Here is a 115,343-nt window from a genome sequence, read left to right as displayed (position 1 = left end):
GCCGGCCCAGCTCGGCCGCCGCGTCGATCCCGGCCCAGCCGGGCAGGGTGGTCGGGCCGACGCCGGAAAAGCCCTCGATCTCGAACGGGCCGGGCATCACCACGCCGACCCCCATCAAGGTGGCGTCGTAGCCGGCGGCGAGGCGGGCGACCGTCTCGGCGATCAGCGGCAGCAGCGCCTCGGGGCCGCTGTCGGCCAGCGGCACGATCTCCTCGTGGCGGGGATGGCCGCCGAGGTCGAGCACCGTCGCCGCCATGCGGGTGACGGCGATCTCGATGCCGATGGTGATCGCGCCGTCGGGGTTGATCGCGAATTGCAGCGGCGGCTGGCCGCGCCCCGATTTCAGCCGGCCGCGCGCCTCGATCAGACCGGCGGCGATCAGCTCGTCGAGGATGTTGGTCACCGCCTGCGGCGTCAGCTGGGTCATCTCGGCCAGCTGGCGGCGGCCGAGCTGGCCGTGGCCGCGCATCAGGTCGAGCACGACCCTGCGGTTGTGCGCCCGGCTGCGGCCCGGGTTCTTGCCGCGCGCGGCGCGCAGCCGGGCGGGGCCGGTTGCCTTCTCGGCGCTCATCGCCTCGTCCTCCCTGCTCTTCGCGGCCAGATTGCAGCGGTCGAAATAATAACTCAAGTTAATTATTGTATTGACAGGCGGGGGCCGGCGCGGCGACGTTGCCCCAACCGCGCGGCACACGACGCGGGACCCGCGCCCTCGGGAGGGGGCGTGCCGACAGGGCGGGGCCATGGGGTCGCGCCGCACCGACGCCATCGGCCAGGCCGGGGCGTGCAATGGGAGAGACCTATGCGTAAGCGCAATCTGATGGCCGGCGTCTCGGCCGCCGCCTGCATCCTCGGCGCGCAGGCCGCGGGCGCGGTGGAGATCGAGTACTGGCAGTATATCTACGACACCCGCGTCACCGCGATGGACCAGCTGATCGAGAAGTTCGAGGCCGAGAACCCCGACATCACCGTCAAGCAGGTCACCTTCCCCTACGCCGACTACCAGACCCGGATCGTCGCGGCGAACATGGCCAAGAAGGGCCCCGACGTGCTGCAGCTGTTCTACGGCTGGACCGACAAGTTCGTCGCCGGCGGCCTGATCCAGCCGCTGCCGCAGGAGGCCTTCCCGCATGACGAGATCGAGGAGGACTTCTTCCCGATCGTCGAGGCGATGAAGCGTGACGGCGAGTATTACGGCCTGCCGACCGCGGTGCGCTCGCTGGCGCTGTTCTGGAACAAGAAGCTGTTCGAGGAGGCCGGCATCGACGGCCCGCCCGAGACGCTGGACGAACTGGTCGAGACCGCCAAGGCGCTGACCCAGACCGACAATGGCGGCAACTTCACCACCGTGGGCATGACCGTCGACATGGCCGGCCAGGACCACCACTGGTGGCGCGAGGTGCTGATCCGCCAGTTCGGCGGCCAGCCCTACAACGAGGATTACAGCGAGATCGCCTATGACGGCGAGGCCGGCACCGCGGCGCTCGACTTCTACACCTCGCTGCAGAAGGAGGAGAAGGTCGGCACCGCGGGCTTCATGGACGAGGGCCAGGCCGCCTTCCGCGCCGGCCGCGCCGCGATGACCATCGACGGCACCTTCCGGCTCGGCTCCTTCTCGAGCATCGAGGACTTCGAATGGGGCGTGGCCGAGCTGCCCGCCAATGCCGACGGGATGCGCTCGAACTACGCCAGCTACTTCGCCAACGCGATCGGCAGCGGTGCCGAGGGCGAGGAGAAGGAGGCCGCGGCCGCCTTCCTCGAATACCTCGCCTCGCCCGAGGCGATGAAGCTCTGGCTCGAGGTGGTGGGCGAACTGCCGGCGCGGCGCGACGTGGCGCTGACCGACGAGAACCTCGCCGACCCGATCTACGGCCCGTTCCTCAAGGCGCTGGACTACGCCCACACCACCCGCTTCGTCGACGAGGCGGCGCAGCGGCAGGTCACGATCGACATGACCAACCGGGTGCTGCTGCAGGACCAGGCGCCGGCCGACTCGGTGGCCGAGGCGGCCGCGGCCGAGCAGAAGATCATCGACGACGCGCGCTGAGGCGCGCCACGGCCCGGCCGCGCGCGGCCGGGCCTTTCCCAAGGGGAGGCAGGGCATGACGATTCAGGAGGCCGGTCCGGCGCGGCCGGAGGCCCGCGCTGGCGGCGCGCGGCTCAGCATGCGGACGCGGCGGGCGCTGTGGGTCTGGGGATTCCTGGCGCTGCCGATCCTGTTCTACAGCGTGATCCGCTTCTACCCGACGCTCGACGCGTTCCGGCTTTCCTTCACCGACTGGGACCTGATGTCGACGCCCGAGTTCATCGGCGTCGAGAATTACGCGCGGATGTTCGGCGACCCGCATTTCTGGCAGGTCTTCCGCAACACCTTCGCCTACCTGATCATCGGCACGCCGATCAGCCTGGTGCTGGCCTTCACCATCGCATTCTTCCTCGACCGGGTGCGCTTTGCGCACACCTTCATCCGGGCGCTCTATTTCCTGCCGTTCATCACCACGGCCTCGGCCATGGCCTGGGTCTGGCGCTGGTTCTACCAGCCGGCGCCGACCGGGGCGATCAACTCGTTTCTAGGGCAGATCGGGCTGGCGCAGATCGACTTCCTGAAGTCCACCACTTGGGCGCTGCCCTCGATCATGGTGACGGCGATCTGGGCCGGTCTCGGCTTCCAGATCATCATCTTCATGGCCGGGCTGCGCGCCATCCCGCAGACCTACTATGAGGCCGCGCGGATCGACGGCGTCGGCGAATGGGGCATCCTGCGCAAGATCACCCTGCCGCTTCTGAAGCCGACCACGGTGTTCCTCGTGGTGTTCGCCTCGATCGGCTTCCTGCGGATCTTCGACCAGGTCTACAACATGACCACCAACGACCCGGGCGGCCCGCTGGGCTCGACCAAGCCGCTGGTGCTGCTGATCTACCAGACCGCCTTCTCCTCCTATGACATGGGCTACGCGGCGGCGCAGACCGTGGTGCTCTTCACGATCCTGCTGATCGTCTCGCTGCTGCAACTCTGGATCATGAGGGACCGCGCATGACCGCCGCCACCGCCACGGCCCGCGAGGCCCGGCCGCTGCCCATGGCGCGGCTGCGCCCCGGGCGCATCGTCACCTGGACCGTGCTGTTCATCGGCGGGGTGCTGATGGTCACGCCGCTGCTGTTCATGTTCTCGACCTCGCTCAAGGATGCCGGCCAGATCTACGACCTGCGGCTGATCCCGAAGGAACCGACGCTGGCCAACTACTTCGAGGTCTTGGGCGACGGCCGCTTCCTGCGCTGGTTCCTGAACTCGTCCCTGGTCGCCATCGCGGTGACGCTGTCGAACGTCTTCTTCGACAGCCTCGTCGGCTACACCCTGGCCAAGTTCCGCTTCCGCGGCCGGCAGTTCATCTTCCTCGCGATTCTCTCGACGCTGATGATCCCGACCGAGATGCTGGTGATCCCGTGGTACCTGATGTCGGCCAATTTCGGATGGCTCGACACCTATTGGGGCATCATGTTCCCCGGCATGATGACCGCCTTCGGCACCTTCCTGATGAAGCAGTTCTTCGAGACGGTGCCCGACGACTTCCTCGAGGCGGCGCGGATCGACGGGCTCAACGAGTTCGCGATCTGGTGGCGGGTGGCGATGCCGCTGGTGACACCGGCGCTCTCGGCGCTGGCGATCTTCACCTTCCTCGGCAACTGGACCGCCTTCTTCTGGCCGCTGATCGTGACCACCAGCAGCGAACTCTACACCCTGCCGATCGGCCTGACGAGCTTCGCGGTCGAGCAGGCGATCCGCTGGGAGATGATCATGACCGGGGCGGCACTGGCCACGATCCCGACGCTGATCGTGTTCCTGCTGCTGCAACGCTACATCGTCCGCGGCGTGATGCTGGCGGGCCTGAAGGGATGACCATGACGACCCATCCGCGCGACAGCGACGCCACGCGCTTCCCCGACCCGGTCTACCGCGACACCGTGCTCGCGCCGCTGTTCGACGGGGCGCGGCTGCACCATGCCGAGGGCTTCCGCCGCATCGACCGGGCGCATCTGGTGATGCTGGCCGAGACCGGCATCCTCGCACCCGCCGAGGCGGCCGGGATCGCCCGCGCGCTGAAGGCCATCGCCGCCGAGATCGACCCGGCCGGCCTGCGCTACACCGGCGAGGTCGAGGACTACTTCTTCCTCGTCGAGGCCGAGCTGAAGCGCCGGCTCGGGCCGGACCTGGCCGGGCGGCTGCACACCGCGCGTTCGCGCAACGACATCGACCACACGCTGTTCAAGATGTCGCTCAAGGCGCGGCTCGACGACCTGCTGGCGCGGGCGCGGCAGCTGCTGTCGGCGCTGATCGACACCGCCGACCGCGAGCGGGCGACGCTGGTGGTGGCCTACACCCACGGCCAGCCGGCGCAGCCCACCACCTTCGGGCATTACCTCGGCGCGGCGATCGAGGTGCTGATCCGCGACATCGAGCGGCTCGAGGCGGCGCGGGCGAATTGCGACCTGTGCTCGATGGGCGCGGCGGCGATCACCACCTCGGGCTTCCCGATCGACCGCGCCCGGGTGGCGGCGCTCTTGGGCTTCGCGGCGCCGCAGCGCAACGCCTATGGCTGCATCGCGGCGGTGGACTACACCACCGGCGCCTATGCCGCGCTCGAGCTGACCTTCCTGCATCTGGGCCGCCTGATCCAGGACCTGCAGTTCTGGTCTGCCTTCGAGGTCGGGCAGGTCTACGTTCCGAACGCCTTCGTGCAGGTCTCCTCGATCATGCCGCAGAAGCGCAACCCGGTGCCGATCGAGCATCTGCGCCACCTCGCCAGCCAGACCACCGGCCGGGCGCGGATGATGCTGACCATCATGCACAACACGCCCTTCACCGACATGAACGACAGCGAGGGCGAGAGCCAGGGCGCGGGCTACGGCGCCTTCGACAGCGGCGCGCGGGTGCTCGACCTGATGGCGGCGCTGATGGGCTCGCTGAAGATCGACGGCGCGCGGGTCGCGGAGAACATCCGCCGCTCCTGCATCACCATCACCGAGCTGGCCGACACGCTGGTGCGGCGCGAGGGGCTGTCGTTCCGCGAGGCGCACGAGATCGCCGCCGCGACGTCGCGCGCCGTGGTCGCGGAGGGCATCGACCTGCCCTCGGGCTACGCCCCGTTCCGCCGGGCCTTCGAGGCCGCGACCGGCCGGGCGCCCGAGCTCGACGAGGCGGGCTTCGCCGAAGCGGTCAGCCCCGAGCATTTCGTGGCGGTGCGCGACCGCTTCGGCGGCCCGGCCGAGGCGGCGATGGCGGAGGCGCTCGACGCCTACCGCGCGGCGCTCGACGGCTTCACCCGGGCGGCCGAGGCGCGCGCGGCCCGCGAGGCGGGCGCCGCGGCCGAGCTCGAGGACCGGTTCAACCAGATTTCGGAGGCGTCCTGATGGCGACCATCACGCTCGACAAGCTCGTCAAGTCCTACGGCAAGGCCCGTGTGATCCACGGCATCGACCTCGAGGTGCGCGACGGCGAGTTCGTGGTCTTCGTCGGCCCCTCGGGCTGCGGCAAGTCCACGACGCTGCGCATGATCGCCGGCCTCGAGGAGGTGTCCGGCGGCGAGATCCGCATCGGCGGCAACGTGGTGAACGAGCTCGACCCCAAGTCGCGCAACATCGCCATGGTATTCCAGAACTACGCCATCTACCCGCACATGACGGTGCGCCAGAACATCGCCTTCGGCCTCTACACCACGAAGCTCGACAAGCAGGAGAAGAACCGCCGCGTCGAGGATGCGGGCCGGATCCTCGGGCTCACCCCCTATCTCGACCGGCGCCCGGCGGCGCTGTCGGGCGGGCAGCGCCAGCGCGTCGCCATCGGCCGCGCCATGGTGCGTGAGCCCGCGGCCTTCCTGTTCGACGAGCCGCTGTCGAACCTCGACGCGCAGCTGCGCGCGCAGATGCGGATCGAGATCAAGGCGCTGCACCACCGGCTCGGCACCACCATCGCCTATGTCACCCATGACCAGGTCGAGGCGATGACCATGGCCGACCGGATCGTGGTGATGCGCGACGGGCACATCCTGCAATCCGGCCCGCCGATGGAGATCTACGACGACCCGGTCGACGTGTTCACCGCGCGCTTCATCGGCACGCCCTCGATGAACATCCTGCCGGGGCGCGAGGCCGACGGGCGCGCCGTGGCCGACGGCGACGGCCGGCTGCTCTTCGGGATCCGGCCGCAGGATCTTCTGGTGCGCGACGGCGCGGCGGCCGCGGATGCGCTGGAGCTGACCGGCACCGTCACCGCGGTCGAGCCGCTCGGCCCCGAGACGCTGGTGCATTTCGACGTCGCCGGCCAGCAGGTGATCGCCACCGCCCCGGCCCGCGCCGTGCCGGAGGTGGGCAGCCGGGTCAGTGCGCAGGCCGCGCGCAGCGAGATCCACCGCTTCGACCGGGAGACCGAGCGGTCGCTCGGCCGCAGACGATGACCGCGCAGCCGGGGCGGCTCGACGCCGCCGGGCTGTCGCTGCCGGCGCGCCGGTGGCTGCGCGCGGCGCTGTCCGCCGAGGCGGCGGAGCCGGCCCCCGACGAGCTGGCCGGCTGGACCGGCCCCGAGGGCGGTCTGCGCGACGACGCCGCGCTGCTGATGGGCAGCGACATCGGCGGCACCAAGGCGCAATCCGTGCTGTGCGACCTCTCGGGCCGGGTGCTGGCCGAAGTGAAGGCGCCGACCGCGCCCGAGGGCGGCCTGGCCGTGGTCGAGCAGATCCGCGCCCAGAAGGCCGAGCTGCTGGAGCGCGCGCAGGTCGCGCCCGACCGGCTGCGCGCCGCCGGCATCGGCCTGCCCGCCGCGGTCGACCCGCGCAGCGGGCGGCTGCACCGCGCGCCGAACGTGTCGGACCTCGAGGGCCGCGACCTGCGCGACGTGATCGGCCGGGCGCTCGGCCTGCCGGTGGCGGTCGAGAACGACGTCAACATGGCGGTGCTGGGCGAAAGCTGGCTCGGCCACGGGCAGGGGCGCGAGAACGTGGTGTTCATCGCGCTCGGCACCGGGATCGGCATGGGGGCGATGGTGCATGGCCGGCTGTTGCGCGGCGCGCATGGCGCGGCGGGCGAGATCGCGGCGCTGCCGATCGGGGCCGATCCGTTCGACCCGGCGACCCATGCCAGCGGCGCGCTGGAAAGCGTGATCTCGAGCGCGGCGCTGCGCGCGGCCTACACGGCCGGGGGCGGCAGCCTGCCCGGCAATTTGCGCGAGCTGTTCGAGCGGCCGGATGACGCGGTCTTCGCGGCCGTGCTCGACGGGCTCGCGGCGAAGCTCGCGCAGGCGGTGCTGTCGGTCTGCGCGGTGATCGACCCGTCGCGGGTGATCTTCGGCGGCAGCATCGGCTCGCGGCCCGAGCTGCAGGAGCGGCTGGCGCTGGCGCTGGCGCGCTGCATGCCCGAGCCGCCGGACTGTTACGTCAGCGCGCTCGGCAACCGCGCGGGCGTGCTCGGCGCGGTGCGGGCGGGCCGGACCGCCTTCGCGGAGAGCCTGGCATGAGCGGGCCGCGCGTCGAGATCCTCGACTCGGCCACCGATGTGGCCGAGCGCGCGGCCGCGCGCATCGCCGCCGCCTGCGCCGCGCCGTCGCCGGTGCTGGGGCTCGCCACCGGGCGCACGCCGCTCGCGGTCTATGCCGCCCTGCGCGAACGGATCGCGCCCGGGGGGCTGCGGCTCGATCATGCGACCTTCTTCAACCTCGACGAATATGCGGGCCTGCCGCCCGGCCACCCGGCGAGCTTCGCCAGCTATATGCGGCGCGAGCTGTTCGACCCGGCCAGTGTGCCGGAGGGCCGGTGGCACCTGCCCGACGGCAATGGCGGGCCGGCCGAGGCCGATGGCTACGAGGCAGCGATCGCGGCCGCGGGCGGCATCGGGCTGCAGCTTCTGGGTATCGGGCGCAACGGCCATGTCGGCTTCAACGAGCCGGGCGCCGCGCATGACAGCCGCACCCGGCGGGTCCGGCTGACCGAGCAGACGCGGCAGGCCAACGCGCCGGATTTCCCGGCCGGCACGCCGGTGCCGGAGCACGCCGTCACCATGGGCATCGGCACCATCCTCGAGGCGCGCGAGATCCTGCTGCTGGCGACCGGCGCCGCCAAGGCCGAGGCGCTGGCGGCGGCGCTGGAAGGGCCGGTGACGGAGGCCGTCCCGGCCTCGGCGCTGCAGCGGCATCCCCGCGTCACCGTGCTGTGCGACGTCGCGGCGGGGCGGAACCTGCGCCGGATGGCGGCCTGAGCGAATGCCGTGCCTAGTAGGGGCGGCCCTCTGACGGGCCCTAGAGCGTGACGTCGGGCAGCGCGTCGAAGGCGGAGCGCAGCGCGTCGCTCCAGCCCTCGGAGATCGCGAGGTACTGGGGATCGTTGGCCTCGATCCGCAGCGTCTTGCCGGTCTGCAGGCTGTCGGTCTCGTAGACCTGCAGGTCCATCGGCGGCCCGACCGAGAGGTTGGCCTTGATGGTCGAGTCGTAGCTGACCATCAGGAGCTTCGCCGCCGCCTCAAAGCTCATCGCCGGATCGAAGGCGCGCACCAGGATCGGGCGGCCGTACTTTGTCTCGCCGCTCTGGAACCAGGGCATGTCGTCGCCGGCCTCGATGAAGTTGCCCTCCGGGTAGATCAGGAACAGTCGCGGCGCGCTGCCGCGCACCTGACCGCCCAGGATCAGCGTCGCGGCGAAGGTGCCGGCATCGGCGCTCATCTGGCCGCTGCCGGCGCGGGCGATCTCCTGCTTGAGCAGGTCGCCCACCATCCGCGCCACGGCGAACATCGAGGGCTGGCCGAGGATCGAGGGGCTGCGCTCGCCGGGCGATTTCAGCCGCTCCTCGATCAGGCTCACCACCGCCTGGGTGGTGGCGAGGTTGCCGGCGGTGAGCAGCGTCACGGCGCAGTCGCCGTCCGACCAGCTGAACATCTTGCGGCAGCTCGCGACGTTGTCGACGCCGGCATTGGTGCGGGTGTCGGACATGAAGACCAGCCCGCGGTCCAGTCTCAGGGCGACGCAATAGGTCATGTGAGGATCCGTTCAGTCCTGGCGCACCTCGACCGCGACCGAGAGATCCTCCTGCGCGGCGCCGAAGCGAAAGCCATTTACCGGCGCGGCCTCGGTGTAGTCCAGCCCCGTCGCGATGCGGACGTAGCGTTCGTCGGGCGAGATGCCGTTCGAGACGTCGAAGCCGACCCAGCCGAGATCGGGCACGCAGGCCTCGGCCCAGGCATGCGTCGCCTCCTGCGCCACCCGGTCGTTCATCATCAGGTAGCCCGAGACGTAGCGCGCCGGCAGCCCCATGGCGCGGGCGCAGGCGATGAAGACATGGGCGTGATCCTGGCAGACCCCGGCCCCGGCCTCGAGCGCGTCCTCGGCGGTGGTGCCGACCTCGGAGCTGCCGGTGCTGTAGGTGACGGCCTCCGAGATCGCGGTTGAGAGCGCATGCAGCCGGTCGAGCATCGGCAGCTTCTCGTCGATCGCGTGCACCAGCCTGCGGCAGCGCGCGCCGCTCCTGGTGAGCTTGGTCGGACGCTCGAACAGCCACAGCGGCATGAAGCCCGCATGCGGCCCGTGCACGCCGTGGCGATCCTCTATCTCCAGCTCGCCCTCCGACAGGATCGCGATCTCGGTGGCGCCGGGCTCGACCGAGACAAGCTCGACGGTGTTGGCGTGGTGATCCTCGAAGGAAAGCTCGCGCCGGCCGCCGGTGACGCTGGTGCGCCAGTTCAGCACCTGCTGGCCGCCGGTGGATTTCGGCGTCAGCCGCAGCTGCTGCAGCGCGAACTCGACCGGGGCGTCGTAGCTGTAGACGGTGCGGTGGGAAATGCTCAGGCGCATCCCTTGGCTCCTCTCGGCGTGTCGGGCCCGGCCGCCATCAGCGGTAGAACCTGTAGTCGATCTCGACCTGGCTGCTCAGCGACGCGATGCAGCCCTGGAAATCGACCAGGAACTCGTGCAGCCCGGACTGGAAGATCGCGTCGATCGGCTGCGCGAGCTTCTTGTCGTTCATGTCGGCGACCACCTCATGCGAGTGCATCCGCGCGCCGTAATCCTCGGCGAGGTAGTCGAGGTTCTCGCGCAGCTTGCGGGCGCAGAAGGCGAGGCTGCGCGGCATGGTGCGGTCGTGGATCAGGAACTCGGCGATCTCGCGCGGGCGCAGCTGCTGGCCGAAGCGCATCCGGTAGGCGCCGATGCCCGAGACCGAGCGCAGGATCGTCTCCCACTGGATGTCGTCGAGCCGCGAGCCCACCGCCGAGGAGGCGGGCAGCAGCACGAAATACTTCACGTCGAGGATCCGCGCCGTGCAGTCGGCGCGCTCGGTGAACATGCCGAGCCGGCAGAAGTCGTAGACGTCGTTGCGCAGCATGGTGCCGTGGGTGGCGCCGCGGACGAAGGCGGCGCGCTGGCGCACCAGCCGCAGCACGTCCTGAAGTTCGCGGTCGCCGATCCGCCGCGCCATGGCCTGCTTGAGCGTGATGTAGGCCTCGTTCACCGCCTCCCAGACCTCGCGGGTGAGCGCGGTGCGCACCACGCGGGCGTTGTCGCGCGCCGTCGTGACCACCGACAGCACCGACGAGGGGTTGTCGGCGTCGCGCAGCATCCAGTCGATCGCGAGATCGCGGCGCAGCTCGTCATGCTTGGCGCGGTAGCCGTCATAGGTGCCCGCGGCCTGCAGCACGCTGGCCCATTCGTCGTCGTCGGAGGAGCGGGTCAGCGCGATGCGCTGGCCGACCTCGACCATGCGCGCGGTGTTCTCCGAGCGCTCGAGGTAGCGGAACATCCAGTAGAGCCCGCCCGCTGTCTTGCCCAGCGTCGTCATTCCTCGAGCACCCAGGTGTCCTTGGTGCCGCCGCCCTGGCTGGAATTGACCACCAGCGACCCCTTCTTCAGCGCGACCCGCGTCAGCCCGCCCGGTGTGATCGTCACCCCCTCGGGCGAGACCAGCACGAAGGGCCGCAGGTCGACATGGCGCGGCGCGAGGCCGGCGCGGGTGAAGATCGGCACGGTCGAGAGCGACAGCGTTGGCTGGGCGATGTAGTTGCCGGGCCGGGCCTTGAGCTTGTCGCGGAAGGCCGAGAGTTCCTTCTTCGAGGCGGCCGGCCCGATCAGCATGCCGTAGCCGCCGGAGCCGTGCACCTCCTTGACCACCAGCTCCGACAGGTTGTCGAGCACGTAGGCGAGCGCCTCCTTCTCGGCGCAGCGCCATGTGGGGACGTTCTTCAGGATCGCCTTCTCGCCGGTGTAGAACTCGACGATCTCGGGCATGTAGGAATAGATCGCCTTGTCGTCGGCGATGCCGGTGCCGGGCGCGTTGGCCAGCGTCAGCCCGCCCGCGCGGTACACGTCCATGATCCCCGGCACGCCGAGCGCGCTGTCGGGGTTGAAGTTCAGCGGGTCGATCCAGTCGTCGTCGACCCGGCGGTAGAGCACGTCGATCGGCTGGTAGCCCTGCGTGGTGCGCATCGCCAGCCGCCCGTCGACCACCCGCAGGTCGTGCCCCTCGACCAGCTCCACCCCCATCTTGTCGGCGAGGAAGCTGTGTTCGTAATAGGCGGAGTTGAAGCTGCCGGGCGTCAGCACCGCGACCACCGGCTTGCCGTTGGCGTGGCCCGGAGCCGAGGCGCAGAGCGAGCGGTGCAGCATCGCCGGGTAGGAGGAGACCTGCCGCACCCGGGTCTTCATGAAGAGCTCGGGGAACATGGCGAGCATGGTCTCGCGGTTCTCGAGCATGTAGCTCACGCCCGATGGCGTGCGGGCGTTGTCCTCGAGCACGTAGAACTCGTCCTCGTCGGTGCGAACGAGGTCGGTGCCGACGATGTGGGTGTAGACGCCGCCGGGCGGGTCGACGCCGATCATCTCGGGCAGGAAGGCGGCGTTGCGGGCGATCGCCTCGACCGGCACGCGGCCGGCGCGCAGGATCTCCTGCCGATGGTAGATGTCGTGCAAAAAGGCGTTGATCGCCCGGACGCGCTGCTCGATGCCGCGCGACAGCCGGTCCCATTCGCGGCCCGAGATCACGCGGGGCACGATGTCGAAGGGGATCAGCCGCTCGCCCGCGGCCTTGTCGCCATAGACGTTGAAGGTGATGCCGGTCAGCCGGAACAGCGCCTCGGCCTCGCGCGCCTTGCGGCGCAGCCGGCCCGGATCCTCCTGGCTGAACCAGCCCTCGATCGCGGTGTAGGGGGCGCGTGGCGTTTCGCCATGGCCCCACATTTCATCGAAGGTCGCGGAATCGCTCATGTCTTGACGTTACGACGGAAGTCGGTTTCGCCAAATACCCTGCGTCGTCCCGGCTCCGAATGGCACGGCTTCGCGTCCGCCTGCCTGCAGATTGCCCGGCAATTGATTGAAGAGCCTCGATATTGGGCAATGCCTGCATGTGCAGGGCGACCGGCCGGTGAAGGTTCGGGTCCGGCCGCCCGGCGGTTCGGGGCGTGAGGCCGCCGCGCGGCCGGTCTTCGGGCGATACCTCAGGAAGCGGGCTTACGGCTTTGTTTTCCAAGCAGGATCGGCATCAGGCCCACGAGAATCAGGATCCGGGCGAAATGATGCGCGGCGACGAAGGCCGGGTCGTAGCCGAGCGCGAGGCCGATCGCGGCCATGGCCTCGACGCCGCCCGGCGCGTAGGCGACCCAGAGTTGGCCGAAGGGCAGCCCGGTCAGCAGATGCGCGATGAAGGCGAAGCCGAGCGACAGGCCGAGCGCGGTGGCGACCACCGCGGCGCCCGCGCCCGACAGGCTCCACAGCGCCTTCGGCTTGACCGAGGAGAGCCGCGTGCCGAGCACGGTGCCGGTGATCGCGAAGCCGAGGAAGATCGCCCAGCCCGGCGCGGTGCCCGTGGCCAGCCCCGAGACATGGCTCCCTGCGCTGACCAGCATGCCGCCGAGCAGGCAGGCCGCCGGGATGCCGCGCCGCGCGCCGAGCCGGCCGAGGCCGAGCGCGAGCAGGACCAGCGCCGCGAGCATCGGCAGCGGCATGTCGGGGGACGGGGCGGTACCGGCCTGCGGCGCGTCGAGCGCGATGGCCAGCGGCGGCACCAGCATCACCAGGATCAGCAGCCGCATCAGTTGCAGCGCCATCACCGCCGTGGCGTCGCCGCGCCCGTCGAGCGCGATGGCGATGGCGTTCGACATGGTGCCGGGCGAGCTGGCCAGCACCGCCGTGTCGCCGTCATGGCCGAACAGCCGCGTCAGCAGCAGCCGGCCGGTCAGCACCGTCGCCACCAGCGCCACGGCGAGGAGCGCGAGGCTGACCGACCAGGCCGGGAGCTGCGCGAGGATATCCGCGTCGACCCCGGCCCCGAGCGACACGCCGATCAGCGCGAAGGCGAGGTCGCGCAGGCGCGGCGCGACGGCGAGCCTGAGGCGCAGCGCCGCCGCCGCCGCGACCGCGAGGGTCGCGCCGATCAGCGGCCCGGCCGGAACGCCGAGGAGGGCGGCGACCGCCGCCCCCCCGAGGCCCAGACCGGCCGCCGCGAGGTGCGGCCGGATCCTGTGGATGGCCGGCATGCCGGGCTCAGTTCCCGGCGCCGACCGGGGCGCCCTCGGGGCGCGGCCGGTTGCGGCGCGCGAGCCAGATCGGCAGCACCACCACCAGCACGGCGAGGCCGTAGAGCGTCAGGCTCTTCCAGTCGGCGACGAGGATGCCCCAGTCGCCGCCCGAGATCGACAGCGCCCGGCGCAGGTTGTTCTCGAACAGCCCGCCCAGCACGAAGCCGAGGATCACCGGCGCCAGCGAGAAGTCGAGCTTGCGCAGGAACCAGCCGAACAGGCCGAGACCGGTGATCAGCAGCAGGTCGAACGGGTTGCCGACGATGGTGTAGATACCGATGAAGGCGAGGATCGCGATCAGTGGCGTCAGGTAGTGCTGCGGGATGGTCAGCATCCGCGCGAACAGCCCGACCAGCGGCAGGTTGATGACTAGAAGCGCCACGTTGCCGAGATACATCGAGGCGATCAGGCCCCAGGCGATCTCGGGCCGCTGCGCGAACATCATCGGGCCGGGCTGGATGTTGAACATCAAAAGCGCGCCCAGCAGGATCGCGGTGGTGCCCGAGCCGGGGATGCCCAGCGTCAGCATCGGCACCATGGCGCCGCCGGCGGCGGCATTGTTGGCCGCCTCGGGCGCGGCGAGGCCGCGCATGTCGCCCTTGCCGAAGGTGCCCTCGGTGTCGGAGATCCGCTTCTCGGTGCCGTAGGCCACGGCCGAGGCGACCGAGGCGCCGGTGCCGGGCAGGATGCCGATGAAGAAGCCGATGACCGAGCAGCGCAGGATCGTCCACTTGGTCCTGGCGAGGTCGGTCATCCGCACGAAGCTGCTGTCGACCGGCAGGGTCCTGAGCTTGCCCGAGACCTGCTGCTCGACCAGGGTCAGCAGTTCGGCCATGCCGAACAGGCCCACCACGACGATCAGGAAGTCGATGCCGGCGAGGATGTCGGGGATGCCGAAGGTGTAGCGCGCCACGCCGGTGTTGGCGTCGATGCCGATGGTGGCGAGCATCAGGCCGATCACCGCGCCGAGCAGCGTCTTGGTCGGGTTCTTGCCGACCAGAGAGGCCAGCGACGCGAAGGCGAAGACCATCAGCGCGACGTAGTCGGCCGGCGAGAAGGTCACCGCGAAGGTGGCGAGCAGCGGCGCGAAGAGCGACATCAGCACCACCGCGAAGGTGCCGCCGGCGAAGCTCGCCACGGCCGAGAGCGACAGCGCGCGACCGGCCTCGCCGTTGCGGGCCATCGGGTTGCCGTCGAGCGTGGTCATCACCGCGCCGGCGTCGCCCGGCACGTTGAGCAGGATCGACGAGATCCGGCCGCCGTACTCGGCGCCGTAATAGATGCCGGCGAGCAGGATCAGCGCCGATTCCGGCGGGAAGCCGAGGCCGTAGGCGATCGGCAGCAGGATCGCCACGCCGTTGATCGGGCCGATGCCCGGCAGAGCGCCGATCAGCGTGCCGAAGAAGCAGCCCAGAAGGACCAGCATCAGGTTGAACGGGTCGAGGGCGACGGCGAAGCCGGTCGCGAGACCCGAGAGAACGGCGTCCATCAGCCTTCCTCCTCGGTTGCGGTTTCGGTCTCGGTGAAAGCGGCCTCGACCAGCTCGCCCAGCGGCAGGTTCAGCCCGAGCAGGCTGGCGCAGACCAGATAGCCGATGATCCCGGCGGCAAGGCCGAAGCCGGCGGCCCGCAGCCGCGGCGCGCCGAGCATCAGCGCCATGACGGTGCCGTAGAGGAAGGTCGCGACCACGAAGCCCAGCGGCTCGTAGAGCTCGGCATAGGCGATCAGCGCGAGCACGGTGGCGGCGAGGCGGAACCAGACCTGCCGGGCGATGCCGAGCGCCTCGGTGTCGGGCTTCCACAGGATGCCCGCGATGCAGGCGAGCGCGACGACGGCAAGGATGCGCGGCCAGCTCTCGGGGCCGAGGGGGTCGTATTGGAACGGGGCGCTGATGGCGGTGAAGGCGATGGCCGCATAGGCCATGGTCACGGCCAGAAGCACCCCGGCGAAGATCCGGTCGGCCATCGGGGCCTCCTCTTCGTTGCGGGGTGACTGGAAGGGGTCGGGGGCCGATCCGGAGACCGGCCCCCGTTCCGGGGAGGAACTCAGTTGATCAGGCCGGCCTCGGAAGCGACGCCACTCAGCCGCGCGACGCTGTCGGCGATGGCGGCCTCCAGCTCGGCCCCGGCGAGGTTCAGCGGCAGCAGGCCTTGCGCCTTCTGGACCTCGGCCCATTCCGGCGTCGCGTAGGCCGCCTCGAAGGCGTCGACCCACTTGGCGTAGTCTGCGTCGGAGGTCTCGCCGCCCATGTAGAAGCCGCGCAGGATCGTCCATTCGAGGTCGAAGCCCTGCTCGATCGCGGTCGGGATCTCGGCGAAGGGCTCGTCGAGCCGCTCGGGCGACATCACCCCGAGGATGCGCATCTGGCCGCTTTCGAGATGCGAGACCATCTCGCCGACATCGCCCAGATAGACCTCGATCGAGCCGCCGAGCAGCGCCGCGATCGCGTCGCCGCCGCCGTCGAAGGCGACGTAGCGCATGTCCATCGGCGCGCCGCCGGTCTCGCGGATCAGCAGGGCGCCCTTCATCCAGTCCTGCGAGCCGACCGAGCCCCCGGCACCGACCACGACGCTGGCCGGGTCGGAGCCGAGATCGGCCATCAGCCCGGCGAGGTCCTGGTACTCGCTGTCGGCGCGCACCACGACGGCGCCGAAATCGGCCCCGGCGGTGGCGACCCAGCGCACGTCCTGCTCGGTGAAGGCGCCGTACTTGCCGGTGACGATGTTCAGAAGCGAGCCGGTCGAGAAGGCGACGATGGCCGAGGCGTCGTCGGTGCGGGTGGTGTTGAACATGTTGTAGGCCACGGCGCCGATGCCGCCGGGCATGAAGGTGACCTGCATCGGCGCCGTCAGATGCGGCTCGAGGCCCTTCTGGGCGACGCGGCAGGTCAGGTCGAAGCCGCCGCCGGGGTTGGCGGGGGCCACGCATTCGGGGGTGCGGATGTCGCTCTGGGCGAGCGCGGGCGCGGCGACGCTCATGGCCACGGCGAGCGCCGTGCCGATGCGGGCAAGAGTCATTCGGTTGTCCTCCCTCGGAACCTTGTCGTCGCGGGGTCCTCTCCCCGGACGGCGCCACCATGCGCGCGGATCGCTGAGCGGGCCCTGACGCGAAGCTGACCGGAGGCTGACACGGGTGCGGCGCGGCTTCTCGCGGCGGCGCGGGGCGGCTATCGTCGCGCCATGCGGATGCTTCTGGTGGAGGACAACGACGACCTGGCGGAGACGATCATGGATCGGCTCCGGGCCGAGGGGCATTCGGTCGACCGCGAGCGCGACGGCGAGGAGGCCAACGCGCTCTTGCGCCACGCCGGCTTCGACATCGTGCTGCTCGACGTCAACCTGCCGGGCCGCAGCGGCTACGAGGTGCTGCGCTCGCTGCGCTCGCGCGGAGACGACACGCCGGTGATGATCCTGACCGCGCGCAGCCAGATCGACGACCGGGTGATCGGGCTGGATGCCGGGGCCGACGACTACATGGTCAAGCCGGTCGATTTCCGCGAGCTCTCGGCCCGCTGCCGGGTGCTCGCCCGACGCCGCGCCGGCAGCGCCAGCAACCTCTTCGCCGCCGGGCCGCTGAGCTTCGACCGCGCCGCCAAGCGCGCGACGATCCATGGCCGCGACGCGCAGCTTCGGGCGCGCGAGATCCAGCTGCTCGAGATCCTGATCGACAACATGGGCCGGATGCTGACCAAGGAGGAGGTGGCCGACCGGCTCTACACCTTCGAGGAGACGCCGAGCCTGAACGCGGTCGAGCAGCTGGTGACCCGGCTGCGCCGCAGGCTCGAGGGCACGCCATTGGTGATCAAGACCGCACGCGGCCTCGGCTACATGGCCTATGTCGCCGATGACGACTGAGCCGGGCGGCCGCTCGCTGCAGCGACGGCTGCTGGCCTCGATGGCGGCGGGCTTCGCGGTGCTGCTGCTGCTGATCTCGCTCTTGCTCTGGGCCTATGCGCGGGGTGCTGCGAACCGCACCTACGACCTGCTGCTGGCCGGGGCGGCGCTGGCGATCCTCGAGCGGACCTCATTCGCGGCCGAGGGGCCGACGGTCGACCTGCCGCATTCGGCGATGGAGATCCTCGCGCTCAACCCCGACGACCGGGTCGCCTACCGGGTCTTCTCGCCGAGCCGCGGCGAGATCACCGGCACGGCGGCGCTGCCCGAGCCGGGCCGGGCGCTCGACGACGCGCCGCATTTCTACGACGCCGAGATCGACGGCACGCCGTTCCGGCTGGTGTCGCAGGGCCGCCGCCTGACCGCGCCCGAGGGGCGCGAATGGGTCGGCGTGCAGGTCGGCCAGACCGTCGAGGCGCGGCGCGCGCAGCAGTGGTCGCTGTTTCTCAACGGCATGGCGGGGCTGGCCGTGGTCTCGCTGATCGGGCTCGGCTTCGTCTGGCTGGCGATCCGCCGCTCGCTCGCGCCGCTGCGCCAGATCGAGCGGGCGCTGCGCCACCGCGAGCCGGCCGACCTGTCGCGGGTCGAGGGGCGGCCTCCGCGCGAGATCCGCGGGCTGTTCGACGCGATCAACGGCTTCATCTCGCGCCTCGGCCAGAGCCGCGCCCTGACCGAGAGCTTCATCGCCGACGTGGCGCACCAGACCCGCACCTCGCTCTCGGCGTTGCAGGGGCACCTGTCGCTCGCCTCCGACGCCACCGGCTACGACGAGATGCGGGCCCGCGTGCTCAAGGCCGACCGGCAGGCGCAGCGCACCGTGCGGCTGACCAACCAGCTTCTGGCCAACGCCATGGTGATCCACCGCTCCGACCGCGGCAGCCTCGCGCCGCTCGCCCTGCGGCCGCTGGTGCGCGACACGCTGGCCGAGATGCTGCGCGACAGCCGGCTGCGGCGCCTCGCGCTCAGCTTCGAGGACGAGGGGCTGGGCGAAGGCGGCGACCGGATCGCCGGCGACCCGGTGTCGATCCGCGAGGCGCTGCGCAACCTGATCGACAACGCGGTCCGGCACGGCCCGGCGGAGAACACGGTCGTGGTCCGGCTGGCGGAGGCGGGCACCGAGGTCGTGCTGAGCGTCGAGGATGCCGGGCCGGGCATCGCCGAGGCCGACCTGCCACGCGCGACGCAGCGCTTCACCTCGATCTCGCGCGAGACGGCGGGCTCGGGGCTCGGCCTGTCGATCGTCGGGGCGGTGGCCGAGGGCCATGGCGGGCGGCTGGAGCTTGGCCGCTCAAGGCTCGGCGGGCTGCGGGCGGCGCTGGCCTTTCCCCGGCTGATGGCGCTGCTGCTCTTCGGGGTCTGGGCCGCCGCGCTCGCGCCGCCCGCCGCGCGCGCCGAGACGCTGAACATCTTCAGCGCCACGGACGGCCCGGCCATGGCGCCGCTGATCGCCGCCTTCGAGGCGCGCAACCCGGGCCTCAGCGTGAGCTACAGCGAGTTCCAGACCCTGACGCTGCACCGGGCGCTGCTCGACGTCGCGCCGGGCGCGATGCCGGACCTGGTGATCTCATCGGCCATGGACCTGCAGGTCGACCTCGTCAATCGCGGGCTGGCACGCCGGCTGGACCTGCCAAACGAGCTGCGCCCGCCCGACTGGGCGGCGTGGCGCTCGGAGCTCTTCGGCTTCACCTTCGAGCCGGCCGCCATCGTCTACGACCGCAGGCGTCTCGCCGAGGACGAGCTGCCGCGCAGCCATCGCGACCTCGCGAGCTTCGTGCGCGACAACGAGGCCCGGCTTTCGGGCCGGATCGGCGGCTACGACCTGCGCGGATCGGGGATCGGCTATCTCTTCGCGACGCAGGACGCGATCCAGGGTCCGCAGGCGCAGCGCCTGGCCGAGGCCTTCGGGCGCGCCGACCTGCGCAGTTTCTGCTGCACCGCGCAGATGGTCGAGGCCACGGCCGAGGAGGAGATCGCCTTCGCAGTCAACGTCATCGGCTCCTACGCCGCGGCCTTCGCGGCGGACAGGCCCGAGGTGGGGCTGCACTTTCTCGACGACTACAACCTCGTGATGACCCGGACGGCCTTCGTGCCGCTGGCCGCACCGCGCCCCGACCTCGGCGCGCGGTTCATGATTTTCCTGCTGTCGGACGAGGGGCAGGGCCTTCTCGCGACGCGCACGCCGCTCATCCCGATCCGCCCGCCCGCGGGCGTCGAGACGCCGATCCTGCACCAGATCGAGGCGCAGCGCGGCAGCTTCCTTCCGATCCGGCTGGGGCCGGGGCTCCTGACCTATCTCGACCGGCTGAAGCGCGAGCAGTTCCTCTCCGGCTGGGACGCGTCGCTGGGGCGGGCGGTCGACGGTCACGCGCCCTGACGTCCTACGGCGCGCGCGGCGCGGTGATGCCGGGGCGGCGACGAGGCGTGGGGTCCGTCGACGCTGCCGGCTGGACCCGGACAGCGCCGGATGACTCCGGGCCAAGCCGACCTTGTCGGCGTCTCTTGTGGCCTGCCTGCCGGGCCGAACTCGCAACGCCTGTTTTTCCGGCGATCCCGGCCGGGGGCGCCGTTCGATCGGGCAGATGCGTCCTCGGCAGCCTGCACCCCCGCCGCGGGGACGAGCCCGCTTGACCGCGCCCGCCGCTTCGCAAGATGCATCGCGCATGGGCGACAGGCTGAGCATCGTGGTGGTCGAGGCCGATCGGGAGCGGGCGCATCTGATCGTCGACAGCCTGCGCGGCACCGGCGACCACAACATCCGGGTCATCGCCGAGCCGAGCCGGCTGGCGCGCTGCATCGCCGAGGCCGACCCCGACATCGTGCTGATCGACGTCGCCGACCCGTCGCGCGACATGCTCGAGGAGCTGGCGCTCGCCTCCGGGCCGCTCGACCGGCCCGTGGCGATGTTCGTCGATCGCAGCCGTCAGGGGCTGGCCAAGGCGGCGGTCGAGGCCGGGGTCTCGGCCTATGTCGTCGACGGGCTGCGCCCCGAGCGGCTGACGCCGGTGCTCGACGCCGCGATGGCGCGGTTCCAGATGTTCCGGCAGATGCGCAGCGAGCTGGCCGCGACGCGCCGCGCGCTCGAGGAGCGCAAGACCATCGACCGGGCGAAGGGCATCCTGATGAAGGCGCGCGGCATCGACGAGGGCGAGGCCTACGCGCTGCTGCGCCGCACCGCGATGGACCAGAACCGGCGCATGGCCGACGTGGCCGAGGCGCTGGTCACGGCGGCGGGGCTGCTTTCATGAGCCTGCCGCGGCTCTCGGTCGGCTTCATGCCGCTGGTCGACGCCGCGCCGGTGATCGTGGCGCGGGAAATGGGCTTCGCGCGGGCCGAGGGGCTCGCCATCGAGCTGCACCGCGCGCCCTCGTGGTCGAGCCTGCGCGACATGCTGGCCTTCGAGGCGGTGGACGCGGCACAGATGCTGTCGCCGGTGCCGGTCGCGACCGCGCTTGGCTTGGGCGGCGCGGGCGTGCCGCTGCAGGCGCTCTCGGTGCTGTCGGTCAACGGCAACGTGATCGGGGTCAGCCGCGAGCTGGCCGCGCGGCTGCGCGGCGCAGGCCACGGCTTCGGCTTCGACGACGCGCGCGCGGCGGGCGAGGCGCTCTTCGCGGTGCGCGACGCGCCGCTCCGGGTCGGGGTGCCGTTCCCCTTCTCGATGCATTTCGAGCTGATCCGCTACTGGCTCGACGCGGTCGCGCCTGGCCGGGCGGTCGAGATCCGCACCGTTCCGCCGCCGCTGATGGCCGAGGCGATCGGCGCGGGCGAGATCGACGCCTTCTGCGTCGGCGAGCCCTGGGGCTCGATCGCGGTCGAGACCGGCGTGGGCGAGCTGCTGCTGCCCGGCCGGGCGATCTGGGCCGGGGCGCCGGAAAAGGTGCTGGCGGTCCGCGCCGGCCGGGCCGAGGCGGAGCCCGCGCGCTTCGGCGCGCTGGTCCGGGCGCTGTGGCGGGCCGGGCGCTGGCTGGGCCAGCCGGGCAGCCGGACGACGGCGGCCGAGCTTCTGAGCCGGCCGGAATACCTGAACGTGCCGGCCGAGATCATCGACCGGGCGCTGACCGGGCGGCTGACGATCTCGGGCCGTGGCGAGGGGCGGCATGTCGAGGGGCTGGTCGCGTTCCACGGCGGGGCGGCGGGCTTTCCCTGGCGCAGCCAGGCCGCCTGGATCGGCCGGCGCATGGCGGCGCGGGCCGGGCTCGATCCGCAGGCGGCCGACGCCGCGGCGCGGGCGGTGTTTCGCAGCGATCTGCACCGGCAGATGCTTTCGGGCATCGGCGCGGTGCTGCCCGGCGCGTCCGAGAAGATCGAGGGCGCGGTCGAGTCGGACCGTCCGGTGGCGGCCGAGGACGGCACGCTCGTCCTGCGGCGGGACCGGTTCTTCGACGGCCGGGTTTTTGACCCCTCGCGCCCCGACTGACCAAATTTTCGGCAAAGCCGCGCCTGACCCCGAGATTGCCACGCCGCGCTGCGGCATTGCCCTTGCGGCATGACGGCAGGGCGGGTCAGCTGGGCACGTGGGCAGGCAACGACGTCTGGCCGACCGAATTCTCCCAGCGACTGGGCGATCTGGAGCAAAGCCGCTCGACCGTTTCGCGACATCCGTCGCGCGATGAGTCGGCGGCTTTTTTGGTTTTTGCCCGGAGCTTCCCCCCCGGGCCCTGAGACGGGAACGACGCGCATGACACGGCTGACCGCGATCCTCGCCACCACCACCTGCCTCGCCGCACCGGCTTCGGCCGAGATGCTGCCACTGGAGAAGGACGAGCTGACCTTCGGCTTCATCAAGCTCACCGACATGGCGCCGCTCGCGGTGGCCTACGAGCAGGGCTACTTCTTCGACGAGGGGCTGTTCGTCACGCTCGAGGCGCAGGCCAACTGGAAGGTGCTGCTCGACGGCGTCATCGACGGCCAGCTCGACGGCGCGCACATGCTGGCGGGCCAGCCGCTCGCCGCGACCATCGGCTACGGCACCGAGGCGCATATCGTCACGCCGTTCTCGATGGACCTCAACGGCAACGGCATCACCGTGTCGAACGAGGTCTGGGCCGAGATGAAGCCCAACGTGCCTCTCGACGCCGAAGGCCGGCCGCAGCACCCGATCTCGGCCGCGGCCCTGAAGCCGGTGATCGAGGCCTACCGGGCCGAGGGCCGGCCCTTCAACATGGGCATGGTCTTCCCGGTCTCGACCCACAATTACGAGCTGCGCTACTGGCTCGCCGCCGGCGGCATCGAGCCGGGCTACTATTCCGAGCAGAACACCACCGGCCAGATCGGCGCCGAGGCGCTTTTGTCGGTGACGCCGCCGCCGCAGATGCCCGCGACGCTCGAGGCCGGGACGATCTACGGCTACGCCGTGGGCGAACCGTGGAACCAGCAGGCCGTGGCCATGGGCATCGGCGTGCCGGTGATCACCGATTACGAGCTGTGGAAGAACAACCCCGAGAAGGTCTTCGGCCTCACTGCCGAGTTCGTCGAGGAAAACCCCAACACCACGCTCGCCGTCACCAAGGCGCTGATCCGCGCGGCCATGTGGCTCGACGAGAACGACAACGCCAACCGCGCCGAGGCGGTCGAGATCCTGTCGCGCCCCGACTATGTCGGCGCCGACCCGGAGGTGATCGCCGCCTCAATGACCGGCACCTTCGAATACGAGAAGGGCGACGTGCGCGAGGTGCCGGACTTCAACACCTTCTTCCGGCATCACGCCACCTATCCCTTCTACTCGGACGCGGTGTGGTACCTCACCCAGATGCGCCGCTGGGGCCAGATCGCCGAGGCGCGGCCCGACAGCTGGTACGACGAAGTCGCCCGCTCGGTCTACAAGCCCGAAATCTACCTCGAGGCCGCCCGGATGCTGGTCGAGGAAGGGCTGGCGGACGAGGCCGACTTCCCGTGGGACAGCGACGGCTACAAGGCGCCGACGCCCGCCGCCGACATCATCGACGGCATCCCCTACGACGGCCGCAGCCCCAACGCCTATCTCGACAGCCTGCCGATCGGGCTGAAGGGCGACCAGCGGGTCGTCGGCACCGAGATCCAGGGCTGAGGCCCCGCGCGGGGCCCGGCGCGGGCCCCGCCTCCAGACATTCTCCGCAGACCCCAACCCCGGAGCACTCCCCATGACCGCGATCGACCCCACCGCACTCGAGGCCGACCGGCGCGAAGCGCGCCGTGCCCGCCTCGCCGCGAGGCTCGGCGCCGCCGACCGCTGGTTCCAGGTCCTCGGCCTGGCCTGGCTGACCCCGCTGATCCGCGCCGCCGCCGGCGACGACCCCCGCGCCCAGATGCGCGAGGTCTGGCGGCTCCTGGGCGTGCCGCTTCTGGCCATCGCGGGCTTCCTCGCGCTCTGGGCCATGCTGGCGCCGCAGGTGCAGACCTCGCTCGGCGCGATCCCCGGGCCGGGGCAGGTCTGGCACGAGGCGGTGGGCCTGCACGAGGACGCCGCGCGCACCGCCGAGAAGGAGGCCCGCTTCGAGGAGCAGGTGGCCCTGCGCAACGAGCGGCTGGTCGAGCAGGGCCGCGCGGACGAGGTCAAGGAGATCGCCTTCACCGGCGCGCCGTCCTATTACGACCAGATCGGCACCTCGATCCTGACCGTGTTCTTCGGCTTCCTGGTGGCGAGCGTCGTGGCGATCCCGCTCGGCATCCTTGCCGGTCTTTCGGCCACCGCCAACGCCGCGCTCAACCCGCTGATCCAGATCTTCAAGCCGGTCTCGCCGCTGGCGTGGCTGCCGATCGTCACCATGGTGGTCTCCGCGCTCTCGGCGGGCGGCGAGGGGCTCTTCGCCAAGTCGTTCCTGGTCTCGGCGATCACCGTCACGCTCTGTTCGCTCTGGCCCACGCTGATCAACACCGCGCTCGGCGTGGCGCAGGTCGACCGCGACCTCGTCAACGTCTCCAAGGTGCTGAAGATGAGCCCGCGCGCCAAGATCACCAAGCTGGTGCTGCCCTCGGCGCTGCCGCTGATCTTCACCGGCCTGCGGCTGTCGCTCGGCGTCGGCTGGATGGTGCTGATCGCGGCGGAGATGCTGGCGCAGAACCCCGGCCTCGGGAAGTTCGTCTGGGACGAGTTCCAGAACGGCTCGTCGTCCTCGCTGGCGCGGATCATCGTCGCGGTGCTGACCATCGGCCTGATCGGCTTCCTGCTCGACCGGGTGATGCTCGCGCTGCAATCGCTCTTCACCCACGCCCCGAACCGGTGATCGCCATGACCCCCATTCTCAAATTCGACACCGTCTCCAAGGGCTTCGGCGAAGGCAAGTCGCGCAAGGAGGTGCTCAAGGGCATCGATCTCGACGTGGCCGAGGGCGAGTTCGTGGCGATCCTCGGCTTCTCGGGCAGCGGCAAGTCGACGCTGATGAACCTGATGGCCGGGCTGGTCATGCCCGACCAGGGCGCCGTGACCTTCAAGGGCCAGCCCGTCGCCGGCCCCGGCCCCGAGCGCGGGCTGGTGTTCCAGAGCTACTCGCTGATGCCGTGGCTCACGGTCGCGGGCAACGTCATGCTCGCGGTCGAGGCGGTGCACCCGAAGCTGTCGAAGGCCGAGAAGGCCGCCAAGGCGCAGCGCTACATCGAGATGGTCGGCCTCGGCCATGCCACGGGCCGGCGCCCGGCGGAGCTGTCGGGCGGCATGCGCCAGCGCGTCTCGGTCGCCCGCGCGCTCGCCATGGAGCCCGAGGTGCTGCTGCTCGACGAGCCGCTCTCGGCGCTCGACGCGCTGACGCGCGCCAACCTCGCCGACGAGATCCTCGAGATCTGGGAGCGCGAGCGCACCACCTGCGTGCTGATCACCAACGATGTCGACGAGGCGATCCTGCTCGCCGACCGGATCGTGCCGCTCAACCCCGACGGCACGTTGGGCGAGGCGGTGAAGGTGCGCCTGCCGCGGCCGCGCGACCGGGCGGCGATGAACTCCGACCCGGCCTTCAAGGCGCTGCGCGCGCAGGTCACCGGCTACCTGATGGATGTCGGCATCCAGTCCCGCGCCGAGGCCACGCGCCGGCTGCCGGACATCCGCCCCGTGCATGACCTGCCCGCCGCGCAGAAGCAGGCGCAGGAGGGGCTGATCGCGGAGCGCTTCCTCGACTTCAGCCAGCTCCACAAGGTCTACCCGACGCCGAAGGGCCCGCTCACCGTGGTCGAGGACTTCAATCTCAAGATGAACCGCGGCGAGTTCATCTCGCTGATCGGCCATTCCGGCTGCGGCAAGTCGACGGTTCTGACCATGGCCGCCGGTCTCAACGAGATCTCCAAGGGCGCAATCAAGCTCGACGGCCGCCATGTCGAGGGCGCCGATCCCGAGCGCGCGGTGGTGTTCCAGAGCCCCTCGCTCTTCCCGTGGCTCACCGCGCGCGAGAACGTCGCGGTCGGCGTCGACCGGGTCTATCCCCGCGCCAGCCAAGGCGAGCGGCAGGAGGTGGTCGAGCACTACCTCGAGCGCGTGGGCCTGGGCGACGCGATGGACCGCATGGCCTCCGAGATGTCGAACGGCATGCGCCAGCGGGTCGGCATCGCCCGGGCCTTCGCGCTCTCGCCCAAGCTGCTCCTGCTCGACGAGCCCTTCGGCATGCTCGACAGCCTCACCCGCTGGGAGCTGCAGGAGGTGCTGATGGAGGTCTGGGACCGCACCAAGACCACCGCCATCTGCGTCACCCACGACGTCGACGAGGCGATCCTCCTGGCCGACCGGGTGGTGATGATGACCAACGGACCCCGCGCCACCATCGGCAAGATCGTCGACGTGAAGCTGCCGCGCCCGCGCACGCGCAAGGCGCTTCTGGAGCATGCCGACTACTACCACTACCGGCAGGAGGTGCTCGATTTCCTCGAGGAGTACGAGCACGGCCGCGACCCCCGTCAGAAACCGGCGCCGAGCGCCATCGCAGCGGAGTGACCGCCATGACCAAGAAACTCGTCGTCATCGGCGCCGGCATGGCCTCGGGCCGGATGCTGGAGCACCTGTTCGAGGACGCGCCGGGCAACTGGGACGTCACCCTCTTCAACGCCGAGCCGCGCGGCAACTACAACCGGCTGATGCTGTCGCCGGTGCTGTCGGGCGAGAAGACCTTTGCCGAGATCGTCACCCATGACGCCGACTGGTACGACGCCCACGGCGTCACCTGCCGCTTCGGCGAGCGGGTGGTCGAGATCGACCGCGCGGCCAAGGTCGTGGTCGGCGAGAAGGGCGAGGTGGCCTATGACAAGCTGGTCGTCGCCACCGGCTCCGACCCCTTCATGATCCCGCTGCCGGGCCACGACCTCGACGGGGTGATCCCCTATCGCGACCTCGAGGACACCGAGCGGATGATGCGGTTGTCGGAGACGCCCGGCGCCAGGGCCGTGGTGATCGGCGGCGGGCTGCTGGGCCTCGAGGCCGCCGCCGGCATGGCCGCGCGCGGCGTCGACGTGACCGTGGTGCACCTGATGGGCCACCTGATGGAGCGCCAGCTCGACGAGGCGGCGGGGTATCTCTTGCGCCGGGCGCTGGTCGAGAAGGGCATCACCGTGCGCTGCGCGGCGAACTCCAAGCAGATCCTCGGCGAGAACGGCCATGTGAAGGCGCTCCTGCTCGACGACGGCACCGAGCTGCCCTGCGACCTGCTGGTCATGGCGGTGGGCATCCGGCCCAGCGTGGCGCTGGCGAAATCCGCGGGCCTCGCGGTCGGGCGCGGCGTGCATGTCGACGACCAGATGGTGACGTCCGATCCCGACGTGCTGGCCCTTGGCGAATGCGTCGAGCATGACGGCGCCGTCTTCGGCCTCGTGGCGCCCCTTTACGATCAGGCCAAAGTTCTGGCCGAGACGCTGATGGGCCGCGCGGCCGCGTTCCGGCCCAAGGAGGTGGCGACCAAGCTCAAGGTCACGGGCTGCGACCTGTTCTCGGCCGGCGACTTCGCCGAAGGAGAAGGCCGCGAGGACATCGTCTTCCGCGACCCCGCGCGCGGCGTCTACAAGCGGCTCGTGCTCGAGGGCCCCCGCCTCGTCGGCGCGGTGATGTATGGCGACACCGCCGACGGCGCGTGGTTCCACGGTCTCATCAAGGACCGCGAGGACGTCTCGGAGATGCGCGAGACGCTGATCTTCGGCCCGGCCTTCCAGGGGGGCGCGCAGGCGGACCCTATGGCGGCCGTTGCAGCCTTACCGGCTGACGCAGAGATCTGCGGCTGCAACGGCGTCTGCAAGGGCCGGATCGTCGAGGCCGTGGAAGGCGGGGCTGCGACCATCGAGGACGTCCGCGCCGTGACCAAGGCGTCGGGTTCCTGCGGCACCTGCACCGGGCTGGTCGAGCAGGTCATGGCGCTGTCCTTGGGCGACGATTTCGTCATGCCCACGGCCAAGCCGGTCTGCGGCTGCACCGACCTCACCCATGAGGATGTCCGCCGCCTGATCAAGGCGCAGGAGCTGAAGTCGCAACCCGCCGTCTGGCAGGAGCTGGGCTGGAGCACGCCCAATGGCTGCCATGTCTGCCGCCCGGCGGTGAACTACTACCTGCTGGCGGACTGGCCGCTCGAATACCAGGACGACCCGCAGAGCCGCTTCGTCAACGAGCGCAACCACGCCAACATCCAGAAGGACGGCACCTATAGCGTGGTGCCGCGCATGTGGGGCGGGCTGACCAATGCGCGCGAGCTGCGCGCCATCGCCGATGCCGCCGACAAGTACGGCGTGCCCACCGTCAAGGTCACGGGCGGCCAGCGCATCGACCTGCTGGGCGTGCGCAAGGAAGACCTGCCCGCCATGTGGGCCGACCTGAACCGCGCCGGGCTGGTCTCGGGCCACGCCTATTCCAAGGGGCTCCGGACGGTGAAGACCTGCGTCGGCCGCGAGCATTGCCGCTTCGGCACGCAGGACAGCACCGGGCTCGGTGTGCGGCTGGAGAAGCGGCTCTGGGGGGCGTGGACGCCGCACAAGGTCAAGCTCGGCGTCTCGGGCTGCCCCCGCAACTGCGCCGAGGCGACCTGCAAGGATCTCGGCATCGTCTGCGTCGACAGCGGCTTCGAGATCGGCGTCGGCGGCGCGGCGGGCATGGACCTCAAGGAGATCCAGCCGCTGGTCAAGGTCGCGACGGAAGGCGAGGCCGAGGAATGGTCGGTCGCCTTCGTGCAGCTCTACCGCGAGCACGCCAAGTATCTCGACCGGCCCTACAAGTGGATCGCCAAGGTCGGCATGGACTGGGTGCGCGAGGCGCTCTCGGATCCGGCCGAGCGCGCGGCGCTCGTCGCCCGTTTCGACCTGAGCCAGACGATCTACCAGAAGGACCCATGGGCCGAGCGGGCCGAGCCGGCGCAGGCGCGCCGCTTCCAGCCGCTCGCCGATCTCACGCTGGAGGCCGCGGAATGAGCTGGATCGATATCGGAGCCGTCGAGGACATCCCGCTGCGCGGCGCGCGGCTGGTGAAGACGCCGGTGGGCTGCGTGGCGCTGTTCCGCACCGGCGAGAACGAGGTCTTCGCCGCCTCGGACCGCTGCCCGCACAAGGGCGGGCCGCTGTCCGAGGGCATCGTGCATGGCCGCGCCGTCACCTGCCCGCTGCACAACTGGGTGTTCGACCTCGAGACCGGCCGGGCGCAGGGCGCCGACGAGGGATCGATCCCGACCTACCCGCTGCGGGTGGAGGACGGCCGGCTGCTGATCGACGGCGAGGCGGTGGGCCGCAGGGCGGCGGCATGAGCGCGGCGCAGCCTTCCGCGCAGCCGGGCGAGATCCGCACCACCTGCGCCTATTGCGGCGTCGGCTGCGGCGTGCTGGCGCGGCCGGACGGGCAGGGCGGCGTCGCGGTCCGGGGCGACCCGGACCACCCGGCCAATTGCGGCCGGCTCTGCTCCAAGGGCGCGGCCCTGGGCGAGACCGTGGGGTTCGAGGACCGGCTGCTGTACCCGATGGTCAATGGCGCGCGCGCCGGCTGGGACGACGCGCTGCAGCAGGTGGCCGACCGGTTCCGCCAGACCATCGCCGAACACGGGCCCGACAGCGTCGCCTTCTACGTCTCGGGGCAGATGACCACCGAGGACTACTACGTCGCCAACAAGCTGATGAAGGGCTTCATCGGCTCGGCCAATATCGACACCAATTCGCGGCTCTGCATGGCCTCGACCGTGGCGGGCCACAAGCGCGCCTTCGGCACCGACACGGTGCCGGGCACCTACGAGGACCTCGAACTGGCCGACCTCGTGGTGCTGACCGGCTCGAACCTCGCATGGTGCCACCCGGTGCTCTACCAGCGCCTCGCCGCCGCGCGGGCGACGCGCGGCACCAAGGTGGTGGTGATCGACCCGCGCCGCACCGCGAGTTGCGACATCGCCGACCTGCATCTGCCGCTCGCGCCCGGCTCGGACGTGGCGCTGTTCAACGCGCTGCTCTCCGAGATCGACCGGCGCGGCGCCGGCGACGCCGGCTTCGCGCGCCATCTCGACGGGCTGCAGGAGGCGCTCGCCGCCGCCCATGCCGACGACCCGGCGGCCACCGGGCTCGACCCGGCGCAGATCGCCGAATTCTGCGACCTGTGGATCGGGACCGAGAAGGTCGTCACCGTCTTCAGCCAGGGAGTGAACCAGTCGAGTTCGGGGACCGACAAGGTCAACGCCATCCTCAACTGCCACCTCGCGACGGGTCGCATCGGCCGCCCCGGCATGGGGCCCTTCAGCGTCACCGGCCAGCCCAACGCGATGGGCGGGCGCGAGGTGGGCGGGCTCGCCAACGCGTTGGCCTGCCATCTCGACATCGAAACGGCGGCGCATCGCGACGCGGTGCGCGCCTTCTGGAACGCCCCCGCCATGCCCGAGGGGGCCGGTCTCAAGGCCGTGGACATGTTCCGCGCCGTCGAGCGCGGCGAGATCAAGGCGCTCTGGATCATCTGCACCAACCCCGCCGTCTCGATGCCCGAGGCCGACCGGGTGCGCGCGGCCATCGCCGGCTGCGACTTCGTGGTGGTGAGCGACGTCACCGCCCGCACCGATACGGCACGGCTCGCGCAGGTGCTCCTGCCCGCCGCCGGCTGGGGCGAGCGCGACGGCACCGTCACCAACTCCGACCGCACGGTCAGCCGCCAGCGCGCCTTCATGGCGCCGCCGGGCGAGGCGCGGCCCGACTGGGCGATCCTCGCCGAGGTCGGCCGCCGCATGGGCTGGGCGGAGGCCTTCGGCTGGGACGGCCCGGCGGCGGTGCTGCGCGAACACGCGGCGCTGTCGGGCGTCGCGGCCGGGTTCGGGCTGGATTTCGACATCACCGGCCTCGCCGACATCAGCGAGGCCGGTTACGCCGCGATGGCGCCGCGGCGCTGGCCCGTGAGCGCCACGGCACTGGGCGGGCGCTTCTTCGGGGACGGACGGTTCTTCACGCCGTCTGGGCGCGGTCGGATGGTGCCGGTGACGGCCCGTCCGCCCATGGCCGCCCTGACGCCGGAGCGCCCCTTCCGGCTCAACACCGGTCGCGTGCGCGACCAGTGGCACACGATGACCCGCTCGGGCCGTTCGGCCCGGCTGTCGCGCCACATCGCCGAGCCCTTCCTCGAGATCCATCCCGACGATGCCGCCCGGGCGGGCCTCGCGCCGGCGGCTCTGGCCGAGGTGACGGGGCCGGGCGGGCGCGCGGTGCTCCGGGTGCTCGTCACCGACCGGGTCAGGCGCGGCGAGGTCTTCGCGCCGATGCACTGGAGCGGCGAGACCGCGCCCACGGGCCGCATCGACGCGCTGGTCGCCGCCGCCACCGACCCGGTCTCGGGCCAGCCCGAGAGCAAGGCCGCGGCGGTCGCGGTCGCGCCGTGGCGCGCCGGCTGGTTCGGCTTCGCGGCCAGCCGGTCGCGGCCCGAGCCGGGCTGCGACTACTGGTCCCGCGCGCGCGGCGAGAAGGGCTGGCGGCTGGAACTGGCGGGGGCGAAGGCGCCGGCCGATTGGGAGGCGGAGGCGCGCAAGCTGTTCGGCCTGCCCGACGCGCGGCTGTCGCGGGTCAGCGACCCGGCGCGCGGCCTCGAGCGGCTGGCCTTCCACGTGGACGGGCGGCTCGAGGCGGCGCTCTTCATCGCGCCCGAGCCGGTGGCGGTGGCACGTGAGCATCTCGCGGGGCTCCTGGGCGAAGGCGGCGGCCAGCCGCTCAGCGGCCGGCCCGGCGCCGACGCGCCCGATCCCGGCACGACGCTCTGCGCCTGTCTCAACGTCGGGGTCAACACCATCCTCACGGCGATCGAGAGCGGACGGGCATTGAGCGTCGAGGCGATCGGCGCCGCCCTCGGGGCGGGCACCAGCTGCGGCTCCTGCCGCCCCGAGATCGCGGCGCTGCTGGCGGCGGCGCGGCAGCCGGAGGCGGCGGAGTGACGGCGAAAGATCATGTTCGGACGGGGGACGGCATGGGTCCTGAGGAAACCTGGGAGAGCCGTGCCGAGGATCGCGCCCCCTTCTGGCCATGAAGCTGGCGCGCTGAACTGGCACGCGAGGAGCCTTACGGCATGTTGGCATCAGCATCCGCAAGCATGTCAGCCTGACTGTCGCCGCGACGATGAACGCAGCCCGGAAGGCCGGTGCTTAGTCTGTTGCACTCTGATTTAGCTATGTTTTTTGTCCGGCCTCGTGAGGCTCTCTCGCGCGGTGGACTGGACCGGCGATGTCCAAGACCCGTATGGTGAGACGGCGGGCATCGGCTCTGGACCTTGAGATACCGGAATGATGCGGTATATTCGAGGGTATCAGCTCATGGAGTAGGGACGATGTCGGCGACGGCGCGGAAATCGACAAGCATGACCCTTGATCGCGACCTGCTCGACGAGGCGAGGACCTTCGGGATCAACATCTCCCAAGCTGCCGAGAACGGCGTCCTCTCGGCGGTGCGGCGCGAACGTGCCCGCCGCTGGCGCGAGGAGAACGCGGGCGCCATCGCGGACTACAATGCGATGATCGAGACGGCCGGGGTGCCGCTGGCCCGCTTCCGCAAGTTCTGAGCATGGCCGCCCAGTACGACCTCTACCGCCTCGACGACGGCATGCTGGTCGTCATCCTGCAAAGCGATCTGCTCGACCAGCTGACCACGCGGGTGGTGGCGCCGCTTCTGCCGTCGGACAGCGTCACGCGGGTGATGAAGTCGCTTAATCCCGGCGTGACCGTCGGCGATACGGCCTATCTCGTGATGCCGCAGCTCGCGGCGACACTGACGGTGGCCGAGCTTGGCACGCGCATCGGCTCGCTGGGCATGCTGCGCGACGAGATCACCCGATCCATGGACGCGTTGCTGTCGGGCATCTGAGGTCGCGCTGCTCATCGCTGGTCTACCCAAGCTGCGCCATGGGTGTGCCTCCGATACTCTCACGAATGGCGACGAAGGCCGGCTGCCCGTCTGCTGGGCATCAGGCTGAGGTCGCCAGGCTTCGAGTGGCGGCGCTTCGGGTCGTGGATCAATTCGATGCCGCCGCGCGCGTTGGCCTGACCGCGATGGACCTCGCGGGTGGCGAGTGCTTTCCATCGCGGCCCGGTCCCGGGCATCGCCGGCGCGGCTCATCGCGCAGGCGATGCCGTGATCGTCAGGCGCGCCTTGGTGTCCGCTCGAAACCGGGGCCGGCTCGGCATCCGAAGGCGCGTGTCAGGGACTTCCCCTGAACAGATGCGTCTGCTCGGGCCGGAAGGTCAGGCTGACTTCGCGGCCCCGCTCGAACATCGCGTCCTCGGAGAGCGCGGCAATCAGCGGGCTGCCATCGGTCAGCTCGAGATCGACCACGGTCTCGGAGCCGAGCCGCTCGGTCAGCTTGACCTTGCCATGCAGCCTGCCCTCGGACGGATCGAGCGAGGGATGCAGGTATTGCGGCCTGAGGCCCAGCGTCAGCTTCTCGCCAGTGCGCACGTCATCGAGCTTGCAGGGCAGCTCGACCGGGTCGAGCGCCGGGTTCTTCACCACCGCATGGCCCGCGCGCGCCTCGGCCACCTCGACCTCGATCAGGTTCATCGAGGGCGCGCCGAGGAACTTGGCGACGAAGAGGTTGGCGGGGTTGTGGTAGAGATCCATCGGCGCGCCGACCTGCTGCACCTCGCCCTCCTTCAGCACCACGATCTTGTCGGCGAGCGTCATCGCCTCGACCTGGTCGTGCGTGACGTAGATCATCGTGGTCTTCAGCTCCTTGTGCAGCCGGCCGATCTCCATCCGCATGTCCATCCGGAGCGCCGCGTCGAGGTTCGACAGCGGCTCGTCGAACAGGAACACCTCCGGCTTGCGGGTGATCGCCCGGCCGATCGCGACGCGCTGGCGCTGGCCGCCCGACAGCTGGCTGGGCCGGCGGTCGAGCAGGTGCTCCATCTGCAGGATGCGCGCCGCCTCGGCCACGGCGGCCTCCTTCTCGGCCCTGGGCGCGCGGGCGACGGTCAGGCCAAAGCCGATGTTCTCGCGCACCGTCATGTGCGGGAAGATCGCGTAGGACTGGAACACCATGGCGATGCCGCGTTCCTTGGGCTGCACCTCGTTGACCACGCGGCCGCCGATCTCGAGCGTGCCGTCCGAGATCGTCTCGAGCCCCGCGATCATCCGCAAAAGCGTGGACTTGCCGCAGCCCGAGGGGCCCACGAAGACCACGAACTCGCCATCCTCGATCTCGAGGTCGACCCCCTTGATCACCTCCGTCGCGCCGTAGCGCTTGCGGATGTCCTTCAGCCTGACCGTCGCCATGTCATTTCCCCCTGTCGGCTGGCGCGATGTAGAGAAGACCGTCATCGTCGACCTTCAGCGGCACCGGATCCATCACGTAGCCGCCGAAGCTGTCCCTGCCGCCATCGGCGAAGCCCATGATGACCCAGCCCTGCGCCGTCTCGAGCACGCGGGCCGCGTAGCGGTAGCAGGGCAGGTCGCCGTCGAGGAAGCCGGGCGCCACCGTCCACGGCCCGCGCGGGTCGTCGGCCGTGAGGTAGTGGTTGCCGGTCACCGGCGGCGTGCCGGCCTGCGCCTTGCGACCTTCCGACCAGTGCTCGTCGGCGGTGCAGAACAGGCAGTAGTACCGCGATCCGATCCGAAAGACCTGCGGCACCTCGAGTTGGCCGTAATCGCCGGCGAAGACCGGCGGCTGCAGGGTCCACTCGTAGAGGTCGGGCGAGGTGGCGAAGCCGATCGCGCCGCCGGCATTGGCCTCGGCGATGCCCGGCGCGCGGGCGGTGAAGTACATCAGCCAGCCGTCGCCGTCGGGATCCTTCATCACGAAGGGATCGCGCATCGCCCGGTCGTGCCAGTGGCCGACCGCGTGCTCGGCCTCGTAATGCGCGGCGTTCGGCCCCTCCATGTCGAGGCAGAGGCCCGAGCCGACGCGCTCCCAGGAATGCATGTCGCGCGAGGTGGCGTGGCCGATGCGCTGGTAGAGGCCGTTCTCGGCCGAGCCGCCGCCGGTGTAGAACAGGTGCCAGACCCCGTCCGGCCCCTGGATCACCGAGCCGGTCCAGGTCGTGGTGTCGTCCCAGGCGGGCTTCGGCGCGGGCCTGAGGCAGGTGCCCTTGTGCTCCCAGGTCTTCAGGTCGTCCGAAACGGCGTGACCCTGCGAGACGTTGAAATGGCGCAGGTCCGGGTCGCCGAGCGACTTGTCGGCCTGCAGGAAGTAGCCGTGCCAGCGCTGCCCGTCATGGGCGTACCAGCTGTCCCAGATCCATTTGTCGTCGAGTGCGAGAGGCATGTGATGTCCTTGCGGTTATGTGGGTCAGCCCTTCACGCCGGTCGAGGCGATCGAGGAGATGAAGGCGCGTTGCAGCACGAAGTAGAAGGCGAGAACGGGCAGGGTGATCAGCGACAGGTAGGCCATGATCTCGCCCCAGGCGCGGTTGAGCTGGAAGAAGTATTGCAGCCCCACCATGACCGGGCGGTAGCCCTCCTCCTGCACCACCATCAGCGGCCAGAGATACTGGTTGTACATCACCAGGAACTTCAGGATCGCGGCGGTGGCCAGCACCGGGCCCGCGAGCGGCATGACGATGCGGCGGTAGATCATCCACCAGCTCGCCCCCTCGACGCGGGAGGCCTCGATCAGCTCGCGCGGCAGGTCGCGGAAATACTGCACGAAGAGGAAGATGGTCAGCCCGTCCGAGACGAAGGGCAGGATCTGCACGCGGTAGCTGTTGAGCCAGCCGGTGCTGAGCCCGTCGAGGCCGATCCAGGGCAGCTGGTTGACGATCAGCAGGAGCGGGATCGCGATGGTCTCGAACGGCACGATCAGCGTGGCGAGGATGACCGACAGCAGGAGCCCCGAGCCGCGCCATTCGAGGAAGACGAAGGCGAAGGCCGCGAGCGAGCAGACCAGCAGCGACAGCACCACCGTGATGCCCGTCACCAGCACCGAGTTGAAGATGAACAGCCCCACCGGCGCGCGCTGGAAGGCGGCGGCGTAGTTGCCGAGGCCGATGTCGCCGACCGGCAGGAAGGCCCGCAGGCTGCCGGTGTCGGACAGAAGCTGCTGGTCGGGCTTGAGGGAACTCACCACCATGAAGACCAGCGGGAAGATGAAGATCACCGCGATCAGCACCAGCACTGCGTAGCGGGCGGCCAGGCGCAGGCCGCGGTTGGACGGGTCGATCTGGGCCATCAGCTGCGCTCCCGTGTCAGGTATCGCTGGATCAGCGAGATGGTGAGAACCAGCAGGAACAGCAGCACCGAGATGGTCGAGCCGCCGGAAATGTCCTGCTTGCCGTAGCCGCGTTCCACGGCCTGGAAGACGATGGTCTGGGTGCTGTCGAGCGGCCCGCCGCCGGTCATCACGTCGATCTGCGCGAACAGCGCGAAGGCCTGCATGGTGATCACGATCAGGATCAGCACGGCGGTGTTCCTGAGGCCCGGCCATGTCACGTATCGGAAGGTCTGCCAGCGCGAGCTGCCCTCGATCTCGGCCGCCTCGTAGAGCGTCGGGCTGATGGTCTGCAGGCCTGCGAGCCAGATCACCATGTGGAAGCCCACCGCCTGCCAGATCGACATCGCCATGATCGCGGGCAGCGCGGTGCCCGGGTTGCCGAGCCAGTCGACCGGCTCGAAGACGCCGAAGCTCAGCGCGGAGAGGATGTTGTTCAGCAGCCCGTCATTGCCGTCGTAGATGAAGCGCCACAGGAGCGAGACCACGACGATCGAGACCACCACCGGCATGAAGTAGATGGTGCGGAAGACGTTGATGCCTCGGAGCCGCTGGTTGATGAGTAGCGCGAGCCCGAGCGCGATGGCGGCCTGCACCGGCGCCACGACGAGCACGAAGGTCAGCGTGTTGACGATCGCGGTCATGAAGACGACGTCGCGCGCCAGCACCACCACCCGGTCCTCGCCCCAGCCCCAGCTGAGCCATTCGCGCATGCCGTCGAGATGGGCGTAGTCCGGGTTGCCGCGGGTGAAGCCGCGCAGGCGCGGATACTCGATCGCGCCGTCCTCGTCGCGGATCACCGCGCCGGCCTCGTCGCGCTCGGGCTCGAGCGTGAGCACGCCCAGCCCCATGAGCTGGCGGTAGTTGTCGAAGCCGACCCACTCGGTCGGGTTGGGCGAGATCAGCCGCTGGTTGGTGAAGCTCAGCCCGAAGGCCAGGAAGAAGGGCAGGATTATGAAGACGGCGATCAGCCCGAAGCCCGGCAGCGCCATCGCCCATCCGGCCCGGTTCGATTGCGTCAGTCGTGAGCGCGACATGGGAGCACCTCGTCTCTGGGTCCGGCCCCCTTCGGGAGCAAGGGGGCCGGACGGGGGAGGATCAGTGGCCGTAGCCCTGGTTGCGCTCGATGTCGGCGTCGATCTCGTCCACCGCCGCGTCGAGCGTGTCGATCACGTCGGCGCCGTTGGCGATGTCGGCCAGCGCCTTCTCGAACACCTTGGCGGCGACGACGTAGCCGGGCGTGACCGGGCGCAGCCTCGCCTGCTCCTCGGACAGCTCGTAGAACACCGCCATCGGGCCGCCCTCGGCGTAGTTCTCGGTCATCTCGGCGGCGGTCGGCGTGGCCGGGATCAGGCCGATCCCGTCCGAGAACTCGGCGAGGTACTCGTCCTGCAGCGCGAACTCGATGAAGGCGGCCGCGCCCTCGGGATGCTCGGAGGTGGCCGAGACGCCGAACTGCCAGCTCGCCGCGCCGATCACCGGGCCTTCGCCGAAATCGGGCGCGGGCAGGAACAGCGTGTCGTCGCCATACTCGGCGAGGATCGGCACGGCAGCCCAGTTGCCGTTCCAGCTGATCGCGTACTTGCCTTCGACGAAGCCGGTCTCGCGATCGGCCGGGTCCTGGCTGGTGCCGGGCACGAGGTCGCGCTCGAACAGCGACTGCCACCATTCGCCGAACTCGATCGCCGCGTCGCCGTTCAGCGCGCCCTCGGCGGTGGCGTAGCTCTCGCGGTCGACGATGTCGCCGCCGAAGCTCTGAAGCAGGGGGCTGAAGGCGTAGGGGTACCACTCGCCGGTCCAAGCCATGCCGACATCGAGCGGGTACTGGAACTCGCCCGTCTCCTCGAGCGTGACCAGCGCGGCATCGAACTCCTCGCGCGTCCACGGCTCCTCGAGGGTGGGAATGCGGATGCCGTTGTCCTCGAGATAGCTGCGGCGCGTGACCATCGCCACGGCGGCGTCCCACAGCCCGATCGAGTAGAGCTCGCCGTTCCACTCGCCCTTGGTGCCGGGCAGGAAGTTCTCGATGACGCTCTCGTCGAGCGGCAGCGGCTGCAGGTAGCCCGACCAGGCCCAGTTCGGCATGACCGGCCCGTCGACATCGATGATGTCGGGCAGGTTGCCCGCCAGCGCCGCGGCGATGATGCTGTCGTTGTAGCTGCCCTGCGGGAAGCTCTGCAGCTCCACGGCCCAGTCGTCCTGGCTCGCGTTGAAGTCATCGACGATGCGGTTGATGATCGCGCTCTCCACTTCGCCGCCGGCGCCGTGGTACCACATGCTGAGCTCGGTCTGCGCCGCCGCACCCGTGGCGATGACGGCGGAAAGGGCGGTGGCGAGGATCGTGCCTGCCATCAGGTTCGTTCTGGTCATCTCCGGGTCTCCTCCCTCTTGGATGTCAGTGTTCGGTGACGGATTGGCGCCAGCAGACCGGCCCGCCGATCACCTCGGCCTCCGTCGGCGCCGGCGCGCCCGCGATCAGCGCAAGCAGGCGGCGCGCGGCCGCTTCGCCGATGCCGCGGTAGTTCAGGTCCGCCGTGGTGAGCGGCGGGTAGAGCGTCTCGGAAATGACGCGGTAATCGTCGTAGCCGGCGACCGAGATCTCCTGCGGCACGCGGATGCCGCGGTCGCGCAGCTCGCCATAGAGCCTGAGCGCCAGCTCGTCGTTGCCGCAGCAGATGACGCTCGGCCGGTCCTCGAGCGCCAGCAGCCGGTCGAGCGCCGACGCGATGTAGGGCCTCGGCCCCTCGCCGTGATCGGCGAAGCCCTCGATCACCAGCGCCGGGTCGAAGGCGATGCCCGCGGCCTCCAGGGCCTCGCGGTAGCCGCGGCTGCGCAGCTCCGTCGCGATCATGCCCTCCGGCAGCGTGAGATAGGCGATGCGGCGATGGCCGGCCGCGATCACGCGCTCGACCAGCGCGCGCTGGCCCGCCCGGTCGTCGGGAAGGACGGCCGGCGTGCCGGCGGCGTCGAAGCAGTTGGCAAGGACCAGCGGCGTGCCGCGCGGGTCGAGATCCTCGATCCGCTGGTGGGAATCGGCGACGTAGATCAGCCCCTCGGCGCGGTGCTGGGCGAAGGTCGCCATCAGCTCCACGGCGCGGTCGGCCTCGCCGCCGGTATCGGCGATCATCAGGGTCATTCCGGCCTCGGCCACCACGCGCTGGATCGCCTGGACGATGAACAGGTCCGGCAGGCCCGAGGGGCCGGCGCTGCCGTCGCCGCGCGAGATCGCCCCGGTGATCAGCCCGACCAGCCCGGACCGGCTGGAGCGCATCGTCCGCGCCGCGCTGGAGGGCCGGTAATCGAGGGCGCGGATCGCCGCCTCGACGGCCTCGCGGGTGCGGGCGCCGACCGGTGCGTCGCCGTTGAGGACACGGGATACCGTCTTGGGCGAAACCCCGGCCTGTTTGGCAACATCGTAGATCGTGGCCACCGTGCGTTCCTCGCTTCCCGACGCCATCCTCCGTCATGCGGATTCGCTGACATCGATGTCATGACATCGGTGTCATAACAGGGTGTCCGTCGCCGGGTCAACAGGATCGTGCGACGGGCTGCAGGGGGAGCGGCAGGTGCACCCCGCCACGACATCGCGTCACGGGGTGAACCGGCAGGTCATATCGATGCTGGGGACCGTCCCGGACGACAACTGGCGCCCGGGCGGTCAAGCTGGTGCGTCGCTAGTCGCGCTTTCAGCCGGCGCGGGCCTCGGGGGCGGGCTGCGCGCCTTCGTGTAGGCAGGTGCGCCCGGCGGCCGAGATGGCGCGCGCCGCGGCGGTTTCGAGCGGCAGGCCGAGATCGAGCCCGGCGGCGAGGCAGCCGGCAAAGCTGTCGCCCGCCCCGGTGGTGTCGCGCGGCGAGAGCGGCGCGGCGGGCAGGTGCAGGGTCGAACCGTCGGCTCTGGTCAGCGCCGCGCCCTTCGGCCCGAGCGTCTCGATCACGGCAAGCCCCGGGCCCTCCACCGTGCCGACCAGCGCCGCCAGCGCCGCGCGCTCCTGCGCGTTGACGACGAGGATGTCGGTCGCGTCGAGCAGGGCCCGCGCGGTCGCGGCGTCGAGCCCGGCGGGCACCGGGGCGAGGTTCAGCACGCCGCGCCGCCCCGCCGCCCTTGCGCGGCGGAGCATTTCGAGCACCGCGTCGACCGGCACCTCCATCTGGCACAAGAGCAGCGTCGTGCCCTCGGGCAGCGGCGCCGGGGCCAGGTCGTGATTGGCCCCGGCCGCCACGGTGATCGCGTTTTCGCCCTTGGCATCGACCACGATCAGCGCGCAGCCGGTGGCGGCCGGCATGGTGGCGACGCCGCCCGTGCCGACCCCGTGGCGCGCGAGGTTGTCGCGGCAGGCCGCGCCGAAGGCGTCGGCGCCGACCGCGCCGACCATCTCGACCCGCGCCCCGGCCCGGGCGGCGGCGACCGCCTGATTGGCGCCCTTGCCGCCGAAGCCCTGCACCAGCCCGGCACCGAGCACGGTCTCGCCCGGCGCCGGGATCGCCGGGGCGTCGCAGCGCAGGTCCATGTTGATCGAGCCGAAGACGCAGATCATCGCCCCGGCCTCAGCGCGCCGCGTCCATGGCGTGCAGCTTCTCGACCCGGCGGCGGCAGGCCTCGTCGGTCGAGAACTCGGCGCCGAGGAAGGCGTCGATCAGATCGGTGGCGAGCCACGGCCCGACGATCTGGGCGCCGATGCACAGCACGTTGACGTCGTCATGCTCGACGCATTGATGCGCCGAATGCACGTCGTGGCCGACCGCGGCGCGGATGCCGCGCACCTTGTTGGCGGCGATCGAGGCGCCGACGCCGGTGCCGCAGACCATCAGCCCGCGTTCGGCGCGGCCGCCGAGCACCGCGTCGGTGACCTTCTGCGCGACGTCCGGAAAATCGACCGGCGCGGCGTCGAAGGAGCCGGCATCCTCGACCTCGTGGCCGCGGGCCTTCAGGTGGTCGAGGAGATGGGCCTTGAGCGGGAAGCCCGCATGATCGGAACCGATGACGAGACGCATGGGCGTGTCCTTGGGGTTGGGGAAGTGAGACATGGTCAGCGCAGAAGCGACGGCAGCCAGAGCACCAGCTCGTCGGCGAAGGTGATGATCGCCAGCGTCGCCAACAGCGGCAGGTAGAAGGGCAAGAGCGCCTTGAGCAGCGCCCGCAGGCTGATCCGCGCGATCGAGGCCACGAGGAACAGCGACAGGCCCATGGGCGGCGTCAGCAGGCCCAGCATCAGGTTGAAGATCACCACGATGCCCAGATGCACCGGGTCGACCCCCGCCAGCACCAGCGGCGGCGCGATCACCGGCACCACCAGCAGCGTCGCGGTGGTGCTGTCGAGGAACATGCCGGCGACGAAGAAGATCAGGTTGGCGATCAGCAGCAGCGCGACGGGGTCGTCGGAGATCTGCAGGATCAGCTTCGAGAAGTCCTGCGGCACCTGCTCGACGGCGAGGATCCAGCCGAACAGCGCCGCCGCCGCGACGATGACGAGGATCGCCGAGGTCGAGCGCAGCGTCAGCGCCATGGCCTGCCACAGGTGGCTCCAGGTCAGCTCGCGGTAGACCGCGCCCGAGATCACCACGACATAGGCGGCGGTGACGGCGGCGGCCTCGGTCGGGGTGAAGAGCCCCGCCATCATGCCCGCGATCATCAAGACCGGCGCCAGCAGCGCCGGCAGGGCGGGCAGCAGGCTCGCGCCCACCTCGCGCGGGCTGGGCCAGCGCGCCGCGCGCGGCATGTTCGCGCGGATCGCGATCACCGCGGCGGTGGTCATCAGCAGCGCGATGCAGATCAGCGCCGGCACGATCCCCGCGATCAGCAGCTGGATGATCGAGACCGAGGTGACGGAGCCGTAGACGATCAGCGGGATCGAGGGCGGGAAGATCGGCCCGACCACGGCGGAGGCCGCGGTGACGGCGGCCGAGAAGGGCGCCTCGAAGCCGCGCTTCTTCATCGCCTCGATCTCGATCTTGCCCAAGCCGCCGACATCGGCGAGCGCGGCGCCCGACATGCCCGAGAAGATGAGGCTGGAGAAGATGTTGACCTGCGCGAGCCCGCCCGGCACCCGGCCGACCGCGGTGTCGGCGAAGCGGAAGATCCGGTCGGTGATGCCCGAGAGGTTCATCAGGTTGCCGACGAAGATGAAGATCGGCACCGCGACCAGCGGGAAGCTGTCGAGCGCGTAGGTGACGCGCTGCGCCAGCAGGCCGAGCGGTAGCCCCTCGATCGCGATATAGCCGATCGCCGGCAGCAGGATCGCGTAGACCACCGGAAAGCCGGTCACGAAGAGGGCGAGAAAGACGAGGATCAGGATCAGGCCCATGTCAGAGGCTCACGCTGTGGCTGTCGGCGGCGGCGCCGGTTTCGGTGGGGGTGGGGCGGCGCGACAGGGCCTGGCGCAGATGCACCAGGGCGGCGCCGCCGAAGCCCGCGCAGGCCGCGCCGAGAAAGAGCCAGAACGGGATCTTCAGCGTCGGCGTGGCGTTGCCGGGATTGTCGATGATGCTGCCGAGCGCGACCCAGGCCATCAGCCCGCAGCCCGCCAGCGCCGCCAGGCCGATCAGCCGGTGCAGGGCGCGGCGCAGCCGGTCGGGCAGGGCCTCGCGCAGTTCGGCCATGACGATGTTCTCGCGCCCCGCCACGACCAGCGGGTAGGCCAGGAACACCGTGCAGATTAGCAGGAACCGGGTCAGCTCCTCGGCCCCGATCAGCGGCGCGCCGAACAGGTCGCGCATCACCACCTGCAGCAGCGGCACCGTCACCAGCGCGCCGAGCAGCACCGTGCAGATCACCTGCAGCCCTTGCCTCAGCATCTCGTCCTCCTCCCTTGGTCGGCCGGGGGCGAACGCGCCGCCCCCGGCCCGGTCGGTCACTCGACCGCCATGATCTGTTCGATGTACTCGCCGTATTCGGGGAAATCGGCCTCGATCTGCGCCAGCACGCCGGTGCGGAAGCTCTCGAGATCGAGCCCGGTCTCGGCGGTGGTGAAGGTCATCCCGGCCTCGGTCAGCTCGTCGACCAGGTCGGCCTCGGAGGCCTGCGCCCATTCGAGCGACTGCGCGGCCTTCTCGTCGAGCGCGGCGGTGATCGCCTCGCGCTGGTCCTCCTCGAGGCCCTGCCAGGCGTCGTCGTTGACGAAGACCGCGAGCACCGACTGCATGTGGCCGGTCATCGCGACGTGGCTCTGCACCTCGTAGAGCTTGTTGGCCGAGATCATGGTGAGCGGGTTTTCCTGCCCGACCACGAGGCCGGTCATCAGCGCGGTCGGCAGCTCGGAGACCTCGACCGGGGTCGGGGTCGCGCCCATGCCCTTGATCATCGAGATCCACAGGTCGAGCGGCACCGCGCGGAACGGCTTGCCCTCCATGTCGGCGGGCTCGTCGATCTCGAAGTTCGAGGAGATGTGCCGCGCGCCGCGATAGATGCGGCCGATCACCCGCATACCGCCGTTCTCGACCAGCTCGGCGTTCAGCGCCTGCAGCGCCGGCGAGGTCTCGGGGTCGGTCGCGGCCAGGGCGTGGGCGCCGTCGCGGTAGATGAAGGGGGCGTTGAACACCGCCATCTCGGGCACGATGCGGGCCAGCGAGGCGAAGTCGTGGTGGCCCATCTGGATCGAGCCCATGCGCACCCCGTCGACCATCTCGGCGACGTTGCCGAGCTGGCTGGCGGGGAAGACCTGCAGGCTCACCTCGCCGTCGGTCGCGGCCTCGATCGCCTCGGCCGCCTCGGCGGCGAAGCGGGTCTGGATGTCGCCCTCGGCGCCGACATGGGCGTAGCGCAGGGTCTCGGCGGCGGCGGGCAGCGCGCACAGCGCGATCGCCGTGGCGGCCAGAAGCCGCCGCGTGGTCAGTGTCGTCATCTCGTCCTCCCTTGGATGGTCAGTTCAGCCCGGACCGGTCCCTTTCCTGTAGGTCTCGATCAGGCTTCGGCGGCGCAGCTCGTCGCCGATCGCGAAATGCTCGCGCAGCCGGGCCTCGGCCGCGTCGGCATCCTTCGCCACGATGGAGAGGAACACCTCGCGATGCGCCTCCACCAGGTCTCCGACCACCTCGCGGCGGTCATATGTGGTGCGCCGGCGCTCGACATGGCTGCGACGCAGAAGCTCGGAGAGCGCGCCGTAGAGCGTGATCAGCGAGCGACTGTGGCTGGCCTTGACCATCGCCTGGTGGAAGGCGAAGTCGGCCGCGCCGCCGGCGTCGGGGTCGTCGAGCGTCTCGATCAGCCGGGCCAGCCACTGGCCGATCCGGGCGAGGTCGCGCTCGTTGGCCCGCGCGCAGGCCAGGCGGATCGCCTGCACCTCGATGGCGATGCGCGACTGCATCACGTCGTCGAGGATGTCCTGCTCCTGCGACAGGCAGAAGGTGAAGAAATCCGACAGCACCCCGAGATCGGCGCGGCCGACATAGGTGCCGCTGCCCTGGCGCACGTCAAGCAGCCCGAGCATCGACAACGAGCGGATCACCTCGCGCAGCAGCGGCCGCCCGACGCCCAGATGCTGGGCCAGTTCGCGCTCGGGCGGTAGCCGCTCGCCGACCTTCATCTCGCCGAGGATCATTCGCTCCTTGAAGTAGGCGATGATGCGCTCGGCGCCGCCGGTGCGGGGCGCGGTCTGCGGCTGGATGTCCTGTGCAAGGGTCATGGCGGTCCCGGTCGAACTGTCAGGACCATATGGCGACCACCGGGCGACGAGGGCAATGAGGCCTCAAGCGAAATGGGCGGGAGCCGGGCCGGATATCCGCGGTTGAAAGGGCGCCATACTCGAAAATACAGGATTAACGTTCGGTTATTATTGATCTTTCTTTTGGGCGCCGCCTCACTCTTTAAGAGCCTCAAAGAATGCAGATTGGTCTTACCATTGGTAAGAAATACCGATCCAACCGTGTAATCGACGTCCAAATCCATCATCGAGCCAGTCGAAATCGTCCGATTTGGATAAGGTTCCGCCAGCGATCGCAATGATAATTACATAAGGTAGATTATCAGCGAAATTGAAGGGCCGTCACTGCCACTACCGGCTGTAATCAGCGTTCCACGACAGGCCACCCGTCAATCGGTTCGGGACCGGGCAAGACCAAGAGGCAGCGGTGCGCCATCGGCGCCCGTCCCGGCGGGCCGGAGGGGCCGTAGACCGCTCGCCGAAGCCCGGCGCGTCAGATGCCGCCGAGGCAGGCGCATTTTTAGCTCCATGTAGTCATCCGTGCCGTGCCGAGCACCGTCACGCCGCGCCCTCCGCTTCCGGCAGAAGGAACGCCATCATCTGGCGCAGTTGGCCCTCCAGCATCATGCGCCCCAGATGGGTCGGCAGCCCGCGCGCCGCCGCGGCGGCGAGCAGCGGCGTCTCCTCCGGCTGCATGATCACCTCGGCCACGAGGGTGCCGGGCGACAGGTCCGCCGGGTCGAACGGCAGCGGGTCGTCCGGCTTCAGCCCGAGCGAGGTGGCGTTGACGGCGATGTCGTGGCGCTGCGGGTCGTGACCCGCCTCGACCGCGACCGCCGGGAAGGCCGACTGCAAACGCTGCAGAAGCGCGCGGGCCTTGGCTTCCGATCGGTTGGCGACGGTCAGCCGCGCCGCGCCGGCCTCGGCCAGCGCGAAGGCGATGGCGCTGGCCGCGCCGCCTGCCCCGGCCAGGAACACCGACCGGCCCTCGAGCTCGACCTCGGCGGCAGAGAGGCCCGCGACGAAGCCCGCGCCGTCGAGCAGGTCACCGAAGAGCCGCCCGTCGGCCTCGCGCCGGACGACGTTCACCGCCCCGGCAAGCCGGGCCCTTTCGCTCAGCGCGTTGCAGTGGCGGGCGATCTCGGTCTTGTGCGGCACGGTGACCACCAGCCCGCCGAGGTTGCGGACGTTGCGCAGCCCCCGGACGGTCTCCTCCAGCGCGTCTGGCCCGACCTCGCAGGGCACCAGCACCGCGTCCTGCCCGGCCTCTGCGAAGCGGGCGTTCAGGGCCTGCGGCGTTCGGACATGGCCGACCGGGTCGGCGAGAATGGCGAAGAGTCTGGTCGTTCCGGAAATCATCGCGGCCTCAGAGCAGAAGGGTCATCGGGTTTTGGATCGCCGCCTTGAAGGCGGCCAGCCATTCGGCGCCGAGCGCCCCGTCCACCGACCGGTGGTCGACGGAAAGGGTGCAGCTCATCACCGGCGCAAGGACGATCTCGCCGTCGCGCCCGACTGGCCGCGTCTCGGCCGCGCCCACGGCGAGGATGCAGCTCTGCGGCGGGTTGACGATCGCGGCGAAGGACTTGACGCCGTACATCCCGAGATTGGAGATCGAGAAGCCGCCGCCCTGGTATTCCTCGGGGCGGAGCCGGCCCTCCCGCGCCCGCGCGGCCAGTTCCTTCACCTCGGCCGAGATCGTGCCGAGGCCCTTGCGGTCGGCCTCGCGCAGGATCGGCGTGACCAGCCCGTCCTCGGTTGCCACCGCGATCGAGATGTCGACCGACCGCAGCTGCAGCGTCGCGTCCTCGGTCCAGACCGCGTTGGCGCGCGGCACCTTGCGCAGCGCCAGCGCCGCCGCCTTCACCACGAGATCGTTCACCGAGATCCGCTCGGCCCGGTCGCGGCCCTCGTTCACCCGGCCGCGCATTTCGAGCAGCGCCGCGATGTCGCAATCGGCCTCGAGGTAGAAATGCGGGATGGTGGTCTTGGCCTCGTGCAGCCGCCGCGCGATGGTGCGGCGCATGCCGCTGTGCGGGATCGCGTCATGGGCGCCGATCCCGGCTGGGATCGCCGGGTCACGCGCCTCCGGCACCCGGGACGCCTTTGGCGCGGCGGGCGGGTCAACTTCCGCGGCGGCGTCGGCAGGCTCGGCCGCGTCGCGCGCGCGCTCCACGTCGACCCGGACCACGCGGCCCGCCGGCCCCGAGCCTGGCAGGCCGTCGAGCGCGACGCCCCACTCGGCGGCGACGCGCCGGGCCAGCGGCGAGGCCGCCTTGCGGCGGCTCGGCGCGGGCTGCTCCGACACCGGCGAAGCTGCGACCTCGTTCCTGTCCGCCTCCGGTTCCGGCGCGGGCTTCGGCGCCTCGGCGTCCAGCGCGGACGGGTCCTCGTCGCCAGCGAGGACCAGCGCGATGGCCTCTCCGACCGCCGCGCGCTCGCCGCTTTGGCAAAGCAGGCGGCCAAGGCGGCCCGCGGTCTCGGCCTCCAGCTCCATCGTGGCCTTGTCGGTTTCAATCTCGGCGAGCACCTCGCCCGGCGCGACGTCGTCGCCCTCGGCCTTGAGCCAGCGGGCGATGATCGCGTCCTCCATCCCGGCGGACAGCGAGGGCAGCACTACTTCGGTCGGCATCCGCGTCTCCTTATTCGGCGGCCAGCTTCAGGCCCTGGTCGGACATCAGCTCGCGCAGCCCGGCCTCGACATCCTGCGGCCGCGCGCAGGCCGCCGCCTCGAGCACCTTCGAGATGCTGGGCGAGGCCTCCGAGCCGGTGACCCGCTTGATCGGCTGGTCAAGCCAGTCGAAGCAGCGGCGCTGCAGCTCGTCGGCCAGCCAGGCCCCGTAGGAGGTCCCGGAGGCGCCCTGCTCGACGATCATCACGTTGCCGGTCTTTCGGATCGAGGCCTCGACCGTCTTCCAGTCGAGCCCGGCCCGGTCGAGGCTGCGCAGGTCGATCACCTCGGCGTCCATGCCCAGGCGCTCGACCGCCGCGCGGGTCGTCTCGACCATGCCGAGATAGGTCAGGATCGTGGCGCGCCGCCCCTCGCGCACGAGTCGCGCCTTGCCCAGCGGGATGCAGTAGTCGAGATCCTCGACCGGCGCGCGCCCCTTGGAGGCGTAGAGATCGACGTGCTCGAGCACCAGCACCGGATCCTCGCAGCGCAGCGCCGAGTTCATCAGCCCGACATAGTCGAACGGAGTCGAGGGCGCGACGATGCGCCAGCCCGGCGCGGTGGCGAAGATGCCCGCCGGGTCCATCGAATGCTGCGAGCCGTAGCCGGTGCCCATCGCGATCTTGGTGCGCAGCACCAGCGGCATCGCGCTGTCGCCGCCGAACATGTGGCGCGCCTTGCCGATCTGGTTGAACACCTGGTCGGCGGCGACCCACATGAAGTCGGGATACATGAACTCGATGACCGGGCGCACCCGGCCGTCCGCCGCCATGCCGCCGGCGAGGCCGGTGAAGGCGTTCTCGCTGATCGGCGTGCCGAGCACGCGGTCGGGGAACTCCTCCGACAGGCCGCGCGTCGCGCCGTTCGTGCCGCCCTTGAGCCGGTGCACGTCCTCTCCGAGCACGACGATGCGGTCGTCCTCGGACATGCGCCGCGCCATCACCCGCGAGACCACGTCGATGAACTTCACGTCCTTCTTCAGCTTGCCGGAGAAGCTCGCCTCCTCCTCGAAGCGCGCGCCCTCGAATTCCGACAGGTCGCCGCGCAGGCCGAAATCGCGGAAGTTCTCCTCGGGCCAGAGCGCCGGCACGATGCGACGCTGGCCATCGACCGTCTCGACCAGTTCACCGGCGATCTCGTCCATCAGGCCGGTGCAGTTAGCCCGCAGATCCTCGATCGCCTGGCTGCCGATGATCTGCCGGTCCTGCAGGTCGGCGCCGAGACGGTCGAGCGGGTCGCGCCCGCGCCACTCGGCCTCCTCCTCCTTGCTGCGATAACCGAAGGCCGAGCCGGGCAGCGCGCCGTTCTGGTGGAAGTAGCGGTAGACGTCGGCCTCGATGATCGTCGGGCCGCGGCCGGTGCGCATGATCGCATTGGCCTCCTGCGCGGCGAGGTAGACCGACAGCGTGTCCATGCCGTCGACCTTGAAGGCGGGGATGCCGAAGGCCTGCCCGCGCGAGGACAGCCGCGGCTCGGCGGTGCATTCCTCGACATGGGTGGAGACCGCGTAGCGGTTGTTCTCGATGAAGAAGCAGATCGGCAGCTTCCAGGCTGCGGCGATGTTCATCGTTTCGAGCACCGAGCCGATATTCACCGCGCCGTCGCCGAAATAGGTGTAGACCACGTCGCCCTTGCCGGCCCGCCGATGCGCCCAGGCCGCGCCCGCGGCCATCGGCACGCCGCCGCCGACGATCGCGTTGGTGCCGAGATTGCCGGCCTCGGACCAGCGCAGGTGCATCGAGCCGCCGCGGCCCTTGCAGAAACCCTCGGCGAGGCCGAGGATCTCCGACAACGTGCGCTTCGACAGCGAGCGGATCGTCTCGTCGAAACCGGCCTCCGGGTCGATCCCGTCCGGCGCCACATAGGCCAGCGCCTTGGCGAGGAACTGGTGGTGCGCGCGGTGCGAGCCGTTCACCTGGTCGCTCGGGCGCAGCGCCAGGGCGGAGCCCACGGCGCCCCCCTCCTGGCCGATCGCGGAATGGGCCGGGCCGTGCACAAGCCCCTGCCCGGCCAGCTCCAGCACCTTCTCCTCGAAGGCGCGGATCAGGTGCGCCTGCACCAGCATGGTCCGGCCGAGGCCGGGCTCCAGCGCGGTGCGGTCCTCGGCCGAGGCCGCGATCTCGCGCCAGGTGGAGATCGGGGTCAGATCGGTGAAATCGGGCATTGCGGCCTCCAGTTCGGTAATCGGATCAGGCGGCAAGGAAGCCGCCATCGACCGGCAGCACGGCGCCGGTGATGTAGCCGGCCATCGGCGAGGCAAGGAACACGACCGGATCGACGATCTCGCGGGTCTCGCCGATCCGCCGCATCGGCACCCGGTCGAGGAACCAGTCGGCGCCGCCGGGCCGGGCGAGCTGCGCCACCGCCATCTCGCTCATCATGATCCCCGGCGCGACGGCGTTGACCCGCACCTCGTGCGGCGCGAGGTCCCGCGCCATGACCTGGGTCAGCGACCGCACCGCGCCCTTGGACACGACGTATCCGGCGGTCGAGCCGCCGGCGACGAAGCCGGCGACCGAGCACAGGTGCACGACATTGCCCTTCGCGGCCTTCAGCGCGGGCACGAAGGCGTGCGACATATTGAAGGTTCCCTCGAGATTGACGGCCATGGTCCGGTCCCAGACCTCGGCGCATTCCTCGCTGTCGAAGCCGGCGCGCCCCGCCACGCCGGCATTGTTCACCAGCACGTCGAGACCGCCCTCGCGCTCGAGGATCTGTGCCGCGAGGCGCCGCACCGCGGCGCGGTCGGTGACGTCGAGCAGCTCGGGCATTGCGGACGCGCCGATCGCCTCTAGCCGCGCGGCGACGGCCGCGACACCGTCGGGGTCGCGATCGACCAGCACGAGCCGTGCGCCGGAGCGCGCCATGCCCTCCGCGATCGCCGCGCCGAGCCCTCGCCCGGCGCCGGTCACCAGCGCCAGTTTTCCCTCGAGCAGCCCCGTCATCGCGTCCCCCGTCCTCGCGCGGCGTTCCGGCAGCGTGCCGTGTTCCGCAGTGTCCGAATTGCCATCGCCGTCAGCCCTTCATGTAGAGGCCGCCATTTACGTGCAGGGTCTCTCCCGTCACGAAGCTGGCGGCGTCGCTGCACAGGAAGGCGACCACGGAGGCGACCTCGTCCGCGGTGCCGAACCGGCCGAGCGGGGTGCCGCTCAGGGTCTCGGCGCCGCGCTGCGCTATCAGGACTCGCGTCATCGGTGTCTCGATCACGCCCGGCGCCACCGCGTTGACCCGGCAGCGCGGGGCGAGTTCACGCGCGAGGCTGCGCGAGAACGCCTCGAGCGCGCCCTTCGAGGCGGCGTAATGCGCGTTGCTGACCGCGCCCCGATGCGCCGCGAGCGAGGTCAGGTTCACGATGCTGGAATTGTCCCTGAGACAGGGCACCGCCCGGCGGGTCAGGTAGAAGACCCCGTCGAGATTGACCGAAAGCGTGCGGCGCCACTGCGCGTCAGTCATCCCGGCGAAGGGCTCGGCGAGGTAGATCCCGGCCGCCGGCACGAGGAAGTCGATGCCGCCCATCGCCTCGGCCTCCGCCACGGCGGCCTCGGCGTCGGCGGGCTCGGCCGCGTCGAGGCGCAGCGTCGCGAGCCGGCCACGGCCGGGCCCGAGATCCGCCGCCGTCGCGGCGAGCGCGTCGCGGTCGAGATCGGCCAGCACGAGGTTGGCGCCGGCCGCGCGGAACAGCCCGGCCACCGCCCGCCCGATGCCGCCGCTGGCCCCGGTGAGCAGCAGGGTGCGGCCGCTGAAATCGAACATCATGCCGCCGGCCCCGCGAGATCGGGACGGTAGGCGGCGATGTCGGCGTATTGCACGATCTCGAAGACATGCCCCTCCGGGTCGCGCAGGAAGGCCAGGTAGGTACCGGGCCGCACCTCGACCGGATCGTCGCCTGTCATCGGCCGCGCCCCGGCCGCGACGGCGCGCGCCACCACGTCGCCGAGGTCGTCGACGATGAAGGTGAGATAGGCGCCGTCGGCACGGTCGAGGATCATCTCGGTCGGCTCCGGCCGTGCCGCGGGCGGCGTGTCCGGCGCCAGGAGCTTGATCCGCTCGCCACGGGGCGTCTGCAGCCGCACGACGCGGTACCCGCCCCGGCTCAGCGCCGCGGCCCGGGCCTTCTCGGCCGGAACATGGACGTCCGCGACCGTCTCGAAGCCGAAGGCCTCCCGGTAGAAGGCCAGCATCCGGTCGAGGTCGCGCACGGCGAGACCCGCCTCCATCGGTGCCGTCATCCTCATCTTCGCAATCCTCCCTGCGCGCCTCAGACGGCGAGCCATTCCTCGGTGACGTCCGGCCGGCCCTCGAGCTCGGCCGGCGTGCCCTCGAACACGATCTGGCCGTGGCCCATGACGCAGAGCCGGTTCGAGACCTTCAGCGCGATCGAGAGCTTCTGCTCGACCAGCACGACCGAGACGCCGCGCCGGTTGATGTCCTCGATGACCTCACCCACCACCGCGACGATCTTGGGGGCGAGACCCTCGGTCGGCTCGTCGATCAGCATGACCAGCGGGTTGCCGAGCAGCGACCGGCACATGGTGAGCATCTGCTGCTCGCCGCCCGACAGGCTGCCGGCCCGGGTGTTGCGGCGCTCCCTGAGGCGCGGGAAGTAGGTGAACATCTCCTTCACTTCCCAGCGCGTCGCGCCCTCCGGACCGCGCTGACGTCCCATCTCGAGGTTCTCGTCGACGGTCAGGTTGAGGAAGATGTCCCGCTCTTCCGGCACGTAGCCGATGCCGCGGCGGCAGACCGTGAAGCTGCGCTGGCCGGCGAGATCCTCGCCGCGCAGCAGCACCCGGCCAGAGCTGGGCGGCACCAGCCCCATGACCGACTTCATCGTGGTCGAACGGCCCGAGCCGTTGCGGCCCAGAAGGCTGACCACCTCGCCCGGCGCGACGTCGAAGTTGACGCCCTGCAGGATGTGGCTCTTGCCATAATGCGCGTGCAGGCCCTGCACCGACAGGATCGCCTCGCTCATGCCGCGACCTCTTCGCCCAGATAAGCTTCCTTCACTTGCGCGTTGGCGCGGATCTCCTCGGGGGTTCCGGTCGCGATGATTTCGCCGTAGACCAGCACGCTGATCCGGTCGGCCAGCGCGAAGACCACGCTCATGTCGTGCTCGACGATGAGCAGGGTCCGGCCGCGCGTGATCTCGCGGATGAGATCCGCGGTGTAGTCGGTCTCCTCCTGCGACATGCCGGCCATCGGCTCGTCGAGCAGGATGAGCTTCGGGTCCGAGGCCAGCGTCATGCCGATCTCGAGCGAGCGCTGCTCGGAATAGGATAGCTGGTTCGCCAGCGTGCCGGCGCGCGCGGTCAGCCTGAGGCGATCGAGCAGATCCTCGACCTCGGCATTGACCGCCGAGAGCCGCCCGGCAAAGCGCCAGAAGCTGAACTGCAGACCGTGCTTGCGCATCACCGCGAGGCGCAGGTTCTCGTGCACCGTGATGCCGGGGAAGATGTTGGTGATCTGGAAGGAGCGCGCCAGTCCGCGGCGGTTGACCTCGGCCGGACGCAGCCCGCTGATCTGCTCGCCGTCGAGCAGGATCCGGCCGCTGCTGGGAGCGAACTGCCCGGAGCACAGGTGGAACAGGGTCGATTTCCCGGCCCCGTTCGGGCCGATCACAGCGTGGCGCTCGCCCCGGTGGACGTCGAGATCGACGTCGCGGATGATGTGGGCCGGCCCGAAGGACTTGTGGACGTTCTCGAATTTCAGGACGGTGTCGTTCATGCCAGCGCCTCCTGTTGTGCGGCCGCCCGCTTGTTGGCCGCGCCGAGCAGCCACAGCCCGGCCGCGAGCAGCGCCGCGGGCAGCAGCCAGGTGAGCGGGGACCCCGGCGACCAGTCGAAGCCCATAAGTTCGATCGGCGGCCAGTTCTCGCCCGTCGCGGTGGCGCGGTAGCCGGTCGACAGGAAGCGCTGCAGGAACTCGACCAGGAAGACGCAGCCCGCCGCGGCCATGGCGAAGCCGGCCAGTCGCCAGCCGCCGTCGAGCAGCGCCGTGCCGCCGGACCGGCGCTCGCCGCCCGAGAAGCGCTCGACCAGCTCGCCGACCAGACCGCGCGGCAGGAACATCATGACCAGCACGAAGATGATGCCCTGGTAGAGCAGCCAGACCCGGGTGAGATCGGCGGTGATGTAGCCGAAGAAGGTCATCGCCGCGCCGCCGATCGCCGGCCCGAGGAAGACCCGGACGCCACCGATGAAGCTGTTGAGCACCACCGAGGTCGAGACATGCGCCTCGAGCACCACGTAGTTCGCCGCCTCGATGTTGAGCGACTGCAGCGCGCCCGCGACGCCCGCAAACATCGCCGAGACCGCGAAGACCAGCGTGCTCAGCGCGTGCACGTTGTAGCCTAGGAACCGCAGCCGGTGGCCGTTTTCCCTGAGGCCGAGCGCGAGGCGGCCGAGCGGCGTCAGGCCGAGCAGCCACAGCAGGCCGATGCAGAGCAGCACCCAGGCCAGGGTCAGGAAGTAGACCTCGGTGACCGAGCCGAAGGTGAAGCCCCAGGCCGGCATCCGGAAGGAGGAGATCCCCGCCTCGCCGCCGAAGGTGCCCTTGAGGTGCGGCGCCAGCGCGTGCAGCAGCTCGGCCAGGGCGAGGGTGATCATCGCGAAGTAGACGCCGGTGCGCTTGGTCGCGAAGTAGCCGGCGATCAGGCCGCCCAGCAGCCCGGTCCCGGCGCCGACCAGCGGCAGCAGCGGGGTGGGCAGCAGGCCCGCGCCGCCGAAGGCGTTCATCGCGTGCACCGCGGCGAAGGCGCCGATGCCGAAATAGGCGGCATGGCCGAAGCTCAGCATGCCCGCCCGGCCGCACAGGAAGCTGAAGGCCATTGCGAAGAGCGCGGCGATCAGCATCTGCACCGCGGCGTTGAGCAGCGGGGTCGAGACCAGCCAGGGCAGCGCGACCAGCACCGCCACCGCGATCGCGACGAGGAAAATCTTGGCTTTCATGGCGTTATTCCTTCTCGCCCATGAGACCGGACGGCCGGACCACCAGCACGATCAGCATGATCAGGAACGGCAGCGTGGCCGCGAGGCTCGAAAGCTGCACGGTCATCAGCCCGCCGATCTGCTCCGCCCAGTCGCGCTGTCCTACCAGCGCAAAGAGATCGGCCGGCCTGAGATTGCTGCCCACCGCCAGCGAGTTGGTGATGCCGATCAGGAGAGAGGCGAGCATCGCGCCGCCCATCGAGCCGAGGCCGCCGACCACGACCACCACGAAGACCACCACGCCGAGTTCGAGCGCCATGTTGGGGTTGGTGGTGTAGAAGGCCCCGGCCACCGCGCCGGCCAGCCCCGCCAGCCCGGCGCCGACGCCGAACACGCCCATGAAGACCAGCGGCACGTTGTGCCCGAGCGCCTCGACCATTTGCGGCCGGTAGATGGCCGAGCGGACCACGATGCCGACGCGGGTGCGGGTCAGCAGCAGGTAGATCGCGGCGAACATGACGAGCGCGATCGCCCCCATGAACAGCCGGTAGAACGGGTAGTCGATGCCGGAGATCGAGAAGGCCGCGAAGCGCAGCTCCGGCGGCACCCGGTAGTCGACCGGAAAGTTGCCGTAGCCCATCTTGATCAGCTCGGCGATCACGACGGAGAGGCCGAAGGTCACGAGCAGCTCGTGGGCGTGCCCGAAGGCGTGCACCCGCCTCAGGATGAACTTCTCGACGAGCACGCCGATGCCGGTGACCAGGAGCGGCGAGAGCAGGATCGCGGCCCAGAAGCCGGTCAGCGGCTCCAGCGTGTAGGCGAAATAGGCGCCCAGCATGTAGAAGGACGCATGGGCGAAGTTGAGCACGCCCATCATGCCGAAGATCAGCGTCAGACCGGCCGAGACCATGAAGAGCAAGAGCCCGTAGATCGTGCCGTTGAGCAATGCGAAGACGAGTTGGTCCATGGCTCTGCCATTCCCTGCAGTTCGGGTGCGGTCCGCCCTGCCGCGGCGGGCACGGGCGGACCGAAGCTGTCCTAGGGTGGGGTGTCCGGTATCAGCCGGGACGCTGCATCTCGCAGCTGTCCTGCACCGGCGCCGCGGCGTCCTCGGCCGAGATCAGCTTGACCGGTTTGAAGCCGAACTCGGTGTCGTCGGCCTTGTAGACCGCGTCGCGGCTCACCGTCTGGACGACCATCGGCAGCACAGCCTGGTGGTCTTCGGGGCGGATCGAGAGCTCGCCCATCGGGGTCTCGATCGAGACGGTCTCGAGCGCCTGCGCCAGCGCGGTCACGTCGACCCCGGCCTCGGTCGGCTCGACCTGGCCGAGCGCCTCGCCGAGCAGCCGGATGCCGAAGGCGGCCGCCGGCTCGACATAGGAGGGGTAGTGACCGGTCGCGGCCTTGTAGTCCTCGACGAAGGGCCCCGACAGATCGGGGTTGGTCTCGGCGTTGAACGGCGTCGAGACGAAGTGCCCTTCGGCGACGGCGCCGGCATTGCCGACATTGCCGGGCTGGTCGAGGAAGGCGGTGCCGAAGCGCGCCTCGAGGCCGGCGCTGCTCGCGGCCTTCATCAGCAGCAGCAGGTCGTTCGACCAGTTGCCGGTGATCACCGTGTCGGCGTGGGCGGCCTGGATGCGGGCGACGTAGGGTGCGAAATCCTGGATCTTGTTGACGTCGTGCAGCGTCTCCTCGACCACCTCGAAGCCCATCTCCTCGGCGGCGGCCTTGGTGTTCTCCTGCACGTCGACGCCCCAGGAGTAGTTCTGGTTCATCGCGTAGACCCGCTCGCCGAGCGCGTCGGCCTCGCGCATGCCCTCGACCAGCGTGCCGACGCGGATCGCGGCGTTGGGGCTGACCCGGAAGTGGTAGAAGTGGCACTTCTCGCCGGTCAGCTCCATCGCCTCGGCGCCGAGATTGACGTAGAGCACCTCGTTGCCGGGGTTTCGCAGGTTGTGCTTGCGCACGTCCTCGGTGACCTGACCGGCCACAGCGGAGGACGAGCCCTGCAGGATGATCTGCGCGCCGTCGGCGATCGCCGCCCGGACCCGGTCGGCCGCCCCGACTGGGCCGCCCTGGTTGTCGTACTCGGCCAGCACGATCTCCTCGCCGCCGAAGCCGCCCTGCTCGTTCAGCTTGCCGATCTCGTACTGGACGGCCGAGCGGTAAAGCAGGCCGGTCGAGGCCTGCGGGCCCGACAGGGTTTCCACCAATGCGATCTTGAGCGGCTCGGCCGCGGCCGAACCGGCCATCAGGACAAGCGCGCTGGCGGCGGTGCCGCGGACAAGCGAACTGAACGTCATGTCTTCCTCCCCGAAAGAAACTTGATCCCGGAATCCTCCCGATCCCGGTCCAGACGCTGGCATGACTGGTCTTACAGGTCAACTACCCGTCTGGCCAAAAAGCCATGATGCCTGATATCAGGGTATAATGCCCTGAGATTTATCACTTAAGTTACTTCTATTGCTTTATTATTCTCTCAAGTTGACCTGTCTGGCCAATTTCGTATGATTGAAGCCATGACCCCCCGCTCGCTTTGGAGATGTCGCGGATGAGCAGAAACGGATCCACGCGCACCGCCGCGGCCGGCAGCCACCTGCCGGACGAGATCGCGAGCGATCTGGCCCGCAAGATCCTGAACGGAGAGCTTGCGGTCGGCGACCGGCTGCCGAGCGAACGGCTGCTCTGCGCGGAGTACGCCGTCAGCCGCCCGGTCGTGCGCGAGGCGCTGTCGAAGCTGAAGTCCGACGGGCTTGTCGCCTCGCGCGCCGGCAGCGGCGTCTTCGTCACCGCGCAGAACGCGACCAGCTCGTTCCGCATCCAGAACTTCGCGGTGAGCAACCGCGAGGCGCTCGAGCAGGCGATGGAGCTGCTGGTCGCGATCGAGGTCGCGGCGACGCGGCTGGCGGCCCTGCACCGCACCGACGAGGACCTCAAGCGCATCAAGCGCGCGCTGGTGGGCATGGAATTCGCGATCGCCAATGACGAGCTCGGCGACGAGGAGGATTTCCAGTTCCACCAGGCCATCGTCGAGGCGACGCACAACCCGCATTTCCAGGCCCTGTGCAAGCACCTCGAATTCGGTGCGCGCAACGTGATCCGGCAGGCCCGGACCAACACCCGCGCCAACCATGTCGACCTGCTCGACGCGGTGCAGGAGGAGCATCGCGCGATCTTTCGGGCGATCGCCGAGGGCGACGCGCCCGGCGCGGCGGGCGCGGCCGAGCGTCACCTCGTCAACGCCGCCGCGCGGATCGAGGTCTACCTCACAGGTACATCCCGCGGCACCGAGGGCGGCGGGGCCTGAGCCCCGGCCGTCGGCCCGTCGCCCGCGCCCGGCGGGCACGGCGGGCCGCGGTTGCGCGATCGGGTTCGACAGCGTGCCGATGGCGGTGAGGGCCTCGATCAGCACCGGGATGTCGAAGACGAGGTCGCGGATCACCGCCCGCTGGCGCTCTTCACCGTTCAGCGTCGTCACCAGCTCGAGCGCGGTCACTTCGTTCACGATCACGTAGCCGGCGACGCAGCGCATCGTCTCGTTCCGGCCGGCGTGCTGCGCCTTGTGGCCGATCACCACCCCGAGGTCGCCCTTGTAGTCGACCCCGCCGGTCGGGCCGAGCGAGCCTCTATAAAGCGAAACATCGTTGGACGCGGCCGCGTGCGGGCCGAATGCCGGCCTACCCTAGACCGGGCATCCCGCCGTCACAGCCGATCTTTTCTGCCTGCACGGCTTTGGCCCCGCCCGCCAGCACGACAGCCGGCCCTCCCCCGCCCGGACTCCAAATTCCCGCCCTTCGAGGCCCGTACAAACATTGTCCGACATAATTGTTGACTATGTCGGACAATATGCGAGGCTGTGACGACGTTGACAGGAAGACCCATGGATCAGATCGCCCCGGCATCGCAGAAGCAACGGCAAGTCATGGATGCGCTCTTGCAGATCATCGACGCCGAAAAGCTCGGCGTCGGAGATCGCCTGCCGGCCGAGGTCGATCTCGCGCGGCGGCTCGGCCTCGGCCGCGGCACCGTGCGCGAGGCGATCAAGTCCTGGGAGGCGATGGGGATCGTCACGCGCAACAAGGGCGCGGGCACGGTGCTGGCCACCGACATCTCGGGCCACGCCCTGCAACTGCCGCTTTCGGTCACGCTCGAGGCGCAGAGCCTCGCCCGCACGCTCGCGGTGCGCCGTCCGCTCGAGATCGAGGCGGTGCGGATCGCGGCGCGCGAGGCCGACGAACGCCAGCGCCACGAGATCCGCGGCCTGATGCTCGAGCTGATGGCGGTCTACGAGGCCGGCGAGGACTGGCGCGCGATCGATCACCGTTTCCACGCCGCGATCCACGCCGCCACCGGCAACCCGCTCTTCGGCCAGCTGATCGGCCAGCTGCAGCGCGCCTTCCACGACATCTACGAGGCGCCCTTCGGCCAGGCGCAGCTGGGCCATGCCTCGATCCCGCTGCACCGGCCGCTGGCCGAGGCGATCGTCGCCGGCGAGGCGGAGGCCGCCGCCGGGCTGATGGCGCAGATCCTCGACGAGGTCACCGCCGCCGCGGCGGCCGTCACCGCGCGGGAGGAACAGGCATGAGCGCGGGCGGCGACGGCCTCGACAGCCTGCTCGCCACGCCGCATGACGGCGCCTATGGCGAGATGACCCCGCCGATCTACCAAAGCTCGCTGTTCGGCTTCTCCAGCTACGCCGAGTTCGAGGACCGGATGGCCGGACGCTCGGACCGCCCGCTCTACAGCCGGGTGCAGAACCCCACCGTCAGCGCCTTCGAGCAGATGATCGCGCGGCTCGAGGGGGCCGAGGCCGCGGTCGGCTTCGCCTCCGGCATGGCGGCGGTGGCCTCTACCCTGTTCGCGCTGGTGAAGCCCGGCGACCGCATCGCCTGCATCACCCATGTCTACCCCGACAGCTACCGGCTGATGGAGCGGATGCTGCGGCCCTGGGGCGTCGAGATCACCTACCACACGCCGGAGGCCTTCGAAGCCGAGCCCGAGCTTCTGGCCGGGGCGCGACTGGCCTATCTCGAGAGCCCGAACTCGATGATGATGGAGGTCATGGACCTGCGCGCCGTGGCAGGCCATGCCCGTCGCCACGGCGTGACCACCGTGATCGACAGCTCCTGGGCCACGCCGGCGCTGCTCAACCCGGTGGCGCTCGGCATCGACCTCGTGATCCATTCGGCCTCGAAATACATCTCGGGCCATTCCGACACGGTGGCCGGGGTGGTGGCGGGCCGGGCCGATCTGGTCGCCCGTCTGCGCGACCTGACGCTGCCGCTTCTGGGCGCCAAGCTCGCCCCCTTCGAGGCCTGGCTGCTGCTGCGCGGCCTGCGCACGCTCGAGGCGCGGATGCGCCAGCACGGCCGCACCGCCGATCTCTTCGTCGACCGTCTGGCCGCGCGGCCCGAGGTGACGCGGGTGCGCTCGCCCGGCGCCAACGCCGTGCCGGGGCTGCGCGGTCGCTCGGGGCTGATGTCGGTCGAGTTCGCCGAGAACGTCGACATCCCGCGCTTCGCCGACGCGCTGAAGATCTTCCGCCTCGGCGTGAGCTGGGGCGGGTTCGAGAGCCTCGTCGTGCCCGCGGCGATCACGCTGCGGCAGGCCGGCGAGCAGAACGCGCCGCAGCGCTTCGGCGTGCCGCCGCGGCTGGTGCGGCTCAGCCTCGGGCTCGAGGGGGCCGAGGATCTCTGGGAGGACTTCATGCAGGCATTGGAGGTGGCCACGGGCTGAACGTGACCGAGCGGACACGACCCCGAAAAGAGGGCGGCCGCGCAACGACAATCAGGGAGGAGACGACATGAAACAGCTACTGGGCGCCTCGGCGCTCGCGATCATCATGGCCGCGGGCGCGGCCGGGGCGGCGGATCTCAAGCTGGTCGAGGTGATCACCTCGCCCGAGCGCACCGAGACGCTGCAGGAGATGGTCTCGGCCTGGGAGGCCGAAACCGGGCACAGCGTCGAGATCGTGTCGCTGCCCTGGGGCCAGGCCTTCGAGAAGCTGGCGACCATGGTGGCCGGCGGCGACGTGCCGGACGTGGTCGAGATGCCCGACCGCTGGCTCGCCCTCTACTCGGGCAGCGGCCAGCTGATGGACCTGACCGACCGCGTCGCGGCGTGGGAGCACGGCGACACGCTGACCGACAAGACCGTCGCCATGGGCAGCCAGACCGCCGACGGCCGGCTGCGCGAGATCCCCTACGGCTTCTACCTGCGCGCCATGTTCTACAACAAGGAGCTGCTGGCCGAGGCCGGGGTCGAGGGCCCGCCCGAGACCATGGAGGAGTTCATGCAGGCCGCGGCCGCGGTCTCCGAGCTCGACGGCAAGTCCGGCTACTGCCTGCGCGGCGGGCCGGGCGGGCTGAACGGCTGGATCATGATGGCCGCCGCGATGAACGGCACCAACGAGTTCTTCACCGAGGACGGCAAGAGCCGGCTGAACGAGCCGGGCAGCGTCGAGGGGCTGCAGTTCCTGATCGACATGTACCAGGAGGGCAACGCCCCGCGTGACAGCGTCGGCTGGGGCTTCAACGAGATCGTCGCCGGCTTCTACTCGGGCACCTGCGCCTTCCTCGACCAGGACCCCGACGCGCTGATCGCGGTGTCCGAGCGCATGGACCCCGAGAGCTTCGCGGTCGCGCCGATGCCGGTCGGCCCTTCGGGCAAGGCCTTCCCGACCATCGGCTATGCCGGCTGGGCCGCCTTCGAGAGCACCGAGCATCCCGACGCGTCCTGGGAGCTGATCGCGCATCTCTCCGCCCCCGAGCAGAACGAGACCTGGGCCAAGCGCGTCGGCGTGATCCCGATCCACGAGGGCGCCGACCAGGACCCCTACTTCCAGACCGAGCAGTTCGCCGGCTGGTTCAAGGAGCTCAACGACCCGGCCTACGTGCCGACCATCATGCCGACCTATCTCGAGGGCTTCGGCTACTTCGCCGACAGCGTCGCGCTCGAGACCTCGCAGCAGGCGCTGCTGGGCGAGATCTCGGCGCAGGAGATGGCCGACCATTGGGCCGAGCTGCTGACCGAGGAATACGAAAAGTGGCAAGCCGCGCAATGAGCGCGACCCACGCAGAGCACGCGCCCGGGATGCCCCGGGCGCGCCTCGCCCGGGCCTGGCTGCGCTACGCGGTCGAGCCCTATCTCTACCTGTCGCCGGCGCTGCTGCTGATCTGCTTCGTCATGCTGATCCCGCTGGCGATCGGCATTTCCTACGCCTTCCAGTCGATCAACCTGCTGCGCCCCTTCGACGCGGGCTTCGTCGGGCTCGAGAACTTCGAGACGCTGGTCGGTGACGGCCGGTTCTGGACCGCGATGTCCAACACCTTCTGGTGGACCTTCGGCTCGGTGACGCTGCAGTTCGGGCTCGGCCTCGGGCTGGCCTTGCTGCTGTCCACGCAGTTCCACGGCAAGCGGCTTGTGCAGGCCCTGGTGTTCCTGCCCTGGGCGGTGCCGACCTTCCTGATCGCGCTGACCTGGTCGTGGCTGTTCAACCCGGTGATCGGCCCGCTGCCGCACTGGGCCGCGGCGCTCGGCCTTCTGTCCGAGCCCTACAACATCCTCGGCGACCCCGACACCGCGCTCTGGGGGCCGATCCTGGCCAATGTCTGGTACGGCGTGCCGTTCTTCGCCATCACCCTGCTCGCGGCGCTGCAGTCGATCCCCTCCGAGCTCTACGAGGCGGCCGAGATCGACGGCGCCTCGCGCTGGCAGTGCTTCACCAAGATCACCCTGCCCTTCCTCGGGCCGATGATCGCGATCACGGTGATGCTGCGGGCGATCTGGATCGCCAACTTCGCCGACCTGATCTACGTGATGACCGGCGGCGGGCCCGCGAACTCGACCCAGATCCTCGCCACCTACGTCTTCACCACCGCCTTCCGGAAGCTCGACTTCGGCTATGCCTCGGCGATCGCGGTGGCGCTCCTGGGCGTGCTGATGGTCTACGCGGTGATCCTGCTGGTGGTCCGCGAAAAGCTGGTGCGCGTCTGATGGCCGCGCTTCGCCGCACCCCGCCCGCCCTCGTCGCCGGCAAGTATGCCGCCATCGCGGCCTATGTCGCCTTCGCGCTGTTCCCGCTCTACTGGCTTCTGAAGATCGCGCTGACGCCGGACGCGCTGATCTTCAGCGACGGCACCGCGCTCTGGCCCTCCGAGCTGACGCTCGACAACTTCCGGACGGTGATCTTCCAGTCCGACTTCATGGCCTATTTCCGCAACTCGGTGATCGTCTCGCTCAGCACCGCGGCCGCGACCACGCTGATCGCCGCCGCCGCGGGCTACGCCTTCTCGCGCTTCGCCTTCCGCGGCAAGCGCTGGGTGGTGGCGCTGATGCTGCTGACCCAGATGTTCCCGCTGCTGATGATCATCGCGCCGATCTACAAGCTGGTCGCGGCGATCGGGCTACTGAACTCGCTGACCTCGCTGATCGTGGTCTACACCGCCTTCAACATCCCCTTCGCGACCTTCCTGATGCAGAGCTTCTTCGACGGCATCCCGCGCGATCTGGAGGAGGCGGCGATGATCGACGGCTGCACCCGGCTGCAGGCGCTCAGGGTGGTGATCCTGCCGCTCACCCTGCCCGGCCTCGGGGCGACGCTCGGCTTCGTCTTCACCGCCGCGTGGTCCGAGCTTCTGTTCGCCTTGATGCTGATCAACTCGAACGACGCGATGACCTTCCCGGTGGGGCTTCTGACCTTCGTGTCGAAGTTCTCGGTCGACTGGGGCCAGATGATGGCCGCGGGGGTGCTGGCGCTGGTGCCCTCCTGCCTCTTCTTCCTGTTCATCCAGCGCTACCTCGTCCAGGGGCTCACCTCTGGCGCCGTGAAGGGATAGGCCATGGCCGGAATGGAGCTGAGAGCGCTGCGCAAGTCCTATGGCGGGCTGGAGGTGCTGCACGACATCGAGCTGAGCATCGCCGACGGGGAATTCGTCGTGCTGGTCGGCCCCTCGGGCTGCGGCAAGTCCACGCTGTTGCGGATGATCGCGGGGCTCGAGCCGATCACCGGCGGCGAGTTCCGCATCGGCGGCCGGAGGATGAACGAGGTACCGCCGCGCGATCGCGACATCGCCATGGTGTTCCAGAGCTACGCGCTCTACCCGCACATGTCGGTGGCCCGCAACATGGGCTTCTCGATGGAGATCCGCCGCCGCCCCGCGGCCGAGCGCGAGGGTCCGGTCGCCGCTGCGGCGCGCACGCTCGGGCTCGACCGGCTGCTGGAACGCTTCCCAAAGGCGCTGTCGGGCGGGCAGCGGCAGCGGGTCGCAATGGGCCGGGCCATCGTGCGCGACCCGCAGGCCTTTTTGTTCGACGAGCCGCTGTCGAACCTCGACGCCGCGCTCAGGGTCGAGATGCGGCTCGAGATCGCCCGGCTGCATCAGCGGCTCGGCACCACCACGGTCTACGTCACGCATGACCAGGTCGAGGCGATGACGCTGGCCGACCGGATCGTGGTGATGAATGGCGGCGTGATCCAGCAGGTCGGCACGCCGCTCGAGCTCTACGACCGGCCCGCCAACCGCTTCGTCGCGCAGTTCATCGGCTCGCCGACCATGAACCTGCTCGACCTCGCCGCCGATGCGGCGGGGCTGCGCCTGGGCAACGGCGCGACCCTGCCGGGGCCGGGTTCTGCCGCGCAGCTCGGCATCCGGCCCGAGCATCTCGAGCTGGTGAGCGCCGAGGAGGGCGAGATCGCGGCGCAGGCGCAGGTGATCGAGCGGCTCGGCTCGGACACCAACGTCTTCACCGAGGCCGAGGGCATCGGCCTGCTGCTGGCGCGGGTGCATGGCAATGTCGACCTGCGCCCCGGCGACCGGGTCGGGCTGCGGCTGATGCGCGACCGCATCCACCTGTTCGACGCCGAGGGCGCGCGCCTGCCGACCGCGCATTGACCCCGCTTGCCGCGCCGGACCGGCCGGCCGATGATCCGCAGCGACGCCACCGGCGGCCGGGGAGGGCCGCCGCAGGGAGGACACCGATGGACGCCACGCATCTGAAGACCGCCGAGCAGCGCCTGCTGTGGCTGTCGCACTGGATGATCCACCACGCCAACCACATCCGCCCCAAGGCGGACGCGATCAAGCTTGGCGGCCACCAGGCCTCCTCGGCCTCGATGGTATCGATCATGGCGGCGCTCTACTTCACCGCGCTACGCCCCGAGGACCGGGTGGCGGTGAAGCCCCATGCCGGGCCGGTGTTCCATGCCATGCAATACCTGATGGGCCGGCAGGACCTCGAGCGGATGCAGAACTTCCGCGGCTGGGGCGGGGTGCAGTCCTACCCGTCGCGCACCAAGGACGGCGATGAGGTCGACTTTTCCACCGGCTCGGTGGGTCTCGGCGTCGGCATCACCGCCTTCGCCTCTCTGGTGCAGGACTACGTCGCCTCCAAGGACTGGGGCCGCGACATGCCGCTCGGCCGGATGATCGCGCTGATGGGCGACGCCGAGCTCGACGAGGGCAACGTCTACGAGTGCCTGCAGGAGGGCTGGAAGAACGACCTGCGCAATTGCTGGTGGGTGGTGGATTACAACCGCCAGTCGCTCGACGGCGTGGTGCGCGAGGGGCTGTGGCAGCGGATCGAGAAGATCTTCGACGCCTTCGGCTGGGAGGTGGTGCGGCTCAAGCACGGGGTGCTGCAGCGCGCCGCCTTCGAGGAGCCGGGCGGGCCCGCGCTGCGCGACTGGATCGACGCCTGCCCGAACCAGGACTACGCGGCGCTGACCTTCATGGGCGGCGCGGTCTGGCGCAAGCGGCTGCTCGACGATCTCGGCGACCAGGGCGAGGTCAGCGCGCTGATCGAGAGGCGCTCGGACACCGAGCTGGCGGCATTGATGGAGAACCTCGGCGGCAACTGCGTCGAGACCATGGCCCGTGCCTTCGCAGCCATCGACCATGACCGGCCGACCTGCTTCCTCGCCTACACCATCAAGGGCTGGGGCACGCCGATCGCCGGGCACAAGGACAATCACGGCGGGCTGATGACCAAGGCGCAGATGGCCGAATGGCAGCGCCACATGGGTGTGCCGGAGGGCGCGGAATGGGACCGCTTCGCCGCCGTCGCGGACGAGGCGGGCTTCCGCGACTGGCTCGACCGCGTGCCGTTCTTCGCGGGCGGATCGCGGCGGCGCGGCGATGCCCGCCTCCCCGCCCAGCGGATCGAGCTCGCGCCCGAGCGCGAGGCCTCGACCCAAGCGGGCTTCGGCAAGATCCTCGACGCGCTGGCAAAACAGGGCGGCGATCTCGCCGACCGGCTCGTGACCACCTCGCCGGACGTGACCGGCACCACCAGCCTCGGGCCATGGGTCAACCGCCGCAAGCTCTTCGCCCGCTCCGCGCGCGCGGATGCCTTCCGCGCCCAGAAAATCCCCTCCACCGCGAAATGGGACTTCGCGCCCGAGGGCCAGCACATCGAGCTTGGCATCGCCGAGATGAACCTGATGCTGCTTCTGGGCGCGGCCGGGCTGTCGCACGCGCTGTTCGGCAAGCGTTTGATCCCGGTCGGCACGGTCTACGACCCCTTCGTCGCGCGCGGCCTCGATGCGTTGAACTACGCCTGCTACCAGGACGCGCGCTTCCTGCTGGTCGGCACGCCATCGGGCGTGACGCTGGCGCCGGAGGGCGGCGCGCACCAGTCGATCGCCTCGCCGCTGATCGGCATGAGCCAGGACGGTCTCGCCGCCTTCGAGCCGGCCTTCCTCGACGAGCTGTCGGTGATCATGGACTGGGCCTTCGACTACCTGCAGCGCGACGGCGCGGGAGACCCGGACGAGCGGACATGGCTCCGCGACGAGACCGGCGGCTCGGTCTACCTGCGGCTCTCGACCAACCCGATCGAGCAGCCGGGCCGGCGCCACGACGACGCCTTCCGGCAGGGCGCGATCGACGGCGCCTACTGGCTGCGGCCGCCGGGGCCGAACTGCGAGGTGGTGATCGCCTATCAGGGCGTGATCGCGCCGGAGGCGATCCGCGCCGCCGGCATGCTCTCGGATGCGCGGCGCGACGTGGGTGTGCTGGCCGTCACCTCGGCCGACCGGCTCAACGCCGGCTGGACCGCGGCGCAGCGGGCGCGGGCGCGCGGCGCCACGGGCGCTCGCAGCCAGGCCGAGCGGCTGCTCGACGACCTGCCGCGCGACTGCCGGATCGTCACCGTGATCGACGGCCACCCGGCGACGCTGGCCTGGCTCGGCGCGGTGGCGGGGCATCGCACCGTATCGCTCGGGGTGGAGCATTTCGGCCAGACCGGCAGCATCGCCGATCTCTACCGCCATTACGGCATCGACGCCGCCTCGATCGCCGAGACCGCCACCGGCCTCAGCGTCGGACGCGGCCTATACGCGGTGCGCTGAGGGCTCAGACGATGCCGCCCGAGCCGCCCGCCACCGCCGGGCGCTGCTCCGCCACTTGCGCGCGGTAGCCCGAGGCCCGGAACGCCGCGACCGGATCGATCGCCGCCCCCGCCTCGAGCCGCGCCATGGCGAGGATCGGCTCGACATCGGTGCGGAAGGCGCGCTTCAGCGTGGTCGTCGCCATCAGCGCGTCGTTGCCCTCCTGGAACCCGGCCAGCGCCGCGCGGTCCACCAGCAGCGCCTGCGCGTAGGCGCGCTGCACCTCGGTGGCCGAGACCATCAGGCTCTCGATCGGGTCGGTGACGTTGTGGCTCTGGTCGAGCATGTGCATCGGCTCGAAGCCGGGACCGTCGGCCTCGACCAGCTCGTTGAACACCAGGAACAGCCGGTAGGGGTCGATCGCGCCGGTGTCGAGATCGTCGTCGCCGTACTTGCTGTCGTTGAAGTGGAAGCCGCCCAGCTTGCCGAACCGCGCCAGCCGCGCGACGATCATCTCGATGTTGACGTTGGGCGCGTGGTGGCCGAGATCGACGAGGCATTGCGCGCGCTCGCCCAGCTCCTGCGCGATCAGGTAGTTGGTGCCCCAGTCCTGCACGACGGTGGAGTAGAAGGCCGGCTCGTACATCTTGTGCTCGGTCAGCAGCCGCCAGTCGCCGGGCAGCCCGGCATAGATCTCCTTCGTAGCATCGAGGTAGCGGTCGAACTGTCGGGCGAGATGCGTCTGGCCGGGAAAGTTCGAGCCGTCGCCGACCCAGACCGTCAGGGCCCTGGAGCCGATCTCCCGCCCCAGCGCGATGCAGTGCAGGTTGTGCTCGACCGCCTGCGCGCGGACGGCGGCGTCGACATGCGACAGCGAGCCGAACTTGTAGCTCAGCGCCTGCCCCGGCTGGTCGGAGAAGGTGTTGGAGTTCATGGCGTCGAAGCCGAGCCCCGTCTCCTCGGCCTTGGCCCTGAGATCGGCCGGGTCGGCCTCGTCCCACGGGATGTGCAGCGAGACGCGCGGCGTCGCCGCGGTCAGCCGGTGGATTACGCCGCAATCGTCGAGCTTGTCGAACACGCCGCGCGGCTCGCCCGGGCCGGGGAAGCGGGCGAAGCGGGTGCCTCCGGTACCCACGCCCCAGCTTGGGATGGCGATGCCGAAGCCCGCGATCTTGTCCTTGATGCCCGCGATGTCGATGCCGCGCCGGTCGAGCTGTTCTGCCAGCGCGTCGTAATCGGCGCGCAGCCCTGCTTCGCGCTCGTCGTTCGAGGCTTCGATGATGCCCTTGTCGATCATGTCTCTCTCCTCCCCTGCCCGGCTCAGCGCGTGAAGGCCTGGACGTTGCCGGCATCCACGTTGAGGATGTTGCCGGTCGACTTGGCGCTGGCCTCGGAGGCCAGGAAATAGCAGGCCTCTGCGATGTCCTCGGGCAGCACCGACCGCTTCAGCAGCGAGCGCTGGCGATACATCTCCTCCAGCCCCTCCTTGTCGGTGCCGTAGGTGCCGGCGCGCTGGTCGAGCCATTCGCCCTGCCAGATCCGGGAGCCGCGCAGCACCGCGTCGGGGTTCACCACGTTGACGCGGATGCCGTCGGGCGCGCCCTCGAGCGCGAGGCAGCGGGCGAGATGGATCTCGGCCGCCTTGGCGGTGCAGTAGGCCGAGGCGCCGGGCGAGGCGGCGAGACCGTTCTTGGAGGCCACGAAGACCAGAGCGCCACCGATACCTTGCGTCTTCAGGAGCCGGAACGCCTCGCGGCTGACCAGGAAATAGCCGGTGGACAGGATGTCCATGTTGCGGTTCCACAGCTCGAGCGAGGTGTCCTCGACCTTCGCCGAGGAGGCGATGCCGGCGTTCGACACCACGATGTCGACGCCGCCGAATTCCACCGCCACCTCCGCATAGGCGCGCGCCACCGCCGCCTCGTCCGTGACGTTCACCTCGACGCCGCGCACGACGTCGGGGCCGAACTTCCGCGCCAGGCCGGCGCGCGCCTCTTCCAGGGCACCGGCGTCGATGTCGGCCAGCATCACGCAGGCGCCCTCGGAAAGGTAGCGCGCCGCCGTCGCCGCACCGATGCCGCCCGCGCCGCCGGTGACGAGGGCCACCCGCCCGGCGAGGCTCTTGGGCTTCGGCATGCGCTGGAGCTTGGCCTCCTCCAGAAGCCAGTACTCGATGTCGAAGGCCTCCTGCTCGGGCAGGCCGCGATATTCGCTCACGGCAGCGGCGCCGCGCATCACGTTGATGGCGTTGACGTAGAACTCGCCCGAGATCCGCGCCGTGGCGCGGTCGAGCGCGAAGGTGATCATGCCGACGCCGGGCACGAGGTAGACCACGGCGTTGGGGTCGCGCATGGCCGGGCTGTCGTCGTGGCGGCAGCGCTCGTAATAGGCGGCGTAGTCGTCGCGATAGGCGGCGATGGCCTGCTCGAGCCCGGCGAGCGTCGCCTCGACATCCGGGTTCGCCGGGTCGAAATCCACCACGAGCGGCCGGATCTTGGTGCGCAGGAAATGGTCCGGGCAGGAGGTGCCGAGCGCCGCGAGGTCGCGCATGTCGCGCGCGTTGACGAATTCGAGCACCGCCTCGCTGTCGTCGAAATGGCCGAGCTTGTGGCGCTCCTTCGAGATCATGCCGCGGATCGCCGGCATCAGCCTAGCGGCCACGGCGCGCCGCTCCTCGGACGGCAGGGGCCTGTGCACGGCGCCGCCGAAGGCCGGCACGTCCCTCGTCCTGCCCTCGAACCAGCCGATCGCGGTGTTGATGATGCGAAGCGTCGTCTCGTAGCAGGCCCTGGCGTCGTCGTCCCAGGTGAACAGCCCGTGGCTTTCCAGCACGACGCCCTTGGCCTCGGGATTGTCGAGGCAGAACTTCTCGAGCCACAGGCCCAGCTCGTAGCCCGGCTTCTTCCAGGACAGCCAGCCGATCTCGCCGCCGAAGATCTCCTGCGTCAGCGCCTTGCTGTCGGCCGAGGCGGCAATGGCGATGATCGCGTCGGGGTGGACGTGGTCGACATGCCGGCGCGGCACGTAGGCGTGCAGCGGCGTGTCGATCGAGGCCGCGCGCGGGTTCAGCGCGAAGGTGCAGTGCGGCAGGTAGCCGACCATCTCGTCCTCGTGTTCGACCCCGCGATACTTGCCCTTCAGCGCGCGCAGCCGGTCCATGTAGAGCGTGGCGAAGCCGTCCTTGGCCATCGAGCCGATGTCGCCGCCCGAGCCCTTGACCCAGAGCACCTCGACCGCCTCGCCGGTGAGCGGATCGGTCTCCGTCACCTTGGCCGAGGTGTTGCCGCCGCCGTAATTGGTCACCCGCTTGTCCGAACCGAGCAGGTTCGAGCGGTAGAGCAGCTTGTCGCTCTCGCTCATCCCTTCGGCGCGGGCGTCGTCCCAGCGGTTCTCGATGCGAGATTCGGGGCTTTCCTGCAGCATGATGTCCTCCCTTTCGGGCCGGCGCGGCCCCCTCCGATCGCATCCTGTGTCGCGCAGCGGGCGCTCAAAGTCAATCATTAACGATCACGATTGAGCATATAGCGATCAGTCATGATCGAAAATGATTGACACACGTGGCGGCCTGCCGCAGTCTGGGTCGCAAGGGAGGCCCCAGATGCACGAAACCGAACGCCATCGCGTCATTCTTTCCGCCGTCCAGTCGCGCCCCGTCGTGACGGTGGCCGAGATGGTCGAGCTGACCGAGGCCTCCGAGGCGACGATCCGGCGCGACATCGCGCAGCTGCACATGGCCAAGAAGCTGCGCCGGGTGCGCGGCGGCGCCGAGGCGCTGACGCCGCCGACGATTTCGGGCCTGACCGGGCGGCCCTTCGCGCTCAATGCCACGCAGAACATCGCCCAGAAGCGCGCCATCGGCCGCGCCGCGGTGGCGCTGTGCGAGGAGGGCGAGGCGATCATCATCAACGGCGGCACGACCACCTTCCAGATGGTGCATCCGCTCGCCAACCGGCGGCTGCAGGTCTTCACCAACAGCTTCCCGATCGCCGAGCACCTGCTGCACCAGTCCAAGAACACGGTGATGCTGTCGGGCGGCACGATCTACCGCGAGCAGAACATCATCCTGTCGCCCTTCGACAACGACGTGACGCGCAACTTCCAGGCGCGGCGCATGTTCATGGGCGCGCAGGGCATCGGCCCGCTCGGCGTCACCGAGGCCGACCCGCTGATCATCCAGGCCGAGGAGAAGCTGATCGGCCAGGCCGAGGAGCTGGTGGTGCTGGTCGACGCCACGAAGTTCGGCCGCCGCTCGAGCCTGATCGTGCGGCCGCTGTCGAAGATTTCCACCGTCGTCACCGACGACCGGATCGAGGATCGCCACGCCCGGATGCTGGAGGAGGCAGGGGTGCGGCTGGTGGTGGCCGAGGTCTCGGCCGCGCAACGGGAGGCCGGCGCCGCGGGCTGACACCAGGGCGTCGGGACGTTTTTCAGGGAGGAAGACCATGGGTATCAGGACGACATTCGCGGCCGGGCTGACGCTGGCCGCCACGCTGATGGGCGGCACGGCGCTGGCGCAGGAGCCGCTGCGCATCGCGCTGGTCGTGAAGTCGCTCGGCAACGGCTTCTTCGAGGCCGCCGCGCGCGGCGCCGAGGAGGCCGCCGAGGAGCTGGGCGACACCGAGATCATCTACACCGGCCCGACCTCGACCACCGCCGAGGGGCAGATCGAGGTGATCAACAGCCTGATCGCGCAGCAGGTCGACGCGATCGCGGTCTCGGCCAACGATCCCGATGCTCTGGTGCCCGCGCTCAAGCGCGCCATGCAACGCGGCATCACCGTGATCTCCTGGGACAGCGGCGTCGCGCCCGAGGGCCGCGAGATGCATCTCTCGCCCTCCTCGAACGAGCTGATCGGTCAGACCATCATCAAGCTCGCCGCCGACCAGCTGCCCGAGGGCGGCCAGGTGGCGCTGCTCTCGGCCACCTCGACCTCCACGAACCAGAACATCTGGATCGAGGAGATGAACAAGGTGATGGACCAGTACCCCGACATCGAGGTGGTCGCGACGGTCTATGGCGACGACCTCGCCGACAAGTCCTACCGCGAGGCGCAAGGCCTGATGCAGTCCTACCCCGATCTCGACGCGATCATCGCGCCGACCTCTGTGGGCATCGTCGCCGCCGCGCAGGCGGTGCAGGACGCAGGCAAAGCCGGCGAGATCAACGTGACCGGGCTCGGCCTGCCCTCCGAGATGGCGGGCGCGATCGAGAGCGGCGCCTCGAAGAGCTTCGCGATCTGGAACCCGGTCGATCTCGGCTACGCCACGACGATGATCGCCCACGCGCTGGCGACCGAGACCGCCAGCGCCGAGCCCGGCGCCGAGGTCCCGATGGGCCGCATGGGCACCGCCACGCTCGACGACAACAACGAGGCGGCGATGTCGGAGCCCTTCACCTACGACGCCAGCAACATCGACGAGTTCAAGAGCGTCTTCTGATCCTCCCCCCGGCGCGGCCCCCGGTTCCCCCTTCGGGCCGCGCCACCCGGATCACCCGCGCCCTGCGAAAGGAGCGAGGCCATGCTGCATCACGGACCGATGACCGCACCCCCGCCGGAAGCGGGTGCAGATGCCGCGCCGGTGCTGGAGCTGCGCGGCATCACCAAGACCTTCCCCGGCGTGCGCGCGCTCGGCGATGTCGAGCTGGCGCTGCATCCCGGGCAGGTCACCGCGCTGATTGGCGAGAACGGCGCCGGCAAGTCGACGCTGGTCAAGATCCTGACCGGCATCTACCAGCCCGACGCAGGCGAGATCCGGCTCGACGGCGCGCCCACCCGATTTCCCACCGCGCTTTCCGCCACCCGCGCCGGCGTCACCGCCATCCACCAGGAGACCGTGCTCTTCGACGAGCTGACGATGGCCGAGAACGTCTTTCTCGGTCACGCGCCGCGCAGTCGCTTGGGGCTGATCGACTGGCCGCGGATGCGGCGCGAGGCGGCGGCGATCCTCGAGCGGATCGGCGCCCGGCTCGACCCCGACACGCCGCTGCGCGATCTCGGCATCGCCTCCAAGCACCTCGTCGCCATCGCCCGCGCGCTCTCGGTCGAGGCCCGCGTCGTGGTGATGGACGAGCCGACCGCCGCGCTCAGCCAGGCCGAGATCGAGGAGCTCTACGAGCTGGTCGACCGGCTGAAGGCCGAGGGCAAGGCGATCCTGTTCATCTCGCACAAGTTCGACGAGATCTTCCGCATCGCGGACCGCTACACCGTGTTCCGCGACGGCGAGATGGTCGATGCCGGGCTGATCGCCGACGTCACCGAGGCGCAGCTCGTGGAAAAGATGGTCGGCCGCGCGGTCGACACGATCTTTCCCAAGCGCAGGGCCGAGATCGGCGCACCGGTGCTGACCGTGGCGGGCTACTGCCACCCGACCGAGTTCGAGGACATCCGCTTCACGCTCCGGCGCGGCGAGATCCTCGGCTTCTACGGCCTCGTCGGCGCAGGCCGGTCCGAGTTCATGCAGGCGCTGTTCGGCGTCACCCGGCCCTCCAAGGGCGCGATCCGCATCGACGACGAGGTCGCGGTGATCCGCTCCCCCGCCGAGGCGGTCGCCAAGGGTATAGTCTACGTGCCCGAGGATCGCGGCAGGCAGGGCGCGATCACCGCGCTGCCGATCTTCCAGAACGTCACCCTGCCCTCGCTTTCGCGCACCTCGCGCCGCGGCTTCCTGCGGCTGGCCGAGGAGTTCGCGCTGGCGCGCCAATACACCGAGCGGCTCGACCTGCGCGCCGCCAGCCTCGACCAGCCGGTCGGCAACCTCTCGGGCGGCAACCAGCAGAAGGTGGTGATCGCCAAGTGGCTCGCCACCGCGCCCAAGGTCATCATCCTCGACGAGCCGACCAAGGGCATCGACGTAGGGAGTAAAGCCGCCGTGCACGAGTTCATGTCCGAGCTCGCCGCGCAGGGCCTGTCGGTGATCATGGTCAGCTCCGAGATCCCCGAGATCCTCGGCATGTCCGACCGGGTGATCGTGATGCGCGAGGGTCGCATCGCCGCCGAGTTCGAGCGCGAGGGTCTGACCCCGGAGGACCTCGTCCGGGCCGCCGCCGGATATGGAGAGACCGCATGACCCGCCTTCTGAAATCGCGCGAGCTGCTGCTGTCGGCCGCGATCCTCGCGCTGATCCTGCTGGTCGAAAGCCGGTTCCGCGGCTTCGCAGCCCCTGGCAACCTGACGGCGGTGTTCAACGACACCAGCGTGCTCATCATCCTCGCCCTCGGCCAGATGGCGGTGATCCTGACCAAGTGCATCGACCTGTCGGTCGCGGCCAACCTCGCGCTGACCGGCATGGTGGTGGCGACGCTCAACGCGGCGATGCCCGGCCTGCCGGTCGGGCTCCTGATCCTCGTCGCGATCGGCCTCGGGCTGGTGCTCGGCGCCTTCAACGGGCTCTTGGTCTGGCTTCTCGACATCCCGCCCATCGTGGTGACGCTGGGCACGCTGACCATCTATCGCGGCCTCGTCTTCACCGTCTCGGGCGGCGAGTGGATCAACAGCTTCGAGATGTCGGCGGGTTTTACCGCCCTGCCCCGCGCCACGCTGCTGGGCCTGCCGGTGCTGAGCTGGGTCGCCATCGCGGCGATCGCGCTGGCCTGGCTGCTGATCCGGCTGACGCCCCTGGGCCGCGCCTTCTACGCCGTCGGCGGCAACCCGCATGCCGCGGTCTATACCGGCATCGATGTCGGCCGCACCCGCTTCATGGCCTTCGTGCTGTCGGGCGGTCTGGCCGGGCTCTGCGGCTATCTCTGGGTGTCGCGCTACGCCGTCGCCTACACCGACGTCGCGCTCGGCTTCGAGCTCGACGTGGTCGCGGCCTGCGTGATCGGCGGCATCTCGATCGCCGGCGGCATCGGCTCGGTCGGCGGCGCGGTGCTGGGCGCTCTGTTCCTCGGCGTGATCAAGAACGCCCTGCCGGTGGCCGGCATCTCGCCCTTCTGGCAGCTCGCCATCTCCGGCGCCGCGATCATCCTCGCCGTCGCGTTCAACGCCCGCGCCGAGCGCCGCGCCGGCCGCGTCATCCTCAAGCGCAAGGAGGCCAGCGCATGAGCAACGACACCGTACTCGAGACCGGCACCCGCCCGCGCCGGCTCCCCGATCGGCTGACCGGCCGCGGCCAGCGCGCGCTCAGGAGCTGGGAGCTGCTGCTGCTCGCCGTCGGCATCGCGATCTTCATCGCCAACTCCATGGCCTCGCCCTACTTCCTGTCGGCCTGGAACCTGTCGGACGCGACCTTCAACTTCACCGAGAAGGCGATGATCGCCTTCGCCATGGCGCTCCTGATCATCTCGGGCGAGATCGACCTCAGCGTCGCCGGCATCATCGCGCTGTCCTCCACCGCGATGGGCTTCGCGCTGCAATATGGCGCGGGCACGCCGGTGCTGGTTCTGGTCGGCCTCGGCACGGGTCTCGCCTGCGGCGCGCTCAACGGAACGCTGGTGACGCGGATGGGGCTTCCGTCGATCGTCGTGACCATCGGCACGATGAGCCTGTTCCGCGGCATCTCCTACATCGTGCTGGGCGACCAGGCCTTCAGCGGCTACCCCGCGGGCTTCGCGGTGTTCGGGCAGGGCTATGTCTGGTGGGTGATCACGGTCGAGCTGGCGATCTTTGCAGCGCTCGCGCTGGTCTTCGGGGTGCTGCTTCACGCCACCAATTTCGGGCGGCAGGTCTACGTCATCGGCAACAACCCGACCGCCGCCGCCTTCTCGGGCGTGCGGGTGGCGCGGGTGAAGATGATCCTCTTCCTGCTCACCGGGCTGATGGCCGGCCTCGCCGCGATCTGCCTGACCTCGCGGCTGGGCTCCACCCGCCCCTCGATCGCGCAGGGCTGGGAGCTCGAGGTCGTCACCATGGTGGTGCTGGGCGGCGTGTCGATCCTCGGCGGCGCGGGCTCGATCCTCGGCGTGGTGCTGGCGGCGCTGGTGATGGGCATGGTGACGTTCGGGCTAGGCCTTCTGAACGTGCCGGGCATCGTCATGTCGATCTTCATCGGCGCGCTGCTGATCGGCGTCATCGCGATCCCGCGGCTGATCGCGCTGGCCCGGAGGCGCGCGGCATGAGCCTCGAGACCTACGCCTTCCGGATGCAGCTCAACCCCGGCATGGAAGAAGAATACCGCCGCCGCCACGACGCGATCTGGCCCGAGCTGGCCGAACTGCTGCGCGCGGCGGGCGTGTCGGACTACACGATCCATCTCGACCCCGGGACCGGCGCGCTCTTCGCGCAGCTGCGCCGGCCGCGCGATCACGGCATGGACGCGCTGCCCGATCACCCGGTGATGCAGCGCTGGTGGGCGCACATGGCCGACATCATGCAGACCAACCCCGACGGCAGCCCGGTCGCGGTGCCGCTCGTGCGCATGTTCCACCTGCCATGAGCCACGTCGCCGTCCTCGACCTCGGCAAGACCAACGTCAAGCTGGCGCTGGTCGACCGCGCCGGGCTGCGCGAGGTGGCCGTCCGCAAGACGCCCAACGCCGTGCGGCCCGGCCCGCCCTACCCGCATTTCGACACCGACGCGCAATGGGCCTTCTTCGCCGCCGCGCTGCGCGAGCTGGGCGAGGCGCACGAGATCGACGCCATCTCGATCACCGCGCATGGCGCGACCGGGGCGCTGCTGCGCGCCGACGGCAGCCTCGCCCTGCCGGTGCTAGACTACGAGCACGCCATACCGGCGGAAGCCGTCGCCGCCTATGACGCGGTGCGCCCGGACTTCGCCGAGACCGGCTCGCCACGGCTCGGCTGCGGCCTCAATCTCGGCGCGCAGCTGCACTGGCAGATGCAGGCCTTCCCCGAGGCGCGCGACGCGGCGCTGTTCCTGACATGGCCGCAATACTGGGCGCATCGCCTGACCGGCGTGGCGGCGGTGGAGCCGACCTCGCTGGGCTGCCACACCGACCTGTGGAACCCGTGGACGGGCGAGCTGTCCTCGCTGGTCGAGAGCATGCGCTGGCGCGAGCTGTTCCCGCCGGTCCGCGGCGCGCACGACGTGCTGGGCGGCCTGTCGGCGCAAGCCGCGCGCGAGACCGGCCTGCCCGTGGGGCTCCCCGTCCATTGCGGCATCCATGACAGCAACGCCTCGCTCTACCCGCACCTGGCGCGGCGCGATGGCGCGTTCTCGGTCGTCTCTACGGGCACCTGGGTGGTCTGCATGTCGGTCGGCGGCGCCGCCCGCAGGCTCGACCCGGCGCGCGACACGCTGGTCAACACCGACGCGCAGGGCCACCCGGTGCCCTCGGCCCGCTTCATGGGCGGGCGGGAATTCGAGCTGGTCCGCAACGGGCGAGATGTCATCTGGAGCGAGACCGACATGGAGCGGATGTTCACCGGCGGGCCGATGCTGCTGCCCGCCGTCGAGCCGGGCTCCGGCCCGTTCCGGTGCCGTGCCGCCCGCTGGACCGCCGAGCCCGCCACCGACGGCGAACGGATGCTGGCCCTGTCGTGGTATCTCGCGCTGATGACCACGACCTGCCTCGAGCTGACCGGCGGCGCGGGCCCGGTGATCGTCGAGGGCCCCTTTGCCGGCAACGGCGCCTATCTCGAGATGCTCGCCACCGCGACCGGGCGGCCGGTCGAGACCGCCGCGAGCGCCACGGGCACCGCTGTCGGCGCCGCCCTGCTCGCATGCCCCGGCGCCGCCGCCGGCGCGACCCGGCCAGGGCCGCCGGGCTCCGCGCTTCTGCGCGAACACGCGGCCCGCTGGAGGTGCACCGTCGGCAGTGTCGAGGTCCCGGTCAGCGGCTCTCCGGCCTGACCGGAAAGAGGTCGAGCCTGGGCGCATCAGCGCGCTGCGGCAGCCGCATGCGAGCGGTCACCTGGTCTTGCTTGGAAATGAACTCCTTTGGGTACCCGTAATCTCTGACCCGCTCTTCTAGAATGTCTGCTCATTGAAGTTTCCCGGTTCTCCAAGAGAAGAGACAGCCAATGAGAAGAAGCCGGCTCAGCGGGGGGCAAATCATTTCATCCTGAAAGAGCATCAGGCCGCATTCGAGGTGAAGAGGTTGTTCCGTCAGCACGGCATCAGTGATGCGACCTGCTACAAGTGGCGTTCGGAGCATGGCGGCATGGAAGTGCCGGATACCAAGCAGCTGAAGGCTGCTTTAGACCGGGAACGCCAAGCTCAAGAGTGTGAGGGGACCGTCGCCGCGGCAGGGCGGCATAAGCCCCGGTCACGCTGGCGGAGCAGATGCTGAACTCAGATCGGCCAATTTGAGGCGGATCTGATGCTGTTCCGGCGGCAGTTCCGCCAAGGCCGAAATCAGCGCGAAGCCGAACGCCGCTCCGAGACGCTGTCTCGGCCACAGGACACCGGCCGAGGCCACCTCCGAAGAACCCCGCCAACTCGACCGGTCCTGACCCCGTGCCGCAGCCAGCATTGAATTCGCACGGGGAGCAGCGGCGAAGGGCGGCCGGAGCAGTGGCACCGCGCCCCCTTGCCGTGATCGTATCGGCTTGGCCGCGCCCCCGGTTCGCGCTCAGGACCGCCCGAAATGCTCCATGATCGCGGCGGCGTACTTGATGCCCTGGATGTACTTGTCGACATGGATGTTCTCGTCCGGGGCGTGCAGGTTGCAGCCGGGGTTGGCGAAGCCGGTCAGCACGCAGGGGATCCAGACATGCCGCAGGATCGCGCCCTCGGCCGAGACGCCATTGACGATCGGCGGCTCGCCATAGACCTCGTGCGCGGCGGCGATGATCGACTTCGAGATGTCCTCCTTGGCCGAGATCTTGTAGGGCTCCTCGGCGCGCTCGAAGGTGCGGACCTCGATGTTGTCGAAGCCCTGCGCCGCGATGTGGTCGCGCAGCTTCTTCGCCGCGGCGTCGGGCTGGATGTTCGGGATCAGCCGGAAATCGAGCCGCACCCGGGCCTCGGCAGGGACGATGGTCTTGGTGCCCTTGCCGGTGTAGCCGGCGACGATGCCCTGTATGTTGGCGGTCGGCTCGTAGGTCCGCGCGCGCACCGCGTCGACCCCGTCGCGCCCCAGCGCGAATTGCTCGACGCCCAGCTCCTCGCGCAGCAGGTCGAAATCGATCCGCGCCGCCTTGTCCTTCAGGAACTCCTCATGATCGGCATCGGGGACGTAGATGCCCTCGGCCCAGTTCTCGATCAGGATGTTGCGGTCGCGATCCATGATCGTGGCGAGGCAGTGCACGAGATCCCAGACCGGGTTCGGCACCAGCGGGAAGTTCAGAGAATGCACGTCGGTCTTCGCGCCGCGCGCCACCAGCTCGACGAAGAGCACCGATTTCAGGCCGAGCGAGACGTCCGGCACCTCGGGCCCCACCTCCACCGAGCCGTCGAGGCAATGCATGCCGTCGGCCTCCAGCATCGCCTTGTTGGCCTCGGCCCAGGGCCCGAGATTGGGGCTGCCGATCTCCTCCTCGCCCTCGATCAGCAGCTTGAGCCCGACCGGCACCTCGCCGCGCACGGCGAGAAAGGCCTTGGCCGCCTTGTTGAAGGCGAGAACGCCGCTCTTGTTGTCGGTCGCACCGCGGCCGTAGAGCACGCCGTCGACGACATCCGCCGACCACGGGCCGCCATGGCTCCAGGCCTCGATCGGCTCGGGCGGCTGCACGTCGTAATGCGAGTAGCACAGCAGCGTCTTCGACGAGCGGTTCGACTTCACCTCGCCAAACACCACGGGCGGGCCGTCCTTCGTCTCGTGCAGCTCGGCGGGCAGGCCGTCGTCATGCATCATGCCGCGCAAGAGCTCGGCGCAGTCGCGCAGGCCGATGTCCTGCGCCGAAACCGAGGGCTGGCGCACGAAGCGCTGCAGGTCGGCGACGAACTCCTCGGCATGGGCGTCGATGTAGTCGTAGATGTCCTGCATGTCGGTGTCGTGGCTCATGTCGTCTCCGTTTCCTGCGAGAGTTGCCAGGCGTCGAGCCGCCTGCCGTTCCAGTCCGGCCGCCGCTCGGCGGCGATGCGGAGAAAGGCCGGCGCCAGCCGGTCGGGCTCGACCCATGTCCGCTTCAGTTCGGGGGGGTAGTTGCGCTCGGACATCGGCGTTCGCATCGCCATGCCGGGCGTGATCGTGCAGGAGAGGATGCCCTCGGCCTCGCCCTCCATGGCGAGGCATTTCGACAGGCCCTCCAGCCCGTGCTTGGCGGCGCAATAGGCCGTCTCGTCGACGAAGCCCCGGATGCCCGACTGCGACGACACGAAGATCAGCGCACCGCCGCCCCGGCCTCGCATGCCCTCCCAGATGCCCTGCGCCAGCAGGAAGCCGGCCTGCAGCCCGACATCCAGCGTCGCGCGGAAGGTTTCGAAGCCGACCGCGGCGAAGGGTTCGGGCCTCAGTATGGCGGCGTTGTGGATCAGCGTGTCGACCGGGCGGCCGCCGGTCACCGCGGCCAGCGCGTCGCGCGTGGCCTGCGGGTCCGACAGGTCGGCCACCGCGATCGCGCCGCCGGTCTCGCGCCCGACCGCCTCGAGGCCTGCGCGGTCGATGTCGATCAGCCCGAGCGCCGCGCCCTCGGCCGCGAATGCGCGGGCGATCGCCGCGCCGAGGCCCTGCGCCGCGCCGGTGACGACCACGAGCTGCTCGGAGAGCGGCCGGCTCACGTCGCCTGCCCCATGTCGAGATCGACCCAGGCGCGCCGCTCGGTCGAGGCCCAGACCGCGTCGAGGACCATCTGGTTGCGCAGACCGTCGACGAAGGTCGCGCCGCGCGCCAGTTCGCGTCCCTCGGCGATGGCCGAGGTCAGCTCGCGCAGCGCGCCGAGCACCGAGACGTTCCAGATCCCCTTGTTCAGCCCCGGCAGACGGGCATCGGGATCCTCTGCGGTGATTTCCTCGAAACCGTTCCTGCCCTTGGCGAAATAGAGCCGCTCGTCCGAGTTCGACAGAATGATGCTGCCCTTCGCGCCGAAGATCTGCGTCTCGTTGCCCATGTTCGCGGCAGCGACGCCTGACATGAAGACCTGCGCCAGCGCGCCGGATTGCATCTCCAACGTGAAATGCGACAGGTCGTCGGCGGTGGCGGTCCAGGCCTCGCCGGTGTCGGGGTCCACCCGGTCCGGCACCATGGTCAGCGCCTGTCCCATCACCGCCGCGGGCTCGCCGAGCCACCAGCGCAGCATGTCGACCTGGTGCGAGCCGTTGGCCCCGAGCCGGCCGCCGCCCATGGCGCGGTCCGACCACCAGTCGCCCTTGCGGCGCGACGCGGGGTCGTTCCAGGAGGCGCCGATATTGGTGATGTTGACGTGCCGGATCTCGCCCAGCTCGCCGCCCGCGATCAGCTCGGCGATGCGGGCGCGGTTCGGGTTGAAGCGCAGCTCGTGGTCGATCATGTGCAGCCGCCCGGCCGCGCGGGCGGCGTCGAGCATCTGCCGCGCCTCGGTGGCGTCCATCGCGGTCGGCTTCTCGCACAGCACGTGGGCGCCGCGCACCAGCGCGGCCTTGACCATGGGCGCGTGCATCGCCGTCGGCGTGGCGATGCAGACCAGGTCCAGCTCGGTCTCCTCGAGCATCGCCTCCCAGTCGTCGTAGACCCGGTCGATGCCATGCGGTTCGGCCGCCGCGCGGGCGCTCTCGATCCGGCCCGAGGCCAGCGCGACGGCCTGCGCCCCCTCGATATGCGCGAGCGCCGGAAGATAGGCGTCGCGCGCGAAGCTCGCGCCGATGATGCCGGTCCTGATCATGTCGTTCCCTCCTGTCATTGCGGTGCGGTCCGCAGCGCCGCGCGGACCTCCTCCATCTCCACCGGCCCGCCGCGCTCGGACGAGCGGATGCAGGCCTCGAGCATCATCAGCGAATGAAGGTGGTCGCGGCCGGTGCACTGCACCGGGCCGCGCCCGGCGAAGGCGCCGATGGCCATGTCCAGAAGCCCCGCCGCGTCGGTGATCCAGGGCTCGTGCGGCGCCAGCGGCAGCGGGCGGAAGTCCCGTTCCGCGCGCCGCGCGGCGACCAGCTCGCCGAACATGTCGCGCTGGATCAGCACGCCCTCGCTGCAGTCGCTGCGCCATTCGAAATCCAGCCGGTCGACTCCGCCGGCCCATGTCCCCTGGTAGGAAAGCTGCATCCCGCCCGCGAACTCGATCAGCGCAAAGACGTTGGCGGCACCGCGATACATCGACCAGCTCGGGTTGAAGCAGCGCGCGTCGATCCGTTCCGGCTCGACGCCGTAGACGTGGCGCATCAGGTCGAAATGGTGGATCGACTGCTCCCACAGCATCGGGTGGGGCATGCTCAACGGATACTTGTTGAGATGCGACAGCTTGCCGTCGCGCCAGCGCTCGTAGGTGAAGCGGGCGAACTCGGCCCGGCCCACGAGGCCGCGCTGCAGCGCGTCGCGATAGGCGATCGTCACCGGCAGGTAGCGAAAGTTCAGGCCCACCAGCAGCGTCCGTCCCGCCGCCTCGGCCTGCGCGACATAGCGCGCGGCCAGCGCCACGTCGTCGGCCAGCGGCTTCTCGGCGAGGATGTCGAGACCGTGCTCGAGGCAGGCCTCGATCTGGGCCTCGCGGCGTCCCGGCGGCGTCACCAGCAACGCCGCGTCGGCCTCGACCCGGCGCAGCAGCGCCGCGGCATCGGGGGCGGTCTCGGCACTTGGGAAGACCTCTCGCGCCAAAGCGCGGGCTCCCGCATCGGGATCGGCCAAGCCGACCACCGTCGCGTCGTCGCGGGCGGCGATCACCTTCAGCCATGTGCGCGCGCGCGCGCCCAGGCCGATCACCACGAGGCGGAGCGGCGCCGTCATGCCAGCAGCCCCAGCTGCCGCAGCCCGTCCGCCACCGGTGTCCAGTCGACGGCGTCGAAGGGCGAGCGGCGGATCGAGGCCATCGGCGGGCGCGGCGCCTCGCCGCCATCGGGCAGGGCGACCTCACGCCCCGTGACCAGCCGCGCCATCTCGCGATCCGCCAGCACCGGAGGGGCGCCGGGATGCAGCACGCCCGGCTCGAGATAGGGCATCGCCGCCAGCAGCGCCGGCATCTTTCGCGCGAGATCGGGCAACCAGCTCCATTCCCGCTCGGCCCGCGCATGGCCGGACCGGACCGGGCCGGCCGCCGCCTCCCGGCGCAGGCGGTGCGGCAGGCTCAGGCCGGGGCGCGAGGGCCGCGCCCGCTCGCCCGGGCCGAAGATGTTGCCCAGCCGCAGCGAGAGCGTGGCGAAATCGTCCGCGTCGGCCGCGCGGACGAGGATCTCTCCCGCCCGCTTGGCCGCGGCGTAGGGCGAACAGCCGGTCGCCGGGAGGTCCTCGGTCAGCCGCGCCGCGCCCTGCCCGTCTTCACCGGTGAAGATGCCGGTGGAACTGAGGAAGAGGAAGCGGTCGGCCCCGGCACGCTGCGCCCAGTCGAGCATCGCGGTCAGCAGGCCGGTGTTCGCCGCGAGATGACGCGCCGGCGTCATGCCGGCCTCGGCCGGGGCTGCGGTGATCGCCGCGCCGTGAATGACCGCACCCGGGCTCAGACCCTCCGGCAGCCCGCCCCCGGACAGCAGGTCTGCCTCGATCGTCTCGATCCCCGTCAGCGCCGCGCGCGCCTCCGCGTCGAAGCTGCGGTCGATCGCCACCACCTCGTATCCCGCGTCGGCCAGCGCGCGGGCCATGGCCGAGCAGACGAAACCGCCCGCGCCGGTGATGACGACCGGGCCGGCCATCAGGCCGCGACCGGCGATCGCGACAGTCGAACGGCCGCCGAGATCGCCGTCGCGTGCCCTGCCGTCGTCTCGACCAGCGGCGGCCGGACCCGCGCATAGGCCGGGTCGTCCCGGCGCTGCACCACGGCGGCCTTGATCGCCGGGATCAGCGGCAGCCCCTCGAACAGCTTCCGGACCTCCGAGACCTGCGCGTGTGCCGCCGCTTCGGCCTCCGTGCCCAGCCCGTCGATCAGCCGGCGGATGCCGCCGGGATTGACGTTCGAGCTGGCGCTGATGCAGCCGGCGCCGCCCGCCGCGGCGTTGTTCGGGATCATCGACTCCGAGGCGGAATAGACGTCGAGCTCGGGAAAGGCGGCGATTACCGCGGCGGTGTTGTCCCAGTCGCCCGAGCTGTCCTTCAGCCCGGCGATCCGGTCGCCGAAACTGGCGCGCAGCCGCTCGATCAGCCCCAGCGTGATCGGGACGCCGCTCATCTGCGGGATGTGGTAGAGATAGATCGCCGGCACGTTCGGCCCGCAGGCCTCGATGGTCCGGGCAAAGGCCGCGTGCAGCCCCGCCTCGCCGACGCCCTTGTAGTAGAAGGGCGGCAGCATCAGCACGCCCCGGCAACCAAGCTGCGCGGCGTGGCGCGACAGCTGCGCGGTGTCGTCCGTAGCGCAGCAGCCGGTCCCCGGGATGATCCGGTCCGGCGCGATCCCGGCGGCGACCAGGGCCTCCAGGCCTTCGCGCCGCTCCCCGAGCGTCAGCGAGTTCGCCTCGCTGGTGGTGCCGAACGGCGCCAGCCCGTGCGCGCCCTGATCCAGCAGCCAGCGGCACTGGTCCACCAGCCGCGCGGTATCGAGCGACAGGTCGGCCCGGAACGGCGTAATGGCGGGCACGAAGAGCTCGATGGTCTTGCCGGTCATGTCATGTCCTCGCGCTGGCCGGCCTCAGCCGGTCATGATGATGGGGGGGATGGTCCGGAACTGGTCGTCGGGCTGCGGCCCGCCGCGCCACATCAGCACGGCGAAGCTGGCCTCGCGGTCGAGTACGGTCGCGCCCATGTGCCATACCATCGGCCGGAAGACGACGCCGCGGTCGCCGGGCACCAGAAAGGCGCGGGCGCCGTCGCGGCTCGGCCCGCCCTCCGCGTCGGTGGGCATCACCATGATCACGTAGCGCGCCACGTCGAGCGGCAGGAAGCATTGCGCCGCACGCGGGTGACGCTCGACCGTGTCGCAGGTCAGCGGCAGCTCAGACGGGGCGACGCGGTTGACGTGCAGCACCGGTGCGGCCTGCGACGGGATCGGGTCGAAATGGGCGCTGTAGAAGGCCCGGCGCTGCCCGGGGGCGGGCGGCGCGACGAACTCCCCGAAGGGCGCGAAGGCCGCGTCGTCGGGCGGCTCGATCCTGAGCAGCCGCCCGGTCACGCGGCGGCCCCGGCGGAGGTGACGTCGGCCCAGTGCGCGGCGATGGCCTCGCGCCCCGCCACCCAGACACCCTCCTGCCGCGCCACGTGGTCCATGAAGCGCATCAGGCCCGCCAGGCGGCCCGGATGGCCGATGATCCGCGAATGCAGCCCCACCGACATGATCCGCGGCACCCGCCGCGATTCCGCCAGCAACACGTCGAAGCTGTCGATCAGGAACCCCGCGTAGTCCCGCGCGCCGAACACGTCGCCCGACAGAAACTTCGCGTCGTTGGTGACCATCGAGTAGGGCACGACGAGATGACGCTGGCCCTCGACCTCGGTCCAGTAGGGCAGGTCGTCGTTGTAGGCGTCGCTGTCGTAGAGATAGCCGCCATGCTCGACCACCAGCCGCCGGGTCTGGGTCGAGGGCGCGTAGCGGCTGTACCAGCCGCGTGGCGCCCGGCCGACGCTGCGGGTAATGCTGTCATGCGCCCTCGCGATGTGCTCGCGTTCGGTGTCCGGATCGAGGTGGTAGTGCTCGACCCAGCGCCAGCCATGGGCGCAGAGGTCCCAGTCGGTGTCGGCGATCGCCGCGGCCACCTCTGGCGCGCGCTCCAGCGACAGCGCGGCGGCAAAGATCGTCAGCGGCAGCCCGCGCGAGGTGAAGAGCTCGTGCAGCCGCCAGAAGCCGACGCGCTGCCCGTACTCGTACATGCTTTCCGCGGCGAGGTCGCGCGCGCCGGCGGGGACCCGGGGCGCGCGCACCTCGAGCAGCGCGCCCTCGGACTTCCCGTCGCCGTCGCCGATCGAGTACTCGGACCCCTCCTCGACGTTCAGCACGAAGTTCAGCGCCAGCCCGGCCCCGTTCGGCCAGCGCAGCTCCGGCGGCCGTTGCCCGTAGCCCGTCAGGTCGCGGGCCCCGCTCATCCGCCCGCTCCCGGCCGCGATCTCCGCCCCGGATCAGTCACGGTGACCCTCCACGATGTTGAAGAAGCAGCACCAGTCGCCGGTCTGCACGTTGGGCAGGGCGCGCAGCCCGAAGAACATCCCGTCGGCCGGGGCCTCGATCGTGCCGACCTCGTCGCCCCAGACGTCGACGATCCGCGCGATCGGGTCGCCCTTGCGCATCATGGTCAGGAACTCCACGCCCTTGACCGGCAGGAAGATCCCCGAGGCCGGCGCCAGAAGCGCCTGCTGCGCGCCCTTGGTGCAGGGGTCGGGATAGCGCGCCTCGCCGGGCAGCATCCCGTAGTGACGGCAGATGTTGACGATCGACTTGGCCAGCTCGTCCGCCACCCAGCGGAACCTCTCGGGCGATGTGGCCGAGCGGCCGCCCAGCTCGACCGTGATGCCCACCGCGCCGTTCTGGTTCAGCATCGCCATCGGGCTGCCGGTCTTGGAGAAGTTGGACATGATGCAGCCCCACCCCTCGCCCATCGCCTTCGCCAGCTCGACGGACTCGGGCCGCTCGTCGCAGAAGATCGCCTTGTCGAGGAAGCTGTGCGCGCCGCCGGAATGGATCGAGATCTCGAGATCCGCGACGCCGTTCATCGCCGTCCAGTGCGCATGCGCGACCCGCTCGGTGAAATAGCCGTCGGGCTTGCCCGGATAGCAGCGGTTCATGTCGTAGGTGAAGGTGTCGAGCGGGTTGCCGCGCTCCATCGCCGAGAAGGCGACCGGGTTCACCACCGGCACCAGCACCACCGCGCCGCTGAGCTGCGCGGGATCGATCCGCTCCAGCGCCAGGTGGCAGGCGCGCGGCCCCTCGGGCTCGTCGCCGTGGATCGCGCCGTTCACCCAGAAGGTCCGGCCGCCCTCGGCGCCGTTCACCACGATGACGGGGATCTTCACCTCGACGCCGCCGGCCAGCACGCCGACCTCGATATGGCCGCGGGCGATCTCGCCCGGGGCGGCGGTGGCGGTGCCGACGGTGAGGCTCTCGTTGGCTTGCGTGCTCATACCGCCTCCGCTCCGGATTCCTCGTAGGCCTTCAGCTGTGCGGGCGTGTAGACCTGCATGAACTCGATCTCGATGCCGCCCGCGTCGTTGTCGAGGAAGGCCACCCAGCCCTCGGGATGGGCGTGGCTGCCGGTCTTGCGGCAGGCCTTGCATTCGCGCAGCGCCGCGCCCTGCGCCTGCGCATGCGCCAGCGCCGCGTCAATGTCGTCGACCTCGTAGCAGATGTGATGCAGCCCCTCGGCGCCGCGCTCCCGGATCCACGACGCAAAGCGGCCGTCCGGCTCGGTCGACTGGCAGAGCTGGTACTCGATCCCGCCGAGATGGAAGAGCGCGACCTTGTTGCCCGATTTCGGGAAATGCACGATCTCGGTGTCGGACGGGACGTGCAGGTAGCGCGCATAAGCCTCGAGCGCCTGCGCGGCATCGCTCACGGCGAAGGCCATGTGCTTGATGCCCTTCACGTTCGGATTGTCGGATTTCTTGTCCATGTGTGGTCTTCTCTTTCCCTGTCAGACGGCGGGGGCGGTCCGCTCCTCGCGGATCGCGGCGACGACGGCGGCCATGCGGGCCATCGCCTCCTCGATGCGGGGAACCGGCTGGGTCATCGACATGCGGACGAAATCGTCCGTGTGATCGCCATAGATCGTGCCCGGGTACATCATCACCCGGCCCTCGGCCAAAAGCCGCTCGCAGAACGCCCCGGCGCCGATCCCGAGCTTCAGCGAGGCGACGTCGGCGTAGACGTAGAAGCCGCCCTGCGGCTCGGCATAGCGCATGCCGATGGCGTCGAGCCCGGCGCAGATCGCGCGGCGCCGCGCGTCGTAGGTCCCGCGCATCTCGGCGACACAGTCCTGCGGACCGGTGGCAGCGGCAAGCGCCGCGTGCTGGCTCACCCCGGCGACCGAGATGGCGAAGGCGTGGTTGATCTCGGTCATCGGCGTGATCAGGTCGCGCGGCCCGGCGAGGTAGCCGATGCGCCAGCCGGTCATCGCGTAGGCCTTGGAGAAGCCCGAGAGCGTGATCGTGCGGTCGCGCATGCCCGGCAGGGCCGCGACCGGCTGCACCCGGTGGTTGCCGAAGGTCAGTTGGGCGTAGATCTCGTCCGAGATCACGATCAGGTCGTGCTCGCGGGCCAGCTCGGCGATCTTCACCACCTCCTCGGGCGCGGTGACCGTGCCGGTCGGGTTGTTGGGGTTGATCAGCACCAGGATCTTCGAGCGCGCGGTGATGTGCGGCCGGATCATCTCGGCGGTGAGGGTGAAGTTCGTCTCCATCCCCATCGGCACCTTGACCACCTTCGCCTCCGACAGCTCGGCCGCCTGCTGGTAGGGGTTGTAGCCGGGGCATGGCACGATGATCTCGTCGCCCGGATCGAGCAGGCTCAGCGCGATCACGAACATCCCGTGCTGCCCGCCCGGCGTCACCAGGATCTCGTCGGCGGCGTAGTCGGCGCCGCCATGCTCGCGGATCTGCGCCGCGATCGCCTCGCGCAGCGGCGCGATCCCGGCGGGATGGGTGTAATGCGTCGCCCCGTCCGATAGCGCCTGCCGGCCCGCCTCGACGATATGCGCCGGCGTGTCGAGATCCGGGTCGCCCCGACCCAACTTGATCACGTCGTCGAGGCCGTCGGCGATGTTCAGCATCCGGGTGATCAGGTGCGCCTCGGACAGCTTCACCCGCGCGGCAAGCCTGTGGGCGTTCGGTGTGGTCATGGGTTCCTCCTCCCCCGGGTCAGGCCGCGAGGCCGTAGATCTCGGAATACTTGGACGTCAGGTGCCGCAGATACGGCTCCGGATCGAGCGCCCGGCCGGTGGCGTTGACCAGCAGCTCGTCGCGCGAGTAGCGGCGGCCGTGGCGGGCGACATGCTGGTTCAGCCAGCCCCTGAGCGGCGCGTAATCGGCACCGTCCAGCGCGGTTCGGATGCCCGGATCCGCCGTCACCGCCGTCTCGAAGAGCTGCGCGGCCATGATGTTGCCGATGGTGTAGTTGCAGAAGGTGCCGATCTGGCCCGAGGACCAGTGCACGTCCTGCAGCACGCCCTGCGCGTCGTCCGGCACCTCGATGCCGAGATAGTCCTTCATGCCAGCGTTCCAGGCCTCTGGCAGGTCCTCGACCGAGAGGCTGCCATCGATCAGCCGGCTCTCCAGCTCGACCCGCAGCATGATGTGGAAGTCGTAGGTCAGCTCGTCCGCCTCGACCCGGATCAGGCTCGGGCGCGAGCGGTTGATCGCGCGGTAGAACTCGGTCGCCGACACGTCGTCGAGCGTGCCCGGATAGGCGGCGCGGATCTCGCCGAAATGGTTCTCCCAGAAGGCGCGGCTGCGGCCGACATGGTTCTCCCAGAGCCGCGACTGGCTCTCATGCGCGCCGAAGCTGACGCCCGAGACCGCGTAGAGCCCGACTAGGTCGGTGGCGAGCGGCGTGCGCACATAGGCCGGGTCGGCGCCCTGCTCGTACATCGCGTGGCCGGCCTCGTGCAGCGCGCCGAACAGCGACATCGGCATGTAGGCGGGGTTGACCCGCGTGGTGATCCGCACGTCGTTGCGGGTGAAGCTGATCTCGAACGGGTGCACCGTGGTGTCGAGCCGGCCGCGGTCGAGGTCGTAGCCGATCCGTTCGGCCATCTTCAGCGCGAAGCCCATCTGCGCCTCGACCGGGTAGTTGCGGTAGAGGAAGTCCGAGCGCGGCTGCTCGGCCTCGGCGATGGCGCGCACCAAGGGCAGCATCCCCTCGCGCAGCCGCGAGAACAGCGTCCTGAGCTGGGCCGTGGTGGTACCCGGCTCGAAGCGGTACATCAGCGCGTCGTAGGGGTGCTCCTCGTAGCCGATCGCCTCGGCCATCTCGCGGCTGATCTCCACCATGGTCTTCAGCGCCGGCGCGAAGATCGAGAAATCCGCCTTCTCCCGCGCTTCTGCCCAGATGTCGTGGCCGGCCGAGCCGAGCTCGGTCTTGCGGCGCAGCAGCTCCGAGGGGATGCGCTCGTGATAGTCGATCGCCTCGCGCACCTGGGCGACGATCCGGCGCTCGGGCGAGTCCTCCGCCCTGCCCTTCACCTCGGCCTCTGCGCCGTCGAGGGCGCGCTTCATCTCGTCGGAACACAGCAGGTCGCGTGCCGCCACGGCGAGCGTCGCGAGCTGCTTGGAGCGGGTCTCGCTGCCGCCCTTCGGCATCATCGTCCGCGCGTCCCAGGACAGGATCGACCCCGCGTTGAGCAGGTCGTTCACCCGGCCGCTCACCTCGATCAGCTTGTCGTAGCTCATGTTTTCCGCGTCCCTGCCGTTGTGTCCCGGGGTTCGTCGAGCCTGCCCGTCCAGGGTGCTTGACTAAGGGGTATTGCCGTGCTTCCCATACGTCGTCACAATGTCGACAATCTACTGGTGGCAATTGCCGGAAGTTTTGTCAACACCCCACGAGGCGATGGAGGGACCCGTAACCGCGATGCCAAACCTGCTCACGAATGAGACGAGCCTCGTCGAGATGGCGGTCGCCGGCTCGGTAACGACGCCATCGGTCAAGGCCGGACAGTACATTCCCTGGCCTGACGGCAGATCCACCGTGCTGCCCGGCATGTTCGGTGTCACCTACAATGTGCGCTGCGGCGACCGCGCCTTCGGCTGGGCGGCCGATCACGTCGAACCCGGCGTCTCGATCGACGACGAGGCCGATGGTGGCCGGCACCACGCGCTGCACTACCTCACCTGCATCGGCAACGAGGCCGTCGTGACCTCCGGCATGGCCGAGGGCGCGCGCGGCGTGGTGATCGGCGAGCACGCCCGCATCCTCGTGCAGTTCGACGACGCGGCGCATCGACTGATCGCGCCGGGCGACCGCATCCAGGTCGTCACACATGGCCGCGGCTTCGCCCTGCCCGAGTTTCCGGCGGTCGAGTTCAAGAAGATGAGCCCGCGGCTGTTCCACGCGATGGGTGTCACCGCCCGCGAGGGGCGGTTGCACGTGCCCGTGGCGATGGAACTGCCGATCCGGATCATGGGCTCGGGCGCCGAGCTGAACTCCGAATATGTCGACCAGGACCTGATGTCGGGCGACCGCGCGCTGATGGCCGATCTCGGCATCGACCGGATGCGGCTCGGCGACCTCATCGCGATCCGTCACGCCGACCACCATTTCGGCCGCTCCTACCGCGAGGGCGCGGTCAGCATCGCGCTGTGCATCCACGGCGACTCGATCATGACCGGGCACGGCCCCGGCATCCTCACCCTCATGACCGCGCGAGACGGCGGCATCGATTTCAGCGTCGAGCCGTCCGCCAACATCGCCCGCCATCTCGGCCTGGGAGACCCCGAATGACCGTCACCAACGCATCCGACCTCGTCGCCGTCTCCGTCGCGGGCAAGGTCGCGAACCCCGCCTTCTCCGGCCTGCCGGCCGAGCCCTACCGCCTGGCCGCGGACGGCACGCCCTTCCTGTGGCCCACCTTCGGCGGCATCGTCTACAACGTCTCGGTCGGCGACAGCGCCTTCGGCTGGTCGGGCGACTGCATCCACCCCTCGGTGTCGATCGCCCATCCCGACGCCAACAAGAACCGCGGCCTGAACATCTTCGCCTGCGTCGGCAACCGCGCCACCGTGGTCTCCGGCGCGGCCAAGGGCGCGACCGGCACGGTGACCGGCAAGTCCGGCCGCTTCTCCGACCAGGTCATCATCCATTTCGACCGCGCCACGCGCGAGAAGCTCGCCGTCGACGACACGATCATGGTCGCCGCCGAGGGCGTCGGCCTCACCCTGCCCGACCATCCCGGCATCGCGCTGAAATCGCTCGACCCGCGGCTCTTCGACAGCCTGCCGAAGGAGAACGTGGGCGGCGTGCTGAAGATGGGCGTCGCCGCCACCGTGCCGCCGCACATGGTCGGCGCGGGCGCCGGCCTGACCTCGGAAGGCGGCTCGCTGCACATCCAGTCCACCGACCGCGAGGAACTGGCGCGGCACGGGCTCGACCGGCTGCGGCTCGGCGACGTGGTCGCGGTGGCCGACACCGACAGCCGCTACAACCACGGCTACCTGCGCGGCGCCCTGTCGATCGGCATCGTCGGCCAGACCGACGGGCCGCGCGCCGGCTACGGCCCCGGCCTGACCATCGTGATGACCGCGCCGGAGGGCCGTCTCGGCGCCTTTGACGCGCCGCAGACCAACATCGCCGACATCCTGGGACTTTCCGCATGACCACCGAACAGACCCCCGCCCGCGCCATCACCATGACCAATGTCGGGCGCGAGAGCCTGCGCGCCTTCGTCGCCGAGGGCTTCCGCGCGCTGGGGCTGACCGAGGAGGATGCCGGCATCTTCGCCGACGCGCTGATCTTCTCCGAGTTGCGCTTCCACCCCGGCCAGGGCCAGGGCGTGATGCGGCTGCGGCGCTACCAGCAGCGCATCGGCAACGGCGAGGTCGCGCCGCGCGCCGACTGGACCGTGCTGAAGGAGGCCCCGAGCCTGGCGCTGGTCGACGCCCATAACGGCATCGGCACCGTCGCGGCGGCCAAGGCCATGCGGCTGGCCGTGCGCAAGGCGAAGGAGAACGGCATCGGCACCGTCGTGGTCCGCAACTCGACCCATTACGGCTCGAGCGCGGTGCATGCCTGCCAGGCGCTGGAGCAGGGCTGCATCGGCATCGCCTTCACCAATGCCGGGCCGGAGATGGCGCCCTGGGGCGGGCGCGAGGGCGTCACCGGCACCAATCCCTGGTCGATCGCCGCGCCGACCGACAAGGGCTTTCCGGCCGTGCTCGACATCGCGCTGACCACCGCCGGCAAGGGAATGATGAACTGGTACCTGCGCGAGGGGAAGAAGATGCCCCGCGACTGGGCGCTGACTCCCGAGGGCGAGGAGACCGACGATCCCGCCGCCGCGATGAACGGGCCGCTGCTCGCCATCGGCGGCCACAAGGGCTACGGCCTCGCCTTCATGACCGAGGCGCTGACCGGCGTGCTCTCGGGCGGCGGCTTCGGCCTCACCCCCTATTCCGACCCGAAGAAGCTCGACGTCTCGCACACCTTCATCGCCATCGACATCGGCTGGTTCATGGAGCCCGCCGAGTACGAGGCGCGGATGGGCGAGTTCGTCGAGATGGCCCGGAGCCGCGCGCGGCGGCCGGGCTTCGACGAGATCCTCGTCCCCGGCGAGCAGGAGGCGCGGCGAACCGCCAGCAAGTCCGAGAACGGCGTGCCGATCGCCGACGACGTGCTCGCCGACCTGCAGGCGCTGGGGCGCGAGCTGGGGCTGGCCTCGGAGCTGGAGGTCCTCGACCGCTACACCGGCGACATCCTGTGAGCCCGCCCCGCCCGCTCGCCCCCGCCTTCCACGCGGCGGCAAGGGACCGGCTGCGCGCCCGCGCGGCCCGCGCCGGGCTCGACGGGCTGCTGCTGACGCATGCGGCCAACATCGCCTACGCGACCGGGCTGTTCCTCTCGGCCGGCGAGCGGCCCATGGCGGTCTGGCTGCCGGTCGAGGGTGAGCCGATCCTCTTCATGCCCGGGCTCGAGCGCGAGAACGCCGAGGGCACCGGCATCGCCGACCTGCGCTGCTACGACGAGTTCCCCGGCCCGGTCCCCGCGATCCTGTGGATGCTCGACGAGATCGGCCGCCGCCGGGTCGGCATCGACCAGCTCAAGGCGCGGCTGCTCGACGCGGCGCGGGCCCGGACCGAGGCGCTGGACCTCGCCGATCACGGCATGGCCGAGCGGATCGTCAAGCAGCCCGAGGAGCTGGCGCTGACCCGCGTGGCCGCCACCTACGCCGACCTGTTCCTGCGGCGGCTGCACGCCGCGGCCGCCGACATCATCGGTCAGGGCGGCACCGAGCAGGACCTGATGGACGACGCCATGGCGCATGCGAAGGGCGCGCTGACCCGGACCCATCGCGACGCCTTCGCCGGCACGCCGATGGGCATCACCGCCACGGTGCATTCCGGCCCGCGCGCCGCCCTGCCGCATGGCGCCACCCTGCCCCGCATGCCGCAACCCGGCGAGACGCTGATCGCCGGGATCGGCGCCAGCCTCGGCGGCTACCACGCCGAGAGCGGCGCCACCTTCGTGCTGGGCGAGCCAGACGCCGAACAGCGTCATGTCATGCAGGCGATGGAGGAGTGCGACGCCGCCGCGCAGGAGGCGCTGGCCGCCGGGCAGAGCTGCGAGGAGATCGACCGCGCCGCGCTGGACCGGCTGCGCGCGGCCGGGCTGTCGGACGCGATCCGCCACCGCATCGGCCACGGCATGGGCCTGCAGGGCCACGAGGCGCCCTGGCTCGCCCCGGGCGACGCCACGCCCACAGGCCCCGGCATGGTCTTCTCGTCCGAGCCGGGCGTCTACCGCCCCGGCCGCGACGGCTGGCGCAGCATCAACACCATGATCGCCACGGAGGCCGGGGTGGAGATCCCCTCGCGCTTCCTGGCCGACACGCCGATCGGCGCGCGCGTCATCGCGCTCTGATCCAACACAAGAAGGGGAGCGACACATGCCGGAACCGGCAGCCTGGAAATACCAGAAGATCACCAAGAAGATGTTCGACGCACCGGCGGTGGACCTCGTGCTCATGGGCCGCGTCATCACCGCCGTCGGCGACGAGCTGATCGAGGACGGCTTCGTCCATCTCTCCGGCGGCCGGATCGCCGCGGTGGGCCGGCGTGGCGAGGCGCCGCGCGAGATCGAGACCATCGAGACCGGCGGCACGCTGATGCCCGGCATGATGAACAGCCATGCCCATCTGAGCTGGGACGGCATCCACGAGCTGTCGCAGCAGTCGATGTTCGACCCGCCCGAGATCCGCGCCTACAAGGCGGCGGGCAACATGCTGAAATCGCTTTGCGCGGGCATCACGCTGGTGCGCGACCTCGGCGTCCACGACGCCAACCTCTTCACCAAGCAGGCGGTCGCGCAGGGGATCTTCCCCGGCCCGCGCCTGCTGGTCTCGGGCGAGAGCATCATCCAGACCGGCGGTCACACCTACTGGGTCTGCCGCGAGGCCTCAGGCGCCGACGAGATGCGCCGCGCCGTGCGCGACCAGGTCAAGCGCGGCGCCGACCTGATCAAGATCATGGCCTGCCACGACACGCTCGAGTTCACCGATGAGGAGCTGCACGCCGTGATCGACGAGGCGCATCGCAATCGCCTGCCGATCACCGCCCACGCCACCTACGACGCCTGCATCCGCCGCGTCGCGGAGTTCGGCATCGACTGCGTCGAACATGGCGGCGCGATGTCCGACGAGACGATCGGCCTGCTGCTGGAGCGCGACATTCCCATCGTCACCACCTTCTCGGCCCTCGTCATCCAGGCCGAGCCCTCCATCGCCCGCGCCTTCGGCATCCCCGAATGGAAGATCGAGGAACGCCAGAAGGCGGTCGCCGACAAGACCCGCTTCGACGGGCTGGTGCGGGCCGCGAAGGCCGGCGTGCCGATCGTCTTCGGCACGGACGCGGGCAGCCCGGCGGTCGAGCACGACCGCATCGTGCCCGAGCTGAAATTCATGGTCGAGGTCGGGGTCTGCCCCGACAACATGGATGCGCTGCGCGCCATCACCGCCCGCGCCGCCAGGCTCAACGGCTTCGGCGACACGCTCGGCACGCTGGAGGCCGGCAAGCTAGCCGACCTGATCGTCGTGGACGGCAAGCCCGATCAGGACCTTGGCGCGCTGGAGCGCGTCACCATGACCTTCATCGACGGAAAGAGGCTTCACTGATGTCCCTGCTGCATGACCGCATCGCCCCGCGCATCGTCGAGGAAGACGGCGCGTTCCGCACCAAGATGCTCGGCATCGCCGCCGGGCTCGACGACGTCATCGCGCTCGGCCGCGGCGACCCCGACTTCCACACGCCGCCGCACATCGTCGCCGCCGCCAAGGCCGCGCTCGACGCCGATCAGCACCACTACACCGGCCCCACCGGCATCCCCGCGCTGCGCGAGGCGATCGCCGAGAACCTCGTGAACGAGTACGACCTCGACTATTCCGCCGACGAGATCGTGGTCACGGCCGGCGTGCAGGAATCGATCATGCTGCTGATGCTCGGCCTCTGCGCGCCGGGCGACGAGGTGCTGATCACCTCGCCGCGCTTCACCACCTACGACACCGCCGTGCATCTGTGCGGCGGCGTGCCGGTGCCGGTGCCGACCCATCTGCGCGACGATTTCGCGCTCGACCCCGACGAGATCGAGGCGCGGATCACCGATCGCACGCGGATGTTCGTGCTGGTCTCGCCCAACAACCCCACCGGCGCGGTCACCCCGCCCGAGGTGATCCGCCGCATCGCCGGTCTCGCGGTGAAGCACGACCTGCTGATCGTCGCCGACGAGATCTACGCGCGGCTGATCTATGACGGCCACGAGCACCTCTCCATCGCCACCCTGCCGGGGATGAAGGAGCGGACGATCACGCTGAACGGCTTCTCCAAGACCTACGCCATGACCGGCTGGCGCGTCGGCTACCTCGCCGCGCCGCGCGACTTCGTCGAGAAGATGACCGAGCCGCGTCACACGCTGTCGATCAACACCTGCACCGTCAGCCAGCACGCCGCGCTGGCCGCCCTGACCGGACCGCAGGCGCCGATCGACGCGATGCACGCCGAATACGCCGAGCGCCGCGCCTGGCTGACCGGCGCGCTCACCGAGGCCGGGCTGCGCTACGGCGCGCCGGGCGGCGCCTTCTACGTCTACACCGACATCTCCTCGACCGGCATGAAGGCCAAGCCCTTCTGCGAGGGGCTTCTGCGCGAAACCGGGGTCATGGTCTTCCCCGGCGACATGTTCGGCGAGGCCGACAGCGACTTCATCCGCATCAGCTACCTGCAGCCGCTGCCCCTGATCCGGGAGGCGATGCGCCGGATCGCCGGCTTCGTCGCCGCGCGAAAGGGGGTGGCCGCATGAGACCCGATCCGGAAGAGAAATTCGTCGGCATCCAGGTCAGCCCGATCAGCTTCGTCGACGAGGGCACCGACGCGGTGCTCGACACGTTGCACGACCGGGTCGGCGTCAACGTGCTGATGCTCGGCACCTGCTCGTGGCTGGGGCTGAAGACCGGTCGCTCGATCAGCCACGCGCTCGACGGCTGGCCCGACCACGGCGTGCCCGAGCCCTTCACCATGAAGGGCGGCGCCTATTTCGACCCCGATCCGCGCTTCTACGCCAACACGATGATCAAGGATTTCCGCGCCACCGACCCGGAGATGGAGGGCGTCGACATCCTCGACCTCGTCATCCCCGAGGCGCGCAAGCGCGGCATGAAGGTCTATCCCGAGCTGATGGAGCCCTTCTTCAAATATGCCGGGCATGGCAGCGCCAACACCATCGAGGTGCCGAACCTGCCGCAGGTGATGGAGATCGACTGCTTCGGCCGGATGAAGGACGAGCCCTCGACCTCGAACCCCGACTACCGCACCTGGATGCATTCGATGATCGAGGACCAGGTCCGCAACTACGACATCGACGGGCTGATGTGGTGCAACGAGCGCAACTCGCCGCTCGACCAGCTGATCCAAGGCCAGGCGCCGGGCGATTTCTCCGAGCCGGCGCTCGACGAGGCGCGGCGGCGCGGCATCGACCCCGAGGCCTGCCGCCGCGGGCTGATCCGCATGTACGAGTTCATGCAGGCCGCGATCGCCGGGGAGGAGTTCGACGACGGCGCCTTCCTGACCTTCCTGCGGGTGCTGATGGACAACCCCGAGATCCTGATATGGGAACGCTTCTGGCTCGAGCGCAACAAGGATCTCGACCGCGAGCTCTACGGTCTGGTCAAGTGGTGCAAGCCCGGCCTGCCCTTCGGGCTCAACGTCTGGAACCGCAACCACTTCAACATCTTCCGCCGGGCCCAGTGGCCCTGGGCCGAGCAGACCATGTATGCCGACTGGGTCAAGCCGATCACCTACCAGCACCAGTCCGGCGAGATCTGGCACAAGGAATTCGGCTTCTTCCACCGCACCATCCTGCGCGATTTCGACGCCGGCGCGGCCGCGGCCGTCATGTCGCGGATGCTGGGTCTCGGCGCGCCGCCGCTCGACCGGGCGATCCAAGAGGGCATGGACCCGGACGTCTACGTCCACGACCAGTGCGCCGACGCGCTGCGCGGCGTCCACGGCAAGGCCAAGGTCTACATGGGTCTCGGCATCGACGCGCCGCGGGTCCGGGCCGACCAGGCGAAATGCACGCCGGACATCGCCTACCGCTCGGTCATGGCGACCTACCGCGCCGGCGGGCACGGCGTGGTGCTCTCGCCCAACTACGCCTCGATGCAGCTGTCGAACCTCGACGGCGTGGCGCAGGCGCTGACCGAGCTGGGGCTGAAATGACCGACACGCTGCTGCAGGGAGGGGAGGTTCTGCTCCCCTCCGGCCCCGCGCGTGTCGACCTGTCGATCTCGGAGGGCCGCGTCGCCGGGCTCCACCAACCGGGCAGCGCCCCAGAGACGCGCGAAACCATCGACTGCACCGGTCTGACGGTGCTGCCGGGGATCGTCGACATCCATTTCCACGTCCGCGCCCCGGCCTATCCCGAACGCGGCACGGTGCTGTCCGAGACGCGGGCCGCGGCGGCGGGCGGCGTGACCACGCTGTTCGAGATGCCGATCTCGAAGCCCTGCTGCGCGACGCCCGAGATCTTCGAGGCGCGCCGCGCCCATTTCGCCGAGCACGCTGTGGTCGATTTCGGGCTCTACGCCGCGCCCGGCGACCTGACCGAGGCGACGCGCGACCGCTTCCTCGAGCTGGGCGCCATCGCCTTCAAGATCTTCACCACACCGGCCCCGCCCGGCCGCGGCGACGAATTCGACGGCCTCGCCTTCCCGGGCGAGGACGACCAGCTGCGCGCGCTCGAACTGCTCGCGGGCACCGGCCGCCCGGTCGTCGTGCATGCCGAGAGCGCGGCGCTGCTCGAGCGCTACGAAAGGCAGGCCCGCGCCACGCTCGACCCCGCCTCGGGCTACACCCACAACAAGGCGCGGCCCGCGGTCTGCGAAAGCGTCGCGGTGGCCAAGCTGCTGGCGATGAACATCACCGCGCAGGCGAAGCTGCACATCGCCCATGTCACCAGCGCCGAGACGGTCGCGGTGCTGCGCGCCTTCGCCGGCACCTCCGACTTCACCGCCGAGACCTGCCCGCAATACCTCTTCGCGACCGAGGCCGATGTCGACCGCGCCGGGGTCTTCGCCAAGGTGAACCCGCCGATCCGGACGCAGACCGACCAGGACGCGCTGTGGGAGGCGCTCGGCGACGGCACCATCGCGCATGTCACGACCGATCACGCGCCCTTCGCCCATGCCGAGAAGGCGGCGGCCGCCGGCGACTTCTTCGCCGCGCCGCCCGGATCGCCCGGGATCGAGACGCTGCTGCCGGCGATGCTCGACGCCGTGGCGGCGGGCCGGCTCGACCTGCGCCGGGCGCATGACCTGATCTGCGCCAACGGCGCTCGTCTCTACGGCCTTTACCCCGAGCGGGGCACGCTGCTGCCCGGCGCGCGGGCCGACGTGGCGCTGGTCGACCTCGCGGGCACCACGCGGGTGCGGCTCGGCGGGCTGGTCAGCCACGCCCGCGACGTCGCCCATCTCTGGGACGGCCGCGACTTCCGGGGCCGGGTCGTCCGCACCCTGCTGGCCGGGCGCAGCGTCTATGCGGACGGCGAGGTCACCGGCCGGGAAGGCGGCGGCCGCTTCGTCGCGCCCTGACCCCTTCCCCATCGGACAGCATGACGACCGGAGCGGGCGCAGGCCCCTCCGGTCGTCTCGTTCGCGCCCGACCCCGGCATCGAGACCTGCCACCACCGCAACACGCAGTCTGAAACGACGACGCGCCCCCGTGCGAACGGGGGCGCGTTGCCGCGTGATCCGGGTCGCCCGCCGGTCAGTCGCGCTCCTTCAGGCGGGGGTCGAGGAAGTCGCGCAGCCAGTCGCCGATGATGTTGAAGGCCAGCACCGTGAAGACGATGGCGAGGCCGGGGAACACCGCGAGCCACCACTTGTTGGCCAGCAGGTGATCGCGGCTCTCCGACAGCATGCTGCCCCAGGTCGGCACGGTCGGCGGCACGCCGAGCCCGAGGAAGGACAGCGCCGCCTCCGACAGGATGACGCTCGCCACGTTGAACGAGGCGATCACGGTCAGCGGCGCGACGATGTTGGGCAGGATGGTGCGGAACAGGATCGAGAACAGGCTGTCGCCCATCGCCCGCGCCGCCTCGACATATTCCTTCTCGCGCAGGCTCAGCGTCTGCGCCCGCACGATCCGCGCATAGGTGATCCACTGCCCGATCCCGAGCACCAGGATGATGTTCACCAGCCCCGGCCCGAGCACGACGAGGAACATGATGGCCAGCAGGATGAAGGGAAAGGCGAGCTGGATGTCGCCGAGCCGCATGATCACGTCGTCGATCCAGCCGCCGAAATAGCCCGAGATCAGGCCCAGCAGCGTGCCGAGCGTGCCGCCCACCGCGATCGAGGCGACGCCCACCAGCAGCGAGACCCGCGCGCCGTAGAGCAGCCGCGAGAGCACGTCGCGGCCCAGATGGTCCGAGCCGAGCCAGTAGGTGCCGTTCCGCGCCGCCTCCGCGCCCGGCTCCATCAGCCGCATCATGATGTTCTGGCGGTTCGGGTCGAACGGCGCCAGCCACGGCCCGAAGACCGCGATGAAGGTCGCCGCGAACAGGATCAGCATGCCGATCAGCGCCCATCGGCTGGCGATCAGGCTGTGCACCGCGCGGCGGAACTCCTTCCTGCGGTAGGAGACCACGGTCTTGCCGCGATCGGCGAAGTCGAGGCGGGCCTCGGTGTCCACATTGGCCATGTCCGGGCGCTCCTTCAGAGTTTCACGCGCGGATCTAGCCGCGAATAGATCAGGTCGACGATCAGGTTCAGCGCGATGAACACCAGCGCCAGCAGGATCACCGAGGCCTGCACCACCGGGATGTCGCGCTGGTTGATGGCGTTGAACACCAGCCGGCCGATGCCGGGATAGGAGAACACCGTCTCGACCACGACGACGCCGCCGAGCAGGAAGCCGAACTCGAGGCCGATCATCGTGACCACCGGCAGCCAGGCGTTGCGCAGCGCGTGATGCATGATCACCTGCCGCTCGGGGATGCCCTTGGAGCGCGCGGTGCGGACGTAGTCCTGCTGCAGCACCTCGAGCATTGAGGAGCGCACCAGCCGGGCATTGCGCGCCAGCGTGTAGGAGCCCACCGCGATCGCCGGCATGATCATGTGGTAGAGGCTGTCGGGCAGGTTGGCGAAGGCGGTGGCGAAGTCGCCCGAGAACAGCGGCATCAGGAACGGCACGTTGCCCGAGATCGGGAACCAGCCGAGATAGAGGCCGAAGAACATGATCATCATGATTCCCATCCAGAAGTTCGGGATGGACTGGCCGATCATCGCGAAGGTCATGATCCCGCCGTCGACCGGCGTGCCGCGGCGCAGCGCCGAGTAGATCCCGAGCGGGATCGACAGCGCGATGGCGAGCACGAGCGAGAAGATCGTCAGCTCGATCGTCGCCGGCATCGCATCCAGCACCACCTCCATCGCCGGCTGCCGGTAGCTCAGCGAGTTGCCGAAATCGCCCTGCAGGGCGTTGCCGATATAGGTGAGGTACTGGATGTGCAGCGGCGCGTCGAAGCCGAGGGCCTCGCGCGCCCGCTGGATCTCCTCGGCGCTCGCGTTCTCCGAGACGAAGAGATAGGTCGGATCGCCGCCGATCTGCAGCGATACGAAGCTGATCAGCGTCACGCCGATGATGACGATGACGCTCTGGCCGAGCCGCCTGAGAAGGAACGCCCCCATGGCGACCTCAGACGCGCCGCGGCGCGCCGGCCGACCGGCCGGCCCGCGACGCGGAACAATTGCGCGAAAATGCTGTCACTTTGATCCCCATCGCTCCGACAATTCGTTTTCCGTGCTCCGCTGCCGGCGTGACGCTTGACAAGATCGAAAGCGCTGCACCACAGTAGATGCTACATTGTCGACAGTAGACCACAGAAAATCGACAGGTCAAGGGATCGATCGGCGGGCGGCCTCATTCGGGCCGCGGTTGCCGGCCCCGAAGGCGGCCTGCCGGATCACGCAGCAGAAGGATGCCGCCATGACCATGACAGCGGAACCTGAAAATGCAGCGCCGCCGCGGGCCGGGCCGGCGGCCGGGCGGCCGCTGCTGCAGGTCCGGGATCTCCAGACCAGCTTCCGGGTCGGCAAGTCGTCGGTCCGGGCGGTCGACGGGGTGAGCTTCGACCTCGCCCCCGGCGAGACCCTCGCCATCGTCGGGGAATCCGGCTCGGGCAAGTCGGTCACCAGCCTGTCGATCATGGGCCTGCTGCCGAAGGGCGCCGGCCGCGTCACCGGCGGCAGCATCCGGCTCGACGGCCGCGACCTGCTCGGCCTCGACGAGCCGCAGATGCGCGACATCCGCGGCCGCGAGATCGGCATGATCTTCCAGGAGCCGATGACCAGCCTCAACCCGGTCCACACCATCGGCCGGCAGATCTCCGAGGTGGTGATGCGGCACCAGGGGCTGAACCGCGCCGCGGCGCGCCGGCGCGCGATCGAGATGCTCGACCTCGTCGGCATCCCCGAGCCCGGCCGCCGGGTCGACAACTACCCGCACGAGATGTCCGGCGGCATGCGCCAGCGGGCGATGATCGCCATGGCCATCTCCTGCGAGCCGCGGCTGCTGATCGCCGACGAGCCGACCACCGCGCTCGACGTGACGATCCAGGCGCAGATGCTCGAGCTGCTGCGCGACCTGCAGGCGCGCATGGGCATGGCGATCATCTTCATCACCCACGACCTCGGCGTCGTGGCCGAGATCGCCGACCGCGTCGTCGTCATGTATGCGGGCCAGGTCGTCGAGAGCGGCGAGGTCGCGGAGATCTTCGACGCGCCCCGGATGCCCTACACCGCCGGGCTGATGAACTCGATCCCCCGCCTGGGCCGCGGGTCGCGCCGCCGCGAGCGGCTCAAGGCCATTCCCGGCACCGTGCCGTCGCTGTTCTCGCTGCCGCCGGGTTGCCGCTTCGCGCCGCGCTGCGCCCACGCCGCGCCGGTCTGCCAGACCCCGCCGCCGCTGGAGCGCATCCCCGGCGGGCGCGAGGTGCGCTGCGCCCGCTGGCAGGACATCACCCTCGACACGCCGGAGACCCCATGACCCAGCCCCTGCTCAAGGTCGAGAACCTGTCGAAGCACTTCCCGATCCATGGCGGCGTGCTGCGCCGCGTCACCGCACAGGTGAAGGCCGTCAACGACGTCTCCTTCGAGATCGCCCCCGGCGAGGTCGTCGGCCTCGTGGGCGAGAGCGGATCGGGCAAGACCACGGTCGGCCGCACGCTGCTGCGGCTCGAGGAGGCGACCTCCGGCAGCGTCCGCTTCGGTGGCACCGACATCATGTCGCTCTCGACCCGCGAGATGCGCGCCTACCGCAAGCGGATGCAGATCATCTTCCAGGATCCCTTCGCCAGCCTGAACCCGCGCGAAAAGGTGCGCGAGATCGTCTCGCACCCGCTCAGGCTGCACCGCATCGGCAGCGAGTCCGACCGCATCGACCGGGTGGTGGCGCTGCTCGAGAAGGTCGGCCTCGGCACCGAGCATCTCGAGCGCTTCCCGCACGAGTTCTCCGGCGGCCAGCGTCAGCGCATCGGCATCGCCCGTGCGCTGGCGGTCGAGCCCGAGTTCATCGTCGCAGACGAGCCGGTCTCGGCGCTCGACGTCTCGATCCAGGCGCAGGTGATCAACCTGCTCGAGGATCTCTGCCAGGATCTCGGCCTGACCATGTTCTTCATCGCCCACGATCTCGGCGTGGTGGAGCATTTCTGCGACCGGGTGATCGTCATGTATCTCGGCCGCATCGTCGAGATGGGCCGCTCCGAGGACATCTACGCCCGGCCCAACCATCCCTACACCCGGGCGCTGCTCTCGGCCGCACCGCAGCCGCGCCCGGGGCGCCGCCGCGACCGGGTGATCCTCAAGGGCGACATCCCCAGCCCGATCGATCCGCCCTCCGGCTGCGTGTTTCGCACCCGCTGCCCGCTGGCCGACGCCGAATGCGCCCGGGTCGTGCCGCCGCTGGAGGCGGTCGGGACCGGGCATCTGAGCGCCTGCATCAAGACCCGCTGACGAACCGCCCTCCGATCAGGAGCTGACACTTGACTCGACGCCCTGCTTCGCCTCATTGTCATCTGACAGGTTGTCGACAACATACAGACTACTTACTCTCGTCATCAGGCGATTGGACTCGACATTCGGGCCTCGACGTTAGATCGACCGCTGCGCCCCTGCCCCGATTCCGTCCCCACAGGAACACCACCGTCGCGGCACCGGGCGAGACATAGAGAGGAACACCAGATGAACTCCACCGGAACAGCGGCGAGCGCGGGCCTGGCGGATATCAGCCCGATCGAGAACGTCCCGCTGCGCGTGCAGGTCGCCAACCGCCTGCGCGCCGCGATCCTGAACGGCCGCCTCAAGCCCGGCACGCCGCTGGTCGAGACCGCGCTGGCCGAGCAGATGAACGTCTCGCGGGCGCCGATCCGCGAGGCGATCCAGATCCTCGAGAATGACGGCCTGGTCGAGACCATCGCCTACAAGGGCAAGCGGGTGAAGCCGCTCACCCCGCGCGAGGTTGCCGAGATCTACTCGCTGCGCGAGGTCTACGAAGTCATGGCCGTGCGCCGCATCATCGAGCGCGGCACCTCGGTCGAGGCGCTGCGCGCGCCCTGCGCGGCGATGCTCGAGGCCGCCGAGCGCAACGATTTCGAGGGCGTGATCTCGGCCGACGAGACCTTCCACCGCACGCTGATCGGAATCTCCGACCACGAGCTGCTCTTCGCCTCGTGGCAGAACCTCTACCTGCGGATCCACCAGATCATGGCGCTGCGCAACCGCGACCTGCCCCAGCTGCACGAGATCGCCGCGAACCACCCGCCCATCGTCGACGCGCTCGAGGCGCGCGACATGGAACTGGCGGTGAAGCTGATCTCCGACCACACCCGCAACCTGGACGAGCTCAACCCGGAGACGATCGCACAGGAACACTGAATTCCGGCCCCTCCGACAACAGGCGGCAGGCGCCGGTTTCCCGGCCCGTCCACGACGCGAAGAAGCGTGGCGGGCACTATCCGACCAACAGGTGAAAGGAAATGCGAATGCCTGTCTTCAACCGCCTGCTGAGCGCAGGTCTGGCGGGGAGCCTCATGGGGACCGCCGCCCTCGCCGCGCCGGCCGACGACACGGTCGTGGTCGGCCTCAGCGCCGACATCACGACCTTCGACCCGGCCGCGATCTCCTCGCGCGACAACGCCAACATCGCGCGCCACATCTTCGGGACGCTCTACACGATCGACGGCGAGGGCACCGAGACCCCGGACCTGGCCGAGAGCTACGAGGTCTCCGAGGACGGGATGGCCTACACCTACACGCTGCGCGAGGGCCTGACCTGCCATGACGGCGAGGCGCTGACCGCAGAGGACGCGGCCTATTCCTTCAACCGCGCCGCCGACCCCGAGAACGGCTTCACCGGCAACACGCCGGGCTTCATCTTCAGCTCGATCGACTTCCAGAGCGCCGAGGCGCTGGACGAGCGGCGGGTGCAGATCAATCTCGGCCAGCCGAACCCGATCGCCTTCGGCCTGATCGACGAGGTCTACATCCACTGCAAGGACAGCTACGAGGCGATGAGCCTCGACGAGGCCTCGAGCAACCCGGTCGGCTCGGGCCAGTACCGGCTCGCCGACTGGACCCGCGGCTCCGAGATCGTGCTCGAGAAGGTCGGCGACAACGCCAATTTCGAGAAGATCGTCTGGCGGATCATCCCCGAGGCCTCGACCCGTGCCGCCGAGCTGATCGCCGGCAATGTCGACATCATCGCCAACGTCTCGCCCGACCAGATGGACGCGATCAACGCGCGCGAGGGCGCGCAGGTGATCCCGATCCAGGGCACCCGCCGCATGTATGTCGGCTTCAACCTCTCCGACGCCATGGCGCAGGAGCCGGGCGGCGACGCGATCCAGGACCCGATGGTGCGCCGCGCGCTGCAATACGCGGTGGACGTGCCGACGATCTGCAAGCAGCTCTTGAACTTCGAGTGCGAGCGGATGACCGGCATCGTCAACCCGCCCAACGCCAACCAGTCGCTCGAGCCCTACCCCTACGATCCGGACATGGCCGAGCAGATGCTCGACGAGGCCGGCTGGCCGCGCGGCGACGACGGCAACCGTTTCTCGATCCGGTTCCAGGCCGGGCCGGGCCGCTACCTCAACGACGCCAGCGTCGTGCAGGCGATCGCGCAGTATCTCGGCGATGTCGGCCTCGACGTCGAGCTCGACCTGATGGAATGGTCCAGCGTCTACATCCCGCTGATCCGGGAGCGCAACGCCGGCCCGCTCTACTTCATCGGCTCGGGCGGGGCGCTGTGGTCGCCGCTCTACGACATGGCCGACCTCTCCGCCGTCGATGCCGGAACCAACTACACCCACTGGGACGACCCGCGCTGGTTCGACCGCTGGGCCGACATCAACGCCGCCGAGACCGATGAAGAGCGCCGAGTGATCATCGACGAGATGCTCGAGGTGTTCTACGAGGACGGCCCCTGGCTGCATCTCTATTTCCAGCCGGACTTCTACGGCGTGAGCGATCGCATCGACTGGGAGCCGCGCCCGGACGAGAAGATCTACCTCTTCGGCGCCGAGGTGACGCCGAGCTGAATCACGGCTTGCGAAGCAACGAGGCCGGGCTCCGAAAGAGCCCGGCCTTTTGCGTCGCGGACTGCGTTCGGGCTGCATTGCCGATCAGACACGCAAAGGCACTGCCCGTTCCGGGATCGAATGCCGGCGTCATGCCGGAGTGTTCGCAAACGAGGCGGCGCGGCCCCACCGCGACCCCTGCGCGGTCCAGCTTCAGTTCCTGCATCATGGCGAGAAGTCGAATTCACAGCTCTGCATCGGCACGCATCGAAGCCCTTGAGGCAGGCGTTGGCCATGCGGCGCGCTCCTGCGTCAGGTGCCAAGCCAAGCACAGACCATCGACCGGCTTGGTGGAGATCCCCCTTGGATGCCGCTGCGCGCCTCGATGCCGGTCTCGGCGCGCATAGCACCGGCCGGAAAGAAACAGGCCGGGCGATGAACGCCCGGCCCGCCTCTTCGTCGTGACCCGGTCCTAGATGAGCGGGTCGTCGTAGGTGATGTTCAGCGTCGGGGCGAGGCCGGCGTTCGACTTGCCCTCATCCGCCGCGGCCCAGAACCCGGCCGCCGCGTTCGACGCCGCCAGCGCGTCGAGCTGGAAGACGAGGCTGTCGGTCGACTGGTCGCCCGCCTGCGCCAGGAACGCGTTCACAAGGTCGGTGACGTCCAGCTGGACCTTCGAGCCGTTGCTGACGGTCCCGGGCGTGAAGACGAAGCTGTCGCCGAAGTCGGTGTAGCTCCGGTTCTCGACCGCGCTGCGCGAGTTGGTGAAGGCGGCGGGGTTCGCCGTGTTCTCGATCAGCACGTCGAGGTTCGGAATGGCGCCGTTGCCCTTGGCCGTCAGGGTGATCGTCGCCGAGGCGACCGGGGCGTCGTTCAGGCCGAGGCCGGCGAACCGCATGGCGACGAAGTCGGTGGCCGCCTGCCATTCGTAGTCGTCCGATCCGCTCAGCCCGACATTCGCCCGCGTCTCGTAGTCGCTCGACGCCGAGATCAGGGTCGAGGAGATGTCGCCGGACGTCCCGCCGCCCTCCCCCGTCACCGAGAAGCCGAAGCTCTGGCTGCCGAGCAGGGCGCCCGTGCCGCCGGTGCCGCTGTAGCTTTCGGCGACGAGCGTGTAGTCCCCCGCCGACAGGCCCGAGGTCGCGATGCTCAGGTCGAAGGGCGTGACGTTCTCGACCTGCGATCCCACGACCTGCCCGTCCTTCAGTAGCACCAGATCCACCGAGGCCGCCGTGCCGGAGGTGAACTCGCCGCTGAAGACCACCGTTCCGGCGAAATCGGTCAGGGCATAGCTGTCGCCGGTCTGCAGGTCGGCATCCACCGTGATGCCGCCCGAGACGACCGAGACGTTCAGCTCCGGGCCGACCGGCTCCTGCGTCACGTTCAGCTCGAAGCTGTCGGTGGCGATGTTGCCGTCGTCGTCCTCGGCGCTGACCGTCAGCGTGTAGCTGCCGATCTGCGCATTGCTGACGGTGAAGATCCCGTCGGCGAAGCTGACGAAGCCCTGCGCCGCCTGCGGGATGCTGGCGGTGATGGTCAGCGGATCGCCGTCGAGATCGACGAAGGTGCCGTCGGTCGAGATCGTCGCGCCGGCGCCGACCAGGATCGAAAGGTCGTCGATCGGATCGACCACGCCGGGCACGGTGTCGCCGGTCGCAACGAACTGCGAGTTCGTCGCGTTCACGCCGGGCGCGGTGCCCTTGTAGAGCTCCCAGAAGTCGATGTGATAGCCCTGGCTGCGGCCGGCGATGGAGACCGTGTAGAGCCCCGGCTCGGTGATCGCGACCTGCGCCGCGAAGTTGCCGGGATCGCCGTCCACGGACGAGGCGTTGCCCCAGCTGCCGTTGTTGGGCCCGCCGAACACCTTGACGTGGCCCTGGCTCGTCGGCTCGGCCACGTCGGAGGGCTCGGTCAGGTAGGCCTCGATGCTCTCGCCGCTGCCGGCCTTGCCGAAGTTCAGCCAGATGTCGTTCTGCTGGTCGCTGGCCGCCTCGCCGTCCCGCGAGACGCGGAACCGGAAGTTGTAGATGCCGGTCGCGCCCTCGGGCACCTCGATGGTGTATTTCAGCACCTCGTTCGCGTTGACGCCGTTCAGCTGGGTGCTCGTGTTCGAACCGAACAGGTAGTAGCCGTCACCCTGGAAGCCGGACTGGCGGCCCTGGGCGTCGGGCGCGTCGACGAAGCTCCACTTGCCGCCCGGATCCGTGCCGCCATTGGCGTTCTGGTCCTCGATCTGCACCTTGAAGCGGTAGTTGCCGCCCGGGGTGCCGATGCCCTGGTAATGGCCCTCGGCCCCGGTGCCGCCGCCGCCGCCCGAGACCGGCACGCCGTTCGAGGTCAGGTACACCCGGTCGACCGGGCCCAGCGGCTCGCCCGCACCGTTGACGACCGAGGCCGCGATGACCATCGGCGCCGTGGCGAAGCCCTCGGTATAGGCGGTGCCCGAGAAGTTCTGCCCGCCGCCTGCGTTGTTGTAGTCGAAGGCGTTGCCGGGCAGCGTCGCGGTGCCGGAGCCGTCGAGCGTCACCTCGAAGGTCTGGAAGTCCGCGGCGTTCGAGACCGGGAAGGCGGGATGCGCGTTGTCGAGCCGCGCCTCCACGAGGTCGGCCACCCCGCCGGAGCTGTTCGTGACCGGGTTCAGGCCCTTCGACATGGTCACGAGGACGGTGGCGTTGGCCGGGCCCGTCACCACGATCTCGGGGGTGGTGCCGCCGTAGATGCCCGCGCCGCTGGCGCCGTTGACGGTGACGCTCGCGGTCTGCGGCGCGGCCGCCTGGGTCGCGGTCCCGACGCTGCCCGCCTGGCTGCCGTCGGATCCGAGGTAGCCGGTCGCGGTCGTTCCGTCATCGAACAGCACGGTGAAGGACGACCCGATCAGCTCGGCCCCCGAGACGCCGCCGACGTCCCAGCTATTGACCGCGCCCGAGTCCACCGCGCTCTTGGCGATCGCGGCAAGGGAGTTCGGGTCCATGTCGCCGGCGAAGCCGATGCTCTCGCCGTTCGAGAAGCCGCCCGACGAGCCGTCGAACCGCAGCAGGAGCCCCCTGAAGCCGCCGGTCGCGCCATTGCCGCCCGGAACGGGTTCGGCCCCGGGGAAGAGGTAGCTGTCGGCGAGGCTGAGACCGTCGCCCTGCCCCCCGACCGGCTCGGTGATCGCGCCGGTGGCGCTGGCACCGCTCTGCAGCGCGAACTCCTTGGCCGAGGTGTCACCGGCCGTGCCGTCATAGTCGATGACCGAGTCGCCGTAGATGGCGTCGCGGAAGTCGATCACCACCGCCGCGATCTGCTTGTCGCCCGTATTGGTCAGCTGGAACGACCCGCCGCCGAAGTTGGAGGCCTGGACGCTGTTCGAGCCCTTCATGATCTCCAGCGTCGCCGCGCCGGTCTGGTTGCTGCCATAGGTCGCGCCGCTGTCGATGCCGCTCAGCCCCTGCAGGATCTCGATCGCCTCGTCGGGATCGCCGCCGCCGCCGTTGGGATCGGGCACCTCGCCCGAATACTTGGCGATCTCGATCGCGTTGACAATCGGGTTGTCCGAGATGTCCTGCAGGAAGTCGATGTTGAGCTCGCCGTCATCGACCGTGACGTTGTAGCTGATGACCGTGGCATCGGTCCCGTCCCCGAGCGCCGCCGGATCGATGTTGTCGAGATCGCCGAGGATCTGCCCCTCGATCGCGACGTCGAAGATCCGCTCGCCGGGCACCTGGTTGCCGGTGAACAGCTCGGCGAGGTAGAGCCGGACGGTGTAGTTGCCGTTGCCGTCGAGCGCCGCCACCGGGATGTCGTAGGAGAACGGGAAGTCGCTCGAGCGCGCCGTGTCCATGACGGCCTCCGGCACGTCGGCGGGGATGGCGCCGGGATCGCCGGCATAGCCGAAGGTGTCGCCGCGATCCTGGGTGGTGCTCAGATACGGGCTGTTCGCCGCCCCGAGACCGTCGCCCTGCCAGACCGGTCCGCCGTCGCTGGCCGCGACCTCGGGCCCGAAGGCGTTGATCCGCAGCAGCACCTCGTCACTACCGCCACCGATGTTCAGCGTCGCGGAGGCGGTCGCCGCGGCATTGACGTTGCCGGCACCGTCGGACACCTCGCCGGGCTTGAGCGTGATGCCGATCTGCGCGCCGTCGGTCCAGCCGCCGGCCGGTGCCGCGACCTCGTAGCTCGCCACGCCATTCGCGAAGCCCGTGAAGGTGATCGCAGCGCTCGTGTCGGTGCCGCCGATGGAGAGCTGCAGATCCTCGCTCCCCAGCGTCGCGGCGTCGATGCCGCTGTCGTCGGTGAGCGTCACCGCGACCAGGAGCGGGCCGTTGGCATCGGCCGGCTGGGTCAGGGCGACGGTGGCCGCGGGCGCGGTCGTGTCGGTGACGCCGCCCGCGAGCTTCACGACCTCGATCGCGTTGACGATCGGGTTCTGCTGGCCCTCGATCAGATCCTTCAGGATGCCGATGTTCAGCTCGCCATCCGTGACCACCACCTCGGCCGAGAGGATGCCGACATCCGGCCCGAACTGCGCACCGGGGTCGATGTTGTCGAGCTGCACCGGCACCGTCCCCTCGACCGAGGCGTCGAAGCTCCGGAAGTTGCCGGCCTGCGCCCCGGCGAACAGCTCCGCGATGTAGAAGTTCACGCGGTAGCTGCCGGGCCCGCCGATATCCGCGACGGGGATGTTGTAGAAGAACGACGCGTCGCTCGAACGAGCGGTGTCGAGAACCGCCTCCGGCACGTCGGCCGGGATGGCGCCGGGCGCGCCGGCATAGCCGAAGCTGTCGCCGCGATCCTGCGTGGTGCTCAGATACGGGCTGTTCGCCGCCCCGAGACCGTCGCCCTGCCAGGCCGGCCCGCCGTCGCTGGCGGCGACCTCCGGCCCGAAGGCGTTGATCCGCAGGACCACCTGCTCGAGCGCGGTCTCGGCCACGTCGGCCACGGTCACGGCGAGATCCGACGACACCGGCGCGTTGACCCCGTCGCCGACCGAGACCGTCACGTCGTAGACGTTGTCGCCGTCGGCGTCACCGGGCGCCTCGAAATCCGGCGCCTGCTTGAAGGTGAGCACCCCCGCGGCGTCGATGTCGAACAGCGCGCCGTCGGTGCCGCCCAGCGTGAAGCTCAGCGTGTCGCCGACATCCGGGTCGGTGGCCGTGAAGGCCGCCACCCCGGTCTGGTTCTCGTCCACCGTCACCGCGGCGGGCCCCGTCAGCGTCGGCGCGGCGTTCGCGGCCGTGACATCGATGCTCAGGGTCACGCTGTCGTCCGGCGTGGCCCCCACCGCGATGTCGTCGACCGTGACCGTGACGTCGAGCGGCCCGGCCAGGGCCGAAAGATCGGTGCCCGCCTTGAGGAACAGCTCGGAGCCCGTGATCTCGAACAGACCCGCATCCGCGCCCGCGAGCCCCAGCGCGTTGGTGCCGACCCCGTCATCGGCGATGACGATATCGGCGATCTTCACCGGCTGGCTCGTGTCGGTCTCCGCCGCGAGCGCGCCGGGCGCACCCTGCAGGGTGATCGTCGGCGCCGCGTTCGGCGCCGCGCTGGGGGTCAGCGTCACCTTGTCGATCCGGCCGAACTCGCCGTCCTTCGCGGTGACCTCCAGCGACAGGACCGACCCCTGGCCCACGGTGAACACCGTGTCGAAGGGGATCGTGCGGAAGTTGCCGGATTGCGCGAAGGTGCCGGTGGCCGCCTCGGGGCCGGCGTCCTTGGGCGCGGTGCCGTCGAAGTTCCAGCTTCCGATGACGATGTCACCGATCTTGGCCACCGCCGAGGAGATACCGTCCGTCTCGTCGACGAACGAGACGCTCAGAGTGTAGGTGCCGGCCGGCACCGCCGACAGGTCGGTCGCCGCCGTGCCCGTGGTCTCGCCCGGAAGGCGGATGACCTCGCCGCCCGACGCCTTGGTGATCGTGTTGACCACGTAGGGCGACCGGATGTCGGTGAAGTCCTCGGCCTCGATGACGATCGGGTCCTGCGACACCACCGGCTGTTCGACCGTCACGGCGATGGCCGGCGCGGCCACGCTCGCCCCGGCCTGGTCGGTCGCGGTGACGACGACGCTCAGATCGGCGGCGCTGTCGGGCGTGCCGGACAGGGTGCCCGTCGCCGGATCGATGGACAGCCAGCCGGGCAGCGGCGAGCCGTCCGCCAGCTGCGCCGAGTAGGTCAGCACGTCGGCGGCGTCCACGTCGGTGAAGGCCCCGGCGGGCAGCGCGTAGCTGAAGGCCTGTCCCAGCACCGCCGCCTGTCCCGCGAGCGGCACGCCCAGTTCGGGCGCGTCGTTGGTGTTCTCGACCGTGAAGGTCAGCGTCTCGATCGTCGAGGCGCCGCGCCCGTCGGTCGCGATGACATCGACCTCGACGCTGCCGACATCGTCATTGCCGGGCGTTCCGGTCAGGAAGCCGGCCTCGGCGTCGATCTCGATCCAGCCCGGCGACCCGTCGGCGAGCGAATAGGTCACGCCGTCCGGGTCCGAGAACACGATCTGCTCCTCGAGCGAGCCGTCCTCCTGCACCACGATGGGCTCGACCGGGGCGCTGACCAGCGTCGGCGCCTCGTTGGTGTCGGTCGAGGTGATCACGAAGGTGTCGGAGACCGTCACGTTCGACGCGCCGGGCCCGTCCGTGGCGGTCACGGTGACGGTGTAGGTCCCGCCCGCCGGAAGCGCCCCGGTCAGCACGCCGTTCACGATCGAAAGCCCCGGCGCAGCCGGATCGACGATGACGCCGTAGGTCAGGGCGTCCTCCTCGGGATCGGCGAAGACGCTCGACAGGTCGATCGACACGTCGAGGCCGGCGATGGTCTGGTCCTCGATCTGGTTGGTGACCGTCGGGGCGAAGTTGCCGCCGGCATTGCCGGTGGGCACCAGCTCGACGTAGTCGATCCGCACGAACTCGTCCGTGTCCGACTGGCCCGTGATCTTCAGCGCGGTTCCCGGCTGCACGTCGAGGCCCGGGAAGGTCAGGATCCGCAGGTTCTGCAGCTGCGCGGCGCTGCCGCCGCCATCCTGGTCGAAGATCCAGCTTCCCAGCTCCGTCTCGATCTCGTCATTCACCGACCAGATCGTCGCCGAGGACACGCCGTCGTTCTCGTCGAAGAAGCGGACCCTGACATCATAGCTGCCGCTGGCCCCGGTGGGATCCAGCGCGTAGATCGCCTCGCCGGTGGAATCGCCCTGCAGGCGGATGCGCGTGATGCCGTTCGAGCTTTCCTCGAAGAAGCCGCTGGTCAGCTGGAAGTCCTCGGCCTGGATCAGGATGGACTCGCGGCCGTCGCCGCCCGGCTGGACGGTGAAGACGAAGGTCTCGGAGGTCGAGAGACCGCCGCCATCGGTCGCGGTGACCGTGACCTGGTAGGACCCGGCCGCCGTCGGCGTGCCGGAGAAGATGCCCGTCGTGGTGTCGAAGTCGAGGCCGGGAACGGCCGTGTCGGCGGAGAAGGTCAGCACGTCACCCGCGTCGGGGTCGGAGAAGGCCGCGCCGGCATCGAACTGCGCCGAGGCGCCGGCGGTCAGCGACTGGTTCGCGATCCCCGTGCTCTCGGGCGCCTCGTTGACGTCGTTGACGACGAAGCTGACCTGCTGCGGCGCGGAGACATTGCCCGCGACATCCGTCGCGACGAAGGAGACCGTGTAGCTGCCCGGCTCGCTCGGCTGGCCCGACAGGGTTCCGGCGGCATCGAGCACGAGGCCCGCGGGCAGCGTGTCGCCATTGGCGAGGGCCACGGTGAAGGCCTCTTCCTCGGCATCCACGAACAGGCCGGCCACGTCCAGCGAATAGGGCGCGTTCTCGTCGATCACCTGCTGGGCCGGCGGGAAGGGCACGAAGGGCGCGCCGTTGTCGCCGGTGCCGCCACCGCCCAGGTCGCCGGTGCGGGTGAACTCGACATAGTCGATCCGGCCGAACTCGCCCGCGTCGCGCGTCCCGGTGAGGGTCATCACACCGTCGGCACCGATCTCGACATCCGCGAAGGTCTTCATCCGGAAGCTCGAGGGCTGCGCCGCGTTGCCGCTGGTCGCGTCGTCGTCGAGGACGAAGCTTTCGGACGTGCCGCCGACGTCGGTCGAGGAGATCTCGAAGCCGAGCGTGCTTTCACCGTCGCTTTCGTCGAAGAGCGCGATCTGGACGTTGTAGAGACCCGCCGCGATGCCCCAGTTGGCCAGGTTGTAGGTCGCGCTGCCGGCCGCGCCGCTGGTCAGGTAGATCACCTGCCCGTCGGCCGCGTTCTGGTTCTGCGTGGCGAAGACGTTGGCCGTGTCGAAATCCTCCGCCTGGACCCGGATGGTTGTGGGCGGGCTGAAGGCCGACACATCGACGCTGGCCGAGCCTTGGGCGGTGTTCCCGCCCGCATCCGCCACCGTGTAGTCGAAGGTGATCGCCTGTCCGGCCGCGACGCCGGTGGCGTCGACGGTGACGGTGCCGTCGCCGTTCAGGGTGACGATGCCGGCGCTGGCATTGTCGATCGCGGTCACGGTCAGATCGGCGCTGTCGGCATCCGTGTCGTTGGCCGCGGGATCGAATGTGAGGCTCTGGCCCTCCTGGACGCTCGTCGTGTCGTCGACCGCCACGGGGGCGAAGTCATCCTCTGTCAGCGTGGCGGTGACGGCGGTCGTGTTCACCGCGAAGCCCGCGCTGGAGGTGTCGATCAGGGCGACATTGACCGAGCTGTCGCCATCGGCGAGGTCGTCGTTGCCGATCTCGATGGCAAGCGATCCGGTGCCGTCCGAGCCGAGCGCCAGAAGCGCGGTTTGCGGCGCGCCGCCATTGATCGCGTAGCTCACCGACACCTCGGCGGCGGCGGCGACGCTGGCGCTGACCGGCAGAAGCAGGGTGGTGACCCCGTCATCGCCCTGCTCGATGCCGCTCGCGGCGCCGAGCGACAGGACCGTGGCATCCGAGACCGTCACCGTGAAGGTCACCGGAGCCGCCGAGTCCGCGACGCCGTCATTGGCGAAGACCGCGATCTCGTAGCTGCCGGCGGGCAGGCTGTCCGCGACGTCGAGCGTGCTGCCGTTCAGCGTGATCCCGTCGGGCAGCGGGCTGCCGTCGGCAAGGCGCACCGACAGCACCGGCGTGTCGGCCGCGTCCTCGTCCGCGAGCACGAGACCCGCAAGCGACACGGAGGTCGCCTCGCCGGTCGTGGCGGTGACACCGGCGATCGTCCCGCCGATGGTCGGCGCGTCGTTGGCATCGGTCACCGGCAGCGCCAGCG

General features: G+C 70.0%; 95 protein-coding genes and 2 pseudogenes (1 of these 97 running past the window's edge). 47 read left to right on the top strand and 50 right to left on the bottom strand.

All coding sequences use genetic code 11. From position 1 onward, the window contains the following. Positions 1-571: the 5' end (the start) of an ROK family transcriptional regulator gene (locus tag BLT43_RS13445; protein WP_090113633.1), read on the bottom strand. The gene continues 668 nt to the left of window position 1, outside the view; the window shows 571 of its 1,239 coding nt (coding positions 1-571); it begins with the start codon at positions 569-571; the stop codon falls past the left edge of the window. A gap of 228 nt (positions 572-799) precedes the next feature. On the opposite strand from BLT43_RS13445, the gene BLT43_RS13440 reads away from it, so the two are divergent. The 7 genes from BLT43_RS13440 to BLT43_RS13410 all read left to right on the top strand — a co-directional run bounded on the left by BLT43_RS13440 (position 800) and on the right by BLT43_RS13410 (position 8,241). Beyond that, positions 800-2,044 carry an extracellular solute-binding protein gene (locus tag BLT43_RS13440; protein WP_090113632.1) on the top strand — a complete coding sequence of 415 codons (1,245 nt, stop codon included), beginning with the start codon at positions 800-802 and terminating at the stop codon, positions 2,042-2,044. 118 nt (positions 2,045-2,162) lie between these two features. Beyond that, positions 2,163-3,035, top strand: coding sequence for a carbohydrate ABC transporter permease (locus tag BLT43_RS13435; protein ID WP_423222128.1), 873 nt, complete (start codon positions 2,163-2,165; stop codon positions 3,033-3,035). Continuing rightward, positions 3,032-3,895, top strand: coding sequence for a carbohydrate ABC transporter permease (locus tag BLT43_RS13430; RefSeq protein WP_090113630.1), 864 nt, complete (start codon positions 3,032-3,034; stop codon positions 3,893-3,895). The genes BLT43_RS13435 and BLT43_RS13430 overlap by 4 nt, the downstream gene beginning before the upstream one ends. A 2-nt stretch (positions 3,896-3,897) precedes the next feature. After that, complete coding sequence (argH, locus tag BLT43_RS13425) at positions 3,898-5,406, top strand: argininosuccinate lyase (protein WP_090113628.1); 1,509 nt, start codon at positions 3,898-3,900, stop codon at positions 5,404-5,406. Next, positions 5,406-6,449, top strand: a complete 1,044-nt coding sequence (locus BLT43_RS13420) for an ABC transporter ATP-binding protein (RefSeq protein WP_090113627.1) — start codon at positions 5,406-5,408, stop codon at positions 6,447-6,449. Before argH ends, BLT43_RS13420 begins: the two co-directional genes overlap by 1 nt. Then, complete coding sequence (locus BLT43_RS13415) at positions 6,446-7,504, top strand: ROK family protein (protein ID WP_090113625.1); 1,059 nt, start codon at positions 6,446-6,448, stop codon at positions 7,502-7,504. Before BLT43_RS13420 ends, BLT43_RS13415 begins: the two co-directional genes overlap by 4 nt. Next, positions 7,501-8,241: a glucosamine-6-phosphate deaminase gene (locus tag BLT43_RS13410; RefSeq protein ID WP_090113623.1), complete on the top strand. Its 741-nt coding sequence runs from the start codon at positions 7,501-7,503 to the stop codon at positions 8,239-8,241. Before BLT43_RS13415 ends, BLT43_RS13410 begins: the two co-directional genes overlap by 4 nt. 40 nt (positions 8,242-8,281) lie before the next feature. Here the strand turns inward: BLT43_RS13410 and BLT43_RS13405 are convergent, their stop codons facing one another. The 8 genes from BLT43_RS13405 to BLT43_RS13370 form a co-directional block, all read right to left on the bottom strand. Further along, positions 8,282-9,013, bottom strand: a complete 732-nt coding sequence (locus BLT43_RS13405) for a proteasome-type protease (RefSeq protein WP_090113621.1) — start codon at positions 9,011-9,013, stop codon at positions 8,282-8,284. Positions 9,014-9,025: 12 nt separating this feature from the next. Then, positions 9,026-9,826, bottom strand: coding sequence for a transglutaminase family protein (locus BLT43_RS13400; RefSeq protein WP_090113620.1), 801 nt, complete (start codon positions 9,824-9,826; stop codon positions 9,026-9,028). A 37-nt stretch (positions 9,827-9,863) separates the two neighbouring features. Continuing rightward, positions 9,864-10,808, bottom strand: coding sequence for an alpha-E domain-containing protein (locus BLT43_RS13395; protein WP_090113618.1), 945 nt, complete (start codon positions 10,806-10,808; stop codon positions 9,864-9,866). Then, positions 10,805-12,229, bottom strand: a complete 1,425-nt coding sequence (locus tag BLT43_RS13390) for a circularly permuted type 2 ATP-grasp protein (RefSeq protein ID WP_090113617.1) — start codon at positions 12,227-12,229, stop codon at positions 10,805-10,807. Before BLT43_RS13390 ends, BLT43_RS13395 begins: the two co-directional genes overlap by 4 nt. Positions 12,230-12,459: 230 nt before the next feature. Next, positions 12,460-13,497 carry an AbrB family transcriptional regulator gene (locus tag BLT43_RS13385; protein WP_090113615.1) on the bottom strand — a complete coding sequence of 346 codons (1,038 nt, stop codon included), beginning with the start codon at positions 13,495-13,497 and terminating at the stop codon, positions 12,460-12,462. A gap of 7 nt (positions 13,498-13,504) precedes the next feature. Next, positions 13,505-15,028 (bottom strand): tripartite tricarboxylate transporter permease, encoded by a 1,524-nt coding sequence (locus tag BLT43_RS13380; protein WP_090113614.1) that lies wholly within the window; start codon positions 15,026-15,028, stop codon positions 13,505-13,507. Then, positions 15,028-15,504, bottom strand: a complete 477-nt coding sequence (locus tag BLT43_RS13375) for a tripartite tricarboxylate transporter TctB family protein (protein WP_090113612.1) — start codon at positions 15,502-15,504, stop codon at positions 15,028-15,030. The genes BLT43_RS13380 and BLT43_RS13375 overlap by 1 nt, the downstream gene beginning before the upstream one ends. Before the next feature lie 80 nt (positions 15,505-15,584). Then, positions 15,585-16,556: a Bug family tripartite tricarboxylate transporter substrate binding protein gene (locus BLT43_RS13370; protein WP_090113611.1), complete on the bottom strand. Its 972-nt coding sequence runs from the start codon at positions 16,554-16,556 to the stop codon at positions 15,585-15,587. Positions 16,557-16,724: 168 nt separating this feature from the next. Between BLT43_RS13370 and BLT43_RS13365 the strand changes: the two genes are divergently transcribed. The 12 genes from BLT43_RS13365 to BLT43_RS13310 all read left to right on the top strand — a co-directional run bounded on the left by BLT43_RS13365 (position 16,725) and on the right by BLT43_RS13310 (position 32,659). Then, entirely contained in the window at positions 16,725-17,393 is a 669-nt protein-coding gene (locus tag BLT43_RS13365) for a response regulator transcription factor (RefSeq protein ID WP_242652302.1), read from the top strand. Next, complete coding sequence (locus tag BLT43_RS13360; protein ID WP_242652299.1) at positions 17,383-19,806, top strand: sensor histidine kinase; 2,424 nt, start codon at positions 17,383-17,385, stop codon at positions 19,804-19,806. The genes BLT43_RS13365 and BLT43_RS13360 overlap by 11 nt, the downstream gene beginning before the upstream one ends. 286 nt (positions 19,807-20,092) lie before the next feature. Continuing rightward, positions 20,093-20,677, top strand: a complete 585-nt coding sequence (locus BLT43_RS13355; protein ID WP_090113606.1) for an ANTAR domain-containing response regulator — start codon at positions 20,093-20,095, stop codon at positions 20,675-20,677. Further along, the gene (locus tag BLT43_RS13350; RefSeq protein ID WP_090113604.1) at positions 20,674-21,846 is read left to right on the top strand and encodes an ABC transporter substrate-binding protein; all 1,173 of its coding nucleotides are present in this window, start codon (positions 20,674-20,676) and stop codon (positions 21,844-21,846) included. The genes BLT43_RS13355 and BLT43_RS13350 overlap by 4 nt, the downstream gene beginning before the upstream one ends. Before the next feature lie 261 nt (positions 21,847-22,107). Further along, positions 22,108-23,475, top strand: a complete 1,368-nt coding sequence (locus tag BLT43_RS13345) for a CmpA/NrtA family ABC transporter substrate-binding protein (protein WP_090113603.1) — start codon at positions 22,108-22,110, stop codon at positions 23,473-23,475. 73 nt (positions 23,476-23,548) lie between these two features. Further along, positions 23,549-24,631 (top strand): ABC transporter permease, encoded by a 1,083-nt coding sequence (locus BLT43_RS13340; protein WP_090113601.1) that lies wholly within the window; start codon positions 23,549-23,551, stop codon positions 24,629-24,631. A gap of 5 nt (positions 24,632-24,636) precedes the next feature. Continuing rightward, on the top strand, positions 24,637-26,322 hold the full coding sequence (locus tag BLT43_RS13335) for an ABC transporter ATP-binding protein (protein WP_090113789.1): 1,686 nt from the start codon (positions 24,637-24,639) through the stop codon (positions 26,320-26,322). 5 nt (positions 26,323-26,327) lie between these two features. Next, a complete protein-coding gene (gene nirB / locus BLT43_RS13330; RefSeq protein WP_090113600.1) occupies positions 26,328-28,769 on the top strand; it encodes a nitrite reductase large subunit NirB in 2,442 nt (813 codons plus the stop codon). Continuing rightward, positions 28,766-29,098: a nitrite reductase small subunit NirD gene (nirD, locus tag BLT43_RS13325; RefSeq protein ID WP_090113598.1), complete on the top strand. Its 333-nt coding sequence runs from the start codon at positions 28,766-28,768 to the stop codon at positions 29,096-29,098. Before nirB ends, nirD begins: the two co-directional genes overlap by 4 nt. Continuing rightward, positions 29,095-31,737 (top strand): nitrate reductase, encoded by a 2,643-nt coding sequence (locus tag BLT43_RS13320; protein WP_090113597.1) that lies wholly within the window; start codon positions 29,095-29,097, stop codon positions 31,735-31,737. Before nirD ends, BLT43_RS13320 begins: the two co-directional genes overlap by 4 nt. Positions 31,738-32,126: 389 nt before the next feature. Beyond that, on the top strand, positions 32,127-32,357 hold the full coding sequence (locus tag BLT43_RS13315; protein WP_090113595.1) for a type II toxin-antitoxin system CcdA family antitoxin: 231 nt from the start codon (positions 32,127-32,129) through the stop codon (positions 32,355-32,357). A gap of 2 nt (positions 32,358-32,359) precedes the next feature. Beyond that, positions 32,360-32,659, top strand: coding sequence for a CcdB family protein (locus BLT43_RS13310; RefSeq protein ID WP_090113594.1), 300 nt, complete (start codon positions 32,360-32,362; stop codon positions 32,657-32,659). A gap of 333 nt (positions 32,660-32,992) precedes the next feature. On the opposite strand, the gene BLT43_RS13305 is transcribed toward BLT43_RS13310, so the two are convergent. From BLT43_RS13305 to BLT43_RS13195, 23 genes are all read right to left on the bottom strand, one after another. Further along, positions 32,993-34,066: an ABC transporter ATP-binding protein gene (locus BLT43_RS13305; protein ID WP_090113592.1), complete on the bottom strand. Its 1,074-nt coding sequence runs from the start codon at positions 34,064-34,066 to the stop codon at positions 32,993-32,995. Position 34,067: 1 nt separating this feature from the next. Further along, positions 34,068-35,054, bottom strand: a complete 987-nt coding sequence (locus tag BLT43_RS13300) for a glycoside hydrolase family protein (protein ID WP_090113590.1) — start codon at positions 35,052-35,054, stop codon at positions 34,068-34,070. A gap of 24 nt (positions 35,055-35,078) precedes the next feature. After that, on the bottom strand, positions 35,079-35,957 hold the full coding sequence (locus BLT43_RS13295) for a carbohydrate ABC transporter permease (protein ID WP_090113588.1): 879 nt from the start codon (positions 35,955-35,957) through the stop codon (positions 35,079-35,081). After that, positions 35,957-37,033, bottom strand: coding sequence for a carbohydrate ABC transporter permease (locus BLT43_RS13290; RefSeq protein WP_090113587.1), 1,077 nt, complete (start codon positions 37,031-37,033; stop codon positions 35,957-35,959). Before BLT43_RS13290 ends, BLT43_RS13295 begins: the two co-directional genes overlap by 1 nt. A 61-nt stretch (positions 37,034-37,094) precedes the next feature. Further along, positions 37,095-38,366 (bottom strand): ABC transporter substrate-binding protein, encoded by a 1,272-nt coding sequence (locus BLT43_RS13285; RefSeq protein WP_090113585.1) that lies wholly within the window; start codon positions 38,364-38,366, stop codon positions 37,095-37,097. 25 nt (positions 38,367-38,391) lie between these two features. Then, a complete protein-coding gene (locus BLT43_RS13280; protein WP_090113788.1) occupies positions 38,392-39,426 on the bottom strand; it encodes a LacI family DNA-binding transcriptional regulator in 1,035 nt (344 codons plus the stop codon). A 256-nt stretch (positions 39,427-39,682) separates the two neighbouring features. Next, on the bottom strand, positions 39,683-40,531 hold the full coding sequence (locus BLT43_RS13275) for a PfkB family carbohydrate kinase (protein ID WP_090113584.1): 849 nt from the start codon (positions 40,529-40,531) through the stop codon (positions 39,683-39,685). 10 nt (positions 40,532-40,541) lie between these two features. Further along, on the bottom strand, positions 40,542-40,988 hold the full coding sequence (rpiB, locus tag BLT43_RS13270; protein WP_090113582.1) for a ribose 5-phosphate isomerase B: 447 nt from the start codon (positions 40,986-40,988) through the stop codon (positions 40,542-40,544). A gap of 35 nt (positions 40,989-41,023) precedes the next feature. Beyond that, a complete protein-coding gene (locus tag BLT43_RS13265) occupies positions 41,024-42,298 on the bottom strand; it encodes a TRAP transporter large permease (protein WP_090113581.1) in 1,275 nt (424 codons plus the stop codon). Between the two features lies 1 nt (position 42,299). Beyond that, positions 42,300-42,788, bottom strand: a complete 489-nt coding sequence (locus BLT43_RS13260; protein WP_090113579.1) for a TRAP transporter small permease — start codon at positions 42,786-42,788, stop codon at positions 42,300-42,302. 56 nt (positions 42,789-42,844) lie between these two features. Next, the gene (locus tag BLT43_RS13255) at positions 42,845-43,834 is read right to left on the bottom strand and encodes a TRAP transporter substrate-binding protein (RefSeq protein ID WP_090113577.1); all 990 of its coding nucleotides are present in this window, start codon (positions 43,832-43,834) and stop codon (positions 42,845-42,847) included. 24 nt (positions 43,835-43,858) lie between these two features. Next, the gene (locus BLT43_RS13250) at positions 43,859-44,614 is read right to left on the bottom strand and encodes a FadR/GntR family transcriptional regulator (protein WP_090113575.1); all 756 of its coding nucleotides are present in this window, start codon (positions 44,612-44,614) and stop codon (positions 43,859-43,861) included. A gap of 576 nt (positions 44,615-45,190) precedes the next feature. Continuing rightward, complete coding sequence (locus BLT43_RS13245; RefSeq protein ID WP_090113574.1) at positions 45,191-45,991, bottom strand: shikimate dehydrogenase family protein; 801 nt, start codon at positions 45,989-45,991, stop codon at positions 45,191-45,193. 7 nt (positions 45,992-45,998) lie between these two features. Then, positions 45,999-47,261, bottom strand: coding sequence for a dihydrolipoamide acetyltransferase family protein (locus BLT43_RS13240; RefSeq protein ID WP_090113572.1), 1,263 nt, complete (start codon positions 47,259-47,261; stop codon positions 45,999-46,001). A 10-nt stretch (positions 47,262-47,271) separates the two neighbouring features. Next, positions 47,272-49,464, bottom strand: coding sequence for an alpha-ketoacid dehydrogenase subunit alpha/beta (locus BLT43_RS13235; protein ID WP_090113571.1), 2,193 nt, complete (start codon positions 49,462-49,464; stop codon positions 47,272-47,274). Between the two features lie 25 nt (positions 49,465-49,489). Continuing rightward, entirely contained in the window at positions 49,490-50,245 is a 756-nt protein-coding gene (locus BLT43_RS13230) for an SDR family NAD(P)-dependent oxidoreductase (protein WP_090113569.1), read from the bottom strand. A 70-nt stretch (positions 50,246-50,315) separates the two neighbouring features. Continuing rightward, a complete protein-coding gene (locus tag BLT43_RS13225; RefSeq protein ID WP_207497549.1) occupies positions 50,316-51,056 on the bottom strand; it encodes an SDR family NAD(P)-dependent oxidoreductase in 741 nt (246 codons plus the stop codon). Next, positions 51,053-51,535: a VOC family protein gene (locus BLT43_RS13220; protein ID WP_207497547.1), complete on the bottom strand. Its 483-nt coding sequence runs from the start codon at positions 51,533-51,535 to the stop codon at positions 51,053-51,055. Before BLT43_RS13220 ends, BLT43_RS13225 begins: the two co-directional genes overlap by 4 nt. 23 nt (positions 51,536-51,558) lie before the next feature. Then, entirely contained in the window at positions 51,559-52,272 is a 714-nt protein-coding gene (locus tag BLT43_RS13215) for an ABC transporter ATP-binding protein (protein ID WP_090113568.1), read from the bottom strand. After that, complete coding sequence (locus BLT43_RS13210) at positions 52,269-53,024, bottom strand: ABC transporter ATP-binding protein (protein WP_090113567.1); 756 nt, start codon at positions 53,022-53,024, stop codon at positions 52,269-52,271. Before BLT43_RS13210 ends, BLT43_RS13215 begins: the two co-directional genes overlap by 4 nt. After that, positions 53,021-54,247, bottom strand: a complete 1,227-nt coding sequence (locus tag BLT43_RS13205; protein ID WP_090113565.1) for a branched-chain amino acid ABC transporter permease — start codon at positions 54,245-54,247, stop codon at positions 53,021-53,023. Before BLT43_RS13205 ends, BLT43_RS13210 begins: the two co-directional genes overlap by 4 nt. Positions 54,248-54,251: 4 nt before the next feature. Next, positions 54,252-55,193, bottom strand: a complete 942-nt coding sequence (locus BLT43_RS13200; RefSeq protein WP_090113563.1) for a branched-chain amino acid ABC transporter permease — start codon at positions 55,191-55,193, stop codon at positions 54,252-54,254. A 91-nt stretch (positions 55,194-55,284) separates the two neighbouring features. Further along, positions 55,285-56,529 carry a branched-chain amino acid ABC transporter substrate-binding protein gene (locus BLT43_RS13195; protein ID WP_090113561.1) on the bottom strand — a complete coding sequence of 415 codons (1,245 nt, stop codon included), beginning with the start codon at positions 56,527-56,529 and terminating at the stop codon, positions 55,285-55,287. A 248-nt stretch (positions 56,530-56,777) separates the two neighbouring features. Here BLT43_RS13195 and BLT43_RS13190 point away from each other — a divergent pair, with 248 nt between their 5' ends. Further along, on the top strand, positions 56,778-57,533 hold the full coding sequence (locus BLT43_RS13190) for a FadR/GntR family transcriptional regulator (RefSeq protein ID WP_090113784.1): 756 nt from the start codon (positions 56,778-56,780) through the stop codon (positions 57,531-57,533). 189 nt (positions 57,534-57,722) lie between these two features. Here BLT43_RS13190 and BLT43_RS19500 read toward each other — a convergent pair. Then, positions 57,723-57,839, bottom strand: a pseudogene (locus tag BLT43_RS19500) (fumarylacetoacetate hydrolase family protein); the annotation flags it as partial. A gap of 267 nt (positions 57,840-58,106) precedes the next feature. On the opposite strand from BLT43_RS19500, the gene BLT43_RS13180 reads away from it, so the two are divergent. The 7 genes from BLT43_RS13180 to BLT43_RS13150 all read left to right on the top strand — a co-directional run bounded on the left by BLT43_RS13180 (position 58,107) and on the right by BLT43_RS13150 (position 66,575). Next, positions 58,107-58,811 (top strand): FadR/GntR family transcriptional regulator, encoded by a 705-nt coding sequence (locus BLT43_RS13180; protein WP_090113560.1) that lies wholly within the window; start codon positions 58,107-58,109, stop codon positions 58,809-58,811. Beyond that, positions 58,808-59,962, top strand: coding sequence for an aminotransferase class I/II-fold pyridoxal phosphate-dependent enzyme (locus tag BLT43_RS13175; RefSeq protein WP_090113558.1), 1,155 nt, complete (start codon positions 58,808-58,810; stop codon positions 59,960-59,962). Before BLT43_RS13180 ends, BLT43_RS13175 begins: the two co-directional genes overlap by 4 nt. 67 nt (positions 59,963-60,029) lie before the next feature. Next, complete coding sequence (locus BLT43_RS13170; protein WP_090113556.1) at positions 60,030-61,289, top strand: ABC transporter substrate-binding protein; 1,260 nt, start codon at positions 60,030-60,032, stop codon at positions 61,287-61,289. Continuing rightward, positions 61,286-62,221, top strand: a complete 936-nt coding sequence (locus tag BLT43_RS13165) for a carbohydrate ABC transporter permease (protein WP_090113555.1) — start codon at positions 61,286-61,288, stop codon at positions 62,219-62,221. Before BLT43_RS13170 ends, BLT43_RS13165 begins: the two co-directional genes overlap by 4 nt. Next, positions 62,221-63,063: a carbohydrate ABC transporter permease gene (locus tag BLT43_RS13160; RefSeq protein ID WP_090113553.1), complete on the top strand. Its 843-nt coding sequence runs from the start codon at positions 62,221-62,223 to the stop codon at positions 63,061-63,063. The genes BLT43_RS13165 and BLT43_RS13160 overlap by 1 nt, the downstream gene beginning before the upstream one ends. 3 nt (positions 63,064-63,066) lie before the next feature. Then, positions 63,067-64,119 (top strand): ABC transporter ATP-binding protein, encoded by a 1,053-nt coding sequence (locus BLT43_RS13155; RefSeq protein WP_090113551.1) that lies wholly within the window; start codon positions 63,067-63,069, stop codon positions 64,117-64,119. Between the two features lie 86 nt (positions 64,120-64,205). Continuing rightward, entirely contained in the window at positions 64,206-66,575 is a 2,370-nt protein-coding gene (locus tag BLT43_RS13150; RefSeq protein ID WP_090113549.1) for a transketolase-like TK C-terminal-containing protein, read from the top strand. A gap of 4 nt (positions 66,576-66,579) precedes the next feature. Here BLT43_RS13150 and rhaI read toward each other — a convergent pair whose 3' ends face one another. Further along, positions 66,580-67,851: an L-rhamnose catabolism isomerase gene (rhaI, locus tag BLT43_RS13145; protein WP_090113547.1), complete on the bottom strand. Its 1,272-nt coding sequence runs from the start codon at positions 67,849-67,851 to the stop codon at positions 66,580-66,582. Positions 67,852-67,874: 23 nt separating this feature from the next. After that, positions 67,875-69,977 carry a bifunctional rhamnulose-1-phosphate aldolase/short-chain dehydrogenase gene (locus BLT43_RS13140; RefSeq protein WP_090113546.1) on the bottom strand — a complete coding sequence of 701 codons (2,103 nt, stop codon included), beginning with the start codon at positions 69,975-69,977 and terminating at the stop codon, positions 67,875-67,877. Between the two features lie 175 nt (positions 69,978-70,152). Between BLT43_RS13140 and BLT43_RS13135 the strand changes: the two genes are divergently transcribed. The 8 genes and pseudogenes from BLT43_RS13135 to BLT43_RS19370 form a co-directional block, all read left to right on the top strand. Further along, complete coding sequence (locus BLT43_RS13135) at positions 70,153-70,959, top strand: DeoR/GlpR family DNA-binding transcription regulator (RefSeq protein ID WP_090113545.1); 807 nt, start codon at positions 70,153-70,155, stop codon at positions 70,957-70,959. Positions 70,960-70,996: 37 nt separating this feature from the next. Beyond that, positions 70,997-71,992 (top strand): rhamnose ABC transporter substrate-binding protein, encoded by a 996-nt coding sequence (gene rhaS / locus BLT43_RS13130; RefSeq protein WP_090113543.1) that lies wholly within the window; start codon positions 70,997-70,999, stop codon positions 71,990-71,992. 81 nt (positions 71,993-72,073) lie between these two features. Next, entirely contained in the window at positions 72,074-73,621 is a 1,548-nt protein-coding gene (locus BLT43_RS13125) for a sugar ABC transporter ATP-binding protein (protein WP_242652298.1), read from the top strand. Beyond that, positions 73,618-74,598 (top strand): ABC transporter permease, encoded by a 981-nt coding sequence (locus tag BLT43_RS13120; RefSeq protein ID WP_090113542.1) that lies wholly within the window; start codon positions 73,618-73,620, stop codon positions 74,596-74,598. Before BLT43_RS13125 ends, BLT43_RS13120 begins: the two co-directional genes overlap by 4 nt. Further along, positions 74,595-75,611 carry an ABC transporter permease gene (locus BLT43_RS13115; RefSeq protein WP_090113540.1) on the top strand — a complete coding sequence of 339 codons (1,017 nt, stop codon included), beginning with the start codon at positions 74,595-74,597 and terminating at the stop codon, positions 75,609-75,611. The genes BLT43_RS13120 and BLT43_RS13115 overlap by 4 nt, the downstream gene beginning before the upstream one ends. Continuing rightward, positions 75,608-75,928, top strand: coding sequence for an L-rhamnose mutarotase (locus BLT43_RS13110; RefSeq protein WP_090113539.1), 321 nt, complete (start codon positions 75,608-75,610; stop codon positions 75,926-75,928). The genes BLT43_RS13115 and BLT43_RS13110 overlap by 4 nt, the downstream gene beginning before the upstream one ends. Then, complete coding sequence (locus BLT43_RS13105) at positions 75,925-77,304, top strand: FGGY-family carbohydrate kinase (RefSeq protein WP_090113537.1); 1,380 nt, start codon at positions 75,925-75,927, stop codon at positions 77,302-77,304. The genes BLT43_RS13110 and BLT43_RS13105 overlap by 4 nt, the downstream gene beginning before the upstream one ends. A 170-nt stretch (positions 77,305-77,474) precedes the next feature. Further along, positions 77,475-77,644: pseudogene (locus BLT43_RS19370) on the top strand (transposase); the annotation flags it as partial. Between the two features lie 381 nt (positions 77,645-78,025). On the opposite strand, the gene BLT43_RS13095 reads toward BLT43_RS19370, so the two are convergent. Genes BLT43_RS13095 through BLT43_RS13040 form a run of 12 tightly spaced genes read right to left on the bottom strand, consistent with a single transcriptional unit; the run spans position 78,026 to position 89,761 of the window. Continuing rightward, positions 78,026-79,399 carry a M20/M25/M40 family metallo-hydrolase gene (locus BLT43_RS13095; RefSeq protein WP_090113534.1) on the bottom strand — a complete coding sequence of 458 codons (1,374 nt, stop codon included), beginning with the start codon at positions 79,397-79,399 and terminating at the stop codon, positions 78,026-78,028. Continuing rightward, complete coding sequence (locus BLT43_RS13090) at positions 79,396-80,115, bottom strand: SDR family NAD(P)-dependent oxidoreductase (RefSeq protein WP_090113532.1); 720 nt, start codon at positions 80,113-80,115, stop codon at positions 79,396-79,398. The genes BLT43_RS13095 and BLT43_RS13090 overlap by 4 nt, the downstream gene beginning before the upstream one ends. Then, the gene (locus BLT43_RS13085; RefSeq protein ID WP_090113530.1) at positions 80,112-81,194 is read right to left on the bottom strand and encodes a Gfo/Idh/MocA family protein; all 1,083 of its coding nucleotides are present in this window, start codon (positions 81,192-81,194) and stop codon (positions 80,112-80,114) included. Before BLT43_RS13085 ends, BLT43_RS13090 begins: the two co-directional genes overlap by 4 nt. A gap of 14 nt (positions 81,195-81,208) precedes the next feature. Continuing rightward, the gene (locus BLT43_RS13080; RefSeq protein ID WP_090113529.1) at positions 81,209-82,252 is read right to left on the bottom strand and encodes a Gfo/Idh/MocA family protein; all 1,044 of its coding nucleotides are present in this window, start codon (positions 82,250-82,252) and stop codon (positions 81,209-81,211) included. Then, positions 82,249-83,151, bottom strand: a complete 903-nt coding sequence (locus BLT43_RS13075) for an NAD-dependent epimerase/dehydratase family protein (protein WP_090113527.1) — start codon at positions 83,149-83,151, stop codon at positions 82,249-82,251. Before BLT43_RS13075 ends, BLT43_RS13080 begins: the two co-directional genes overlap by 4 nt. Beyond that, on the bottom strand, positions 83,151-84,056 hold the full coding sequence (locus BLT43_RS13070; RefSeq protein WP_090113526.1) for a dihydrodipicolinate synthase family protein: 906 nt from the start codon (positions 84,054-84,056) through the stop codon (positions 83,151-83,153). The genes BLT43_RS13075 and BLT43_RS13070 overlap by 1 nt, the downstream gene beginning before the upstream one ends. A 24-nt stretch (positions 84,057-84,080) precedes the next feature. After that, positions 84,081-84,560 carry an ureidoglycolate lyase gene (locus BLT43_RS13065; protein WP_090113524.1) on the bottom strand — a complete coding sequence of 160 codons (480 nt, stop codon included), beginning with the start codon at positions 84,558-84,560 and terminating at the stop codon, positions 84,081-84,083. Continuing rightward, positions 84,557-85,468, bottom strand: coding sequence for a polysaccharide deacetylase family protein (locus BLT43_RS13060; RefSeq protein ID WP_090113522.1), 912 nt, complete (start codon positions 85,466-85,468; stop codon positions 84,557-84,559). The genes BLT43_RS13065 and BLT43_RS13060 overlap by 4 nt, the downstream gene beginning before the upstream one ends. Before the next feature lie 33 nt (positions 85,469-85,501). Next, the gene (locus tag BLT43_RS13055; protein WP_090113521.1) at positions 85,502-86,500 is read right to left on the bottom strand and encodes a succinylglutamate desuccinylase/aspartoacylase family protein; all 999 of its coding nucleotides are present in this window, start codon (positions 86,498-86,500) and stop codon (positions 85,502-85,504) included. Continuing rightward, a complete protein-coding gene (locus tag BLT43_RS13050; protein ID WP_090113519.1) occupies positions 86,497-86,988 on the bottom strand; it encodes a VOC family protein in 492 nt (163 codons plus the stop codon). Before BLT43_RS13050 ends, BLT43_RS13055 begins: the two co-directional genes overlap by 4 nt. A 21-nt stretch (positions 86,989-87,009) precedes the next feature. Next, positions 87,010-88,212: a pyridoxal phosphate-dependent aminotransferase gene (locus BLT43_RS13045; protein WP_090113517.1), complete on the bottom strand. Its 1,203-nt coding sequence runs from the start codon at positions 88,210-88,212 to the stop codon at positions 87,010-87,012. 19 nt (positions 88,213-88,231) lie between these two features. Next, positions 88,232-89,761, bottom strand: a complete 1,530-nt coding sequence (locus tag BLT43_RS13040; protein WP_090113516.1) for a carboxypeptidase M32 — start codon at positions 89,759-89,761, stop codon at positions 88,232-88,234. A gap of 178 nt (positions 89,762-89,939) precedes the next feature. Here BLT43_RS13040 and BLT43_RS13035 point away from each other — a divergent pair, with 178 nt between their 5' ends. From BLT43_RS13035 to BLT43_RS13000, 8 genes are read left to right on the top strand one after another with little or no spacing between them, the layout of a single operon-like run. Continuing rightward, the gene (locus BLT43_RS13035; RefSeq protein ID WP_090113514.1) at positions 89,940-90,809 is read left to right on the top strand and encodes a DUF4438 domain-containing protein; all 870 of its coding nucleotides are present in this window, start codon (positions 89,940-89,942) and stop codon (positions 90,807-90,809) included. After that, positions 90,806-91,681 (top strand): DUF4438 domain-containing protein, encoded by an 876-nt coding sequence (locus BLT43_RS13030; protein WP_090113513.1) that lies wholly within the window; start codon positions 90,806-90,808, stop codon positions 91,679-91,681. The genes BLT43_RS13035 and BLT43_RS13030 overlap by 4 nt, the downstream gene beginning before the upstream one ends. After that, positions 91,678-92,784, top strand: a complete 1,107-nt coding sequence (locus BLT43_RS13025; protein ID WP_165612616.1) for an Ldh family oxidoreductase — start codon at positions 91,678-91,680, stop codon at positions 92,782-92,784. The genes BLT43_RS13030 and BLT43_RS13025 overlap by 4 nt, the downstream gene beginning before the upstream one ends. After that, entirely contained in the window at positions 92,781-93,941 is a 1,161-nt protein-coding gene (locus BLT43_RS13020) for a M24 family metallopeptidase (RefSeq protein ID WP_090113511.1), read from the top strand. Before BLT43_RS13025 ends, BLT43_RS13020 begins: the two co-directional genes overlap by 4 nt. Positions 93,942-93,966: 25 nt before the next feature. Beyond that, a complete protein-coding gene (locus BLT43_RS13015) occupies positions 93,967-95,190 on the top strand; it encodes a metal-dependent hydrolase family protein (RefSeq protein WP_090113510.1) in 1,224 nt (407 codons plus the stop codon). Beyond that, entirely contained in the window at positions 95,190-96,371 is a 1,182-nt protein-coding gene (locus BLT43_RS13010; protein WP_165612615.1) for a pyridoxal phosphate-dependent aminotransferase, read from the top strand. Before BLT43_RS13015 ends, BLT43_RS13010 begins: the two co-directional genes overlap by 1 nt. Then, complete coding sequence (locus BLT43_RS13005; protein ID WP_090113508.1) at positions 96,368-97,789, top strand: hypothetical protein; 1,422 nt, start codon at positions 96,368-96,370, stop codon at positions 97,787-97,789. Before BLT43_RS13010 ends, BLT43_RS13005 begins: the two co-directional genes overlap by 4 nt. Next, a complete protein-coding gene (locus tag BLT43_RS13000) occupies positions 97,786-99,159 on the top strand; it encodes a dihydroorotase (protein WP_090113507.1) in 1,374 nt (457 codons plus the stop codon). Before BLT43_RS13005 ends, BLT43_RS13000 begins: the two co-directional genes overlap by 4 nt. A 175-nt stretch (positions 99,160-99,334) precedes the next feature. Here BLT43_RS13000 and BLT43_RS12995 read toward each other — a convergent pair whose 3' ends face one another. Together BLT43_RS12995 and BLT43_RS12990 are read right to left on the bottom strand one after the other, a co-directional pair. After that, positions 99,335-100,270, bottom strand: coding sequence for an ABC transporter permease (locus BLT43_RS12995; RefSeq protein WP_090113505.1), 936 nt, complete (start codon positions 100,268-100,270; stop codon positions 99,335-99,337). A gap of 14 nt (positions 100,271-100,284) precedes the next feature. Further along, on the bottom strand, positions 100,285-101,259 hold the full coding sequence (locus BLT43_RS12990) for an ABC transporter permease (RefSeq protein WP_090113504.1): 975 nt from the start codon (positions 101,257-101,259) through the stop codon (positions 100,285-100,287). Between the two features lie 304 nt (positions 101,260-101,563). Here BLT43_RS12990 and BLT43_RS12985 point away from each other — a divergent pair, with 304 nt between their 5' ends. From BLT43_RS12985 to BLT43_RS12970, 4 genes are all read left to right on the top strand, one after another. Further along, positions 101,564-102,616, top strand: coding sequence for an ABC transporter ATP-binding protein (locus tag BLT43_RS12985; RefSeq protein ID WP_090113778.1), 1,053 nt, complete (start codon positions 101,564-101,566; stop codon positions 102,614-102,616). Then, complete coding sequence (locus tag BLT43_RS12980) at positions 102,613-103,581, top strand: ABC transporter ATP-binding protein (protein ID WP_090113502.1); 969 nt, start codon at positions 102,613-102,615, stop codon at positions 103,579-103,581. The genes BLT43_RS12985 and BLT43_RS12980 overlap by 4 nt, the downstream gene beginning before the upstream one ends. Before the next feature lie 228 nt (positions 103,582-103,809). Further along, positions 103,810-104,502, top strand: coding sequence for a GntR family transcriptional regulator (locus tag BLT43_RS12975; RefSeq protein ID WP_090113501.1), 693 nt, complete (start codon positions 103,810-103,812; stop codon positions 104,500-104,502). 107 nt (positions 104,503-104,609) lie between these two features. Further along, positions 104,610-106,166: an ABC transporter substrate-binding protein gene (locus tag BLT43_RS12970; RefSeq protein WP_090113499.1), complete on the top strand. Its 1,557-nt coding sequence runs from the start codon at positions 104,610-104,612 to the stop codon at positions 106,164-106,166. Between the two features lie 451 nt (positions 106,167-106,617). Here BLT43_RS12970 and BLT43_RS12965 read toward each other — a convergent pair whose 3' ends face one another. Continuing rightward, positions 106,618-115,329, bottom strand: coding sequence for a putative Ig domain-containing protein (locus BLT43_RS12965; protein ID WP_207497544.1), 8,712 nt, complete (start codon positions 115,327-115,329; stop codon positions 106,618-106,620). Positions 115,330-115,343 lie beyond the last annotated feature (14 nt).

It is taken from the genome of Limimaricola pyoseonensis, assembly GCF_900102015.1.
Classification (GTDB): Bacteria; Pseudomonadota; Alphaproteobacteria; order Rhodobacterales; family Rhodobacteraceae; genus Limimaricola; species Limimaricola pyoseonensis.
The sequence above is the reverse complement of the archived record's forward strand: the minus strand, read 5'-3'. Positions and strand labels throughout refer to the sequence as shown.

Coding starts and splice junctions, on each gene's coding strand:
- BLT43_RS13440 (WP_090113632.1), top strand. CDS start 800: ATGCGTAAGCGCAATCTGATGGCCGGCGTCTCGGCCGCCGCCTGCATC.
- BLT43_RS13435 (WP_423222128.1), top strand. CDS start 2,163: ATGCGGACGCGGCGGGCGCTGTGGGTCTGGGGATTCCTGGCGCTGCCG.
- BLT43_RS13430 (WP_090113630.1), top strand. CDS start 3,032: ATGACCGCCGCCACCGCCACGGCCCGCGAGGCCCGGCCGCTGCCCATG.
- argH (WP_090113628.1), top strand. CDS start 3,898: ATGACGACCCATCCGCGCGACAGCGACGCCACGCGCTTCCCCGACCCG.
- BLT43_RS13420 (WP_090113627.1), top strand. CDS start 5,406: ATGGCGACCATCACGCTCGACAAGCTCGTCAAGTCCTACGGCAAGGCC.
- BLT43_RS13415 (WP_090113625.1), top strand. CDS start 6,446: ATGACCGCGCAGCCGGGGCGGCTCGACGCCGCCGGGCTGTCGCTGCCG.
- BLT43_RS13410 (WP_090113623.1), top strand. CDS start 7,501: ATGAGCGGGCCGCGCGTCGAGATCCTCGACTCGGCCACCGATGTGGCC.
- BLT43_RS13405 (WP_090113621.1), bottom strand. CDS start 9,013: ATGACCTATTGCGTCGCCCTGAGACTGGACCGCGGGCTGGTCTTCATG.
- BLT43_RS13400 (WP_090113620.1), bottom strand. CDS start 9,826: ATGCGCCTGAGCATTTCCCACCGCACCGTCTACAGCTACGACGCCCCG.
- BLT43_RS13395 (WP_090113618.1), bottom strand. CDS start 10,808: ATGACGACGCTGGGCAAGACAGCGGGCGGGCTCTACTGGATGTTCCGC.
- BLT43_RS13390 (WP_090113617.1), bottom strand. CDS start 12,229: ATGAGCGATTCCGCGACCTTCGATGAAATGTGGGGCCATGGCGAAACG.
- BLT43_RS13385 (WP_090113615.1), bottom strand. CDS start 13,497: ATGCCGGCCATCCACAGGATCCGGCCGCACCTCGCGGCGGCCGGTCTG.
- BLT43_RS13380 (WP_090113614.1), bottom strand. CDS start 15,028: ATGGACGCCGTTCTCTCGGGTCTCGCGACCGGCTTCGCCGTCGCCCTC.
- BLT43_RS13375 (WP_090113612.1), bottom strand. CDS start 15,504: ATGGCCGACCGGATCTTCGCCGGGGTGCTTCTGGCCGTGACCATGGCC.
- BLT43_RS13370 (WP_090113611.1), bottom strand. CDS start 16,556: ATGACTCTTGCCCGCATCGGCACGGCGCTCGCCGTGGCCATGAGCGTC.
- BLT43_RS13365 (WP_242652302.1), top strand. CDS start 16,725: ATGCTTCTGGTGGAGGACAACGACGACCTGGCGGAGACGATCATGGAT.
- BLT43_RS13360 (WP_242652299.1), top strand. CDS start 17,383: ATGACGACTGAGCCGGGCGGCCGCTCGCTGCAGCGACGGCTGCTGGCC.
- BLT43_RS13355 (WP_090113606.1), top strand. CDS start 20,093: ATGGGCGACAGGCTGAGCATCGTGGTGGTCGAGGCCGATCGGGAGCGG.
- BLT43_RS13350 (WP_090113604.1), top strand. CDS start 20,674: ATGAGCCTGCCGCGGCTCTCGGTCGGCTTCATGCCGCTGGTCGACGCC.
- BLT43_RS13345 (WP_090113603.1), top strand. CDS start 22,108: ATGACACGGCTGACCGCGATCCTCGCCACCACCACCTGCCTCGCCGCA.
- BLT43_RS13340 (WP_090113601.1), top strand. CDS start 23,549: ATGACCGCGATCGACCCCACCGCACTCGAGGCCGACCGGCGCGAAGCG.
- BLT43_RS13335 (WP_090113789.1), top strand. CDS start 24,637: ATGACCCCCATTCTCAAATTCGACACCGTCTCCAAGGGCTTCGGCGAA.
- nirB (WP_090113600.1), top strand. CDS start 26,328: ATGACCAAGAAACTCGTCGTCATCGGCGCCGGCATGGCCTCGGGCCGG.
- nirD (WP_090113598.1), top strand. CDS start 28,766: ATGAGCTGGATCGATATCGGAGCCGTCGAGGACATCCCGCTGCGCGGC.
- BLT43_RS13320 (WP_090113597.1), top strand. CDS start 29,095: ATGAGCGCGGCGCAGCCTTCCGCGCAGCCGGGCGAGATCCGCACCACC.
- BLT43_RS13315 (WP_090113595.1), top strand. CDS start 32,127: ATGTCGGCGACGGCGCGGAAATCGACAAGCATGACCCTTGATCGCGAC.
- BLT43_RS13310 (WP_090113594.1), top strand. CDS start 32,360: ATGGCCGCCCAGTACGACCTCTACCGCCTCGACGACGGCATGCTGGTC.
- BLT43_RS13305 (WP_090113592.1), bottom strand. CDS start 34,066: ATGGCGACGGTCAGGCTGAAGGACATCCGCAAGCGCTACGGCGCGACG.
- BLT43_RS13300 (WP_090113590.1), bottom strand. CDS start 35,054: ATGCCTCTCGCACTCGACGACAAATGGATCTGGGACAGCTGGTACGCC.
- BLT43_RS13295 (WP_090113588.1), bottom strand. CDS start 35,957: ATGGCCCAGATCGACCCGTCCAACCGCGGCCTGCGCCTGGCCGCCCGC.
- BLT43_RS13290 (WP_090113587.1), bottom strand. CDS start 37,033: ATGTCGCGCTCACGACTGACGCAATCGAACCGGGCCGGATGGGCGATG.
- BLT43_RS13285 (WP_090113585.1), bottom strand. CDS start 38,366: ATGACCAGAACGAACCTGATGGCAGGCACGATCCTCGCCACCGCCCTT.
- BLT43_RS13275 (WP_090113584.1), bottom strand. CDS start 40,531: ATGATCTGCGTCTTCGGCTCGATCAACATGGACCTGCGCTGCGACGCC.
- rpiB (WP_090113582.1), bottom strand. CDS start 40,988: ATGCGTCTCGTCATCGGTTCCGATCATGCGGGCTTCCCGCTCAAGGCC.
- BLT43_RS13265 (WP_090113581.1), bottom strand. CDS start 42,298: ATGGGCCTGATCCTGATCCTCGTCTTTCTCGCCCTCTTCGTGACCGGC.
- BLT43_RS13260 (WP_090113579.1), bottom strand. CDS start 42,788: ATGCTGAGGCAAGGGCTGCAGGTGATCTGCACGGTGCTGCTCGGCGCG.
- BLT43_RS13255 (WP_090113577.1), bottom strand. CDS start 43,834: ATGACGACACTGACCACGCGGCGGCTTCTGGCCGCCACGGCGATCGCG.
- BLT43_RS13250 (WP_090113575.1), bottom strand. CDS start 44,614: ATGACCCTTGCACAGGACATCCAGCCGCAGACCGCGCCCCGCACCGGC.
- BLT43_RS13245 (WP_090113574.1), bottom strand. CDS start 45,991: ATGATTTCCGGAACGACCAGACTCTTCGCCATTCTCGCCGACCCGGTC.
- BLT43_RS13240 (WP_090113572.1), bottom strand. CDS start 47,261: ATGCCGACCGAAGTAGTGCTGCCCTCGCTGTCCGCCGGGATGGAGGAC.
- BLT43_RS13235 (WP_090113571.1), bottom strand. CDS start 49,464: ATGCCCGATTTCACCGATCTGACCCCGATCTCCACCTGGCGCGAGATC.
- BLT43_RS13230 (WP_090113569.1), bottom strand. CDS start 50,245: ATGACGGGGCTGCTCGAGGGAAAACTGGCGCTGGTGACCGGCGCCGGG.
- BLT43_RS13225 (WP_207497549.1), bottom strand. CDS start 51,056: ATGATGTTCGATTTCAGCGGCCGCACCCTGCTGCTCACCGGGGCCAGC.
- BLT43_RS13220 (WP_207497547.1), bottom strand. CDS start 51,535: ATGAGGATGACGGCACCGATGGAGGCGGGTCTCGCCGTGCGCGACCTC.
- BLT43_RS13215 (WP_090113568.1), bottom strand. CDS start 52,272: ATGAGCGAGGCGATCCTGTCGGTGCAGGGCCTGCACGCGCATTATGGC.
- BLT43_RS13210 (WP_090113567.1), bottom strand. CDS start 53,024: ATGAACGACACCGTCCTGAAATTCGAGAACGTCCACAAGTCCTTCGGG.
- BLT43_RS13205 (WP_090113565.1), bottom strand. CDS start 54,247: ATGAAAGCCAAGATTTTCCTCGTCGCGATCGCGGTGGCGGTGCTGGTC.
- BLT43_RS13200 (WP_090113563.1), bottom strand. CDS start 55,193: ATGGACCAACTCGTCTTCGCATTGCTCAACGGCACGATCTACGGGCTC.
- BLT43_RS13195 (WP_090113561.1), bottom strand. CDS start 56,529: ATGACGTTCAGTTCGCTTGTCCGCGGCACCGCCGCCAGCGCGCTTGTC.
- BLT43_RS13190 (WP_090113784.1), top strand. CDS start 56,778: ATGAGCAGAAACGGATCCACGCGCACCGCCGCGGCCGGCAGCCACCTG.
- BLT43_RS13180 (WP_090113560.1), top strand. CDS start 58,107: ATGGATCAGATCGCCCCGGCATCGCAGAAGCAACGGCAAGTCATGGAT.
- BLT43_RS13175 (WP_090113558.1), top strand. CDS start 58,808: ATGAGCGCGGGCGGCGACGGCCTCGACAGCCTGCTCGCCACGCCGCAT.
- BLT43_RS13170 (WP_090113556.1), top strand. CDS start 60,030: ATGAAACAGCTACTGGGCGCCTCGGCGCTCGCGATCATCATGGCCGCG.
- BLT43_RS13165 (WP_090113555.1), top strand. CDS start 61,286: ATGAGCGCGACCCACGCAGAGCACGCGCCCGGGATGCCCCGGGCGCGC.
- BLT43_RS13160 (WP_090113553.1), top strand. CDS start 62,221: ATGGCCGCGCTTCGCCGCACCCCGCCCGCCCTCGTCGCCGGCAAGTAT.
- BLT43_RS13155 (WP_090113551.1), top strand. CDS start 63,067: ATGGCCGGAATGGAGCTGAGAGCGCTGCGCAAGTCCTATGGCGGGCTG.
- BLT43_RS13150 (WP_090113549.1), top strand. CDS start 64,206: ATGGACGCCACGCATCTGAAGACCGCCGAGCAGCGCCTGCTGTGGCTG.
- rhaI (WP_090113547.1), bottom strand. CDS start 67,851: ATGATCGACAAGGGCATCATCGAAGCCTCGAACGACGAGCGCGAAGCA.
- BLT43_RS13140 (WP_090113546.1), bottom strand. CDS start 69,977: ATGCTGCAGGAAAGCCCCGAATCTCGCATCGAGAACCGCTGGGACGAC.
- BLT43_RS13135 (WP_090113545.1), top strand. CDS start 70,153: ATGCACGAAACCGAACGCCATCGCGTCATTCTTTCCGCCGTCCAGTCG.
- rhaS (WP_090113543.1), top strand. CDS start 70,997: ATGGGTATCAGGACGACATTCGCGGCCGGGCTGACGCTGGCCGCCACG.
- BLT43_RS13125 (WP_242652298.1), top strand. CDS start 72,074: ATGCTGCATCACGGACCGATGACCGCACCCCCGCCGGAAGCGGGTGCA.
- BLT43_RS13120 (WP_090113542.1), top strand. CDS start 73,618: ATGACCCGCCTTCTGAAATCGCGCGAGCTGCTGCTGTCGGCCGCGATC.
- BLT43_RS13115 (WP_090113540.1), top strand. CDS start 74,595: ATGAGCAACGACACCGTACTCGAGACCGGCACCCGCCCGCGCCGGCTC.
- BLT43_RS13110 (WP_090113539.1), top strand. CDS start 75,608: ATGAGCCTCGAGACCTACGCCTTCCGGATGCAGCTCAACCCCGGCATG.
- BLT43_RS13105 (WP_090113537.1), top strand. CDS start 75,925: ATGAGCCACGTCGCCGTCCTCGACCTCGGCAAGACCAACGTCAAGCTG.
- BLT43_RS13095 (WP_090113534.1), bottom strand. CDS start 79,399: ATGAGCCACGACACCGACATGCAGGACATCTACGACTACATCGACGCC.
- BLT43_RS13085 (WP_090113530.1), bottom strand. CDS start 81,194: ATGATCAGGACCGGCATCATCGGCGCGAGCTTCGCGCGCGACGCCTAT.
- BLT43_RS13080 (WP_090113529.1), bottom strand. CDS start 82,252: ATGACGGCGCCGCTCCGCCTCGTGGTGATCGGCCTGGGCGCGCGCGCG.
- BLT43_RS13075 (WP_090113527.1), bottom strand. CDS start 83,151: ATGGCCGGCCCGGTCGTCATCACCGGCGCGGGCGGTTTCGTCTGCTCG.
- BLT43_RS13070 (WP_090113526.1), bottom strand. CDS start 84,056: ATGACCGGCAAGACCATCGAGCTCTTCGTGCCCGCCATTACGCCGTTC.
- BLT43_RS13060 (WP_090113522.1), bottom strand. CDS start 85,468: ATGAGCGGGGCCCGCGACCTGACGGGCTACGGGCAACGGCCGCCGGAG.
- BLT43_RS13055 (WP_090113521.1), bottom strand. CDS start 86,500: ATGAGCACGCAAGCCAACGAGAGCCTCACCGTCGGCACCGCCACCGCC.
- BLT43_RS13050 (WP_090113519.1), bottom strand. CDS start 86,988: ATGGACAAGAAATCCGACAATCCGAACGTGAAGGGCATCAAGCACATG.
- BLT43_RS13045 (WP_090113517.1), bottom strand. CDS start 88,212: ATGACCACACCGAACGCCCACAGGCTTGCCGCGCGGGTGAAGCTGTCC.
- BLT43_RS13040 (WP_090113516.1), bottom strand. CDS start 89,761: ATGAGCTACGACAAGCTGATCGAGGTGAGCGGCCGGGTGAACGACCTG.
- BLT43_RS13035 (WP_090113514.1), top strand. CDS start 89,940: ATGCCAAACCTGCTCACGAATGAGACGAGCCTCGTCGAGATGGCGGTC.
- BLT43_RS13030 (WP_090113513.1), top strand. CDS start 90,806: ATGACCGTCACCAACGCATCCGACCTCGTCGCCGTCTCCGTCGCGGGC.
- BLT43_RS13025 (WP_165612616.1), top strand. CDS start 91,678: ATGACCACCGAACAGACCCCCGCCCGCGCCATCACCATGACCAATGTC.
- BLT43_RS13015 (WP_090113510.1), top strand. CDS start 93,967: ATGCCGGAACCGGCAGCCTGGAAATACCAGAAGATCACCAAGAAGATG.
- BLT43_RS13010 (WP_165612615.1), top strand. CDS start 95,190: ATGTCCCTGCTGCATGACCGCATCGCCCCGCGCATCGTCGAGGAAGAC.
- BLT43_RS13005 (WP_090113508.1), top strand. CDS start 96,368: ATGAGACCCGATCCGGAAGAGAAATTCGTCGGCATCCAGGTCAGCCCG.
- BLT43_RS13000 (WP_090113507.1), top strand. CDS start 97,786: ATGACCGACACGCTGCTGCAGGGAGGGGAGGTTCTGCTCCCCTCCGGC.
- BLT43_RS12995 (WP_090113505.1), bottom strand. CDS start 100,270: ATGGCCAATGTGGACACCGAGGCCCGCCTCGACTTCGCCGATCGCGGC.
- BLT43_RS12990 (WP_090113504.1), bottom strand. CDS start 101,259: ATGGGGGCGTTCCTTCTCAGGCGGCTCGGCCAGAGCGTCATCGTCATC.
- BLT43_RS12985 (WP_090113778.1), top strand. CDS start 101,564: ATGACAGCGGAACCTGAAAATGCAGCGCCGCCGCGGGCCGGGCCGGCG.
- BLT43_RS12980 (WP_090113502.1), top strand. CDS start 102,613: ATGACCCAGCCCCTGCTCAAGGTCGAGAACCTGTCGAAGCACTTCCCG.
- BLT43_RS12975 (WP_090113501.1), top strand. CDS start 103,810: ATGAACTCCACCGGAACAGCGGCGAGCGCGGGCCTGGCGGATATCAGC.
- BLT43_RS12970 (WP_090113499.1), top strand. CDS start 104,610: ATGCCTGTCTTCAACCGCCTGCTGAGCGCAGGTCTGGCGGGGAGCCTC.